Origin of the sequence: Bradyrhizobium lupini, assembly GCF_040939785.1 — a bacterium.
GTDB lineage: Bacteria > Pseudomonadota > Alphaproteobacteria > Rhizobiales > Xanthobacteraceae > Bradyrhizobium > Bradyrhizobium canariense_D.
This window is the reverse complement of sequence record NZ_CP162553.1, coordinates 1,865,159-1,978,964: the sequence shown is the minus strand read 5'-3', so window position 1 is coordinate 1,978,964 and position 113,806 is coordinate 1,865,159. Positions and strand designations below refer to the sequence as shown.

The window sequence follows — 113,806 nt, the reverse complement described above, 5'->3', positions numbered from 1 at the left end:
TCAACGCCAGCGCGGACGAGGTGCTGGAATGCGTGCTGGTGCGCAGCGACGGCGAGGCGGTGGCGATCAACCTCGATATCGAGCCGGTCGAGAAGCCCGAGACCGTCCTGTGGGTCGATCCCATTCACCGCGATCCGAACGAGAAGAAGTGAGGATCGCCTGAAAGCCAGCGGGTTCTGTGTGACAGAACCTCGCGGGCAGGGCTCCAAAAAGATCCGGAAGCCGTGTCGGATCGCCGCTTGGCCGTCCGTCCTTGGGCAGAACCCCGCCCAAGGAGCTCCGATGCCCAGGATGATTTTCCTCAATCTGCCCGTGACCGACCTCAAGCGCGCCACTGCCTTTTACGAGGCGGTCGGTGCGACCAGGAACCCGCAATTCAGCGACGAAACAGCGAGTTGCATGGTCTTTTCCGAGACCATCTACGCGATGCTGACGACCCACGAGAAATTCCGGCAGTTCACGCCGAAGCCGATCTCGGATGCAAAGACCTCAAACCAGGCGCTGTTCTGCCTGTCCGCCGATAGCCGGACCGAGGTCGACGATATCGTCAGCAAGGCCGCGGCTGCAGGCGGGGTGGCCGATCCCAGCCCGAAGGACGAATACAGCTTCATGTACGGCCGCAGCTTCGAGGATCCGGACGGCCACATGTGGGGCGTGAACTGGATGGACATGGCAGCCTTCGCGGCGCAGTCCGACATGGCGAACGCCTGATCTAACCCCACAACAGCAAGAAACCGAAGAGGAGCATTCAAGATGTCCAAGGTCGTTCCCTGCATGTGGTTCAACGGCGATGCCGAGGAAGCCGCGAAGTTCTACGTCTCGCTCGTGCCGAATTCGGCGATCACGCATGTTCAGCGCAACGTTTCAGATGGCCCGTCCGGCAAGGAAGGCTCCGTGCTCGTCGTCGAATTCTCGGTGGCGGGACAGCCTTTGGTCGCGCTCAACGGCGGCATGAAAATGGAATACACCCACGCGATCTCGCTGATGATCCATTGCGACGATCAGGCCCAGGTCGACAGCGTCTGGAATGCGTTCCTGGCCCATGGCGGCAAGGAAGAGCAGTGCGGCTGGCTCAGGGATCGCTGGGGCGTGGCCTGGCAGGTCGTGCCGAAGGTTATGTTCGAATTCCTCTCGAGCCCCGACAAGGCGGCTGCCGCACGCGCGATGCAGGCCATGATGAAGATGGTCAAGCTGGACGTGGAAACCTTGCGCCGCGCGTTCGAAGGCAAGTCGGCGGCGTGAGCCGGTGAGCTCGCACCACACACTCACTGTCATCGCACGGCTTCGACCGCGCGATCCAGTACGCCGAGACGGTCATTGGTCAATCGATCGGCCGCGGCGTACTGGATGCCCCGGTCGAGCCGGGGCATGACAGCGGAATCTGAGGCGAAGGCCCGCCGCTAATAATTGATCCGCAGCCCCACGCCGCCATGGATGGTGTTACCCACCGGCTGCGGGCCGAGCGTGCCATTGGCGAACAGGTCGACGATCCAGCCCTTCTGCACCCGGAAGCCGAGCCGGCCGCCATATTCGAACCAGCCTTGGTTGCCCATGGTCGGCACCACCATGCCGTCGCCGGTCACGGTCGCGACGATGCCGCTATGGCCAGCGAATGACTGCACCCAGCCACCGTTGATGTTGGCCTCGATATTGCTGCCAAAGAGATGCGTCCACTGGCCGCCGATCTTGACCAGGCTGGTACGGTCGGTGCCGGTCGCGATACTGGCGTCGAACGGATTGAACGCCACCGCGCTGTCCGTATAGCCGGAGACGCGCTGCCAGAGTTGCCAGACCTCGATCGAGGCGGCGACCTCGTCGCGGGGCGACACGCGGCTCATCCAGCCGGCGCGGCCATAGACGGCGTAGTTCGAGGCGTTGGTCGAACTCGTGACGCTCACCGGGCCGAGGCTGGTGTTGTAGCTGCGGGTATAGCGCGCCTTCTCCCACGGCGTAAGGATCGTGCCGACGTCGAAGAACGGGCGCGACGAGCCCCAGTCGGTGAAATCATAGCGCAGCGCGAACGCGGCGATGGGAGCGCTTGTGATGTTGTAGCCGCCCTCGCTGTACTGCGTGTAGGCGATGCCGGCGAGCAGCGACAGATTGTTGGTCAGCTCCTTGCGGCCGTGGATTCCGGCCGAGAACGAGCCTGCGGAGCCGAACGCGCTGACGCAGTTGCTGCAATTGATCTGCTCGTTGACCCCGAGCAGCACCGTGCCAAGCACCCGGTTGGTGATCATCTGGTTGAAGCGCTGATTGGCAAGGCCGCCGATCGAGCTGCCGCTTGAATCCGCGCCGGTTGGTGTCGGTGTCGGCGTCGGGCTCGGCGAGGATGACGGATAAGGGCTCGGCGACGATGACGGGGTGGGGCTGGGCGAGGGCGAGGGGCTGTAGGTCGGCGTGGGCGAGGGGGAATAGCTCGGCGCCGGGGTGGGCGTCGACCCTCCGCACTCGGACTCGCAAATCGCGGCGGCTGCCGCCGGACGGGCATGGAACGCGACAAACGCAAACGCAGCCACGGCGGTCAGCACGCTCGCCAGGATGAAGCGCCTGAGGCTGGTGAGATTCGCCATCTTCAGCGTCCGCACAGCATGCCGTCGTCATGGATGGCGGGCGTGACGGTCGGCGAGGCCTCCGCATATTGGCTGACCGCGCACAGTCCCGCGCTCGCGGCGCAGGTCGCGGCAAAGGTCCAGGGCGGCGTATTGGTCTTACTGATGGAGATCTTGCCGCCGGCCGAGGTGATGATTGCGGTGTCGCCGGGCTGGGTGAGCTGCACGCATTGCTGGCTCGTCGTGCAGACGCTGGCGGCACCGTCCTGCAGCACGACGACCGAGCGGCCGCGCTGGGACAGGATATCGAGAGTGGTACCGCGCACGCCGATGGTCGCGAGCGGGGTCGTGATCTTGTAGGCGGTCTTCTCGGAATGTCCCGTGACGAAACGGAATGCGCCGGTCGTCATGCGGATCGCGACGTCGCGATAGCTGTGCTCGTCGTTGAAGACGGTGCGGTCGAGCTTGAGCGTGGCGCTCGGACCGAGCGACAGATTGGTGCTGTCGGCCATCACGAAGCGAGCCGCGCTGCCGGCGCCGGTGCGCACGGTCTCGTCCCGCAGCATGCTGTCGCCGACGCTGATCGGGGTCGTGGTCGAGGCCACGCGAACGACTTCATTCTGGATCAAGACGGCTTCACCGACGCGCGTCTGGGCTTGGGCGCAAGGGGCCGCGCACAAGAGGGTCGACAACAGCGTGGAGAAAAGCCAGAAACGCAAATTCATTTCGCAACCGATCGATGTGTCCCTGATCGTACCGGATCACGCGCGCTTGCGATGTGGCGGAATTATCACAAGCAGCGCGAGACCTGCGTTATGCTTAGTGACAGTTGCGGCAGAATGCGTTCAATGAAAACCGCGATCTCTATTATTCTCCGCGGTGACGCAAAATTGCCACGCAAGACATCCCCACAAACGCGACTTGACTTGCCTGCGGTTCCGAAGGTGTCGCGGAGCGCAGTGATTGCTGTCGCGATTTTCCTGGTCGCGCATCTTGCCCTGCTGATTGGCCTGACGACGCCGGAGAAGTTCGTCTTCGACGAAGTGCACTACGTGCCGGCGGCGCGGCAGATGCTGGCACCAGCGGTGTCGCAATCGATGCTCAATCCGATGCATCCACCTTTGGCGAAAGAGCTGATCGCGCTATCGATCGCGGCCTTTGGCGACAGCGCGCTGGGCTGGCGCTATCCCGCGACATTGTTCGGCGCGCTCGCGATCGTCGCGATCTATCTGTGCGGCCTCGCGCTGTTCGCCGCGCAAGGGCCTGCGATCGCCGCCGCGCTGATCGCCGCCTGCAACCAGATGCTGTACGTGCAGGCGCGTGTCGCGATGCTCGACATTTTTGCACTCGGCTTCGGCCTGCTCGCGATTGCCGCCTTCATGCATGGCTTTCGAAAGGATCGTCCCCATGCATTATTCGCGGCTGCCGGCAGCCTGTTCGGCTGTGCGGCCGCCTGCAAATGGAGCGGCCTGTTTCCGCTCGGAATCTGCATCGTCATCGTCGCGGTGATCCGCCTGATGCAGGGCTGGCACACCCTGTTTGCCGACGCGAAGCCGGGGGGATTGGTACCGGCCTGATCTCTGGCCCGACTTCAGATTACATCACGTCGTGCTCTGCTTCACTGTCCTGCCCGCGATGACATATCTTGCGGCCTTCGTCCCACTCTACGGCGTGTCGCTGCCGGATCTGGTCGAGGCGCAGCGCCGGATCTTCGCGGACAACACCACCACTGCCATCGCCGGCCACACTTATATGAGCGCCTGGCCGTCATGGCCGCTGCTCGCGCGCCCGGTGTGGTTCCTGTTCGACAAGACCGTGGACGACAATGTCTCCGCGATCGTCTTTCTCGGTAACCCCCTGGTGCTGTGGCCGACGCTGCTCGCGCTCGCCGTCGTGCTGCGCGATTTCGTCCTCGCGCGTCGCCGGGATGCGTTCCTGATCGCGGTCTTCTATTTCGGGTCCTGGCTCGCCTGGGCGTTGCTGCCGCGTACGCTTGCCTTCATCTATTACTATCTGCCGGCTGCGACCGTGGCGTCGCTCGCGCTGGTCTACGTGCTGCGGCGGGACGGTCTACCGGGCTGGCTGTTGTGGGCCTATGTCGGGGTCGTCGCGATCGGCTTTGCCGCCATGCTGCCGATCTCGGCGGCCTTCGTCGGCACATCGATGCAGACCTTCAATCGGCTGATGCTCTTCCAAAGCTGGATATGAAATCGCCGCCCGCCGGGAGAACGGCAGGCGGCGTCTTGATGGGCGACAATTTGAGAATTACTTCGACGCGGTCTTGGTGTCCATGTTCACGACCTGGACGCGGCGGTTGATCGGGTCGGCGCCGTTGGCGGCGTCCTTCAGCTTGGTCTTGCCGTAGCCGACGGTGACGAGATCGGTGCCGGTGAGACCGTAGTTCTGCACCAGGTATTTCTTGATGGTGTCGGCCCGCCGCTCGGAGAGCCCCTGATTGTAGGCCTCGGTGCCGACCGCATCGGTGTGGCCGGCGACCACGAAGGTCGAGCCCTTCAACGAGGGATCGGACAGCGCCTTGCCGAGCGCCTGTACCGACGGCACCGACGTCTTGGCGATGTCGGCCGAGTTGTAGTCGAACTGGATCTCCAGATCGATCTTCGGCTTGGTCGCGGCGAGCTCGGCAATCTGCTCGCGCTCGCCCGTCGACAGCGACCTCGTCGAGCGGTTGCGCACGGTGTTCAGGAACGTTGATTCCTTGGCCGGGACCGCCGGATCAACCTGCGGACCTGCGGACAGACCCCGGGTCACAGGCTTCGGCTTCAGTGCATCCAGGATCTGGTTGGTAGAGACATTGCCGTCGCCGGCCATCGCCAGGCCGGCCGTCATCGACAAAACTGCCGAGAGGGTCACCGCCTTCAGTGCAAAAGAGTTATTGAAACGGGTCATTGTCGTATCCTCGTTGTGACGCCTGATGGCTATTTGATGCTGCGAGCATAGGGCAGGTTCAAAAGCTCTGGTGTGATCTTGGTCACGGTGGAAACGGGGCCGTCCTGGACCACGACAGCGTATTTCAAGCGGTTTCGGTTCATAGAGAGCCGACCCGCGGTCCGCTCCGAGGAGGGGCGCCAGCGCGGGAAGAGAAGTGGTCGCACACCTCTCCGGCGATGGTTCGAGCCGTCGCAGTCCTGTCGTGATCCGCATCACTGAGGACCGCCGCGCCGAGGTGCCGCTCGGGCGGCGGGGCCGGTTCACTCCAGGAAACCCATGCTCACCGATTGTCGCAAAGCCGTCGCGTGTTGGCCTGTCTGTGAACAATTTTTCGGCCAGATGGACGCCTAGCAGGGCACAGCCTCCGACAAGCGCAAACGAAGGGAGCCGAGTTCCACCCAGTGCCGAGGCCAAGTGATTATCAGTTCTATCGCAGTGGCCCGCCGGATCGGACCGTGTCCCTGAGCTCCATGCCCATCTATATCGGGGCGGCGATGATCGCGGTGGCGATCCTGCTGTCGACACTGATCACGGGGCTGACCTCCCGCTATGTCGGGCTTCAAGCGCCAACCGACGAGAACATGTGGCTGGTCGATCGTCTCACCGGCAACGTCTATCGCTGCCAGGCGGAGGAGCGCGGCAAGGCCTCGTGCGAACCCGATGTCGCAACAGGCAGCGTCGGCGACCGGTCCAAAGCCCCGAAAGCCGGCCGCTGAGTCCTCCCGTCTTCGCACCGCAGCAAGAAATTGTCTTCTCCACGAAACGTCTTCGCCGGAGAATACGTATTGCGAAGGCCGGCATGACGCCGGTTTCGTTTTACGGAGGAGACTTTTCGATGAAAATCTTGCTCACAGCTGCAGCTTTGGTCGCGTTCGCCGTTTCCCCTGCATCGGCCGCGATGATGGCGTGCACCAGCGATAATATGATGAAGTCCGCCGCCATGATGGGCGGCACGGCGGATACGCCGGCCAAGACGGCCATGAACAAGGAAATGGCCATGGCCAACACCGACATGAGCAACGGCAAGATGAAAAGCGCCTGCATGCATTACATGAAGGCGCAGAAGGCCATGTCGATGAAGTAAGCGCGCACCGTCCGGCCGCGCTGTCAGCAGATGGCGGCGCGGTTTTTCCTTTGTCCGCTCCTGGATCGGCTTCTTGGCTGGATGCAGAATCCCGCTACACTGCATTCCGCAATGTCCCGCGCGCCCAAACCGATTCCACTCACCACGACACAGGCCCGGCAAATCTGGCTTCATGCCCAGCGGCTGGACGAGCGCGCGCCGTTCGGTGACGGCGCGCAAGCCGTCTCCGACGCGGTCGCCCATCTCGGCTATGTGCAGATCGACACCATCAACGTGATCGAGCGCTGCCATCATCACATCCTGTTCAGCCGGATCCCGTCCTACCGGCGCGCCGACCTGCGCCATGCCCAGAGCGTCGACAAGAGCGTCTTTGAATATTGGACGCATGCGCTGTCTTACGTGCCGGCCGGCGACTTCCGCTTCTTCCTGCCGGCGATGCGCGAGCACCGCCGCGAGGGGCACAAATGGTTCGCCTCGGTGAAACCTGCCGACATGCGCAAGGTGATGCGGCTGGTGCGCGCCGGCCCGCTGACGATCCGCGACATCGAGGACGACGTGCTCACCGAGAAGGAGCATCTCTGGCAAAGCCGAAAACCCTCGAAGCGGGCATTGCAGCTCGCCTTCTACATGGGTGCCGTGACCGTCAGCGAGCGCCAGGGCATGCTCAAGACTTATGAGCTGATGACGCGCCATTTCGGCTGGGACAAGCTGCCGAAGCCGGCGTCGGCAAAGGACATCACGGTCTATCTGCTCGATCGCGCGCTGCGATCGCAAGGTGTCGTGAGCCTCGATTCGGTCTGCCATCTCAACGCGCCGCGCAAGCCGGCGGTGGCTGCCCTGATCGGCTGGCGCGTCCGCCGTGGCGAGCTCGTGCCTGTCGCCATCGACGGTGCCGGCAAGCAGGAGCACTGGGCAGTGCCGGCTGCGCTCGAGCCGGGCGAGTGCGCGCCGCCGGATCTGGTCCATATCCTGTCGCCGTTCGATCCGCTGATCATCCAGCGCAAGCGCACCAATCTCATTTTCGGTTACAACCATTTGTTCGAGGCCTATGTGCCGAAGGCCAAACGCAAGCTCGGCTATTTCGCGCTGCCCGTGCTGGTCGGCGACGAGATCGTCGCCGCGCTCGATCTGAAGACCGACCGGCAGGCGAAGAAGCTGCTGATGCAGAAATGGACCTGGGTCGGCGAGGGGAAGAAGACCGCGGGGCGCAAGGAGCTCAAACGGAAGATCGAGGAGGAGCTCGATCGCTTTGCGAAGTTTCAATTGGCAGAGTAGTTGTGCGCGGCGCGGATCACCGAGCTCTGTCGTAGCGCAACGTGGTGGCCGGCTGCGCCCCTTGCATTGCTTGCTCCATTGACTCTTTCGCGGCGATGCTCAAAACCCCGGATCAGCCCATAAAAGCAACAACCCGGGGGAAGCCATGAGCCAGACCACGACCTATGCCGGTTCGACCGGCGCAGCCAAGTCGGAAATCGAGACCTCGACGATCCGCGCCATCTCCTGGCGCCTGATCCCGTTCCTGGTGCTGGCCTATTTCTTCTCCTATCTCGACCGCGTCAATCTCGGCTTCGCCGCGCTGACCATGAATGCCGAGCTGAAATTCACGCCGCTGATCTTCTCTTGGGGCGCCGGCATCTTCTTCATCGGCTATTTCATCTTCGAGGTGCCGAGCAATCTGGCGCTGGAGAAGTTCGGCGCCAGCCGCTGGATCGCCCGCATCATGGTGACCTGGGGCATCATCTCGGCGCTGATGGCGCTCACGAGCGGGGTCACGAGCTTCTACGTGCTGCGCTTCCTGCTCGGCGTCGCCGAAGCCGGCTTCTTCCCCGGCATCATCCTCTATCTCACTTATTGGTATCCGGCCGAATATCGCGCCCGCTTCCTCGCGGCCTTCGCCATCGCCGTTCCGGTCTCCACCGTGATCGGCGCGCCGGTCTCTGGCCTGCTGCTCGGCCTCGACGGGGCCATGGGCCTGAAGGGCTGGCAGTGGCTGTTCATCATTGAGGGCATTCCCTCCGTGCTGCTCGGCATCGTCACCTGGTTCTATCTCACCGACAGGCCAGAGAAGGCGGATTGGCTCTCGGCCGAGCAGAAGGCCTGGCTCAAGACCAAGCTCGATGCCGAGATCGCGGCCAAGCAGGCGGTGAAGCATATGTCGCTCGGCGAGGCGCTGACCTCACCTAAGGTGATCATGCTGAGCCTGGTCTATTTCGGCTTCGTCGGCGCGCTCTATGGCATGCAGTTCTGGCTGCCGCAGATCGTCAAGGCGTTCGGCCTCACCAACGCCCAGACCGGCTTCGTCACCGCGATTCCGTATCTGTTCGGCACCATCGCAATGATCCTGTGGGCGCGGCATTCCGATGCCACGCGCGAGCGCGTGATGCATGTCGGCGCGCCGTTGCTGCTCACCGCCGTCGCTCTCGGCGTCTCCAGCTATCTCACCGACCCCACCCTGACGATGATCGTGCTGACGGTTGCCGCGATCGGCGTGTTCTGCTGCTTCGGCGTGTTCTGGACCCTGCCGACGGCCTGGCTCTCCGGCACGGCGGCGGCCGGCGCCATCGCTCTGATCAACTCGATCGGCAATCTCGCCGGGTTCGGCGGACCGTATCTGATCGGCTGGGTCAAGGAAGCCACCGGGCAGACCTCGACCGGACTGCTCGTGCTCGCGGTGCTGCCGCTGATCGCCGGCATCCTGGTCTTCATCGGTGGCCACGACAGCAAGCACGAGTTCGCCGAACAGGGGCGGTAGCCTCGAAATGTCGCCCTGGCGAAAGCCAGGGCCCATTTCCGCGCGGTCCCTCTGGGGCCGCGGCGCGAGCTCTCTTCCAACAGTCCGGGCTTTCCGCCAAGGGCAGCGGGGAGGTTACCACCTCTTAACGATCACGCTTTCCTGATGACTGACGATTATTGACTTTCATCAGTGATTAGTCGACATTCCTCTCATTGCAGCCGAGGGAGTGTCCTCCGATGTTCGTCCGATCCGTTTTATCCAGCTATTCGAGGCTCTTGGCCGGTGTTTCGCTGGCGCTGATGGCTGCCGCCCTCGCTGGGTGCAATGACACCGTCGCTGAAAACGCCGACCCGCCGCGGCCGGTCCTGGTCGCCACCGCCCACTACGATGCCGAAAAGCCCGAGCGCAGCTTCGTCGGCACCATCAGGCCGCGGATCGAGAGCGATCTGGGCTTTCGGGTCGCGGGCAAGGTCGCCAAGCGTCTGGTCGAAGTTGGCCAGACCGTCGAGATCGGTCAGCCGCTCGCGGTCCTCGATGAGGTCGATCTGAAGCTCCAGGCCGAGCAAGCCGTCGCCGAACAGACCGCTGCGACCGGCGTGCTGGCCCAGGCCGCCGCCGCCGAGCAGCGCGCCAAGGATTTGAAGGCCAAGGGCTGGACCACCGACGCGCAGCTGGATTCGAGCCGCGCTGCCGCCGACGAGGCGCGTGCGCGCCTGAACCGGGCCGAGCGCTCGGTCGAGCTGACCAACAATTCCCTTTCCTACGCGACGCTCAACGCCGACGCCCGTGGCGTCGTCACCGCAACGCTGATCGAGCCCGGCCAGGTGGTTGCCGCAGGCCAGACCTCGATCCGTGTCGCCCGCTTTGCCGAAAAGGAAGCGGTCGTCGCGATCCCTGAGACGCTGGTCGGACGTGCCAAATCGGGCGCCGCCAGCGTCACTCTTTGGTCGGAGCCGGGCAAAAAGTACACGGCCAAGCTGCGCGAGATCGCGCCCACCGCGGATCCCGCCACGCGCACCTATCTTGCCAAGTTTTCGCTGCCCGAGGCCGACGACAAGGTCTCGCTCGGCATGACCGCGACGCTGACGCTGTCGGACGCCGCCACCGAACGCGTCGCGCGGCTGCCGCTGTCGGCGCTGTTCAACGAAGGCGGCAAGCCGTCCTTCTACGTCGTCGACAACAACGGCGCGGTCACGCTGAAGCCGGTCGTGGTGAAGTCCTACGAGAGCAACGACGTCGTCATCACCGGTGGTGTCGAAGAGGGCGCCAAGATCGTCGCCCTCGGCGTTCAGAAGCTCGATCCGGGCCAGAAGGTACGGGTCGTGTCGTCACTGTCCTTTTAAGTCTCGTTTACGAGTTACGTCGTGTGAGGTGAGTTTCGGCCCAAGCGCAAATGCTGGGGCTGAAGCGGCGAAGCGATCCAGAACCTGCCCAGCCCCCTGGATTGCTTCGCTGCCTCGCGACGACGCGTTCAACAGAGTGGCTGTGGTTTTTTGCAACCGGATCATCTTTGGAGAGTGCGATGAAGCGCTTCAATCTTTCGGCCTGGGCCGTCAGCCATCCGACGCTGATCCTGTTCCTGATGCTCATACTCGGCGTCGCCGGATTCTTCTCCTATCAGAAGCTCGGTCGCGCCGAGGATCCGTTTTTCACGGTGAAGGTGGTCAACGTCTCCGTGCTGTGGCCGGGCGCGACAGCGCAGGAAATGCAGGCGCAGGTCGCCGATCCCATCGAGAAGAAGATCCAGGAGCTGCCCTACTTCGAGAAGGTGCAGACCTATTCCAAGCCCGGATTCACTGCGCTCCAGGTGACCTTCCGCGATTCTACGCCGCCGAAGGACGTGCCGTATCTCTTTTATCTGCTGCGCAAGAAGCTGGTCGACGTGCAGGGCCAGCTGCCCGCCGGGATTCTCGGGCCCGTCGTCAACGACGAGTTCTCCGACGTCGATTCCATCCTCTACATGATGACGGGCGACGGCGCCGACTACGCCCAGCTCAAGAAGGTCTCGGAAGGTTTCCGTCAGCGCCTTCTGAAGGTGCCGGGCGTGACCAAGGTCGACGTTTACGGCAACCAGGATGAGCGCATCTTCGTCGAGTTCAGCCATGCCAAGCTCGCCACGCTCGGCATCACGCCGCAGGCGCTGTTCGATTCGCTCGCCAAGCAGAACAACGTGACGCCGGCCGGCACGGTCGAGACCTCGTCGCAGCGCGTGCCGCTGCGCGTCACCGGTGCGCTCGACGGCGCCAAGGCCGTCGCCGAAACCCCGGTCGAGAGCAACGGCCGCGTGTTCCGCCTCGGCGACATCGCCACCGTCACCCATGGCTATGTCGACCCGCCGAGCTTCATCGTGCGCCAGGAAGGCAAGGCCGCGATCGGCATCGGCGTCGTCACCGCCAAGGGCGCGAACATCCTCGATCTCGGCAAGGAGGTCGAGAAGGCGACGGCTGAATTCATGAAGGCGGTGCCGCAGGGCGTCGACGTCAAACTGATCGCCGACCAGCCCAAGGTGGTCGAGCACGCGGTCGGCGAGTTCGTACACTCTTTCATGGAAGCCCTCGTCATCGTGCTGTTCGTGTCGTTCCTGGCGCTTGGCTGGCGCACCGGCATCGTGGTCGCATTGTCGGTGCCCCTGGTGCTCGGCATCGTCTTCGTCGTCATGAACACGATGTCGCTCGACCTGCACCGCATCACGCTCGGTGCGCTGATCATCGCGCTCGGCCTGCTGGTGGATGACGCCATCATTGCCGTCGAGATGATGGTGGTGAAGATGGAGCAGGGCTGGGACCGCATGCGTGCGGCGTCCTTTGCCTGGGAATCCACTGCGTTTCCGATGCTCACGGGAACGCTGGTCACGGCCGCTGGCTTCCTCCCCATCGGCTTTGCCAATTCCGCGGTCGGCGAATATGCCGGCAGCATCTTCTGGATCGTGGCGATCGCGCTGGTCGCGTCCTGGTTCGTGGCGGTGATCTTCACGCCCTATATCGGCGTCATGCTGCTGCCCAACATCAAGGTGCACCACCATCACGATCCGCACGCGGTCTACGAGACCCGCATGTATCGGGGCCTGCGCGCCATCGTGCAGTGGTGCGTCAACCACCGCATCACCGTGGTGGTCGCGACCGTCGGCGTCTTCATCGCCTCGATCGTCGGCTTCGGCCACGTCCAGCAGCAGTTCTTCCCGCTGTCCGAGCGTCCCGAGCTGTTCCTCCAGCTTCGCCTGCCCGAGGGCACCGCCTTCAACGTCACCGAAAAGGCGGTGAAGAAGGCCGAGACCATGCTCAAGGACGACAAGGACATCGAGACCTACACGGCCTATGTCGGACAGGGCTCGCCGCGCTTCTGGCTCGGCCTCAATCCGCAGCTTCCGAACGAGGCTTTTGCCGAAATCGTCATCGTCGCAAAGGGCGTCGAGGCGCGCGAGCGCATCAAGGCCAAGCTTGAACACGCCGTTGCCGACGGCGCGCTCAACGAGGCCCGCGTGCGCGTCGACCGCTTCAATTTCGGTCCCCCGGTTGGTTTTCCCGTGCAGTTTCGCGTCATCGGACCCGACGCCAACAAGGTGCGCGAGATCGCCTACCAAGTCCGCGACGTCATGCGGCAGAACAAGAGCGTCAAGGACGTCCAGCTCGATTGGAACGAGCAGTCGCCTTACCTCAAGCTCGTCGTCGACCAGGATCGCGCACGCGCCATGGGCCTGACCCCGCAGGACGTGTCGCAGGCGCTGTCGATGCTGATCTCGGGCTCGCAGGTGACGACCGTGCGCGACGGCATCGAAAAGGTCGGCGTGGTCGCGCGCGCCGTCTCGTCCGAGCGGCTCGACCTCGGCGCGGTCGGCGATCTCACCATCACCTCGCGCAACGGCGTGGCCGTGCCGCTGCAGCAGATCGCCAAGATCGAGTATGCGCACGAGGAACCGATCATGTGGCGGCGTAACCGCGACATGGCGATCACCGTGCGCTCCGACGTCGTCGACGGCGTGCAGGCGCCCGACGTCACCGGCCAGATCGCGCCGAAGCTGAAGGCGATCAAGGACAACCTGGAGCCGGCCTACCGCATCGAGGCGGGCGGCGCGTTCGAGGAATCCGCCAAGGGCAACGCCTCGATCTTCATTCTCTTCCCGCTGATGGTCATGGTGATGCTGACGCTGCTGATGTTCCAGCTGCAGAGCTTCTCGCGCCTGATCCTGGTGTTTCTGACTGCGCCGCTCGGCATCGTCGGCGCCTCGTTCGGGCTCAACATCGCCAACGCCCCGTTCGGCTTCGTGGCGCTGCTCGGCCTGATCGCGCTCGCCGGCATGATCATGCGTAACGCCGTGATCCTGGTGGATCAGATCGAGACCGACGTCTCGCACGGCCTGACCCGCCGCGAGGCGATCGTGGAGGCCACCGTCCGCCGCGCCCGTCCGGTGGTGCTGACGGCGCTTGCCGCCATCCTCGCCATGATCCCGCTGTCGCGGTCGGCGTTCTGGGGGCCGATGGCGATCACCATCATGGGCGGCTTGTTCGTCGCGACCTTCCTGACGCTGCTGTACCTGCCGGGCCTCTACGCCCTCTGGTTCCGCAAGAGCCTGGATGAGGCGGGCACGCCCGAGCAGCCTGCCGCGCCGCAGCATGGGAGCGATGACCAGAACGCAATTCCGCTTGCTGAGGCGGCTGAATAAGTGAAGATGAACTGCTGATTGACGAGTCTGACAGATGACACTGGTTTCGGAACATATCGAAGGCGACACCCGGGAACGCATTCTCGAGGTGGCCGAGAGGCTGTTCCGCCAGATCGGCTATCTCAAGACCACGGTCGGCGACATCGCCAAGGAGCTCAAGATGAGCCCCGCCAACGTCTATCGCTTCTTCGAATCGAAGAAGGCGATCCATCAGGCGGTGGCCCGTTCGCTGATGGGCGAGGTCGAGCTGGAAGCGCAGCGGATCGTGGCCAGGCCCGGTCCGGTACTGCCGCGATTCCGTGAGCTGCTCACCACCATCAATCGCATGAACACCGAGCGCTATGTCGGCGACAATAAGCTGCACGAGATGGTCGAGATCGCGATGCAGGAGGACTGGGACGTCTGCGTCAACCACATGGAGTGCATTGCCGGGGTCATCGGCCAGATGATCACGCAAGGCGTGGCTTCCGGCGAGTTCGAGGCGCCGGACCTGCAACTGGCTGCGCTGTGCGCCTGCACCGCGATGATGCGCTTTTTTCCACCCCCAGATGATCGCCCAGTGCGCTACCAAGCCGGGCCCGACCATCGACCAGATGATCGATTTCGTCATCGCGGGATTGTCCCCGCGCCACTGACGCGGCGGCGGATTTCCTCCTATAAGCAGGCCGACCGCCACGGAATGACGGCTGATGGCGGGCAAGGACGGATCAACAAACTCCGTCATTGCGAGCTTTGCGAAGCAATCCAGACTGTCTCTGCGGAGGGATTCTGGATTGCTTCGCTGCGCTCGCAATGACGAGAAGGAAACAGCGCGTGACCGACAAAGACCTGCACTTCTACGAGCCCGCCAAGGGCCACGGCCTCAAGCACGATCCCTTCAACGCCATCGTCGCGCCGCGGCCGATCGGCTGGATTTCGTCGCGCGACACCAACGGCCACGTCAACCTCGCGCCCTACAGCTTCTTCAACGCTTTCTGCTACGTCCCCCCGATCATCGGCTTCTCCTCCACCAACTGGAAGGACACGGTCGAAAACATCCAGCAGACCGGCGAGTTCGTCTGGAACCTCGCCACCATGGACCTGGCCAGGCACATGAACGCGACTGCGGCGCATGTTGGCCCTGAGGTCGACGAGTTCAAAGTTGCGGGCCTCACCGCCGTGCCCGGCAGGCTCGTCAACGTGCCGCGCGTCGGCGAGAGTCCCGTCGCCTTCGAATGCAAGGTGTCCGATATCGTCCGCCTCAAGGGCGCCGACGGCAAGGAAGCCAATGCCTGGCTGACGCTCGGCGAGGTCGTTGCCGTCCACATCGACAAGGCCATGATCAAGGACGGCGTCTACCAGACCGCCGCCGCCCGCCCGATCGTACGCGCCGGCCGCAGCGGGGATTATTTCGAAATCAAGCCGGAAAACATGTTCGAGATGGCGCGGCCGGATTAGACCGGCCGACCGCGAAGCCATCCCCTCCCGGAACTGCCACCACGCCTCGGCCGTTATGGCCCCTGGGCGGCTGCCCGGCCGCGTCAATTCGCGTCTTTCCGCAGGCGAAGTCTTCACCGCCGCCGGCCACTTTCCGCTAAAATGCCCGATCACCGCGCCGATGCATGAGGTCCGCCATGAGCTTCCGCCGCGACACCCTGACCAAGCCGATTTTCTCCTGGGCGCGCGGCGTGCTGCCGGCGATGTCGGACACCGAGCGCGAGGCGCTGGAGGCCGGCGACGTCTGGTGGGACGCCGATCTCTTCACCGGCAACCCCGATTGGTCGAAGCTGCTGAAGGTCCCGCAGGCAACGCTGACCGAAGAGGAGCGGGCCTTCCTCAACGGCCCCGTCGACGAGCTTTGCGCCATGCTCGACGAGTGGAAGATCTTTTGGGAATGGCGCGACCTGCCGCCCGATGTCTGGCACTTCGTCAAGCGCGAAAAATTCTTCGGCATGATCATTCCGAAGGAGTTCGGCGGCCTCGGCTTCTCGCCCTATGCGCATTCGGAAGTGGTGCGCAAGATATCGACCCGCTCGATCGCCGCCGCGGTGACGGTGATGGTGCCGAACTCGTTGGGCCCCGGCGAGCTCCTGATGCACTTCGGCACGAAGGAGCAGCAGCAGCGCTGGCTGCCGCGTCTTGCCGATGGCCGCGACATTCCCTGCTTCGGCCTCACCAGCCCCGAGGCCGGCTCTGATGCCGCCTCGATGGTCGACACCGGCATCATCTGCAAAGACACCTTCGAGGGCCAGGAGGTGCTGGGCCTGAAGCTCAACTGGCACAAGCGCTACATCACGCTCGGCCCCGTCGCGACGCTGCTTGGCCTCGCCTTCAAGGCCTATGATCCCGATCATCTCGTCGGCGACCAGGAAGAGCTCGGCATCAGCGTGGCGCTGATCCCGACCAATCTTCCCGGCGTCGAAATCGGCAAACGCCATTTGCCCTCGATGCAGGTCTTCCAGAACGGTCCGAACTGGGGCCGCGACGTTTTCATTCCGCTCGACTACGTCATCGGCGGCCAGGCGCGGCTGGGGCAGGGCTGGAAGATGCTGATGACGGCGCTCGCCGCCGGCCGCGGCATCTCGTTGCCGTCGCTCTCCGCCGCCGGCGCCGCCTATGCCGCCCGCACCACCGGCGCCTATGCCCGCATCCGCGAGCAGTTCGGCATCTCCATCTCCAAATTCGAGGGCGTCGAGGAGCCGCTCGCCCGCATTGTCGCCACTGCCTATCAGCTCGACGCGGCGCGACGGCTGACCTGCGCGGCACTGAATACCGGGATCCATCCCGCCGTCATCTCGGGCATCATGAAGCTGCACGCGACCGAGCGGATGCGCACCGCGGTCGACGACGCTATGGACATCCATGGCGGCAAGGCCGTGATCGACGGTCCGCAAAACTATCTCGGCAATCTCCACCGCGCCGTTCCGGTCGGCATCACCGTCGAGGGCGCCAATATCCTCACCCGCAATCTCATCGTGTTCGGACAGGGCGCCATCCGCGCCCATCCCTATCTGCTCGACGAGATGAATGCGCTTGCCGATGCCGATCGCGAGCGCGGGCTCACCGCCTTCGACAAGGTGTTCTGGAAACATGTCGGCCACAGCTTCGAGACACTCTTGCGCGCGTTCGGCCGGAGCTGGAGCTTTGGTGTCTTCGCGCTTGCACCCGATGCGGGTGACGCCAGACCATTCTATCGTCAGCTCTCGCGCTACTCGGCGGCTTTTGCCCTCTGCGCCGATATGGCGCTGTTGACGCTCGGCGGCGCGCTCAAGCGCAAAGAGATGCTGTCGGCGCGCTTCGGCGACATCCTGTCCGAGCTGTATCTGCTCTCTGCCGCGCTGAAGCGCTGGCAGGACGAGGGCCGGCAGAAGGAGGATTTTGCCGCGCTCGAATGGTGCATGGCGACGGGCTTTCGGACCATCGAGAACCGGCTTGCCGAGATTCTCGCCAATCTGCCGAACCGCTTCGTCGCAGGCATCCTCAAATTCGTGGTCCAGCCCTTCGGCGCCCGCGTGCTGGGTCCCTCCGACCGGGTCGTGCATCAATGCGCGAGCCTCGTGCTGGAGCCGTCGGCCGCGCGCGACCGCCTCACGCCCGATCTCGCTTATGTCGACGACGATGGCGGCTTCGCCCGGCTGGAGCGCGCGTTCAACCTGATCGCAGGTACGGACGCCATCGCCAGGCGCATGCGCGCGGCTCATCTGAGCGACTGGAAGGATGCGGTGGCCAAGGGTGTGATCACGCAGGCGGAGGGCGAGCAGCTGGCCGCGGCCCGCGAAGCCGTTACAAAGGTGATCGAGGTCGACGATTTTGCGCCGGAGGCGCTGTCGCCGATTTACAAGAAAACCGGCGACGTGCATCAGTTCTTCCAGGAACTCGGTGAACAGAGGGCGGCGAGCTGATGGCACGACCGGTTTTCATCGTCGACGGCAGTCGGACGCCGTTTTTGAAGGCGCGTTCGGGGCCGGGGCCGTTCACGCCGGTCGATCTCGCCGTGCAATGCGGCCGGCCACTGCTGGCGCGTCAGCCGTTTTCGCCTGATACCTTCGACCAGGTCATCCTCGGCTGCGTCAACGTGATCGCGGACGAAATGAACCCGGCTCGCGTCGCCGCGCTCCGGCTCGGCATGGGCGAGGACATGGTCGCCTTCACCGTTCAGATCAATTGCGGATCCGGCATGCAGTCGATCGACACCGCGTACCGCTACATCCGCGAGGGCCATGCCGACATGATCCTGGCCGGCGGCACCGAGGCCTTGAGCCACGCGCCGCTGGTCTGGCCCAATTCCGGCGTGCGCTGGTTCGCCGGCCTCGCCACCGCCAAGGGCGTCGCCGCGAAGCTTGCCGCGGCCTTCAAGCTGCGGCCGCGCTATCTCAAACCGATCATCGGCCTCGAGCGCGGGCTGACCGATCCTATTACCGATCTCAACATGGGCCAGACGGCCGAAGTCGTCGGCCATCTCTTCGGCATCACCCGTGCGCAGTCCGATGCCTATGCCGCCGAGAGCCATCGCCGGCTCGCGCATGCGCAGGCGGAAGGTTTTCTCAAGGGCGAAGTCGAAACCGCGTTCTCCCGCGACGGAAAATTCTTCGACCATGATGATGGCGTGCGTCCGGACTCGACGGCCGAGAGGCTCGCAAAACTCCGGCCCGTGTTCGAGCGTCCCTGGGGCCAGGTCACCGCCGGCAATTCCTCGCAGATCACCGATGGCGCGTCCTGGGTGATCCTGGCGTCCGACGAAGCGGTCGCCAGGCACAAGCTGACGCCGAAGGCCGTCATCGTCGACAGCAACTGGGCCGCACTCGATCCAAGCATCATGGGTCTCGGTCCTGTGATGTCGGCGACGCCGCTACTGAAGCGCAATGATCTCACCATCCAGGACGTCGAGACCTGGGAGCTCAACGAGGCGTTCGCCACCCAAGTGCTCGGCTGCCTCGCCGCCTGGAATGACGACAAGTTCTGCCGCGAGATTTTGGGACTGGACGGCGCTGCCGGCGAGGTCGACCGCGACAAACTCAACGTCGATGGCGGCGCTATCTCGCTCGGGCATCCCGTCGGCACGTCCGGCAATCGCATCGTGCTGCATCTCGTCAATACCATGAAGCGGCTCGGCACGCGGCGCGGCGTTGCCACCGAATGCATCGGCGGCGGGCTCGGCGGCGCCATGCTGATCGAGGCGGTATGACCATGGATTCCAGGATCATGACCGCGCTCGGCGACCGCGTGCTGGAGCTCGGGCCCAAGCCCGCCGCCGATCGTCCCTACAAGCACTTCAAGCTGACGCGCGACGCCGACGGTGTCGCCTGGCTGCTGTTTGACCGCACTGACGCCAGCGCCAACACGCTGTCCTCGGAGGTGATGGAGGAGTTCGACGCCGTGCTGGCGGCGATCGAGACCGAGCGCCCTGCCGGCCTCGTGATCCGCTCCGCAAAGCCGTCCGGCTTCATCGCGGGCGCCGACGTCAACGAATTTCGCGGCGCCAGTGATGCCGGGATGGTGGAGACGCGGATCCGCGCCGCCCATGCGGTGGTCGATCATCTTGAAGTGCTGAAGCTGCCGACGGTCGCGGTGATCCACGGCTTCTGCCTCGGCGGCGGGCTCGAAGTCGCGCTCGCCTGCCAATCGCGCATCGCCATCGACGGCGCGCGCTTCGGCTTCCCTGAGGTGATGCTGGGGCTACATCCCGGTCTCGGCGGCACCGCGCGTTTCACTGCGCTGGTCAATCCGACACAATCGATGGCCCTGATGCTGACCGGCCGCACCATCGATGCCCGCCGCGCCAGATCGCTCGGCCTCGTCGATACCGTGACGCAGGAGCGCCACGTTCGCAATGCCGTCAAGGATGCGCTGTTCGGCCGCCTCAAGCGGGCGCGGCCGGGTTTTCTGACGCGTGCGGCGAATTTCGGCCCGGTGCGCGGGCTGCTGGCCAAACGGATGCGATCGGAGGCGGCGAAGGCCGCGTCCCGCGAGCATTATCCGGCGCCCTATGCCTTGATCGATCTCTGGGAGACCCATGGCGGCAGCAAGGCCGCGATGCTCGGGGCAGAGCAGGCCTCGTTCGCCAAGCTGATGGTGACGCCGACCGCGCAGAACTTGATCCGCGTGTTCTTCCTGCGCGAGCAGATGAAGAAAGCGGCAGGCTCCGGCAACACGATCAGGTATGCCCACGTCATCGGCGCGGGCGCCATGGGCGGCGACATCGCGGCCTGGTGCGCGGGGCAGGGGGTGCGCGTCTCGCTCGCCGACATGAAGGCGGAGCCGATCGCGGGCGCAGTCAAGCGCGCCGCCGAGCTCTACGGCAAGATCATCCGCAAGCCGACCGAGGTGCGCGACGCGCTCGATCGCCTCATGCCTGACATGGATGGGGAGGGCGTCCGCAACGCCGATCTCATCATCGAGGCGGTCCCGGAGAAGCTCGAGCTCAAGCAGAAGGTCTATGCCGGCCTCGAGCCGCGAATGAAGCCGGGCGCGATCCTCGCGACCAACACGTCGAGCATTCCGCTGCAGGATTTGCGCACCACGCTGGCGCGGCCGGAGCGGCTGGTCGGCCTTCACTTCTTCAACCCGGTGTCGCGGTTGCAGCTGGTCGAAGTCGTCAGCCATGACGGTAACGATACGCAGGTGCTGAAGGAGGCACTCGCCTTCGTCGGCGCGATCGATCGGCTGCCGTTGCCGGTGAAGAGCTCGCCGGGCTTCCTCGTCAACCGCGCGCTGACGCCTTACATGCTGGAAGCGATGGTGATGCTGGACGAGAAGATCGACCAGCGCCTGATCGACGCCGCCGCGGAGCAGTTCGGCATGCCGATGGGGCCGATCGAACTGGCCGACCAGGTCGGGCTCGACATTTGTCTCGATGTCGGCGACATGCTGCGCGCCAAGTTCGGCGATCTGCTGCCGCCGACGCCGGCCTGGCTCCGCGAGAAGGTCGCCAAGGGCGAACTCGGCCGCAAGACCGGCAAGGGCTTTTACGTCTGGCGTGACGGCAAGGCCGAGAAGGCGCCGTTGCCCGAGACCGGTCCGCGCGTCACCGACCAGATGATCGACCGCCTGGTGCTGCCGATGTCCAACGTCTGCGTCGCGGCGCTTCGCGAGGGTATCGTGGATGATGCCGACATGGTCGACGGCGCCATGATCTTCGGCACCGGTTATGCACCGTTCCGTGGCGGCCCGTTGAATTATGCGCGCACGCGTGGCGTCGATCATGTCGTATCCACCTTGCGCGCGCTGGCCGGAAGATTCGGCGAGCGCTTTGCGCCGGATCCGGGCTGGGATACTTTCAAGTGAGCAGTTTCAGGTGAGCGAGATTCAAGTGAGCAATCTTCAAGCGGGAGCGGCATGAACGGGCAAGCCGATGCCGGGCCGGGCGGCGATCTCTGCATTCGCACGCTGGCGATGCCGGCCGACACCAACGCAAACGGCGACATCTTCGGCGGTTGGCTGCTCAGCCAGATGGATGTCGGCGGCGGCGTGTTTGCGTCAAAGGTCGCGAAGTCGCGCACCGTGACTGTCGCCATCGAGGCGATGAATTTCCGCAAGGCCGTCTATGTCGGCGATCTCGTTTCGGTCCACGCCCACCTCGTTCGCGTCGGGCGCACCTCCATCACCGTGCATCTGGAAGCATGGGCGCTGCGCCGCGGCGAGCAGCAACCGTTCCTCGTCACCGACGGCAACTTCACCTACGTCTCGATCGACGAGCACGGCCGCCCGCAGCCGGTTCGCCCGACCGACACCGCGATCGCGACGTAATCGCACGCGGCGTTGCGCCTCATCTGTCTGATGCGTGCGGCAACACCAAACGCGGTGCGACTGAGTCCCGCCGCCGCGGCTTTGCCAAGAACCAGTCATAAAACGGATGAGGTCCCGGCGTACTCCGTCGCGTGTCGATCCGGGGTGGAAACGGCGTCAAAATGCCCAGGAACCTTTGGGCAGAACTGCCGTTGTTTGCCCGCACTGAGGAATCCACGGACCATGCCGGACAGCTACATCATCGAAGTCGATTCGCAGACCGCAGGTATCGTCGTTCGTTCCCAGGGAGGCTACTGCTTTTTCGCCTCGTCCAGCCGCTTCAACCGTCTCGAAGGCCAGCTCTTCCGCAACGCCCGCGAAGCCGAGCGCGCCGCGCGCAAGCTGGTTAACGGTGATGTGAAGGAAGCGGCTTAGTCCTCCCGCGGGTCATTCCGGGCCGCGTGTGGCCCGAGAGGTGGGAATCTTTTGCCGCGAACTCTGCCTTCCCTTCTCGCCTTGTTGGAGAAGGTGGCGCGTAGCGCCGGATGAGGGGTCGTCTCCGCGAATTCCAATGCGAGAGGATTCGTTGTCGGACAGAAACCCCTCACCCGACTTCGCTTCGCGAAGCCACCCTCTCCCGCAACGGAGAGGGGAAGAGCCGTTGTTCACAACTTCGTCGCCGCCCGTGAGAGCAGCTTCCAGTCGTCGCCCTGCTTCTGCCAGTTCATCAGGATGTGAAGGTTGGTCGGCACTTTTTTCCCATCAGCCGCCATCTCTTGTTCCGCCACCCAGTGGAAGCGCACGATCGCGGCGGGGCCGACGACCTTGATGGTCGGGTCCTTGTACTCGATCGACAGGAATTTGGATTTGCCGTCGGTGGCGTTGGCGATGAAGGTCGCCTTGTCCTCGACCTTGCCGCTGGAATGGCTGTAGCTCACCTCTTCGGCGCAGAGTGCGCCGAGCGCCTTGGGATCGGCCGCGATCTGGGCGAGACGGAACGCCTCGACCTTCTTCGCCACGGCTTCCTCGTCGGCCGAGGCCGCCAGCACCGGTGTCGTGAGCGCTGAAACTGCAAGAGTGGAGACGGCAAGAGCTGGGACGGCAAGAGTCGAGAGAGCGAGATCGCGTCGGTTGATCGTCATCGTTTCCTCCTTTTTGGTCTTGCATGGAGTGTTGCAGTCGCACGCGACTTTGTCGAGGGTCGCGTATTGGTCATGCACGTGCGTCATTGCGCGATTGACGCTGTATTGATACGGCTTTCGTATTGATGCGTCATATATTCGGGAAAGTACGGACATGATCGAGGCTATCGGCAGGGCGTTGCTGTTCGACATCGACGGTACGCTCGCCAACACCGATCCGCTGCACTTGAAGGCGTTCAATCTGGTGCTCGGCCCTCGCGGCCACGTCTTCGATCACGCGCGCTTCTCCAGAGAGCTGCAAGGCTTCGCGAATGTATCGATCGGCGAGCGTTTTCTGCCCGACGAGGCGCCCGAACGGCGTGCCTTGATCCTCGATGAGAAGGAGGAAGTCTTCCGCACGCTTGTTGCCGGGCAGATCGAGCCGCTGCCGGGCCTGATGGCGCTGCTCGACAGGGCGGATGCGGCCGGTATTCCCATGGTTGCCGTGACCAATGCCCCGCGGCTCAATGCGGAGCTGCTGCTGTCCGGCCTCGGCATCACGCACCGCTTCAAGGCGCTCGTGATCGGTGCCGAGCTGTTGCACGGCAAGCCGCATCCGCTGCCTTATCAGGAAGGGTTGCGCTTTGCCGGCGCCAGCGCCATGGCCTCGATCGCGTTCGAGGACTCCCGCACCGGCGTGCAATCGGCCGCAGCGGCCGGCATTCCGACCATCGGTATCCGGACCAGCCTCAGCCATGCTGATCTCGTCGCCGCCGGGGCCATCGCCTCCGCCAGCGCCTTCGACGATCCGGAGCTGCTGGCGCGTCTCGCCGCCGCAATGGCGTGGTGAGGACCTTGGTCCGTTAACCGTGATCGGCGCGCGCATTGACCGAGCGCGCGAACCGCCGCACCATGCAGCTTCCTGACTTGAGGCCATCGCCGTGACCGGACTGACCCATCGCCAAGCCGAAATCCTCAACATCGCGCGAGCCTCGGGCCGCGTCATGGTCGAGGAGCTGGCGCGCCGGTTCGAGGTCTCGGCGCAGACCATCCGCAAGGATCTCAACGACCTCTGTGAGCGGCGCTCGCTGACCCGCATTCATGGCGGCGCCATCATCGCATCCGGCGTCGAAAACCTCGCCTACGAGGCGCGGCGCTTCGTCGCCGCCGACGAGAAGAAGGCGATTGGAGCCGCGGCCGCCTCGCTGATCCCGAACGGCTGCTCGCTCTTCATCAACATCGGCACCACGACCGAGGAGGTCGCGAGCGCGCTGACCTCGCACGAGGACCTCCTCGTTATCACCAACAATCTGAACGTCGCCATGCTGCTCTATCGTCATCCCCGCATCGAGGTGGTGGTCGCCGGCGGCACGGTGCGGCGCGCCGACGGCGCGGTGGTCGGCTCGACCGCGACGCAGCTGATCGGCCAGTTCAAGGTCGACTATGCCATCATCGGAGCGTCCGCGATCGACGAGGAGGGCGCGCTGCTCGACTTCGACTATCGCGAGGTGCAGGTGGCGCAGGCCATCATCGCCAACGCCCGCAGCGTCATGCTGGTCGCTGATTCCACCAAGCTCCGGCGCAGCGCGCCGGTCCGCATCGCGCATATCAGCCAGATCCAGACCTTCGTCACCGACCAGGAATTGCCAGAGCGCCTCGCCACCATCTGCCACGGCAAGGGCATCGAGGTGATGGCCGCGATGCCGAAGGGGGCGGACGTCGATGAGGCTCAGGCCGAGGCACAAGAAGCGCCCGAGGCCGCGCCGGTGGTGCGGCTGAGGTAGGACTATGGGTTGTCCCACGGGTTCAGCAGCGGCACGCCGAATACCGCAAAATCCTTCACATTGCGCGTGACGAGCATGAGGTTGTTTGCCAGCGCGGTCGCGGCAAAGAAGCCGTCCATGACAGACAATGCGAGACCGCTTCTGCGACTCTGAGCCATCAGGTCACCCCAGCGTTCCGCGACCGCGTGGTCGATCGGCAGTGTGCGCCCGGCAAAACGCTCCGGCAGATCGCGGGCAAGCCAGGCGGCCAGTGCTGCACGGCGACGGCCGTCCTCCAGCAACGCGATGCCGCGACGAAGCTCGGCGATCGATGCCGCGCTGATGAACGCACGATCCTCGTCGATCGTATCAAGCCATGACAAGACTTTCGGCGAAGGGGCGGGCCTCTGGACCTCCGACAACACGTTGGTGTCGAGCAGTAGATTCACGGCAGCTCGTCGTGCGGCGCGTCGTGAACGCGTTCAAGCTCGAGGTCGCCGCTGCGCAGCGGCGAAGCCAGCAGGAATTCGGCCAAGGTACCTTTGCGCGCCGTCTTGCGCGCCCATTCCTCGACGGAAACGATCACCGCGTTGGGCTTGCCGTGTCGGGTGATGATTTGCGGGCCGGCTTGGGCACGATCGATCACCTCGGAGAGCCGGGCCTTGGCGTTGGCAAGCGTCCACAAGTCCGTCGCTGGTGAATCTGGTGCAGTGTGTTCCGTCATGCAAACAACGACCAATATGACTATTCTTACTAATAAGGGTCATCGACGACTTTTCAAGAGCAATAATGCCGCTCAAATCCCTCCTGAACTGCCTATTTCGCCCCCCGTGTGCCCGCTTAAAAGTTCCGCTTTCACTTCGTTTCTCTCCTCTTTCATCTTGCTTTCGTTTTCTGGTGTGATCTAATCAAAAGCGAAAGTAACCGCTCGATTGAACGGGCGGTCGCCGGGGGATGCGTCTGTTGGATCGTATTTTCGACCTCGCCATTATCGGAGGCGGTGTTAACGGCTGCGGCATCGCGCGCGACGCGGTGGGCCGCGGCAACACGGTTTTCCTGTGCGAAATGAACGATCTGGCGAGCGGGACGTCGTCCTGGTCGACCAAGCTGGTGCATGGCGGCCTGCGCTATCTCGAATATTACGAGTTCCGGCTGGTTCGCGAGGCGCTGATCGAGCGCGAGATTCTCTGGGGCATCGCGCCGCACATCATTCGCCCCCTGCGTTTCGTTTTGCCGCACCATGCGGGCCTGCGGCCAGCCTGGCTGCTGCGCCTCGGCCTCTTTCTCTATGACCACATCGGTGGCCGTCATCTGTTGCCGGCGACGCGCTCGGTTGACCTCCGACGCGACGAGGTCGGCCGCCCGCTGATCCCGAACCGCTACGGCCGCGCGTTCGAATATTCCGACTGCTTCGTCGACGACGCCCGTCTCGTCGTGCTCAACGCACGCGATGCCGCCGACAAGGGCGCCGAGATCCGCACCCGCACTCGCGCGACGGATATCAAACAGTCAGACGGCATCTGGACCGTCAGCATGATCGACACGCTGACAGGCGCGCGCTCGTCGATCCAGGCCCGTGCGGTTGTCAATGCCGGCGGGCCCTGGGTCGAGGATGTGCTCGGCCGCGGCGCCGGCGTCAACGCGAAAGCCAAGGTGCGCCTGGTGCAGGGCTCGCACATCGTCGTGAAAAAACTCTACGACCACGACCGCGCCTACATGTTCCAGAATGCAGATGGCCGCATCATCTTCGTCATTCCCTATCAGGACGATTTTACGCTGATCGGCACCACCGACCGCGACTATGACGGCGATCCCGCCAAGGTGAAGGCGACGGCCGAAGAGATCCAGTATCTCTGCACGGCGGCGAGCGAATATCTGGCCAAGCCTGTCACGCCCGATGACGTGGTTTGGACCTACTCCGGCGTACGTCCGCTCTATGACGACGGGGCCAGCGAAGCCAAGGCCGCGACGCGCGACTATGTGTTCGAACTCGACACGCCCGGCGGCGTGCCGCTGCTGTCGATCTATGGCGGCAAGATCACGACCTATCGCCGTCTCGCCGAGGAGGCGCTGGAGCGGCTCGCGCCCTATCTTCGCAGTGCGAAAGCACGCGAAGGCTGGACCGGCAAATGGCCGCTGCCCGGCGGCGACATGGGCGTGTCCGATGTCGACGGCCTGATCGCCGAGCTTCAGCGCGGCTATCCTTTCCTCAGCCACGAGCATGCGCGGCGCCTGGCGCGCGCCTATGGCACGAGGGCGATCAAGCTGCTTGGGGATGCGAAATCGGCGGTCGATCTCGGCCAGGCCTTCGGTGCGACGCTGACCGAGCGCGAAGTCCGCTATCTCATCGCCAACGAATGGGCCGTCACCGCCGAAGATATCGTCTGGCGCCGTTCCAAGCTCGGCCTGCGACTAAGTGCCGACGAGATCGCGGCGCTGGACGACTGGATCAGGACCCACGCCGTGCAGCAAAGTCCCCTGCTGGAAGCCGGAGGACGCTCATGACGGTGACACTCGATCACGTGACCCGGACTGTCGACGGGGTCCCACACATCCGCGACGTCTCGCTGACGCTCGAGAGCGGCACGCTCAACGTGCTGCTCGGGCCGACGCTGTCGGGCAAGACCTCGATCATGCGGCTGCTCGCTGGCCTGGACAAACCGACATCGGGCAAGCTGCTGGTCAACGGCAAGGACGTCACCGGGGTCGACGTGCGCCAGCGCTCGGTCGCCATGGTCTATCAGCAGTTCATCAACTACCCCTCGCTGTCGGTCTACGAGAACATCGCTTCGCCTTTGCGCGTGCAGGGCAAGCCGCGCGCCGAAATCGAGGCGCGCGTTGCGGAAGCCGCCCGGCTGCTCCGGCTCGAGCCGTTCCTGAAGCGCACGCCGCTCCAGCTTTCCGGCGGCCAGCAGCAGCGAACTGCGATGGCGCGCGCGCTGGTGAAGGGCGCCGACCTCGTGCTGCTCGACGAGCCGCTCGCCAATCTCGACTACAAGCTGCGCGAGGAATTGCGCACCGAGCTGCCGCGCATCTTCGAGGCCTCCGGCGCGATCTTCGTCTATGCCACCACCGAGCCGACCGAGGCGCTGCTGCTCGGCGGCAACACGGTGTGCATGTGGCAGGGAGAGGCGCTCCAGATCGGCGAGACTCAAAGGTCTACCGTCATCCGCAGACCTTGCGGGTCGCGCAGGTGTTCTCCGATCCGCCGCTGAATCTCGTCGGCATCGAGAAGAAGAACGGTTCCGTGCAATATGCGGGCGGCATTGCCGCGCCGGCGTCCGGTCTCTATTCCTCGCTCGCGGACGGCGCCTATCGCGTCGGATTTCGCGCCCATCAGCTCGCACTTGCCAATGGCGAGACTGACCGCCACGCCTTCCATGCCACGGTAACGGTGACCGAGATCACCGGTTCGGAGAGTTTCGTGCATCTGACCCGCGACGGATCGAACTGGGTGGCGGTGCTGCACGGCGTGCACGAATTCGAGCCCGGCCAGACGCTCGATGCCGTGCTCGATCCCAACGACGTGTTCGTTTTCGATGCTGCCGACCGGCTGGTCGCGGCACCCGGTCCCATAGCGTTTTCAAGCGAAGTGCCGAGCGGTTCGCGTGAAGAAAACGCGTCAAAGAAAAAAGCCTGAGGGGGATGCGACATGGCCCGCATTGACCTCGTCGATCTCGCCCACTCCTACGGCGGCAATGATGCCCCGCAGGACAGCTTTGCTCTCAAGCCTGTCACCATGACCTGGCGGCAGGGCGGCGCCTATGCGCTGCTCGGGCCGTCCGGCTGCGGCAAGACCACGCTGCTCAACGTCATCTCCGGCATCATCACGCCGTCGCGGGGGAAAATCCTGTTCGACGGCGAGGACATCACACCGCTGTCAACCCAGAAGCGCAACATCGCCCAGGTGTTCCAGTTTCCGGTGATCTACGACACCATGACGGTGGGGCAAAATTTGGCGTTCCCTCTGAAGAACCGCGGCGTGCCGAAGGCTGAGATCGACAAGCGGGTCGCCGAGATCGGCCGCTTGCTCGACCTCGAGCCCTATCTGAACCGCAAGGCGACGCGGCTCACGGCCGATGCCAAGCAGAAGATCTCGCTCGGCCGCGGCCTGGTACGCTCCGACGTTGCCGCCGTGCTGTTCGACGAGCCGCTCACCGTGATCGACCCCGAGCTGAAATGGCAGCTCCGCTCCAAGTTGAAGGCGCTGCATCGCGAGCTCGACCTGACGATGATCTACGTCACCCACGACCAGACCGAGGCGCTGACCTTCGCCGACACCGTGGTAGTCATGCATGACGGCCGCGTGGTGCAGAGCGGCACGCCGGCCGAGTTGTTCGACAAGCCGGCGCACACGTTCGTCGGCTATTTCATCGGCTCGCCCGGCATGAACATCCTGCCGGCCGAGGTGAGGGGCCGTGAGGCCAAGATCGGCGGTCATGTGATCGCGCTCAACCGCAGCTACGACAAGCTGCCTGCTGGCGCAAAGATCGAGATCGGCGTCCGTCCGGAATTCGTTGAGGCCGTCGCGCCGGCGCCCGGCCTGCTCAGTGCGAAGATCGAACGCGTCGACGACCTCGGCCGCATCCGCTTCGCGCGCGCGCGGCTCGGTGACGCCAAGCTCGCGGCGCGCGCGCCGGCCGGCTTCACCAGCCCGGACGGCACGGCCGGCCTGAAATTCGATCCGTCGCACGTCCACGTCTATGCCGACAGCCTTCTGGTGGAGGGAGCCGCCTGATGGACAAGACTATCAACCAAAAAGCCTGGTTCCTGGTGCTGCCGGTGTTCCTGGTCGTCGCCTTCTCGGCAGTGCTGCCGTTGATGACGGTGGTGAACTATTCGATGCAGGACACCTTCGGCAACAACCAGTTCTTCTGGAACGGTGTCGGCTGGTTCAAGGAATTGCTCGATCCTTCGACCGACCTCGGCGGCCGCTTCCTGGCTTCGCTCGGCCGCAATCTGTTCTTCTCGCTCGTGATCCTCGCGATCGAGGTGCCGCTCGGCATCGTCGTCGCGCTCTCGATGCCGCGCCAGGGCTGGACGGTTGCGGCCTGCCTCGTCATCCTCGCGCTGCCGCTGCTGATCCCGTGGAACGTGGTCGGCACGATCTGGCAGATCTTCGGCCGACCCGACATCGGCCTGCTCGGCTATGTCCTCAATGCCAGCGGCATCGACTACAATTACGTCTCCAACGACATCGACGCCTGGGTCACGGTCATCGTGATGGACGTCTGGCACTGGACCAGCCTGGTCGCGCTGCTGTGCTATGCCGGACTTAAGTCGATCCCGGAGGCTTATTACCAGGCGGCGCAGATCGATGGTGCCTCGCGCTGGGCGGTGTTCAAGGCGATCCAGCTGCCGAAGATGAACCGCGTGCTGCTGATCGCGGTGCTGCTGCGCTTCATGGACAGTTTCATGATCTACACCGAGCCGTTCGTGGTGACGGGTGGCGGCCCCGGCAACTCGACAACCTTCGTGTCGATCGAGTTGGTCAAGATCGCGCTCGGCCAGTTCGACCTCGGCAAGGCCGCCGCGCTGTCGCTGGTCTACAACCTCATCATCCTGATCGTCTGCTGGATCTTCTACACCGTCATGACCAATGCCGGCGCCGAGCGGAAGCCGCAGGAAGGAGCCGCGTGATGCATTCGATTCCCGGCCGTCGCCTCATTATGGCGCTGTTCTTGATCTTCCTGCTGTTGCCGATCTACTGGCTCGTCAACATGAGCTTCAAGACCAACGCCGAAATCGTCTCGACGATGACGCTGTGGCCGCACGCGCCGACGCTGCAGCACTACAAGCGCATCTTCACCGACGAGAGCTGGTATTCCGGCTATATCAACTCGCTGGAATATGTCGTCCTCAACACCATCATCTCGATTTCGGTGGCGCTGCCGGCGGCCTACGCGTTCTCGCGCTACCGTTTCCTCGGCGACAAGCATCTGTTCTTCTGGCTGCTCTCGAACCGCATGGCGCCGGCCGCGGTCTATGCCCTGCCGTTCTTCAATCTCTATTCGGCGATCGGGCTGTTCGATACGCCCTGGGCGGTCGCGCTCGCGCACTGCATCTTCAACGTCCCGCTGGCGGTGTGGATCCTGGAAGGCTTCGTCTCGGGCGTGCCGCGCGAGATCGACGAGACCGCCTTCCTCGACGGCTATTCCTTCCCGCGCTTCTTCATCAAGATCCTGGTGCCGCTGATTGCGAGCGGCATCGGCGTCGCCGCCTTCTTCTGCTTCATGTTCTCCTGGGTCGAGCTGCTGCTCGCGCGCACGCTGACCTCGGTCTCGGCCAAGCCGATCGCGGCGATCATGACGCGCACGGTGTCGGCTGCGGGCATGGACTGGGGCCTGCTGGCGGCAGCCGGCGTGCTGACGATCATCCCGGGCGCACTCGTGATCTGGTTCGTCCGCAATTATATCGCGAGCGGTTTCGCGCTCGGTCGGGTCTAGGGAGGCATCAATGGAATGGATTGCATGGATGGCCTGGACGCCGCCGACGGCGATCTTTTTTGTCGCGCTCGCCTGCACGCTGGCTGTGATGACCTGGCTCGGGGTGGCTTATCCCGAAGCCGAGCGCGTCGGCGTGCTGCGCATCCCGACCACGCGCGGCGACCGCCTGTTCATCTCCCTGATCACGGCGGCGGTCATCCACTTGCTGTGGATCGCCTTCGCCGGCACCGACCCCCTCGCCACGCTGCCGATCGGCGAGGACGGAGTTGAAATTTCGCGCCTTTGGATCGCATCAGGAATTTCGCTGGCCACGGCCGTACTCATTTTCCGCACGGTCTAGCCCGCGAAGGAACGGCCAGATCCGGGACCAACCCGGGCCTGTAAAAAGTTTGTCGCTGCAACGGAGGAATAACATGCGGCAGTTTAGGAGAAGGGAACGTCCATTGACCAAGAATAGCTTTCTGACGATGTCCAGCGTCGCCGCCATCGTCGCGGTGTCGCTGGCCGTCTCGGCGCCGGTGCGCGCCGCCGACGACGCCGCGATCCAGAAGTGGATCGCGGAATTCCAGCCCTCGACGCTGTCGAAGGAAGACCAGAAGAAGGAGCTGGAGTGGTTCGCCAAGGCCGCCGAGCCCTTCAAGGGAATGGAGATCAACGTGGTCTCCGAAACCATCACGACCCACGAATATGAGTCGCAGACGCTGGCCAAGGCGTTCTCCGAGCTCACCGGCATCAAGCTCAAGCACGACATCATCCAGGAAGGTGACGTCGTCGAGAAGCTGCAGACCCAGATGCAGTCCGGCAAGAACGTGTACGACGGCTGGATCAACGATTCCGATCTGATCGGCACCCACTTCCGCTACGGCCAGACCATCGCGCTGTCGGACTATATGACCGGCGAGGGCAAGGACGTCACCGACCCCATGCTCGACGTCAACGACTTCATCGGCAAGTCGTTCGGCACGGCGCCGGACGGCAAGCTCTATCAGCTGCCCGACCAGCAGTTCGCGAACCTTTACTGGTTCCGCTACGACTGGTTCACCAACGCCGACTACAAGGCCAAGTTCAAGGCCAAGTATGGCTACGAGCTCGGCGTGCCCGTGAACTGGTCAGCCTACGAAGACATCGCCGAGTTCTTCACCAACGACATCAAGGAGATCAACGGCGTCAAGGTCTATGGCCATATGGACTATGGCAAGAAGGACCCGTCGCTCGGCTGGCGTTTCACCGACGCCTGGCTGTCGATGGCCGGTAACGGCGACAAGGGCATCCCGAACGGTCTGCCGGTCGACGAATGGGGCATCCGCATGGAAGGCTGCCGTCCGGTCGGCTCCTCGGTCGAGCGTGGCGGCGACACCAACGGTCCGGCCGCGGTCTACTCGATCACCAAGTACCTCGAGTGGATGAAGAAGTATGCTCCGCCGCAGGCCCAGGGCATGACCTTCTCCGAGTCGGGTCCGGTGCCGGCGCAGGGCAACATCGCCCAGCAGATGTTCTGGTACACCGCCTTCACCGCCGACATGGTGAAGCCGGGCATCGCCGTGATGAACGCGGACGGTACGCCGAAGTGGCGTATGGCTCCGTCGCCTCACGGTTCGTACTGGAAGGAAGGCATGAAGCTCGGCTACCAGGATGCGGGCTCGGCGACGCTGCTCAAATCGACTCCCCCGGATCGCCGCAAGGCGGCCTGGCTCTATCTCCAGTTCATCGTCTCCAAGACGGTGTCGCTGAAGAAGAGCCATGTCGGTCTCACGTTCATCCGTGAATCCGACATCTGGGACAAGTCGTTCACCGAGCGTGCGCCGAAGCTCGGCGGCCTGATCGAGTTCTACCGCTCGCCCGCGCGCGTGCAGTGGACCCCGACCGGCAACAACGTGCCCGACTATCCGAAGCTGGCGCAGCTGTGGTGGCAGAACATCGGCGATGCGTCGTCCGGTGCCAAGACGCCGCAGGCCGCGATGGACTCGCTTGCCGCGGCCCAGGACTCCGTCATGGAGCGTCTGGAGAAGTCGGGCGTGCAGGGCGCCTGCGGTCCGAAGCTGCACAAGAAGGAGTCGGCCGAGTTCTGGTTCGCCAAGGCCCAGAAGGACGGCACGATTGCCCCGCAGCGCAAGCTCGCCAACGAGAAGCCGAAGGGTGAGACGGTCGACTACGACACTCTGATCAAGTCGTGGCCGGCACAGCCCCCGAAGCGCGCTTCGCTGCAGTAAAGCACATCAGCATAACGACGAAAGGCCGGGAGCAATCCCGGCCTTTTTTCTTTTTATTGTCGTGGATTTTGCTTCCACACGTCATTGCGAGCGAAGCGAAGCAATCCAGAGTCTTTCCACGGAGGTAGTCTGGATTGCTTCGTCGCTTCGCTCCTCGCAATGACGGAGGATGGAGCGACAACGACACCTTATTCCGCCGGCTCAGCCGCCAGCGTCGGATAGTCCGTGTATCCCTTCGCGCCGCCGCCGTAGAACGTGTTCTTGTCCCAGTCGTTCAGCGCCGCGCCCTGCTTCAGCCGCTCGACCAGATCGGGATTGGAGATGAACGGCTTGCCGAAGGCGATGAGATCGGCCGCGTTCGCCTCGAGCACCTTGGCAGCGAGGTCGAAATCATAGCCGTTGTTGGCGATGTAGGCGCCGGGGAAGCGCTTGCGCAGGCCCGCATAGTCGAACGGCGCGATGTCGCGCCGACCGCCGGTGGCGCCTTCGACGACATGGAGATAGACGAGCTTGAGCGCGGCGAGGCCCTCGACGATATGGTCGTAGAGGGCCTGCGGGTTCGAATCAGAGATATCGTTGGCCGGCGTCACCGGCGAGATGCGGATGCCGGTGCGATCGGCGCCGGCCTCGGCGACGACGGCCCTGGAGACCTCAAGCATCAGCCGCGCGCGGTTCTCGATCGAGCCGCCATAGGCGTCGGTACGCTTGTTGGTGCCGTCCTTGGCGAATTGTTCGAGCAGATAGCCGTTGGCGCCGTGGATCTCGACGCCATCGAAGCCGGCTTCGAGCGCATTCTTCGTGGCGCGCCTGAAATCGTCGATGATCCCTGGAATTTCGGAGAGCTCGAGCGCACGGGGCTCGGAGACGTCGGCGAAAGTGCCGTTGACGAAAGTCTTGCCCTTGGCGCGGATCGCGCTCGGCGCCACCGGGGCTGCGCCATTGGCCTGAAGGGCGACATGCGAGATGCGGCCGACATGCCAGAGCTGGATGAAGACCTTGCCGCCGCGCTGATGCACCTGATCGGTGACCGTGCGCCAGCCGGCGACCTGGTCCTTTGAGTAGATGCCGGGGGTGTCCTGGTAGCCTTGGCCCTGCTGTGAGACCTGGCTCGCTTCGGTAATCAGAAGCCCCGCCGAGGCACGCTGGGCGTAATAGTCAGCGGCGAGCGCGCCCGGTACGAAGGTGCCGGGAACGGCGCGGTTGCGCGTCAGCGGCGCCATCACGAAACGGTTCGCCAGCGTGATCGGGCCGAGCTTGTAGGTCTCAAACAATTTGGTCGAACGGCTCATGAGAATGCTTCCAGGCGGTGAGAGATCCGGAACACTTGTGCATTGCGGCAATCAGCGCAAGGGAGGAGCCATACAGAAACTGCAGGCGAGATGCGCAGCCGAGCCGCGCAGCATAGAGCATGTGCAATTTCAGCCGCGGCAGCAGATTCGATCGCCCGCCGCGGCCGTCTGAATGATCGCGTTTCAGTTCGCGCCGAGGAAATCGCGCTTGCCGATCTCGACGCCGGCGTGGCGCAGAAGGCCGTGGGCGGTTGCGGCGTGGAAATAGAAGTTCGGCAGCGAGAACGCGCTCAGGAATTGCTGGCCCTTCATGGTGATGGACTTGTCGGGCCCGGCCGGGAAGGTGACGTCCTTGGTGTCGGCGCCCTCGAACTGCTCCGGTTTGAACGATTTCACATAGTCGATGGTCTTCGCCAGGCGCTGCTTCAACTCCGCAAAGCTGGTCTCGGTGTCCGGTGTGGAGGGCACGTCGCTATGGGTCAGCCGGGCGCAACCTTTGGCTGCGAAATCGCTGACCAGCTGGATCTGCTTCGAGAGCGGCAGCATGTCCGGAAACAGGCGGGAGCCGAGCAGGACGGCGGGATCGACCTTCTTGGCCGCACAATGCGCCTCGGCTTTCGTGAGCAGGCCGGTCAGGCTGTTCAGCATTTGCAAATAGGCGGGAACGACGGCGTCGTGGAAAGACATGTGATGCTCGCTCTTGTGGTGGGAAATCTCAGGAGAAACCTGAGCTACTCACATGGGAACGTCATGGAAAAATACAATCGCCGGAGGGGCTTGTGCAGTGCGAAAATTCTACCGAGCGGGCTTGTGGTGCTATCGGCGTCATACCCTCGTGTCATCGCCCGGTTGACCGGGCGATCCAGTACTCCGAGGCAGCTGTGATTGAATCGATAGGCCGCAGCGTACTGGATGCCCCGCTTTCGCGGGGCATGACAGCGATCCTGGTGCTTACCGGATCGTCCCCACTGGCTGCGCCTGTGCCGTGCCCCCGCGCATGCGAGCGAGCAGTTCGGCCGTAGGCCAGGAATCGGCCGGCAGACCGTATTTGATCTGCATCGCCTTCACCGCGGCGCGGCTTTGCTGGCCCAGCACGCCGTCGACCTTGCCGACATTGAAGCCGGCCTGGACCAGAAGCTGCTGCAATTGCTTGAGCTCGTTGAATGGCAGCTGCGCGACCGGCGTGGACGGCTTTCGCATCGGAGCCGCGCCCGCGATGCGGGTGGCGAGATAGCCCGCGGTGGTCGAATAGATCAGCGAGTTATTCCACTCGGTGTAGGCCGCGAAATTCGGGTATGCCATGAAGGCCGGACCGAAGCGTCCCATGGGCAGCAGCACGGAGGCCGCGAGATTGTCGTTCGGCAGCGGCCGGCCGTCGGGATAGGTAACCCCGAGCTGCGCCCATTTTGAGCGCGGCAGCTGCACCGTGAGGTCGGTCTGATCCCACGGCAGGTTCTGCGGCACCTTGATCTCCTCCAGCCACGGCTCGCCGCGCCGCCACTTCAAGCCGTTGGCGATGTAGTTCGCGGTCGAGCCGATCACGTCGTCCTCGCTGCGGAGGAGATCGCGTCGGCCGTCGCCGTCATAGTCGACGGCATAGTTGACGTAATGCACGGGCAGGAACTGGGTCTGACCGAGCTCGCCGGCCCAGGAGCCGACCATCTCGTCCGGATGCAGGTCGCCCCGGTCGATGATCTTCAGCGCGGCGATGGTCTCGTTCACGAACATCTCCGAGCGGCGGCAATCATAGGCCAGCGACACCAGCGATTTCAGTGTCGGCAGATTACCCATGTTGACGCCGAAATCGCTCTCCAGTCCCCAGAACGCGGCGATCACTGCCGGCGGCACACCGTATTCCTTTTCGGCGCGCGCGAACGCGGCCGCATGTTGCTTGATATGCTGCTGGCCGTTCTGCATGCGATAGGGCGCGGCCATGCGGCCGGCAAATTCGGTGAAGAGCTGGCCGAACACGCGCTGGCCGCGGTCGCGATTGACGATGCCCTGGTCGTAGACGAGGTAAGGCGAGGCCGCCGCGATCGTCCGCTGCGACACGCCGGCGGCAACGGCCTGCTGTTTCACGTCGACCAGGAAGCGATCGAAGTTCGCCCCGTTATGGCACGACGCCGCGCGCGGCGAGGGCCCAGTGGCCCTGGGAGCCGCGGGCTTTGCCGGCGGCGGCGCGAACTGGGCAGAGGCGGGAAGGGCGAGCGTGAGCAGGGCGGCGGCCGCGATCGCAAATCGGGTCTGGAGCATGAGGTTTCCGCAAGGGGAGGAGACGCTTGGATTCTCGGCCAAGCTTAATGGAACGATTGACCTCAAACCAGTGCCGCGGCTCCGCGACGCACCTTGAAACCTTGCGGGCGGGCCGGGGTCATCCCTACCTCATGCTCGCCGGCCCGCAACGCCTCCAGCGGCTACGGCCGGCCTCGGGAGACGGCCATGAATTATCTTCGTACCGCAATGCTGCTCGCAGGCCTCACCGCCCTGTTCATGGGCGTCGGCTATCTGATCGGCGGTGCCGGCGGCGCCATGATTGCGCTCGTCATTGCCGCGGCGACCAATCTCTTCACCTACTGGAACTCCGACCGGATGGTGCTGTCCATGTATGGCGCCCATGAGGTCGACCGCAGCAGCGCACCGGAGCTGGTCGGGCTCGTGGCCGAGCTAGCGGCCCGCGCCGACTTGCCGATGCCGCGCGTGTTCCTGATGGACGAGCCGCAGCCCAACGCGTTTGCCACCGGGCGCAATCCCGAGAATGCCGCGGTTGCGGTCACCACCGGGTTGATGCACCAGCTCAGCCGCGAGGAGCTTGCGGGCGTGATCGCGCACGAGCTCGCTCATATCAAGCACCACGACACGCTGCTGATGACTGTGACCGCGACCATTGCCGGTGCGATCTCGATGCTGGCGCAGTTCGGCATGTTCTTCGGCGGCAACCGCGACAACAACGGCCCGGGCATCGTCGGCTCGATCCTGATGATGATCCTCGCCCCGATCGGCGCCATGCTGGTGCAGATGGCGATCAGCCGCACCCGCGAATACGCCGCGGACAATCTCGGCGCACGCATCGCCGGTCAACCGATGTGGCTGGCATCGGCGCTGGTGAAGATCGAAAGCGCGGCGCATCAGGTCCCGAATTTCGAGGCGGAACGAAATCCAGCCACCGCGCACATGTTCATCATCAATCCGCTGTCGGGCCACGGCGTGGACAATCTGTTTGCCACCCATCCCTCGACGCAAAATCGCATCGCGGCGCTTCAGCAGCTCGCAGCCGAGCTTGGTGCGCAGGCGTCGCCGTCGGTCGGCGCCAATGAGAACTATCCGCCGCGGAGCCCGTGGGGCCGCTCCTCCTCGCGCGGGCCTTGGGGCTGACGCAGCAGCGGCTCTAATTTGCACGCTTTGTGACCTGTCGCACACAGGACGGTCCCGGCCGGTGTTAACACCCTGCCGTGACAGTTCCTGCGAAAGGGGATGCGTGGCCGGCCCTCTGCCTGCCACCGTCGAAGATGACCAAAGCTGCAGTACCATTGTTGATCGTCGTGGGCGTGCTGATTGGCCTGTCCACGCACACCGTCGTCAATTGCGGAGACGAGGACGAGCCCGACATCTGTTCGGCGGTGATCGGCTTCTCGCCGCTGCGCGGCTCGCTGATCGCGTTCGCCTATGAGGGGCGCGGACGGATCGCGTTGCGCCACGGCGACTGGCGGCGGGCGATCGCGGATTTCGACGACGCCATCCATCTCAATCCCAACCGTGCCTCGCTCTATCGCGATCGGGCGCTGGCGCGCCGGCAGAACGGCGACCTCGAACTTGCCATCGAGGATTACGACGAGGCGATCGCGCATGATCCCAGGCACGCCGCGCCCTATCACCAGCGCGGTCTCGCGCTCGCGGCCGCCGGCGATCTCGATCGCGCGATCCTGAGCTACAACACCGCGGTCCGCCTCGACCCCTCCGATGCGCAGCCTCGGCTCGATCGCGGCCTCGCCTTCCTGGCGCGTGGCCAGGCGAATGAAGCGCGCGCCGATTTCGAAGCCGCGCTGGCGCTGCCCGCCGGCAAGGATGCCCGCACCCGCGACGCGGCACGCGCAAAACTCGCTGAACTCGCGAGCGCCGAGCCGACCCGGCTCGCCGCGCCAGGGCGGTAGAGATATCTAGAGCTGCGTGCGCCGCTGCAACCCTCTCCCCTTGTGGGAGAGGGTGGCTCGCCGCGAAGCGGCGAGACGGGTGAGGGGTATCTCTCCGCGCGTGAGTCTGCTGCAGTTGAATTCGCGGAAACCACCCCTCGTCCGGCGCTTCACGCCACCTTCTCCCACAAGGGGAGAAGGAAGAAAGTGCGCTCCTACTTCTTGGTTTTGGCCTTCTTCGCCTTCTTCACCGGCTTTTCCTTGGGCGCCTTCTTCTCCACCTTCACCGCGACCGGTGTGCTGGCGGCGATCCGCATCGACCGCGCGTAGCTGTCGGCGACGTTGTCGGCGGACATCTGCAGGCGCTTGGCGGCGGCAACGGCCTGCTCCATGGTGGCCTTGGCCATCATCTTGAAGCGGTCGCCGGTCTCCTTGCCCTTGGCCTTGGCCGCAAGGCCGTTGAATCGATCCCGGCGCTCCTTGGCGCGGGTCATCAGGCCCGTATGCAGCTGTCTGGCCAGTTGCCGGATCACGACATCCAGGTCGGCGTCCGCCATGTTGTTCTATCCTCTTCGAAAACGGTATCGATGCGGGCGGGACTATGCAGATCGGGCCCCACCTTGGCAATTCCCGGCCGCGCGTCATCCGCAGCTTCCGGTGACCAAAACAAAAAAGCCGCGCTGTGCGCGCGGCTCTCTGCCTTGGTTTTGCGCTGTCTGTCTTACTTCAGCGAGGCGACCGGGCCGCTCGCAGCTGCCGGATCGGGGTCGAAGCCGAACACCCCCACCAGATACTTGTAATAGTCCGGCAACTTCTCCTTGAGCGCCTCGCGCGACTTCGGGTCGTGGAATTCGCTCTTCCCGGCCAGGAAGATGCTGGCGGTCACCGCAAAGAATTCCATGTGATTCTTCAGCGCATAGGATTCCTTGGGCAGGAGATCCTTGGACTTGGCGTAGGCGTAATAGCCGATCACGCCTTTGTTGGCGTAGCCGTCCGGCAACAGCCGCGCATGGTAGGCGTGCAGGAGCTCGTGCAGCAGCACCGCTTCCTTTTCGTAACGCATCATATCCGGCCGCAGCATGATCACGCCGAGGCCGGAATCGACCGCGAGGTCGACGGCGTTCGGATTGCTCCAGCGCTGCTTGTTGGGGTCCCAGACCGTCAGCGTGCGGGGAGCGGTGCGCTGGATGTCAGGCGTGACCCGGCCGTAGCACGCGGTCGCGGCGCCTTCGTCGAGGCAGGCCAGCTCGCTGGCGATGATCGGGACGGTGCGGAAGAAGCGCAGCACGCGCGGCGAGAGGCCGGCAGCCTCGACCACGTCGATCTGGCTCTTCACATTGTCGGTGAGCTTGTCGACATCCTTGCGGTCGGAATTCTCCGACAGGTCGAACATGTAGCCGCGGTAGCTCTGGAAGCCCGGCGGTAACGCCTGCGCTGCGCCGGAGGACGGATCCAGCGGTCCGGCATGGGATGGATTGGCAAAGAGCGCGCCGACAATGGTCGCGGTCAGCAGCAACGCAATGCGCATGATGAACCCCCTGATGTCACTTCACGCGGCAGAATAAGCCGCCGTTGTTTGCGAAAAGTGAGTGGGGCGAGACTAAGGCAGCGATGTTGAGGCGTGCTTAATCGATCGTTGCGGATCGCGGAACTGAATTAGCGCCGAGTTAACCAAGCGTGGATTGCCCGCGCGCTTCGGCGTAGCATGCGGTCCGGGCACCAAGCCCTCAAACCAGATAGCCGGAAGCGAGGATGCCATGTATGCCGCCATCCGTCAGGCCAAGGCAAAAAGCGGGAGCGCCGAAGAGCTGGCGCGCCGTATCAAGGAAGGCGCCGTTCCGATCATCAGCGACGTCGACGGCTTCCGCGCCTATTACGTCGTCTATGCCGGTGACGACACGGTCACGGCGATTTCGATCTTCGACAAATTCGAGCAGGCGGAGGAGGCGAACAGGCGTGCGATCGCCTGGATCGAGAAGGATCTGGGCGCGCTGCTTGCAGGCGACGCCCGCGCCGCCGCCGGGCCGGTGATCGTGCATACGCTGGCGTAGGGATTGGGTGCAGCCGCACATTCAACTGTCATCGCCCGGCTTGACCGGGCGTCCAGTACTCCGAGACGGCAGGGATTGAACCGATAGGCGCGGCGTACTGGATGCCCCGCCTTCGCGGGGCATGACAACGGTGTGCTTTACAGCTCCCTCGCATTCGAGAATGCAAAGCTCGACACCCGCCGCGTCGTCTCGTCCAGGATCAGGGTGCGCGTGATCGGCGGCTCGGCGCGCTGGGCGCAGTTTTCGCGCTCGCAGAGACGGCAGTTGACGCCGATCGGCGTGCCCTCCGTTTTCTCCAGATCGATGCCGGCAGCGTAGACGAGGCGCGCGGCGTGCCGGATCTCGCAGCCGAGGCCAATGGCGAAGCGCGGCTGTGGCAGCGGGTGCGGCGCGACGGGGCGGCGCACCATCTGCGCGATCGAGAAATAGCGCGTGCCGTCCGGCAGCTCGATCACCTGCTTCAGCAGGCGGTCAGGCGTGTCGAAGGTCGAGTGCACGTTCCACAACGGACACGTGCCGCCGAATTTCGAGAACGGGAACGTGCCCGACGAAAATCGCTTCGAGACATTGCCTGCATTGTCGACGCGCAAGAGGAAGAACGGGATGCCGCGCGCGTTCGGCCGCTGCAGGGTGGTGAGCCGATGGCAGACCTGCTCGAAGCCGGAATTGAAGCGCTGCGCCAGCAGATGGATGTCGTAGTTCAACGCTTCTGCCGCGGCCAGGAAGGCCGGGTAGGGCATCATCACCGCGGCCGCAAAGTAGTTGCCGAGCGTGATCCGGAATAGGCGGCGCGGTGTGTCGTCGAGCGCGCCGGCGCGGCCGATGATGGTCTCCAGATGCTGCGCGCATTCAACGAGGCCGAGCTGAAAGGCGAGCTGGAACGCGCGGCCGGGCGGGTCGACCAGTTCGGAGATCAGGAGCTGGCGCCGATGGCGGTCGAAGCGCCTCAGCGTCTCGCGCATCACGTCCACCGGCATGATGCGGGTCTGGATCGAATGCTTTTCGCGCAGCCGTGCCGCCAGTGCCGCATAAAGCTCTTCGGCCGGCACGTTCAGTCCGTCGCGCAGAGTCTCCGCGGCCTGCTCGAGTTCCGGAAAGTAGTTGCGGTTGGCCTCGATCAGCTCGCGGACGCGCTCGACCGGATTGGCCTCATAGCGGGTGCCGACGTCGCGGTCGGCCATTTGCGCCGCGGCCAGCGTCTCGCCCTGGCGGGCCTCGGTATAGGCGGCATAGAGCCGTTGCAGCGCATGGGTGACGCCGGGGCAAAGCTCGGCCAGATCGCGCAGTTCCTGCTTGGGAACGTCGATCTGGCGGAACAGCGGGTCGGAGAAGATCTCGTTGAGTTCGGCGAAGAAGCGGTCCTCGTCGGCGGTCGCGAGGTCGCGCAGGTCGAGGTCGTAGGTTTCGGCCAGCCGTAGCAGGATCTGCGCAGTCACCGGACGCTGGTTGCGCTCGATCAAGTTGACATAGCTCGGCGAGATCCCGAGCCCCTCGGCGATCTGAGTCTGCGACAGCCCCAATTGCTGCCGGATCCGCCGGAAGCGCGGGCCGACGAAGAGCTTCTTACCGGATCCGGCGGGCATTCTCAGGTCTCCAAAGTCGTAAGGCAGTCTTACTGACCTATATTCTTTACAAGTTTTACAAAGTGACATTTATTACAATCACCTATGTTACATGACATCACCATTCAAATACAAGACTACTATACGAGCTAGGCTTTCTCGCGTTTAGCTTCTGACACGCATCTCGCAATGCATTGTCAAGAATGTCGATGGCGGTGCCATCGTCGTGAAAGGATCAGGCACATGAATTACCAGCCCCGCGGCATCAGCACCTTCCAGGCCCCTGCCTCGTATCAGAGTGAGGTCGAGGCGGCCCGGTCGCTCCTTGAGACCCAGCCGACCTGGAACGGGGTGTCGGCCGAGGCCGTCGCCCGCATGCGCCTGCAGAATCGCTTCAAGACCGGCCTCGACGTCGCTCGCTACACCGCGGCGCTGATGCGGGCCGACATGGCCGCCTACGACGGCGACCCCACCAAGTACACGCAGTCGTTGGGCTGCTGGCACGGCTTCATCGCCCAGCAGAAGCTGATCTCGGTCAAGAAGCACTTTGGCAAGACCGATCGCACCTATCTGTACCTGTCCGGCTGGATGATCGCGGCGCTGCGCTCCGAGTTCGGCCCGCTGCCGGACCAGTCGATGCACGAGAAGACCTCGGTGCCGGCGCTGATCGAAGAGCTCTACACCTTCCTGCGTCAGGCCGATCTGCGCGAGCTGAACGATATCTTCCGCAACCTCGATAAGGCCCGCAAGGAAGGCGACAAGACCAGAGAGAAGGAGCTGATCGAGAAGATCGATAACTTCCAGACCCATGTCGTGCCCGTCATCGCCGACATCGACGCTGGCTTCGGCAATGCGGAGGCCACCTATCTGCTCGCCAAGAAGATGATCGAGGCGGGTGCCTGCGCGCTCCAGATCGAGAACCAGGTCTCGGACGAAAAGCAGTGCGGCCACCAGGACGGCAAGGTCACCGTGCCGCACGAGGTGTTCCTGGCCAAGATCCGGGCCTGCCGTCACGCCTTCCTCGAACTCGGCGTTGAAGACGGCATCGTCGTGACCCGCACCGACTCGCTCGGTGCCGGCCTGACCCAGCAGATCGCGGTCAGCAACAAGCCCGGCGACCTCGGCGACCAGTACAACAGCTTCCTGGATTGCGAGGAAGTGACCGCGGAGAACGCCCGCAACGGCGACGTCATCATCAACCGTAACGGCAAGATGATGCGTCCGAAGCGCCTGCCCTCCAATCTCTATCAGTTCCGCCCGGGCACCGGCGAAGACCGCTGCGTGCTGGATTGCATCACCTCGCTGCAGAACGGCGCCGACCTGCTCTGGATCGAAACCGAGAAGCCGCATATCGAGCAGATCGCCAAGATGGTCGACCGGATCCGCAAGGTGGTTCCGAACGCGAAGCTGGCCTACAACAACTCGCCCTCGTTCAACTGGACCCTCAACTTCCGTTGGCAGGTCTACGACGCCATGAAGGAAGCCGGGAAGGACGTCAGCAAGTACAATCGTGCCGAGCTGATGAAGCCGGAATACGACGATACGCCGCTGGGGAAGGAAGCCGACGAGCGCATCCGTACCTTCCAGGCGGATTCGGCCAAGCGTGCCGGCATCTTCCACCACCTGATCACGTTGCCGACCTATCACACGGCGGCGCTATCGACGGACAATCTGGCGAAGGAATATTTCGGCGACCAGGGAATGCTCGGCTATGTCAAGAACGTCCAGCGCGCCGAGATCCGTCAGGGTATCGCCTGCGCCAAGCATCAGAACATGGCCGGCTCCGACATCGGCGACGACCACAAGGAATACTTCGCCGGCGAGGCTGCCCTGAAGGCGGGCGGTGCCCACAACACGATGAACCAGTTCGGCTAACGCATCACGCTAATCGACAGGAGACGACAATGACCAACAGCAATTTCTGGGTGATCGGCGGCGAGTTCGGTTCGATGAACTTCCACAAGCTCGTGGAAGGTTCGGCCCAGGTGCAGGGTCCGTTCAAGACCCGCAAGGAGGCCGAGGACGCCTGGCGCTCGGTCTCGGAAGAGAACCGCCACAAGGCGGGCGTCCGCTTCTCGATCGTGGAAGAGCCGTCGCGGGTCTCGGCGTGACAATCTGAACTTGCATGCCAATCTGAATAAGAAGACGTCCAAGGACGGAGGGTCCCATCCGGCGCAAGCCGGGTGGGACCGTCTGTTTTTGGCACAGGTGAAAGATTTGTGGGCGTCGTAAGTCACTGGAATTGTAGGCCCTTTGCGGACACTTTGGTTGCTGATAGGTTAATCCCGCCAAGTGAGGACGAGGCCGCCAATGTCAGAGCCCGAGACCAGCGGGATCCATCCCAGCCAGCCGCGCCCGGTGCGGCTGCGCGATGCGCTGTTGCGCGCGCGGATCGAGGCCGCCGACCGGACCGGCGTCGTCGTCGATTTGCGCGATGCCGAGGTGGCGCGGCTCGAGATCCTCAACGATCTGCTCGATCCCCTGTTCGCGCAGGTGCCCGATCAGATCGACCTGTTCGACCGTGGCATCAGCCAGGGCGACACGCCCAGGCTCTGGATCGACGTCGTCGCGCATATCTTGATGGGGCGTGACAAGCGAATGTACCGCTTCGTGCAGGACACCCGCTTCGGCCGCATCGTGCTCGCCGAATCGCACGACACCGCTGTCATCGTCGAGGCCGTGACTGATTATGTCGCCCGCCGCATGATCGAACGCGAGCATGCGATGGTGGTCCCGCCCGAGCCGAAGCCCGAGCTAGCGCCGCCGCGGCGCCGCTCGCGCGTGTGGCCGTTCGTGTTCGGATTTGTGCTCGGCGCCGCCGCGCTGTTCGGTGTTGCCGTGCTCGCGGCGCTGCGGAGCTGGTGAGACGTTCGCCGTCGTCATTGCGAGCAATGACGGGCGGCCTCAAATCAATCTCACATGCTTGATCTGTCCGATCTGAAGTCCAACCCCCAGGCTCCGCACCGTCTGCTCGCAACGCCAGCCGGCGTTGTCCTTCTCGATCGTGAACAGATTGTAGGCCGCAGCCGGGGTGCGGCCGTGCGCGAGCGCGGAGGCCGACGGCACGCCGAGGGCCGGAATATTGCCGTTGGGTCCCTCGAACCACATCGTCGAATGAATGTGGTCGTGTCCATGCAGGATCAACTCGACGCCGTGGCGTTTCAAAAGCGTCAGCAGCCCGGCGGAGTCAGTCATGCGCTTGTGGCGCGCGCCGGACTTCAGGGGATGATGCACCAGCAGCACGCGAAAGACGTCCTCGGTTGCGAGCCGCTCGAGCACCTCTTCGAGCGCCGCGAGCTGTTCGCGTCCGAGCGCGCCTGTCGCCATCAACGGCAAGGTGGGCACCGCCGTGGACAGGCTGATCAGTGCGAGCGGCCCGCGCCGGCGCAGGCTCGGAAAGCCGATACGGCCATCGTCGCCCGCAAGATAGGGCGCGAAGGTTTCGCCGAAGCGATGAAAGGTAGCGCGGACATAAGCGTCGTGATTGCCGGGAATCGTGGTGACGCGGTCGGGCGGACCGACGCCGTCGAGCCAGGCGCGCGCCGGCGCGAACTCCGCCTCCAGCGCCAGATTGACGAGATCGCCTGTGACCGCGATGTGGTCGGGACCTTGCGCCTTCACGTCGGCGACAAGGGCGTCGAGCACCTCGCGGCGCTGGTATTTGTGACGGTTGCGCGTCCAGTTGACATAGCCGAACGCGCGCTTGCCGGCGAGCTCGATCAGCCGCGGCTTCGGCAGCGGCGGCAGATGCGGGTCGGACAGATGGGCGAGCGTGAAGGGAGCCATGGGGGGCGATTGCCTCGCTATTCGTCCGCTGTAATGGCAAGGTCGCAGGCTAGGTGCAAGCGGGGCATCAAGGGAGCCCGATGGGGGAACGTCTGAACAGCGTCCGACGGAAATTCGAGCCGCTGCTGCGGCGAATCTTCCACGCCTATTTCCTGCTGGTCCGCGGGATGACGCTCGGCGTCCGCGCCGTGGTGGTGGATGCCGACACCAGGGTGTTCCTGGTCAGGCACAGCTACGTCACGGGCTGGTATCTGCCCGGCGGCGGCGTCGATCTCGGCGAGACCATGGAGCACGCGATGCGCCGCGAGCTCAAGGAGGAGGGGGATATCGATCTCACCGGCGACGCCGTGCTGCACGGCATCTTCCTCAACAGCCACGTCTCCCGCCGCGACCATGTCGCGGTCTACGTCGTCAGGCAGTTCAAGCAGGATCGCCTGCCCGCGCCCAACCGCGAGATCGCGGAGTGCGGATTCTTCGCGGTCACTGCGCTGCCCGAAGGGACCACGCCGGGCACGCGGCTGCGGATCGCCGAAGTGCTGGACGGCAGGCCGCGGATTGCGACGTGGCGATGATGGCTGCCCGTGCTAGTAGATCGCCGCGCCTGCGGTGTCGGCGCATGGACGAGGGATGAAGATTGTCTGAATCGACGACGTCATGGCCATTTCGGGTCGCCGTGCTGGTGCCCTGCTACAATGAGGAAGCCGCCGTCGCGACGGTCGTCGCCGATTTCCGCAAGGCCCTGCCTGCGGCCGAGGTCTACGTGTACGACAACAATTCGACCGACCGTACCGCGGCGGTCGCGCGCGAGGCGGGAGCGATCGTGCGCAGCGAACGGCGCCAGGGCAAAGGCCACGTCGTTCGCCGCATGTTCGCAGACATCGAAGCCGACATCTACGTGCTCGTCGATGGCGATGCGACCTACGACGCGCCGAGCGCGTCGCGCATGATCGACCAGCTCCTCGACGAGCATCTGGATATGGTTGTCGGCCTGCGTGTCGATCAATCGCAAGCGGCCTACCGGCGCGGTCATCGCATCGGCAATCGGCTGTTCACCGGTTTCCTGGCATCGACTTTCGGCCACACCTTCAAGGACATCTTGTCCGGTTACCGCGTGTTCTCCCGCCGCTTCGTCAAATCCTTTCCCGTCCTGTCCGGCGGTTTCGAGATCGAGACCGAGTTCTCGGTCTATGCGCTGGAATTGTCGCTGCCGGTCGCCGAGGTGGAGACGCCCTATTATGCGCGCCCGGAAGGCTCCTTCTCCAAGCTCAATACCTGGCAGGATGGGTTGCGCATCTTCAACACGATGCTGAAGCTCAACCGGTTGGAGCGGCCGCTGCGCTTCTTTTCGGCGATCGGCATCCTCTTCGCGCTGCTGTCGATCGCTTTCGGATTGCCCGTGGTGATCACCTTCCTCGAAACCGGCCTGGTACCGCGCCTGCCGACCGCCGTCCTCTCCATGGGCCTGATGATCATGGCGCTGCTTTCGGCTTCGTCGGGGCTCGTGCTCGACACCGTGACGCGTGGGCGGCGGGAAATGAAGATGCTCGCCTACCTGTCCCAACCACCGCTCGGGAGGAGCTGAAATGCCTCGGGGGCCGGGCGCAATCGTATAGACCGCTGCCCTCCAAGGTGATATCCCGCCGACGCGATGAACGATCTTTCCCTCACCATCCGGTCGGAAGCCGTCGGCGATGCTCAGGCGATCGAGCGGCTGCACGAACGCACCTTCGGACCGGGCCGCTTCGTGCTCAGCGCGTACCGCATCCGCGAGCACGTGGACCATGTGCTCGATCTATCCTTCACCGCCCGCGTCGGTACGTTGCTGGTCGGATCCGTCCGGCAATTGCCGATTTGCGTGGGCGACACGCCGGCGTTGCTGCTCGGTCCTCTGACGGTCGAGCCTCCGTTCCGCAGCCGCGGCGTCGGCCGGCTGCTGCTCGAGCGCGCGCTGAACGATGCCAAGGCGCAGGGCCATCGGCTGGTGCTGCTGGTCGGCGACGAACCCTATTACAGCCGCGTCGGCTTCAAGCAAGTCCCCAAGGGACGCGTCACCATGCCGGGCCCGGTCGATTACAGCCGGCTCCTCGTCATCGAGCTGGTCGAGGGCGCGTTCGAAGGCGTATCGGGGCCGGTCGGTCCCGACTGGAGCAAGTCGCGAACCTGACGCGCCCTCGCTTCGAAGCTCACATGAAGGTAGGGCAGTGCCGGTCGATCAGCAATATTACCGGGAAGTGGCATCCGGGAGCACGGCGGAAAAGCTGCTGATCGCGGCGCGCGACCGCATCTACCAGGATTTCATCGCCCAGATGCAGCCGTGCGCGGCGGACGAGATCCTGGATGTCGGCGTGTCCGACGTGATCAACGACGGCGCCAACGTGCTGGAGCGAAGCTACCCGCATCAGCACAAGATCACAGCTTGCGGGCTCGGCGAAGGTATCGGGTTCAAGGCGGCTTTTCCGCTTTGCCGTTACGTGCAGATCGAACCGAATACACGGCTGCCGTTTGACGACAATGCGTTCGACGTCGCGACGTCCAATGCCGTGCTCGAGCATGCCGGCAGCCATGAAAACCAGGTGCTCCTGGTCGAGGAGCTTGGCCGCGTCGCGCGGCGGGTCTTCATCACGGTGCCCAACAGGTTCTTTCCGGTTGAGCACCACACGGCCATCCCGCTGGCGCACTATCTGGACGGCACCTTCAGGATCGCCTGCATGATCGCCGGCAAGTCGGAATGGACCGACGAGCAGAATCTGATCCTGATGACGCGAAAACGGCTGCTGGGGCTCGCCGCGCTGGTTGCCAAGTCTGCGAGTGCTAAGTCCTCCAACCCCAAGTCCGCGGCCGTGGGCTACACCGGTTTGTCGCTCGGCCTGCTATCGTCCAATCTCTATCTCGCATTCCGCTGAAGCAGCCGCCTCCCGCCCCAGCATGATCCCGATGAAGAAGATCCACACCAGCAAAGCCTTCTTCGTCGTGTTGTTTCTCGCGGTGCTGGTCGGCCATTTCTGGACCATGATGCGATGGAACGAGGCGCGCGGCGTCTATGACGACATCTGCTACCTGCGGCAGGCGCATCTGTTCCAGAGATTCGGGCTGGTGGAGGGATTCGACACCAGCCTCACCCGCGACGACGATGGCTATCAGAAAGCAAAGCTGAAGGAGATCGGCTACCCCGACTGGAACGATACGACCGCGGCGCCATGTCACAATCTGATGCCGGCCACGGGGAAGGTCGTCATTCAATACCCGCCGGGCGTCGGCCTCGTGTTGGCGTTGTTTCCGCCAGGGCACCAGGTCGCGCCCATGTACATGCTGGCGACCATTGTCGTCCTGGGCTTTGCGCTGTTTGCGCTTTCTCTCGCGCGCAGCATGAGGTTGGTCCTGATGGCCGGGACGTTCGGCTGTCTTGCGATCTACCTGATGGTCAATCCGGTCAAGGCGAGCTATTCGATGGCCCCGACGGTCGTCGTGTGCGCGCTCGTAGGATGTCTCACGGCGCGATGGCTGGCGGGCCCGCGATCTCAACCGAATATCTGGCTGCTGGCGCCAATCGGTTTCCTGCTCGGATTGACCGTCGACTTTCGATTGGCCAACCTTTTCCTGGCGTCGGGCTATGGTCTCTTTCTCCTCGTCGCGTTTCTTGCGAAGCGGACGATGTCCCGGTTCTTGCAGGGGCTTGTGTTCGGCGTCGCGTTGCTGGCCGGCGTGATCCCGACCATCGTCTCTTACGCCGTCAACGCCGGCAGTCCGTTCGCATCGACCTACGGCAACAATCCCGATGTCAGGCCACTGGATTTTTCGTTCGCGGTGGTCCGGGACTATCTGGCCGATCCGCTCCAGACCTTGCTGATCGTCATCGGAATCGCAGGCTCGATCTGGCTGTTGCGGCAGGCGAACGGCATTCGCCGCGTCGCGCTGCTCACGATCGCCAATCTGGCGCTCAACCTCGCCTTCTTCTTCACCTATCCGATCGCGACGCCGTACTACACGATCCCTATTTCTCTCCTGACATTGTGGACCCTGCTGTTTGCCGTGCTGTTTCAGGAGGCATCAGAGGGGGCCCCCGAAGCGGCCGCCTCAGCCACAGCACGATGAAGTCCGGCTAGCTATCGCGCTTTCAGAACTTGAAGTTCGCGAACGCCCGTACCCCGATGCCGGGCATCAACACCTCGTCCTTGGTGTAGGACACCGAGTTGTGGATGTTTTCGTTCAACAGATTGTTGCCGACGAGGCCGAGCAGCATCTCGCGCGCGCCGAATGCATTCGGGTTGAGCTTGGTCTTGTAGCTCACCTCGGCCTTCAAGAGATTGTAGCCCGGCGTCGGCGTCTCCGCGATCACCGCGACGTTGTTCTGAGCGAAGGCGTGCAACAGATTAACGCGCATCAGCCAGTTGTCGTCGCGCCAGAACACGCCGCCGCCCAGTCTCACCGGCGGAATGCGCGGCACATTGGTGCCGTCGGTGAAGGTGGCCCGGACCACGTCGAACTGGTTCTCGATGCCCCAGATGCCGCCCTGGAATGCACCGACGTCGAGCTGCGACTGGAATTCGCCGCCGCGGAAGTTCGCGTCCCGCTGCGAATAGACCGCCTGGTTCACCTCGGCGCCGGGCGTGCCGCACGAGGCAAAGTCGTCGTCGCACATCACGCCGGTGAGACGGCGATAGATGAAGTTGTTGAAATGCGTGTAGTAGACCGTCGCCTCGAAGCGGAACGGTCCCGTTGCCTTGCGCAGGCCGACCTCCACGGATTTCGCGGTCTCGATGGTGAGGTTGGGGTTGCCGATGTCGAAGGTCGCGGTCGCATCATGTGCGCCGCGCGAGAACAGCTCCGCCGCCTTCGGCGCGCGCTCGACATATTGCGCGGTGATGCTGCCGACCAGGCCGCCCGGCAGGTCCTGCAACAGGCCGATGCTGCCGCTCTTCGGCGTGAAGGACGGATTGCGACCGATACCCGCCTGCGGCGTGCCGTCGGGCAGGAAGTCCGCGGGAAAATCCGGCGTCGTGCCGTGCAGCTCGACATGCTCGATGCGGCCGGCGATCTGCGCCCGCGTCGCGTCCGTGAACTTGAACTCGTTGAACGCGTAACCGGCAACGCGCGTGCTGTTGTTCGGGGCCCACAGGCCGTTGAACAGCGTGCCCGGATTGTCCGGGCTCGGCGCGCTCAATTCCTGATGGCCGACCTGGAAGCCCAGCGCCGTCGTCACCTCGGCGAAGCGCGCGTTGAACGGCATCAGCTGCACCTCGGTGCGGATCTCCTGCTCCTTGTTGGTGAAGGTCTGCCGCACGCCGTCCGTGTTGGAATCGGCGGGATCGGCAAGCCCGATCTCGTTGTGCCGGTAATCGGTCGCGCCGGCCCAGAAGCGAACGACGTCGATCGCCGTAGCGTCGGGATGGTACTCGCCCTTGACGTTGATCTTGGTCTGATGGGCGTCGATCCGCGTGTTGTGGTCGGCGCCGTCGATGCCGGGGATGTGGTACAGGGAGTCGTTCTGCGCGATCGCCGCGCCGATATAGCCGCCCTGGAAAAAGTAGGAGCCGCCGATCGAGGCGCCGTCTGAGCGCGTCGCCGAGTTGGGCTGGCGTCCGTTGGCGACGGGCCGGGTCTGGTCGGCGAGGTACGGGTAGCTCGGGATGCTGTAGTCGGTGGTGTTGCGCCCGTAGACGTCGGCATGGAAGGCAAAATTGCCGCCGCCCGTGTCGAGCAGCACGCCGCTTTCGACGCCGCGGTCGACCGAACTGAACGCGCTGCGCGTCTCGGCGGTGACGCAAGGCGAAGTCGCGGCCGCTGCGAGCGGTGCCTTCGTCGGCATGCCGTAGGTCTGGAACGACGGAGCGCAGGTCGGGAGCGCGTCGGGAATCCGGTTGTTGGTGGCGCTGACGACGCCGCCGATCGAGGTCGAGCCATAGCGCAGCGCAGCCGGCCCGCGTACCACCTCGACCTGGTTGGTCGCGAGCGGATCGATTGGAACGAAGTGATCCTCGCCGAGATCGGAGGCGCCGCCGGCATTGGTGCCGTTCTCGACGATGCCGATGCGGTTGACGTCGAGTCCCCGGATGATCGGCCGGCTGGAGGCGCCGGGCGCGAAGCTCGATCCGGTGATGCCGGGTTTCGAGAACAGAAGGTCGCCGAGCTGGCCGCCGCCCTCGCGGCGGATCTCTTCGTTCGGCACCACCGTGACCGTCGCGAACTGGTTGGTCACGATGGGCAGCACGCCCTGCTGAGGTGCGGCCGGCGTGGAGGTTGCCGGCGTGGCGTCCGCAGCGCGTTGGTGGCTGCGTGCCCGCGCGGTTCGGGTGGGACGACCGGGGTTGCGGGTCGGCACCACCGCCCTGCGCACGATGGGGCTCGGAGCCGTCACGGTGACGGCGGGGATCTCGGTCGATGACTTATCCTCGGCCAGCGCCGAGGTGGCGGCGCCGAGCAGGAGCAGGCTTGCTCCGCCAAGGCGCTGCGCGCGCCGCAATTTGAATGACATGGTCCTGATTCCAGTCAGGCGCCGTCCGCATGTTCGTCTGCTGATCGGAGGCGGCCTGCCGTCGCTGCGCGACGGAATTCGACTTCAGCTGCTCCCGGGAATGCGCCTGAAAGCGGCGAGCCCGGGCGTGATCAAGCGTTGTGGAAGTCAGGACGCGGGAGGGGCGCGGGGCTGGAATGCCGTACCGGCCGATTTCAGGTGGACGAATTCGGCGTCGGTGGTGCGGTAGAGCAGGTCGATCGCCTGCGGCAGCAGCAACACAGGCGGCGCCGCGAACAAGACGGTGCCCGCCATCGCGACCAATGCGCAGATCGCGCAATTGTCCTCGCCCGGTTGCTCCCTGTCGGGAGCCAATGGCGATGCCTCTCGACCGCGGAACGGTCGATCGAAGCGGGAGCTTGGGCGCCGTCGGTCTGCTGCAGCGAGGACTGGGCGAGGGGAGCCGCCTGGGCGAACCAATGGCTGTGGCCGAACGTCAGCGCGAACTGCACCAGCATCGCGAAGATCGCGAGCCGGGCGCCGTGCCTGATATTCGACCGGAACCACTTCATCTGGAAACGCCACCCCACATCGCGAGGTATCATCCCCTGATCCCGCGATGTTATAATGTAACATCGCGCAATCCGTCAGCGGATGTCAACCGCTGTCGAGCCGACCCGCGCGGGCCGGCTCCTTGCCGTGTCGTGCAGGCAACTGAAAGCCTAGGCTGAGGACCTGTCAAACGGCTTACGCGGACGGCGATTGGACTCAGTGTCAGCGCGAGCAGGTGGCATCAGAGCTTTTTGCTCCGGAGCCAGGTGCGGATGGCCTCGATGTGTTCTGCCTTGCGCTCCAGCGGCAGCCAATGCCCTGCGGGCATGCTCGTTACGGTCAGGTCCGGGCAGGTGGCGCGCATCGGGTCACCTTGGCGATTTCCGGTGATGCTGCAGATCTGATCAAAGTCGCCGTTAACGAACAGCACCGGCTGCGACAGGCGGCCGCCATTGAGTGCCTTGCGCGCATAGGCGATGTTGGCGTCGTCGTTCATGTACCACGCGCAGGATGGGCGGAAGCCATGAGCCTTGAACGTCTGCACCAGCACGTCGAAGTCCGCCGGCGGCCAGAGAGCCGAATCGGGCTCAGTCGGCGGAGCGCGGTGCGCGGCGCCAAAGCGCCCTCCATTGCGCGTGACCATCGCATTCGGCGAAACCTTGCCGATGCCGGCGGGGTCGCCTGGCCGAAAGATCGACGCCAGCGATGCTGCCAAGTCTGCATCGAGGTCGGCGACTGCCGCCTCGAAGTGCGTGTTGTAGTAACGGTAGTAATCCCATTGGCCATCCGGATATTGGTCGACCGGATAAATCGTCCGGTCGACCAGCGGGACGGCTGTGCGCAGGGCGTGCCCGTCGGGTTGATACGCCAGCGAGGTCAGCACGACTCCGCGGCTGCGCTTTGGCTGATGCGCGACCAACTCACCGACCACAACACAGCCCCAGTCGTGGCCAACCCAGATCGCAGGCTTGCCGCCCAAGTCATCATGGAGTTCGGCCATGTCCGTCACGATTTCCTCGATGGTATAGGCGTCGTTGGCTGCGGGCGTGGAAGAGCCGCCGTAGCCGCGCAGATCGGGAGCGACGCAGTGCCAACCGTCGGCGGCAAACGCTTCCATCTGCGCGCGCCACATCAAACTGATGCTCGGCCAGCCATGGACGAAGATCATCAACGGTCCGTCGGCCGGCCCGCACTCGATGTAGCGCGTTGTCTGACGAGGCGAGCTGAACGTGCGCTGGTCGAGCGATAGTTCGGCTTCAGAACTGATCGGTTGAAGTCGGTCTGTCATGGTCGAGTAACTCCGCTTCTCACTGAGCGCTCGCGCGGTTTGGGTGCTGCGAAGGCTCCGTCGAGAACTGCTCTTGTCCGCGGGGAGCGATGCCTGGACAGGGACGCGCCTGCCCAGCGCCGAGGAAGAACCGGCCCCAGATTTCACAACGCGCTACATTCGACCGAGTTCGGGGGCGAAGGTGCTATGGAGCTTCCGGCGAAGAAGGGAGGATGGGGATTTTATCTGACTAAGGGGAAGCGAACGGAGGCGAGTAAGCCGCCTACCGCCCTTCGCGCAGCCAGGTCGCGGCGAATGCTCCGAGCAGCAGCAGCAACCCGATCACGCCAGCGAAGATCGGCAGCACGCCGACGCCCTTCACCACGCTGGCGTCGCGCATCCGCACGCCCATCCAGCCGTCGCCATGGAAGACGCTCGCCGAGCGGACCGGCAGGATGCGCGGCAGCTCGACGCTGGCGCCGTCGACCACGCGCACGGCGTCACCGCCGGTCGCCTGGGTCAGCGGCTTCAACGTCTCGGTGGTGGAGGTGACTTCCGAAAACTCCTTCGGATTGGTCGGGCCGACATTGATCAGCGCCTTCAGCGTGCCGTCGGTGGCCTGCCACAGGCCGAGCTCGCTCGCCGGCAGGCTGGCGCGCCATTCGCCGGGATCGCCCGCTGCAAGCGTCAGGTCGCGCGACACGCCCGACGGCGAGGTCACACTCACCGGCTGGACGCTGTCCGCCATGGTCTGGCGCACCACCACGAGATTCTTGCCCTGCACCTGCAGGCGCAACGCTTCCTCGTCCAGATCAGGTTGCTTCATCAGCCAGTGCGACATCCGCCGCAACAGATCGAGATGCGGGCCGCCACCTTCATAGCCGCGCGCCCACAGCCAGATGTGGTCGGAGAGCAGCAGTGCGACGCGGCCCTCGCCGAAACGCGACAGGAACAGCAGCGGCTTGCCGTCGACGCCCGTCATGACCGGCGGGTTGACCGCATTGCGGGTATCGACGGTGCGGAAGAACCGGCTCCAGCGCGGCGGCTCGGAGGCGGAGCCCTCGAGGCCACGCGTGACGGGATGGCGTTTGCCGACGTCGGACAGATGGGCGTAGAACGGTTTTTCCGTCACCCCGACCGGTTCGGCCGGCAGCACCGAATCCAGCGGCGTGCGCCAGATGCTGGTGTTGGACGCGTAGTCGGGGCCGGCCGAGACCAGCACCGCGCCGCCGGAACGCACGTAGCGTGCGATGTTGTCGAAATAGGCGATCGGCAGCACGCCTTGGCGGGCATAGCGGTCAAAGATGATCAGCTGGAATTCGTTGATCTTCTGCTGGAACAGCTCGCGGGTCGGAAACGCGATCAGCGACAATTCATTGATCGGTGTGCCGTCCTGCTTCTCCGGCGGCCGCAGAATGGTGAAGTGGACGAGATCGACGCTGGCATCGGACTTGAGCAGATTGCGCCAGGTGCGCTCGCCGGAATGCGGCTCGCCTGAGACCAGCAGCACGCGCAGCTTGTCGCGCACACCGTCGATGGCGACGACGGCGCGGTTGTTCACCGGCGTCAATTCCCGCTCGAGCGGCGAGGCCTCGATCTCGACGATGTTCGGCCCGGAATGCTTGATGTCGACGTCGACGCGTGCGGCCTGGCCGCTCGAAAGCGTGCGCTCGTTGATGACCTCGCCGTCCCTGCGGACGGTGACCTTGGCGCGCTCGCCGCTGACGCCCTGGTCGTCGAGGCGGTAGGTGATGGTCTGGGGCTGCCCGACGATGCCGAAGCGCGGCGCGGCGATGACCGCAATACGGCGGTCGCGCTCGTCCTTCTGCCCCGTGATCAGCGCGTGCACCGGCGCCTGGAAGCCGAGCCCGGCGGCGTTGGCCGGAATGTCGTGGACGCGGCCGTCGGTGATCAGGAACGCACCGGCGACGCGGTCGACCGGCACGTCCGACAAGGCCGAGGCCAGCGCCCCGAACAGCTTGGTGCCGTCGGTCTCGCCGTCAGCCTGTCCGGCATCGACGACGCGGACCTCGAGCCCCTTGATCTTCTTCAGGCTGTCGACCAGCGCTTCCTGCGCCGTCGCAGCCTCGCGATGCGGTTGCCGAAATTCTGGCTCGGGCTCTTGTCGACGACGATTGCGGCGACCGAGGTGAGGATCGCGGTCCTCGCGGGTAAAGGAGGGATTGGCGAGCGCCAGCAGGAACAGCGCCAGCGCGGCCACGCGCACGGCAGCGCCGCGCGCCCGCGCCAGCAGCAGCACGAGCGCGATGACGACGATCGCGGCCAGCGCGAGCCACAGCACGATCGTGGGAACAAGCGGCGTGAATGCGATGCCGTAATTCATATCGATCCTACTGCCCCAGCCGTTCGATCAGGGCCGGTGCGTGCACCTGGTCGGCCTTGTAGTTGCCCGTCAGCGTGTACATCACGATGTTGGCGCCGGCGCGGTAGGCGAATTCGCGCTGGCGGGGGTCGCCGCCGATCACCGGCAGCATGGACTGGCCGTCGGGCCGCACGGCCCAGGCGCCGGCCAGGTCGTTCGAGGTGATGATGATCGGCGAGACGCCGTCGCCGCCGCGTGCCGGCCGCTGCGCGCTGTCCTCGTCGTCTTCGCGCGGCAAGGTCTCGACCCAGGTCTGGCCGGTGCTGAAGCGGCCGGGGAAGTCGCGCAACAGATAGAAGGTCTTGGTCAGCACGTGCTCCCGCGGCACCGGCTCCAGCTCGGGCACGTCGAGCGAGGACAGGATCTCGCGGAGCGTCTGCATGGCCGGGGTCTGCGCGGCGCCGTTCGCGCCGGGTGGCGCTTCGACCGCGTCGCGGGTGTCGAACAGCACGGTGCCGCCCTGCTTCATATAGGCGTCGATCTTGTTGATGGCGTCCCGCGACGGCTTGGGCGCGCCCGGCACGATCGGCCAGTAGATCAGCGGGAAGAAAGCGAGTTCGTCGCGCGCCGGGTCGATGCCGACGGGATCGCCGGCCTCAAGCGCGGTGCGCTGCGCCAGGAACAGCGTCAGTCCGGATAGCCCGGCCCTGACGATGGAATCGACGTCGGCATTGCCGGTCACGACATAAGCGAGGCGGGTCTGCGACACCGCCTTCATCGCGAACTCGTCGGACGCGCTGTCCGCATGCGACGGCGTCGGCACGAACGAGGCGAGACCTGCGAGCACCAGCCCAAAGACGATCATCGCGGGCGCGGCGCGGCGGCGCACCAGCGCGGCAAGGCCGCCGCCGAGTACCGCGACGATGATGGCGTCGATCAGGAACAGCGCGAGCGCCGTCGATAGCAGCCAACCGCGCAAGTCCTGCGGCTCGGCGTTGGTGTAGGTGGCATGCCGGGCGCGCAGGCTCGTGGTGTTCAGGGCTGCGATACGGTCGGCGCTGGCAAGCGTGTTCACGGCGAGCGGTCCTTCTGCCGGACCATAGAAGCCCGGCGGATGATCGGGTGTGGCGCGGTCGCGATAATCCGCGGGCAGCGGCTTTGCGGCAGCCGGCGGCGGACCGAACGCGCCAAAGCCATCGAGGATGTGCAACGGCGCCACCGTTTCGACGGTCGCCTCGGTGGCAACGCCTGGACCCGGCTTCGCGGTATAGCCGGACATGTCGACGACACGCCGCAGGATTTCGACGAAGGTGCCCGACATCGGCAGATCCGACCAGCGCATGTCGGCGCTGACGTGGAACAGGCTGACGACGCCCTTGCCGCGATGCTCGCCTGTTACCAGCGGCGTGCCGTCTTCCAGCGACGCCCAGCTTTTGGTGGCGAGCACGGCGTCGGGCTCGGCCAGCACCTGGCGGCTTATGGTGACGTCCTTGGGGACCACGACGCCGGCAAACGGACCATCGGCGGCAAAGGAGGCAAGATGTTGCGGCTTTTCCCAGGTCAGGCTGCCGCCGAGCGTCCGGCCGCCCTTGCGCAGCTTGACCGGGACGAGATCGTCCTCGGCCTGCGCCAGCCGCGGACCGGCGAACCGCACCAGCACGCCGCCCTGGTCGATCCAGGCATTGAGACGCTCGCGGATTTCAGGGGCGATGGTGCCGACATCGGCAAGGATGATCATCGGCAGCTTCTGATCGAGGAACTGCGTGATGCCCTGCTGCGGCGAGCCCTTGTCGGCAAGCCGCACGTCGGCGAACGGCGCCAGCGCACGGGTGAGATAGAAGGTCGGCGCCAGCAGCGGCTGCGCGGTCTCGCTGGTCGAGCCCGAGACGATGCCGATGGCGCGGCGGCGCCAGCGCTTGTCGAGCAGCTGCACTGCGCCGGCGGAGCGCTCACCGGCAATTTCCAGCCGCGTGATGTCGTTGCGCAGCTCGACCGGCAGATCGAACGACGCTTCGGTTTCCTTGTCCTGCGGGCCGAACGAATAACGCGCCTCGCCGATCGGCGAGGCCTTCTGGTCCAGCGCGCGCACGGTGCCGATGGCGATGCCGCCGTCGGTGCGCAGCACCTTCACCGTCATCCTGGCTGCGGCGTTCTCGGCCGCGACCAGGGCTAGGGCTGAGGAGGTGCCGCCTTCGAACACGGTCAGGCTGCGATCGCCGATGGTCTTGCCGAGGCCAGTCACGAATTCCTCGCCGCGACCGGTATCGACGCTGTCGGAGAGCCAGGCGATCTCGCAGTCGCCGGTTGCTTTCAGGAAGCGATCGATTGCGGTCAGGGTCTCGACGCGTTCGATCGAATACGGCTTTGGCGTCAGCTGCCGCAGCGCGACGCGCGCGGCGCCCGCCGGCATCAATGTGATATCGCGGTTCGGCTCGGACAGCGGCACCAGCGCGATCGCACGGCGGTCGTTCTCGGCACTGGCGATCAATTCGTCGGCGGCCCTGATCCGGATGTCCCAGTTCGAGGCCGCGCTCCAGCCGTCGTCGAACATGATCATCAGCGGCGCCTTGCTGGCGGCCGCGCCTGTTTGCGGATTCCAGATCGGACCGGCGGCGGCGAAAATGACCAGTGCCGCAGCCAGCAGCCGCAATGCGGTCAACCACCACGGCGTTCGCGACGGGGTCTCTTCGCGCGGTGCGATGTCGAACAGCAGGCGCGTCGGCGGAAACTCGATCCGGCGCGGCCGCGGCGGCATCACGCGCAACAGCCACCACAGCACCGGCAGGCTGACGAGGCCGATCAGGAGCAGCGGTTCGGTGAAGGCGAGCGGCAGTCCCATCATGCTGCCGGCCCCGCCTTGATCGTTGTGGTGCGCGCGCCCGATTTGCTCACCTGCATGCCGGCATGCAGGAACAGCAAGAGCTCGGCGGCCGAGCGGTCGGTCGCATGCGTCGTGAACAGCCAGTCGAGCTTGTTGGTCTCGGCGCGGATCTGGTCGCGGTGCAGCGCGAGCCGCGCGGTGTAATCCTGCGCCCAGCTCTCGGCGCGGCCGGCGGTGATCACGCCGAACCCCTCGGGCTCGACGAACTCGACGCGGCCGGAATAGGGAAATGATTCCTCGGCGGGATCGACGACCTGCACCAGCGTGCCATGCGCGCCGGAGCCGGACAGGCCGGCGAGCGTGGTCCTGATCTCGGAGAGCGGCGACCAGAAGTCCGACAGCACGATCGTCTCGGCCAGCGCCGCGGGCACGAAGGAGGGCGGCAGGCTCAAGCGATCGGCATCGTCATGCAGCATCGCCTGCGCCATCTTGTCGATGACGCTGCGGCTCGCGGTCGGTGCCATCAGCCCGGGAATGCCGACGCGTTCACCGCCGGAGACCAGCAGCTCGGCCAGCGCGAAGGCGACGATCAGCGTCCGCTCGAGCTTGGATTCACGCGCCTGCTTTGACGCGAACGCCATCGAGGGCGAACGATCGGGCCAGATCCAGACCGTATGCGAGGCTTCCCATTCGAGCTCGCGGACATAGAGGAGATCGTCGCGCGCCGAGCGCCGCCAGTCGACATTCTGCGACGGTTCGCCGGAGACGAAGCGGCGGTATTGCCAGAAATTTTCGCCAGACCCGGCGCGGCGGCGGCCGTGCAGGCCGTGGATGACGTTGGCGGCGATACGGCGGGCCTCGAGCACCAGGCGCGGCAGCGAAGCGGCGAGCGTACGGCTTTCGCCATCGGCACGTCGGATCGCGATGACCTCCTTTGCTGTGTGCCCGTTCTCCGTCGCCATCAACCGATCCGTGTCTTCAATTGCCGGATCACGTCCGGAATCGTGCGGCCTTCGGCGCGCGCCTGGAACGTCAGCGCCATGCGGTGCTTCAGCACGGGCTCGGCGAGGTCGAGCACGTCGTCGATTGAGGGCGCGAGGCGGCCGTCGATCAGCGCGCGAGCGCGCACCGCGAGCATCAGCGATTGGCTGGCGCGCGGGCCCGGTCCCCAGGCGATGAACTTGCTGGTGTCGCCGCCGTCCGGACCCGGACGGGCCGAGCGCACCAGCGACAGGATCGCCTCGACCACGGAATCGCCGACCGGCAGGCGCCGGATCAGTCGCTGCGCGGTGATGAGTGCATCAGGTGTCATCGAGCCCTTCGCCAGCGTCTCGTCGGCGCCGGTGGTCTCGAACAGGATGCGGCGCTCGGCGTCGCGGTCGGGATAGTCGACGTCGATCTCCATCAGGAAACGGTCGAGCTGGGCTTCGGGCAGCGGATAGGTGCCTTCCTGCTCCAGCGGGTTTTGCGTGGCGAGCACGTGGAACGGCTTCGGCAGATCGTGACGCGCGCCGGCAACGGTGATGTGCTGCTCCTGCATCGCCTGCAGCAGCGCCGACTGCGTGCGCGGGCTGGCGCGGTTGATCTCGTCGGCCATCAGCAGTTGCGCGAACACGGGGCCGGAGATGAAGCGGAAGGCACGCTTGCCGGAGGTGCTCTCGTCCAGCACTTCGGCGCCGAGAATGTCCGACGGCATCAGATCGGGCGTGAACTGGATGCGCTTGGCATCGAGGCCGAGGGTGATGCCGAGCGTCTCGACCAGCTTGGTCTTGGCCAGACCGGGGACACCGATCAACAGCGCATGGCCGCCGGAGAGGATGGTGACCAGCGTGTTCTCGATCACGCGATCCTGGCCGAAGATGACGGACGCGATCGCATCCTTTGCCGCGCAGATCTGGCTCGACACCTGCTCGGCCGAACGGACGATTCCGTCTTCGAGCTTCTCGACACTCTCCGCCATCCGTTAGCTCCTTCAGCCTGCCATGCAGCTCGCTTGCGTCGTCATGTCATCACGTCCTCAACTCAAGACGTGGGCCCTATGCTAGACTTGCAGGAAGGCCATGTATTCGTTGAATTAACCTATCCCCACCTTATCGGCTTAGGGATATGTAGGGCATCACGAAGTGGCGACCTCCACACCGGACGAATGCGGGGTGGAACCGAGTACCCGGATACAACGTAAACCTGCACCAATCGTGCCAAATGACCGATCGTGCCAAATGACAAAGTCAGGGCAAACCATGGCGAACCAAGGGCAGAGCGCCGATCGCGGTCTTGAGGGGCTGACTGCCGCTGCCAAAACTGCTGCCGATGCCGAAGGCGCCAAAAAGGGCCTGCCTCCGGTGCATTTGTGGAATCCGCCGTTTTGCGGCGATCTCGACATTCGAATCGCGTCAGATGGTACTTGGTTCTATTTGGGGACGCCAATCGGCCGTCATGCCTTGGTTCGCCTGTTCTCGACCATCCTCAAGCGCGAAGGCGACAAGCATTTCCTCGTCACGCCGGTGGAGAAGGTCGGCATTCGCGTCGACGACGCGCCGTTCATGGCGGTCGAGATGCAGAAGGACGGCGATGCCAACCATCGCGTGCTCCGCTTCCGCACCAATGTCGACGACTGGGTCACCTGCGATGCGGCGCACCGGCTGCGCTTCGAGCAGGCCAAGGACGGCGGGCTGACGCCCTATCTGCATATCCGCGCCGAGCTCTGGGCCAAGGTCACCCGCGCGCTCTATTACGATCTGGTTGACATGGGTGAGGAGCGGATGGTCGATGGCCAGCCGATGTTCGGTGTCGAGTCGGCCGGCGAGTTCTTCGCCATGGCCGATGCGGAGCAGGTGAGGGCCGCGCTTTGAACAAGCCTATCTCCAGGAACGATCCCGCCGTGATCGGTGCGGCGGATTTCTTCGCCCGCTCCGCCGCGCGGCTCGGCTTCGACGTTCCGCCCGGCCTCTACGATCCCAACATCATTCCGGCCTCGGGCGATCCCGGCACCGACAAGATGCTCGAGATCATCGCGCGCGAGCAGCCGGTGCGGCCGGCGGCGGTCTTGATCGCGGTGGTCGATCATCCCGAGCCGACAATTCTGCTGACGCAGCGTTCGGCGCATCTGAACGACCATGCCGGCCAGATCGCATTCCCCGGCGGCAAGATCGACGCAACCGACCGCTCGCCGCTCGATGCGGCGCTGCGCGAGGCCGAGGAGGAGGTCGGGCTGTCGCGCGACTTCGTCGAGCCGATCGGCTATCTCGATCTCTACGGCACCGGCTTCGGCTTCCGCATCCTGCCGACGGTGGCCAGGGTGCGCCCGGGCTTTGAGCTGACGATCAACCATTCCGAGGTTGATGATGCGTTCGAAGTGCCGCTATCCTTCCTGATGAACCCGGCCAACCACCAGGTGCACAGCAAGGAATTCCGCGGCATGGAGCGGTCCTACTACGCGATGCCGTTTGCCGAACGCTACATCTGGGGCGCGACGGCCGGCATGCTCCGTGTGCTCTATGAGCGGATCTATTCGTCATGATTCGGCCGATCCTGACCGAGATCGGAATCTTCCTCGTTCCCTTTGCCGTCTATGCGCTGTTCCTGGCCGCCACGCGTTCCGGCCTGTTCGTGCAATCGTCCTGGCCGATCACCATCGTCGCGCGTCTCATGCTGGCGGCGCTCGTGCTGGTGATCGCCGGGCTGATCGGCTTTGCGCATTTCTCCGGCGCCGCACCGGATTCGACCTATGTCCCCGCCCATGTCGAGAACGGCAAGCTCGTGCCGGGCGTGGAAAGATAGGGCCGGCCGATGAGCGCGGTGCCCATGCTCGCCGATGCGCCCTGGCTGATTTCGGGTGGCACCGCGCGCGTCCTGCAATTGCTCAATGCGGATGGCGAGGAGGCGCGGGTTGTCGGCGGCGCCGTGCGCAACGCGCTGCTCGGCCTCGTCCCCGGCGACATCGACATCGCGACCACGGCGCTCCCGCACGAGGTGATGCGGCGCGCCAAAGCTGCCGGCATCAAGGCTGTGCCGACCGGCATCGACCACGGCACCGTCACCCTCGTCATCGACGGGCAACCTTACGAAGTCACGACGTTGCGCGAGGATACCGAGACCTTCGGCCGCAAGGCCAAGGTCGCGTTCGGCCGCGACTGGGTGAAGGACGCCGAGCGCCGCGACTTCACGATGAACGGGCTCTCGGTCGATGCCGACGGCGTCGTCCACGATTACGTCGGAGGCATCGCGGATGCGGCCGCGCGGCGCGTGCGCTTCATCGGTGATCCCGACCAGCGCATCGCCGAGGATTTCCTGCGCATCCTGCGCTTCTTCCGCATCCACGCCGCCTTCGGCGCCGGCGATCCCGACCGCGACGGCTATCTCGCCTGCATCCGGGGACGCGCCGGCCTCGCGAGCCTCTCGGCCGAGCGGCTGCGCATGGAGACGCTGAAGCTTCTGGTCGCTCCCGGCGCGTCCGCCGCCGCGCTTGCGATGGCCGATGGCGGATTGCTGCAGGCGCTGACCGGCGGCGTGGTCTACACCGGACCGCTCGCGGCGATGATCGTGATCGAGCGCGAGCTCGGCCTCACCGCAAGCAGCACGCGGCGCCTCGCCGCGCTGGCGATCGCGGTGACTGAAGACGCCAAGCGCGTCGCCACGCGCCTGAGGCTCTCCAATGCGGAAACCAAGGCGCTGGATTCGATGGGGCACCGCTGGTGGCGCTTGGCCACCAAGGACGAAGCCGATGCGCGGCGGCTGCTCTACCGGCTCGGTGCGGATCGCTATCACGATCGCGTGTTGCTGGGCTGGGCGAGAGCCGGCGGTGACGTCGGCTCGTCGCGATGGCGTGCGCTCGCCGAGCTGCCGCAGCGCTGGACTGCGCCGAAATTTCCGCTTCGCGCCGCCGACTTCATCGCGCGCGGCATGGCGGAAGGACCCTCGCTCGGACATGTGTTGACGCTCGCGGAGGACGCTTGGCTTGCGGCGGATTTTCCCCTAGAGGAAGCCGCACTCGCTTCCATCGCCGATCAAGCTGCGGCACGCGTCAGCCGCGATGAGAGAACGTGACCATCGTCTCAGGCTTCGCCGACATCTCGATCTTTCAGCTCCTGCTGGTCGCGTTGATGGCGTTGTTTGCTTCGATTATCGGTGGTCTCGCCGGCTACGGCACCGGCGCCTTGATGCCGCTGGTGCTGGTGCCTCTCGTCGGCGCCGAACCGGTGGTGCCGATCATCGCGATCTCCGCGATCTTCACCAATTCCAGCCGCGCGCTCGCCTATCTCCGCTATGCCGATCGCCGCCGCGCGCTGATCGTGCTGGCCTGTGCGGCACTGACGACAGCGCTTGGTGCCTACGGCTACACACGGCTGACCAATGCGGGCGCGGCGCTGGTGATCGGCTCCATGCTGATCCTGAGCGTGCCGCTGCGCCGTGTGCTCCGCCGCCGCCAGGTCAAGATCGGCGACACTGGGCTTGCGGCCGGCTCGGTCGGCTATGGCGTGCTGGTCGGCGGCACCTCCGGCTCCGGCGTGATCCTGCTGTCGCTGCTGATGGCCGCGGGCCTGGAAGGCGCGGCCGTGATCGCGACCGATGCCATGATCTCGCTCGGCACCGGCCTCATCAAGATCTCGGTGTTCGGCCTCGCCGGCGCCGTGACCGCACAGGTGCTCGCCTTTGCGCTGCTGATCGGAGCAATCGCAATCCCCGGCGCGTTCCTGGCAAAAGCCTTCGTCGAGCGGATGCCGGTGCACATCCACACCGCGATCCTCGACGTCGCGGTGATCACCGGCGGCGTAGTGATGATCTCGGCTGGGGCGAGGCAGCTCATCTAATCAATCGGATGTGGCGCTGTCCCGCTGCCAGTTTGGTTCACGCCGCGGGTCTAGTGTGAGGGACTGCAGTCCAGTTCCTTGATCCTGCCGGCGGCGTCAAATGCCAAAAGTGCACTCATGACGCCAGCACTGGTGAGGTACGAGATAATGGTGCCGTCGTTGCGCCAGGGATTGAGATCATCCAACGTGCCTGCCGGATATTTCCGGAGGTGATCGACCCAATAGGCACGAAGTGCTTCGCGGCCGGTGATGGTTTGGCCGCCGGCGCAGCCGCAGTGGACCACGGCGTCCTCGGCATGAAGTTCCAAAATCGCTTCGATATCGCCCGCGCGATAGGCATCAAGCCAGTCGACCGCAACGGCCATCGGGTCAAAGGACATATTTTTCACTCGCATCGCGTCCAAATCTGGGTCAGGCTCTGGAACCGCCAGGCCTTTTTTGATTTTAATATCCCACCCGGGCACGGCCATATGGCGAACGACATAGGGGACCGGGCCGAGGGCCAAAGTCGATGTTGGACACGTCCGCCAGGCAGGGGATACTCAAGCCCATCCGGCTCGTGATCGTCGATCCACAGCCGATCGTTCTGCAGGGACTGAGGTCGGTCCTCGGGACGCAGCCGGACTTCGACGTTGTCGCATCGTCCAGCGATCGGACAAGCTGCCTCGAAGCAATTCGGAAGCTGACACCTGACGTCGCGCTTCTTGCCGACAAGGTGCCGGATCTGACGGTCTCCGAGATCCTCGCGATTGTGAAGGCGGAGAAGCTCTCCACGCGCCTGGTGTTCTTCACCGAGTCCGATACCGACCACGATCTGACTTCAGCCATCACAGCCGGCGCCTGCAGCGCAATTTCGAAGTATGCCTCTCCCGCCACGATGCTGCGATCGCTGCGGCTGATGACGAAGAGCGGCGTGGCACTGGACAAGTCCGATCTCTCCGCACCCGGCAAGGAGGCGGACGGCGATAGCAAAGTCGAAAGGATGCTGGAGCTGTTGACGCAACGGGAACGTCAAATCGCACGACTCGTGGCGGAAGGAATGTCGAACAAGGAGATCGCGCGTCAGCTCAACGTTTCCGACGGGACGGTCAAGGTCCACCTGTACAATATTTTCCAGAAGCTCGAGATCACCAACAGAACTGTGCTCGCGACCATCGCATTGCTGCAACGGCCCTCCGGCCTGGCCGCGCTCTCCCTGGCATTTCTGGCGCTCGCAATTGCGGACGAACTCAAGGCGTCGGAAGCGAACGACATCTTCCCGGATGAGAACGGCGTCGGCCACGTGGACGAGCACGCGGGGTACGAGCCCTGGAAAAAGGGATTCTCCGGCACCTCGTCGTCTGGGAATCCGGCGAGCCGCCCACGCAGGCCCAGAGACTTGTTCGCCAAGGCCGCCCAAATCACCAACCCGGCGGCGGCAATGGAAGCGCTACGCGCGGCCGAGCAATCCGGGGGCGCGAAAGCGTGGACGCACCACGCTCCTGCTGGATCGGGCGCGCCCGATCTTCCCGTGCCCTTACTGCGAGGAGCAAACGACATACAGGTCGGAGTTGACCCGGCCCCGGAACATCAATTCCCGCGGCTTCTTTCCAATGCGATGTCGATGCATGGAGGGTATGGCAACTTTGCTATTCTCACCGGTGCGTTGATCTACGCACTGGAGGATCCCCATCTCGCCGCCCACGCGCATGACCTTCGTCAAGCGTCGATCGACAGCATCCTGGCCGTCACTGAAGAGAGTGCGACCACAAAACTGGCCGCGATCACCCATGCTGCCGCCAATCATGCCGACAATTCAGCCCCGGGTTTCCTTTCGCACGATGTCCGCCTGTCTTTCGCCGCTGTGACCACTGGAAACGGCAACCTCGCTGAAGGCGCTCTGGGCGAAAAGGGCCCGGGCGATGCGGGTGACAATCTCCATAAATTTGTTGGCGCGGACCCTGGTCACGATGCCGGTGTCGGCGGGGGCGGCGACGTTGAAAAAATTGTTTATCGCTCCCCGATTGACTCCGAGTCTAACCAGTTCAAGTCGACCTCTTCCGACGCCGTGTTCGATTTCGCATCTGGGCCGGGCAGGATCAATCTTGCGGCTTTCGGAGCGCTTGCCTGGCTGCACATGACGGCGGCAACCAAGTCTATACCGCCACATACACTCGCCTGGGTCTACGACTCCGCAAGCAACGAGACGATCGTCTATGTGAATGCGACCGATCATATCCTTGATATCGGCGATCGCGGCCTGCTGGAAATCCATCTCGAGGGGATCGTGGCCGTTGCGGAGGCGGATGTCGGCTCCGAGCCAGATGGCGCGGCTGTTGCGACCACCTTGGAGCAGCTCGAAGCCGCGCTGATACCGGCGATCGCAACCGATGAGGCCGCTCTGACGAAGGATCATGTCCAAACCAGTATCGAGGGGAGCGAGAGCACGCTCGGGACGGCTGGAGCCTGGGCCCTTCTGGCCAACAACGGCTCGGGTTTCCATTTCGGGCAGGCCCGGACCGGCTTGGGGACGTCGACGAGGCTCAGAAGCTCCAGCGACGCGTCGGCGGATGCAACGGAAGAGAGCGATGGTGCGTCTGCCGCGTCGGCTCACGCATCATCCATCGAGCTTGCTCATAGCGCGACGGCCCCGGCAGCGGCAAATGTCGCATCGAACAATGGTCCGATCAATGCGGGCAACGGCGTTTCGTCGACGGGGCCCAACGAGATCGGCCAACCCAGCGTCGTAACCGCCGACAGCGCGGGGCACGGCAACTCGCAGCACGCTTCGGACCCATCGACTGAAGCTGGCTCCAAACCGGGCAACGGCGTCGGCCATGACGCCGAGCATCACGATAAGGCCTCGGACGCTCCAGGAGGGTCAGCGAAGAACGCAGAACCAGACGGCGCGGAACACGGCAAAGCCGGGCACTCAAATGCTGCAAAAGCACCGGACGCAGCCGAGACCGATCCGGACGTCGCAACGGCCGCCGACGCGGGTCACGGCAACTCGAAGCACGCTTCGGAGCCGGGGTCTGCAAAGGCGGCAGCCGACGAATCGACTGAAGCTGGCTCCAAAGCGGGCCACGGCGTCGGCAATGGCGCCGAGCATCACGCTTCGGCTTCGGAAGCTCCGGGAGGGCCAGCGAAGAAGGCCGACCCAGGCGGCGCCGAACACGGCAAATCCGGGCACTCCGCCGCCCCAAACGCACCAGACGCAGGCGAGATCGATCCGGGCGCCGCGATAGCCGCCGGTGCAGGCCACGGCAACCCGCAGCACGCATCGGAGCCAGGATCTGCAAAGGCGGCAAGCACGGGGTCGACGGAAGATGGGGGCAAACCCGGCAACGGCGTCGGCAATGGCGCCGAGCATCACACTAAGGACCCGGAGGCTCAGGGAGGGGCAGCGCAGAAGGCAGAACCAGACGGCGCGGAACACGGCAAATCCGGGCACTCAACCGCTGCAAACGCACCAGACGCAACCGAGATCGATCCGGGCGCCGCAACGGCCGCCAGCACGGGTCACGGCAATGCGCAGCACGCTTCAGAACCAGAATCTTCGAAGGCGGCAGCCAGCAAATCGACTGGAGCTGGCTCCAAAGCGGGCAACGCCGCCGACCGTGGTGGCGAGCATCACGCTTCGGCTTCCGAAGGCGCGCAAACACCAGCGACAACGGCAGAACCAGACGGCGCGGAACACGGAAAATCCGGGCACTCAGCCGCTGCAAGCCCGCTGGACGGAGCAGCGATCGATCCGGCCGCCGCAACGCCCGCCAGCGCGGGCCACGGCAACTCGCAACGCGCTTCGGAGCCAGGATCTGCAAAGGCGGCAAGCACGGAATCGACGGAACACGGAGGCAAACCGGGCAACGGCGCCGGCGATGGCGCCGAGCATCCCTCTTCGGCTTCGCAGGCTGCGGGGACCGTGAAGACAGCAGAACCAGCCACCGTGGACCACGGTAACTCGCAGCACGCTGCGCAATCTGCAGCAATCGCAGACGACGCACACGCGGCCAAGGCTGCGTTCGAAACCGGCGGCGCAGACCAGGGACCGGTATTCCGGTTCGATAGCGGCGTAGCTCCTTCTGCTTTCGTCGAGATAGTCGGACTGAAAGAGTTCAATCATCCGCTGGATGCGCACGTTCCGCCCGGTCAGGAAGAAGGCCTCGGGTTCAACGTCAAGCTCGTCCCTCATGCACTGAACGGACACGCGGACGATCACGGCACCAACAGCCCGCACCAAGCGATTCTACCTGCGCATCATGATTTGCTGATCTGAACCGCTGCATCGTCATTGACCGAAAATGGCAACTGTCACCGTAGCCACGGCTCAGGAACGCGACGCCTTTGGCGGATCAGCCTGATGGGGAGCAGTTGTTCAGGGTTGCAGCCGTGAGAGCAGACGTTGCCGATCCTGATCGCGACCTCGCTGCTCCATGCGCATCCGTTCAAGTTCGCCTTCAGCTTTGGTTGTGTCCTCGTTCTGGCGCTTCATTTCGATGATCAGCGCCTCCTGCTCGGCGAGCCGGCGTTCTCCTTCGACGACGTCGCGCTCGATCTGCCTCAGCTCATCGTATATCGCCGTCGTGTACATCGCGATCCTCGCGCGGCCGTGCTGCGAAGCACGCCGCAGAGTAGGTTTCGCTTCGTGCAGGGCCTTTATCGGGCGCGCGGTGCGGCTATGACCACAGCGCGACGCGTATGGCTTTTAACTCAGCCAGCTTCGCGAACGTTCCGGCTGATGCCATTTTTTCCCGGGCTTTGATCGATCGCACGAGAGGCCATGTTTGTTAACCGATCCCCTTGGCGGAAGCGGATCGCCAACTGCCCGGAACGGATCTCGTCAAGCGAGCGCACCCGTTGTCGGCGGCGATGCACTCGGCTCAGGGCTGCGCCTCAGCCAAGTTGCAAACAAGCGGTCGGCACAATATCGTCGATCGTCCGCGCCGATGTCTGACGTTCAATCTCCCTCAGGAACCAACACCATGAATGTGGTCTCAGTGCCCAGCGGGATCCATCGCCCTTCAGGGAAGGTCGATATCCCGTCCGCCTGGGAGGGCGCTGAGATGAAAGCCAATCCCGATCGATGGTTGATATCACTTGCTGCCGGCGAGATCGCCGAACTCGAGGGCGCGGCTGAAACATATCTTGGCAGCAACAAAAAAATCGCCGAGATCACGAAGGAAAGCTTTCCGCTTCCGTACTTCGGCGCGCATCTGGAAGAGCTCAAGAAAAGGCTTTTGGTCGGCTTGGGCTTCGAAGTGATCCGCGGCCTCCCAGTGGCAAAATACAGTCAGGAGTTTGCCGCTACGATCTTTTGCGGAGTGGGCGCCCATCTTGGATCGGCGCGGTCTCAGAATGCAGCGGGCCACATTCTCGGTCACGTCCGTGACACAGGCGCTGATGCGAAGGATCCGAACACCCGAATTTATCAAACCTCGGAACGGCAAACATTCCACACGGATTCGTCCGACGTGGTTGGATTGTTATGCATTCGCGAGGCGATGGAGGGAGGGGATTCTCTCCTTGTCAGTACGACGACAATCTACAACGAGATGTTTGACAGACGTCCCGACCTTGCCGCTCTCTTGTTTGATCCGATCGCGACGGACCGACGAGGCGAGGTGCCGGAGAACGAAAAGCCATATCTTGAAATCCCGGTGCTGAATTGGCATGCGGGGTTCCTGACCGGGTTTTATCAGCGCCAATATATCGATAGTGCGCAGCGCTTTCCCGATGCGCCGAGACTGACGCCGGCTCACGTCGAGGCGCTCGATCTTTTTGACGCGCTCGCAAATGATCCCGCGCTGCATTTCGGCATGCGGCTTCAGCCGGGCGACATGCAGTTCGTTTACAATCATGCCTTGCTGCATGACCGGACCGGATTCCGCGATTGGCCCGATGCAGGCCAGAAGCGTCATTTATTGCGCCTTTGGCTCAGCATGGAAGGCGACCGGCCGTTGCCCGATTGCTTCAAGCAGCGCTATGGCTCGATCGAGATCGGTAACCGTGGCGGCATCATCACCAAAGGGACCAGTTTGAACGTTCCGTTGGATTGACGTTCGAGCATCCAGCGATGTCCGCTCTCGTGCCGATATGGACAGAGGAGCGGACACCAAGTTGGGCGGAGCCGAGCACCCCGACCTAATGAGGACGCGGCCTCAGCCGCGCTTACTCCTCGTCTTCGTCGTCTTCATCCTCGTCTTCGTCGTCGAGCTCTTCCAGGTGCTCGAGCACCGCAAGCGGGAGCGTCTCGCGAAACAGATCGCCCTCCGCGCCCATCCAGAGACAGATCACGTCGTCGCCCTTCACGTCCGCGACGGTGAGCGGCTGCCCGCCGGATTTCAGCATGACGATATCGCCGGCTTTTAGTTCCATGGATGGTCCTTTCGGGTTGATTGACGGCGAAGCTAGCAAACCGGCATGACATGCCGATCACGGGCTACTCGGTCAGTGGATGTGTTGCGGTAGCGCGCATCCGCCGGCCAGACTGCTGAAACGTCGATCAGAGAGCTTTAGGCCGGAGCGATCCCATCACGAGAGGCAATGGTGCCTGTTCGATGGATGGCACAAGGGCTCTTCCGTCCCGTGCGTCGCGACCATCACACCATGCGCCTGTTTTGCCCGACGGCGCAAATGATTTCGTCAGATCCGCAGTTTGCGCTTGCCGCAAGTCCTTGATTTTGCTGCGGCCGTCTACTGTGCATGGGGTTGTTTTCGACGTTTTTGTTTGCGCACCCCGATTGCAGTCAGTCCGGCACCAGTTCTGTCAGCGAGCGGATGATGCGGTCGGGCTTGACGATCGAGCCTTCGGGCAGGCCGTCGCCATGCACGTCGATCCAGATCGAGTAGATGCCGAGACGCTGCGGCGTCACGACTTCCCATTCCAGATTGTCGCCGATCATCCAGGTGTCTCTTGCGGTGACGCCGAGCGCCTCCATCGCGTGCAGATAGGCGCGCTCCTCGGGCTTGCCGAAGCCGTGCTCGCCCTCGATCTGGATGTGGTGGAAGCGATGCGCCAGCTCGAAGCGCTCCACCTTGGCGCGCTGGGTGTCGGCGGCGCCGTTGGTCACCAATGCGAGCTTGATGCCGAGCGCCTTGAGCCTGTCGATAGCGTCATGCGCGCCGGGGAAGACGAACATCTCCTCCTCGCGATAGGCGGTGAAGCGGTCGGCCAGGCGAATGGCGAGGTCGTCGGGCAGGGCGCGATGACCGGCGGCTGCGAGCGAGGCGAAACCGCCCTTGACGGTGAGGTGCCGGGCTTCGGCGAGCTTGAGCCGCCACGAAGCGTCCGCATTGGCCCAGAAATTCTTCGCGAAGGCCAGGACGGTGCTCGCGACCAGTTGCGGCGGCAGCGGCGCGAGTTCCTCGGCGAACTCCGCTGTGATCGTGTTCCAGGCGATCTCGGGCCGCGCATAGGCCGACAGGATGGTGTCGTCCATGTCGATCAGCATGGCGCGCGGCAGCGGTCTCATTGCGGGCTTCATCGTCGTCATGGCCATTTCACCACCGGTGGCAGCGACGACAGGATCGAATCCACATTGCCGCCGGTCTTGAGACCGAAGATGGTGCCGCGGTCGTAGAGCAGGTTGAACTCGACATAGCGGCCGCGCCGGATCAATTGCTCCTCGCGATCCTCCGCGGTCCAGCTTGTCGCGAAATTGCGCCGCACGATGTCGGGATAGACCTTCAGGAAGGCGCGGCCGACATCCCGGGTGAAGGCGAGGTCGGCGTCCCAGTCGCCGCTGTCGTGCCAGTCGTAGAAGATGCCGCCGATGCCGCGCGCCTCTTTGCGGTGCGGCAGGTGGAAATACTCGTCGCACCACTTCTTGTACTTGTCGTAATCGGCGATGCCGTTCGGCTGCGTGCAGGCCTGTTTCATTGCGGCGTGGAAGGCGATGCTATCGGCATCGTCCTGCGTGCGCCGGCGGTCGAGCACCGGCGTAAGATCGGCGCCGCCGCCGAACCAGGCTTTGGTGGTGACGACGAAGCGCGTGTTCATGTGCACCGCCGGCACGTGCGGATTGCGCAGATGCGCAATCAGCGAGATGCCGGAGGCCCAGAACTTCGGGTCGTCCGCCGCGCCCGGAATTTGCGCGCGAAACTCTGGTGCGAATTCGCCGTGCACGGTGGAGCAATGCACGCCGACCTTCTCGAACAGGCGGCCGGACATCATCGACATCACGCCGCCGCCGCCGGCCGCGCCGGTATGATCGGTGCGCTGCCAGGGTGTGCGTTTGAAGCGGCCGGCCTCACCGGGATAAAGGCTCTCGGGGGCATCGTCCTCCAGCCGCTCGAAGCTCGCGCAGATGTCGTCGCGCAAGGCTTCGAACCAGGCGCGTGCGCGCGTCTTGCGGTCTTCGATCGAGCTCGGGTCCAATGTGGATGTCATTCCGTCAGCCCTGCGGACCGTAATAGGTGCAGCTCTCGTTGCAACTGTCGCGATGGATGCTGACGCGGGTGAGCTTGCCGATAGGGGCCAGCCGCTCCCAGACGAAGCGCGAGAGGTTTTCCAGCGTCGGTGTGCCCAGCGCCTCGATCTTGTTGAGGTACTTGTGATCCAGCGTCATGCGCACATCCTCGATGGCGCGCTGGACCAGGCCGAGATCGACCACCATGCCGGTTTTGGGATCGGGCGTGCCGCGCAGCGTCACCTCGGCGCGGAAGGAGTGGCCGTGGATCTCTTCGCTGGCCGCGCCGAATGTCGTTCCCGACAATGAGTGCGCCGCCTCGAAGCGAAACGATTTCGTCAATTCCCACATCTGTTCGAAAACCAATCCTATCTGATACCAAGCGACTTATGCGTCTGCACGCTGAGCCGCCATTGCGGATGATTGAGGCAATAGTCGATGGCGCCCGCGGTGTTTTGGGCGACCTCGGGCCCGTCCATCGGCTGCAACGAGAAGCGCTCGAAGGCGAGATCCGCGAAGGCGTCCGGCATGGCGAGCGGCTGCGGATAGACTAGCTTCAGTTCGTGGCCACGCCGGACCACCAGATCGCTGCCGCCCTTTGGGCTGACGCAGATCCAGTCGAGCCCCTCGGGCGGGGCGATGGTGCCGTTGGTCTCGACGCCGATCTCGAAGCCGCGGGCATGGAGCGCGTCGACCAGCGCGGTATCGACCTGGAGCAGCGGCTCGCCGCCGGTGAGCACCACATAGCGGTTGTCGGTGGAGGCTGTCCATTGCGCGGCGATGGTGTCTGCGAGTTCCGCGGCCGAGCCATAGCGACCGCCGAGGGTGCCGTTGGTGCCGACGAAATCGGTGTCGCAGAATTTGCAAGTGGCCTCCTGACGGTCGGCCTCGCGCCCGCTCCAGAGGTTGCAGCCGGCAAAACGGCAAAACACGGACGCGCGCCCGGCATGGGCGCCTTCGCCTTGCAAGGTCAGGAAGATTTCCTTGACCGCGTAACTCAACCGTCTCTCCTCAACATATTAAACTTGCGGGTTCCGGAGCTGCCGCAGCGCTTCGCCTGCGGCCATCGCCGCGGTCATGGCGACATTGAGCGACCTCAGCCCCGGAGCGATCGGGATCACCAGCCGCGCGTCCGCCGCCTCGACCACCGCCTCGGTGACGCCGGCGCTCTCGCGCCCGAATAGCAGGATGTCCGCCGTCTGGTAACGGAAATCGCGGTAGTCGGTCGCCCCCTTGGTGGTGAACAGCAGCAGGCGAGCGCCTTGCGCCGCCCGCCATTGCTCGAACTTTGACCAGGAGTCATGCCTGACGATGCTGACCTGATCGAGGTAGTCCATTCCCGCCCTGCGGAAATGCCGGTCGGAGACCGGGAAGCCCGCCGGTTCGATGATATGGGCGGCCATGCCCAGACAGGCGCAGAGCCTGAGAATCGTGCCGGTGTTCTGGGGGATGTCGGGTTGGAAAAGCGCTATCTGCATGGGCGGTGCCGGGTTCGGTGCGGGCCGGAAATGTCTCAATAAAACATCGCTGGCCGCGGAATTCGTGCATTGCACGCTCCCGCGCCGATAGCGGGCTTGCGCTCGCCCGGCAAGGGTGCCAATAGAACGATTCTGGACTGCTGTTTTCGCCTTGTTTTGGTGGGGGCACGCGAAGTTCTGCCGCCGCGGGGGGCCGCGGGCGCCGGCAGGCTGTTCCGGGGACCTTGGGGGCTCCCGGAGCGGTTCCGCCGGCTGCATAAGAAGAAAGGGTTGGAATCGTGACGACAGCGTCTTCGGCGGACCATCCGACACGCCGTGATTTCTTATTCGTTGCAACGGGGGCAGCTGCAGCAGTAGGGGGCGCAGCCGCGCTCTGGCCCTTTATCTCCCAAATGAATCCTGATGCGTCGACCATCGCCGCTGGTGCGCCGATCGAGGTCGATCTCAGCCCGGTTGCCGAGGGGCAGGACATCAAGGTGTTCTGGCGCGGCAAGCCGATCTATATCAGCCACCGCACCAAGAAGCAGATCGACGAGGCGCGCGCCGTCAACGTGGCGAGCCTGCCCGATCCGCAGTCCGACGAGGCCCGGGTCAAGTCCGGCCATGAGCAGTGGCTGGTCGTGATCGGCATCTGCACCCATCTCGGCTGCATCCCGATCGCCCATGAAGGCAATTACGACGGGTTCTTCTGCCCCTGCCATGGTTCGCAGTACGATTCGTCCGGCCGCATCCGCCAGGGGCCCGCGCCCGCGAACCTGCCGGTGCCGCCGTACCAGTTCGTTTCCGACACCAAAATCCAGATCGGCTGAGCTTCGGGCCCTCGTCCGAAGCTTCGCGCCGTCTCGTCGTATTATTTCCTCAGGATCGCATCATGAGCGGACCATCCGACTACCAGCCGAGCAATCCGGCCCTGCAATGGATCGAGCGACGTCTGCCGATCCTCGGCCTCATGCACTCCTCCTTCGTGGTCTATCCCACCCCGCGCAACCTGAACTATTGGTGGACCTTCGGCGCCATCCTCTCCTTCATGCTGGGGATCCAGATCCTGACCGGCGTGATCCTGGCGATGCACTACACGCCGCATGCCGACCTCGCCTTCAAGTCGGTCGAGCTGCTCGTCCGTGACGTCAATTACGGCTGGCTGCTGCGCAACATGCATGCCGTCGGCGCCTCGATGTTCTTCGTCGCTGTCTACGTCCACATGCTGCGCGGCCTCTATTACGGCTCCTACAAGGAGCCGCGCGAGGTGCTGTGGATCCTTGGCGTCATCATCTACCTCCTGATGATGGCGACGGGCTTCATGGGCTACGTGCTGCCGTGGGGCCAGATGAGCTTCTGGGGCGCCACCGTCATCACCAATCTGTTCTCCGCCATCCCCTATGTCGGCGAGAGCATCGTGACGCTCTTGTGGGGCGGCTATTCGGTCGGCAACCCGACGCTGAACCGCTTCTTCTCGCTGCACTATCTACTGCCGTTCCTGATCGCGGGCGTCGTCGTGCTCCACGTCTGGGCGCTGCATGTCTCCGGCCAGAACAACCCTGATGGCGTCGAGCCCAAGACGGAAAAGGACACTGTTCCGTTCACGCCGCATGCAACCATCAAGGATATGTTCGGCGTCTCCTGCTTCATGCTGCTCTACGCCTGGTTCATCTTCTACATGCCGAATTATCTCGGCGACGCCGACAATTACATTCCGGCGAACCCGGGCGTGACGCCGCCGCACATCGTGCCGGAATGGTATTACCTGCCTTTCTACGCGATCCTGCGCTCGATCCCGAACAAGCTCGCGGGCGTGATCGGGATGTTCTCGGCGATCATCATCCTGTGCTTCCTGCCCTGGCTCGACGCCGCCAGGACGAAGTCGTCGAAGTACCGTCCGCTGGCCAAGCAGTTCTTCTGGATCTTCGTCGCGGTCTGCATCCTGCTCGGCTATCTCGGCGCGCAGCCGCCGGAAGGCATCTATGTGATCGCCGGCCGGGTCCTGACGTTCTGCTATTTCGCCTACTTCCTGATCGTGCTGCCGCTGCTCTCGCGGATCGAGAAGCCGCGTCCGGTGCCGAACTCGATCTCGGATGCCGTCCTGGCCAAAACCGGGAGCAGGTCGACGCCGATGGTGTCGAGCGCGATCGTGCTTGCGCTGGCGGGCGCGTTGTTTGCGGGCTCAGCCGACAGCGCGCGCCTCCGAAGGCAGCGACAAGCCGCCGGGCAACAAATGGTCGTTCGCCGGTCCGTTCGGCAAGTACGATCGCGGCGCATTGCAACGCGGCCTGAAGGTCTACAAGGAAGTCTGCGCCAACTGTCACGGCCTGTCCTACGTCGCCTTCCGCAATCTCGCGGAAGCCGGCGGTCCCGGCTATTCGGTCGCGCAGGCTGCAGCCTTCGCCTCCGACTACAAGGTCAAGGATGGTCCGAACGACGCCGGCGACATGTTCGAACGCGCGGGCCGGCCGGCGGATTATTTCCCCTCGCCATTCCCGAACGAGCAGGCGGCGCGTGCGGCGAACGGCGGCGCGGCGCCGCCGGATCTGTCGCTGATCACCAAGGCGCGTTCCTACGGCCGCGGCTTCCCGATGTTCATCGTCGACTTCTTCACCCAGTATCAGGAGCAGGGTCCGGACTACGTCTCGGCGCTGCTCCAGGGCTTTGAGGACAAGGCGCCCGAAGGTGTGACCATCCCGGAGGGCTCCTACTACAACAAGTACTTCCCGGGCCACGCCATCAAGATGCCGAAGCCGCTCAGCGACGGCCAGGTCACCTATGACGACGGCTCGCCGACCACTGTCGCGCAGTATTCCAAGGACGTCACCACGTTCCTGATGTGGACCGCCGAACCGCATATGGAAGCGCGCAAGCGCCTCGGTTTCCAGGTGTTCATCTTCCTGATCATCTTCGCCGGCCTGATGTACTTCACCAAGAAGAAGGTCTGGGCAGACTCGCACTGAGGGGCCCGAGGCGAGAATGAAGAGGCCCCCGCAAGGGGGCTTTTTTGTTGGGCACGAGAGTGTGTTGTCAGGCGCGATTGCCTATCGCCCGCTCAAACGCCAAAATGCCGCCAACCGCTCCCCAAAAACTCGTCGGAGGACACCATGGGAACCGCCATCACCTTCAAGCGCCCGGACGGCAAGGACGCATCGGGCTATCTCGCCAATGCCGCGCGCGGCAACGCGCCGGGCGTGGTGGTGATCCAAGAATGGTGGGGCCTTTCGGACCAGATCAAGGGCCTCTGCGACCGCTTCGCGCTGGCCGGGTTCGATGCGCTGGCGCCAGATCTCTACAAGGGCAAGGTGGTGCCGTATCACGACACCGACGCCGCCGGCAAAGAGATGAACTCGCTCGACTTCATGGACGCCACCACGCAGACGGTGCGCGGCGCCACGCAATATCTGTCGCGCAACGGCGCCAAGGTGGGCCTGACCGGCTTCTGCCTCGGCGGCGCCGTCACCATCATCGGCGCGGTGCATGTGCCGGAGCTCGCCGCCGGCGTGGTGTTCTACGGCATCCCGCCAGAGCAGGCGGCCAAGCCCGCCGACGTCAAGATCCCGCTTCAGGCCCATTTCGCCAACAAGGACGATTGGTGCACGCCGGAGCTGGTCAACGGTTTCGAAAAGGCCATGAAGGCCGCCGGCAAGTCGCTGGAGCTGTTCCGCTATGACGCCGAGCACGCTTTCGTCAACGAGCAGCGCCAGGCCGTGCACGACCGGGAAGCCGCCGAGCTCGCCTGGGGCAGGGCGACGGAGTTTTTCAGGAAGCATCTGGGGTAGGTGTGCTGCGCCAGTCGCGCTACCATTTCAGTGTCGCCCCGGCCTGGTGCGCAATTGCCCGGCCTTCGCCGGGACGACTGTGGTGATCGGCGTTGAGCAGCCAGCCCAGCCAGCCTTGACGTCGTCCCCGCGCCATGGTGAGTATCCGCCCATGAGCACCGCCGTCCGCCCATCCCGTCTTTGGTGGCGCACCTCCTGAGAGGTGGCCGGTGCGATTTATTCTCCCAAAATCGTCTGAGGTCGCCCACGCAGTGCGGCGGCCTGATCGTTTGTCCTGTGTGGCGTTCCCTCGACAAGTTTCGTAAGAGGACCCCATGAACAGGACCGTCTTTGCCCTTCCGGCTCGAAGCGACTACGTGACCCGCGCGGGGCTTGCGATCACGCGCGTGGCGGAACAGTTTTCCGGCGGCGCCAACCGGCTCGACGATCTCGTCAGCCTGCTCGACCGCCGCCGCGGCGTGGTGCTGTCGTCGGGCACGACCGTGCCCGGCCGCTACGAGAGTTTTGACCTCGGCTTCTCCGATCCGCCGCTCAAGCTCGAGACCACCGGCGTCAATTTCAAGCTGGAAGCGCTGAACGCGCGCGGGGAGGTGCTGATCGCCTTCCTCGCCGACGTCTTGCGCGAACCCTGCGTCGTGATCTCCGAGACGACGCCGACGCGCCTTGCCGGTCATATCATCCGCGGCGAAGCCCCGATCGACGAAGACCAGCGCACGCGGCGCGCCAGCGTGATGTCGCTGGTGCGCGATCTCGTCGCCGCTTTCTCCGCCAATGACGACGGCGTGCTCGGCCTGTTCGGCGCCTTCGCCTACGATCTCGTGTTCCAGATCGAGGACCTCGTGCAGAAGCGCGCGCGCGAGAGCGACCAGCGCGACATCGTGCTCTACGTCCCCGATCGCCTGCTCGCCTATGACCGCGCCACCGGCCGCGGCGTCGTGCTCACATACGATTTCGCGTGGAAGGGCAAGTCCACCGCGGGCCTGCCGCACGAGACCGCCGAGAGCCCCTACCTCAAGACACCGCGCCAGGGTTTTGCCGATCACGCCCCCGGCGAATATCAGGCCACTGTCGAGACCGCGCGCGCTGCCTTTGCGCGTGGCGATCTGTTCGAGGCGGTGCCGGGGCAGCTCTTCGCCGAGCCCTGCGACCGCTCGCCGGCGGAAGTGTTCCAGCGGCTCTGTGTCATCAATCCGTCGCCCTACGGCGCGCTGATGAATCTCGGCGAGGGCGAATTTCTCGTCTCGGCCTCTCCGGAAATGTTCGTGCGCTCGGACGGACGCCGGGTCGAGACCTGCCCGATCTCGGGGACGATCGCGCGCGGTACCGATGCGATCGGCGATGCCGAGCAGATCCGCCAGCTCCTGAACTCCGAGAAGGACGAGTTCGAGCTCAACATGTGCACCGACGTCGACCGCAACGACAAGGCGCGCGTCTGCGTTCCCGGCACCATCAAGGTGCTGGCGCGCCGGCAGATCGAGACCTATTCAAAACTGTTCCACACCGTCGACCATGTCGAAGGCATGCTGCGTCCCGGCTTCGATGCGCTCGACGCCTTTCTCACCCACGCCTGGGCCGTCACCGTCACTGGCGCACCAAAACTCTGGGCGATGCAGTTCGTCGAGGATCACGAGCGCTCGCCCCGCCGCTGGTATGCCGGCGCGATCGGGGCGGTGAATTTCGACGGCAGCATCAACACCGGCCTCACCATCCGGACCATCCGGATGAAGGAGGGCCTCGCGGAAGTGCGTGTCGGCGCCACCTGTCTGTTCGACTCCGATCCCGCCGCCGAGGACCGCGAATGCCAGGTCAAGGCCGCCGCCCTATTCCAGGCGCTGCGCGGTGATCCGCCGAAGCCGCTGTCGGCCTTTGCGCCCGATGCGACCGGAAGCGGCAAGAGGGTGCTGCTGATCGACCATGACGACAGCTTCGTCCATATGCTGGCCGATTACTTCCGCCAGGTCGGCGCCGACGTCACCGTGGTCCGCCATGTGCATGCGCTCGACATGCTCAAGCAGAAGCGGTGGGATTTGCTGGTGCTGTCGCCAGGGCCGGGCAGGCCCGAGGATTTTGGGATCAAGAAGACCATCGACGCGGCGCTGGAGGACAAGCTGCCGGTGTTCGGCGTCTGCCTCGGCGTCCAGGCGATCGGCGAGTATTTCGGCGGCGAGCTCGGGCAGCTCACGCATCCCGCCCATGGCCGGCCCTCGCGGGTTCAGGTACGTGGCGGGCGGCTGATGCGCAATCTGCCGAACGAGATCGTCATCGGCCGCTATCACTCGCTGTATGTCGAGCGCGACAGCATGCCGGAGGTGCTATCCGTCACCGCCAGCACCGAGGACGGCGTCGCCATGGCGCTCGAGCACAAGACCCTGCCGGTCGCCGGCGTGCAATTCCATCCGGAATCGCTGATGTCGCTGAGCGGCGAGGTGGGCTTACGAATTGTCGAGAACGCGTTCCGCCTGGATGCGTCGCGCTGATTGAGAGGCACCATGACTTTTGACCATGATCTGAAGGCGAGCGTCCGCACCATCCCGGACTATCCGAAACCCGGGATCTTGTTCCGCGACATCACCACGTTGCTCGCAGATGCGCGTGCGTTCCGCCGTGCGGTCGACGAACTCGTCAATCCCTGGGCCGGCAACAAGATCGACAAGGTCGCTGGCATGGAAGCGCGCGGCTTCATCATCGGTGGCGCGGTGGCGCACCAGGTTTCGGCCGGCTTCGTGCCGATCCGGAAAAAAGGCAAGCTGCCGCACACCACCGTGCGGATCGCTTACTCTCTCGAATACGGCATCGACGAGATGGAGATGCATGTCGACGCCATTCAGCCGGGTGAGCGTGTGATCCTGGTCGACGACCTCATCGCCACCGGCGGCACCGCGGAAGGTGCGGTGAAGCTGCTGCGCCAGATCGGCGCCAATGTGGTCGCCGCCTGCTTCATCATCGATCTGCCCGATCTCGGCGGCGCCGCCAAGCTGCGCGCGATGGACGTGCCGGTGCGCACGCTGATGACGTTCGAGGGGCACTGAGGGCACGGCACGGCTGGCGACGTTCAGATCGGCTCGGCCGTTAGCTCCGACAGCCAATGCAGCATGCGCTCTTTGAGGAGCGCATTCCTGACATAGTCGCTCGCCTCATCTTTCAGCCGCTCGCATTCGCCGAGTGTCAGGCCTGCCTCACCGTGCATGTTCCACGCAGTCTGGAGTCTACGGCAGGTGTGGCTACCCTGGCGCAGCGAGAACCAGATGCGATTCTGGATTGTCTCGAGGTTCGAGGCTTGGCCGACCCAGGCCTCGCCCGAGGCCGCGCAGCGGACGACGTAGATGCCGGCAACGGTCTTCCGCTCCTTATAGGCGGCGATTGCTGCTTTACGGTCGATGCTCACGGTGAAGAGGCCTTGCTGAGGAACGATGGTGCGTACACTCAGTAACCGCAACGTCGCTCGGCGTCAATATTATCCGGGTAAAATATTCAGGACCGTTGCAGGATCAGGCTGAGCTCGAGTTCGCGGAAGGCGAGGTAATTGCGCCGGGTCCATTGGTGCAGCTCGGTCGAGGCATCCTTCTCCTGGCGAAGATAGCCGGTGAAGGAGAAATTCAGGCGGCTGATATAGGTCTTCAGGAATCCGGGCAGCGCCGGCAGGCGCAGCAGCCGGCCGCCGGCCATCGCTTCCGGCAGCTCGCCGCGCACGATGTGCTCGTTGTCCACCGTGATCAGGTTGATCCGCGGGATCTGTTCGCGCAGCATCTCGTGGGCGCGGGCCGAGACGCGGTCGGTGTCGGCGACGAACAGGATCATCGGCGCGACGTGGCGGCGCGCAGCCTCTTTCAACAGGCCGATCTCCTCCGTCATCTTGAAGAACTCGTCAAAGGCGTGGAAGCCGAGGTCGATCACCTTGGCAAGCCCGTCATCGACGATGACGCGATCCATCAGCTGCATCTTGCCGTAGGTGTCGATCACGTCGGCGGTCTCGGTGATCGTTGGCAGATAGTCGAGCAGCGACGGCTCCTTCGGGTTGACGTCGAAGGCCACGACGTTGCCGTTCTTGAGCAGCAAAAATTCGCTCAAAAGCCGCGCCAGCAGGGTCTTGCCGACCTGCGGGCGGGGCGAGCAAATGATGTAGAGGGGCGTTGCGGGCATCGATAGCTATATCAGTCGAACTTGGCGACCAATCCAGCCGTATCCGCCCGGCTTGCGCAACTATTTTTCGCTGTTGCGGGCCCCGGATTTCGTCGAGCCGACGATATCGGTCAGCCGGATCCGATCGAACTCACTCCAGACGTTCGCCAGCCAGTGTCGGACATAACCACGCAGCACGAAGGAGTAGTTGGCGGCTTCGTCGTTGACGCCCTTGTTGGCGACGAATTTCAGGAATGGGACGGAGGACACCTCGACCTGCTCATAGGCCATTTCGTTGAGCTTGGGGATGGTCAGCTCGGTCGCGTCCTTGATGCGGTTGAAATACGATTGGTAAGTCGACTGATCCCACTGGAAGAACTGAGTATCGTTGATGAAGTTCTTCACCAGGAAATATTTCGCGCCGCCCATGAAGCCCGCGGTCTCGGCGATCTCGTCCAGCGAGGCGATCGAGGGTCCGAGGATGTGGAACACGGCAAAGGTGATCTGGCCGGCCTTGGCGGCGTCGAGGAATCCGATGTCGCGCAAGGAGGCGAGCGCCGGCGAGAGCAGGCCGGCCCGGACGTCGATCACGGTGACCGACGGGCTCGTCGCGTTGAGCGTATCGAAGATCTTCATCTGATCCGACGTCGTCGTCATGTCGACGATCTCGGTGATGTCAGGATGGAAGCGCTTCAGGGTTCCGCGCGGCGATTCGGTGTCGAAGGCGCGCGTCGGCACGTTGTTGGCGGAAAAATAATCGAGCAGGGTGCGCGACACCGTGGTCTTGCCGACCCCACCCTTGTCCGCGCCCACCACAACCACTGCCGGCTTTGCCATTGCTGTCCCCTAACGCGCGCCCCCGATCGCGAGGTTGCAATCGGATGGGCCCCAAATCGATGTCGCAGACATGTCCCAAGTCTGCTGTTGGGCGCGAACATGGCAGAAACAAGGGAGAATTCAATTCCGCAGGGCCCAGTTACGGCAATTCCCGACGTTTTTCCCAAGCACGACGAATTCTGCCGGGCATGGCGTCAAATCACGCTCAATGGCGGCCCCAAGGACCCAAGGAATTGCCCAAGGGATTGCTTACTCGATTGCCTATCGGGTTGCTGCTGGCGGTTCCGGCGGAGCTGGGTGCGGGCAGGGGCGGCGGACTGGCCGCGCCGCCTACGTCGTTCCAGGGCCCCTGGCGCGGTGGCGGTCGGACGCCCTGCTGGTCGGCTTGCGTGTCTGGCTCCTCGGCCTCGTCGGCGGAAAGCGGCAGCGGGCCGGGATCATGGCCGTCGGCGAACTTGACCAACGCGTCGACCCGCGACTGCACCGAGGGGTGGGTCGCGAACAAATCGGCAAAACCCTCGCGCGGATTGTCGACGCAGAGCTCCATCACTGCCGAGGTTGCGCCCGGCAGCTCGCCGCGGTTCTCGATCTTGCGCAGTGCCGAGATCATGGCGTCCGGGTTTTTCGTCAGCTCGACGGAGCCTGCGTCCGCGAGATATTCGCGCGAGCGCGACAGCGCGAGCTTCACCACCTGAGACAACAGCCAGGCCACCACGATCAGCACGACCGCGATGATGATGACGATCACCGCGCCGCCGCCCGAACTCTTGCTGTCGCTCGACGACGAGGACGATCGTGACGAGGAGGAGCCCGACGACCACGAGCCGCCGGAGCCGGAGCTCCAGCTGAAATTCGTGAACAGGCGGAAGAACAGTTCGCCGAAGAATCCGACCACGCCCGCGATGATGACGGCGACCACCATGAGCTGCACGTCGCCGTTCTTGATATGGGTCAGCTCGTGACCCAGCACCGCCTCGATTTCCTGGTCGTCCAGCGCATTGAGGAGACCGGTGGTGACGGTGACCGAATATTGCCGCGGGTTGAGGCCGGTCGCGAACGCGTTCAGCGCCGGGCTTTCCATGATCTTCAGCTTCGGCATCGTGATGCCGCGCGAGATGCAGAGATTTTCAAGCAGATTATAGAGCCGCGGCTGCTCCTGCCGGGTGACGTCGTGGCCGCCGGTCACCGCATCGATCATCGACTGGTGGAAGAAATAGGCGATCACGATCCAGGTCGCTGCCACGACGGTCGCAACCGGTGCGGCGACTTTCAGATCATAGAAGGCGCGTCTCAGATAATGGAGGACGGTCTCGTCGCCATTGATGACGACTTCGGCGATCAGCGCGCCGGCATAGACCAGCACGTAGACCAGCGCGAACAGACCGGCGAGCAGGAGCATCGAACGAAACTTGTTCGAGGCGATGTGCGTGTAGAGACCATACGCGGCCATGACGCGATGCCCTGCCGGCCTATCGGCTCAACTCAGAATTTCACCTGCGGCGTGGCCTCGACCTCGGTGCGGCTGGCGCCGAGATCGAAGAAGTCCTTTTTGGTGAAGCCGAACATGCCGGCGAACAAGGCTGCCGGCATCTGCTGGATGCCGGTGTTGTATTCCTGGACCGCGCTGTTGAAGAAGCGTCGGCTGGCCGCGATCTTGTTCTCGAGATCGGACAGCTCGCTGGCGAGCTGCTGGAAATTGGCGTTGGCCTTGAGGTCGGGATAGGCCTCCGACAGCGCGATCAGTCGGCCGAGCGCGCCGGAGAGCTGGGTCTCGGCCGCGGACACCTGCGCCGGTCCCTGCGCCGACATCGCCGAATTGCGCGCCTTGATGACGTCGTCGAGCGTGCCGCGCTCATGCGAGGCATAGCCCTTCACCGTCTCGACCAGGTTCGGGATCAGATCGTGGCGCTGCTTGAGCTGCACGTCGACGTCGGCAAAGGCCTGGCCGACGCGCTGGCCCAGCGCCACCAGCCGATTGTAGGCGGCGAAGGCAAAGAACACGAGGACGACGATAACGCCGAGAACGATCCAGCCGGTCGACATGGAGAACTCCTGAAGGGGGAAGAAGGCGGGCGCTAGGGTAGACCAAATTGGCGCCGAGCGAGAGCCCGGTACAGAAGAGAGGTAAGACTTGGTCGGATGAGGGACTATCCCAGTTCAAGGCGAAAGCGCCGGAGCAGGTTAACTTTCGGACAGGATGGCATCACCCCAGCGCCAGCGGCGGGCGCTTGCATAGGCGACCTTGTCCCGCCGTGGGACCTTGGCGAGTTCGACGCCTTGCTCGGTGCAGAGCTTTGCCGTGATCTCGGCCTTGCCGAGATCCGGCGGCGCCAACACGCGCGCGGCGCGGGTGGCGGGAGGCCTACGGGTTAGCGCCACGTAGATGAATCGCTCGTCCTCGAACGGCACCTCGGCGCCCTTGATTTGGCGGTGAGCCTGCGAGCGCGGCAAGCGCTGGGAGAAATGGCACCAGTCGGGCGTCGTCAGCGGACACGGCTTTTCGTGCGGGCAGGGTGCGGCGACATAGGCGCCCGCCGCGATCAGTTGCTGGCGCAAGGTGAGGATGCGGGCGTAGCCGGCGGGCGTGCCGGGCTCGATCACGACCAGCACGTGGCGCGCTTTCGCCCACATCGCTTCCGCGAGCTTGCGTTGATCGCCCTCGCTGAGCTCGCCGATGACATAGCTCGCGACGACGAGATCGGCTTGCGAAACCTCAGCGAGGTTCGCGCCGGCATCGCCCGGCAGATAGCGGCAATTCGCCAGACGCGTGCTGTCGCGCGCCAGTTCGAGCGCGAGACGGCTCAGCGTGGCGTTGGCATCGAGCAGGGTGAAGGATTGCAGCGACGGAAAAGCTCCCGCAGCGGCCCAGCTCGCGGTGCCCGGACCTGCGCCGACGTCGAGCAGCGTTTCCGGACCGAGGTCCGGTGCGACCTCGGTCAGCGCATTCAGACTTGCCGCCACCGCAGCGTAGGTCGCCGGCATCCTCGCGAGCGCATAGGCGAGCGCATCGGCCTCGGATTTGATCGTGCCGGAGCCGCCCCCTGCACGATAGGTGGTCGAGATTTTCTGCGATCGCTGCGCAGCGTCGGCGCGCGAGAACCCCTGGAGCTTGCCGTCGAGGGCCGCTTTCAGTTCGGCGGGGAGGGTGGGTGAGATCATCATTCGTGGTCATCATCCGCTTGCGCGGATGACGACGTCAATAGGTGCGTGACGGGAGCGGACTCACGCCACGTTCTGGTCGAGAATGTCCACCGCCTCTTGCAGGTTCACCGACACCAGTTGCGAGACCCCGCGTTCGGCCATGGTGACGCCGAACAGGCGGTTCATCCGCGCCATCGTGATCGGGTTGTGGGTGATGATGATGAAGCGCGTGTCGGTCGAGGCGGTCATCTCGTGCAACAGGTTGCAATAGCGCTCGACGTTGTGGTCGTCGAGCGGCGCGTCGACTTCGTCCAGCACGCAGATCGGCGAGGGATTGGTGAGGAACACCGCGAAGATCAGCGCCATCGCGGTCAGCGCCTGCTCACCGCCGGAGAGCAGCGATAGCGTCTGCGGCTTCTTGCCCGGCGGCTTGGCGATGATTTCGAGGCCGGCTTCAAGAGGGTCATCGCTCTCGATCAAATGCAACGCGGCTTCGCCGCCACCGAACAGCTCGACGAACAGGCGCTTGAAGTGGTTGTTGACGACCTCGAACGAGGTCAGGAGCCGCTCGCGAGCTTCCTTGTTGAGGCTCTGGATACCCTGGCGCAACCGCTTGATGGCCTCGACGAGGTCGTCGCGCTCGGTGACCAGACCATTATGCTGGGTCTCGACCTCGCGCAGCTCTTCCTCGGCGCGCAAATTGACCGCGCCCAGGCGCTCGCGATCGCGGCGCATCTTTTCGAGGTCTTCCTCGATGTCGTGCAGCGGCGGCAGCTCGGCGCCGGGCTCGATCTCGGCGAGCCCGGCAACGGCCTGCGGCTCGACTTCGAGCATGTCGCGGATCTCGCGCTCGATGTCATCGAGTCGGCGCCGCGCGCTTTCCATGCGCTCCTCGGCGCGGGCGGTGGCCTCGCGCGAGCTGGAGAGCGCCTCGAGCGTCAGCTTGGCGACGCGATCGGTTTCGGCCATCGCGGTTTCCGCGCTGGCGAGCGCATCGGCGGCCATGCGGCGGTCGTTTTCGGCGTATTCGATCTCGGTGATCAGCGCGCTGCGCTTCTCTGCGAACACGGCTGGCGCGTTCTCGAGATCGCTGCGCTCGATCGAGACTTCGGCGATACGGGCCTGGATGGTGTCGATGTGGGAGGCCGCGCTCTCCTTGCGGTTCTGCCACTCGGTTCGTTCGGCGAGGATCGCCTGCACGCGGCGGTCGGCCAGCTCGGCTTCGCGCGCCAGCGCCTGTGCCTCGGCGCGGACCTGAGCGGCCATGCGGCGATGGCCTTCGATGTCGCTGCGGACGGCGGCGAGACGGGTTTCGGTGTCCTCGCTCGACGGCAGCTCGGAGATCCCCGCTTCGGCGTATTCGTAGGCGGCTTCGGCCTCGGCGCGGTCGGCGGCCAGACGGCTGTGCGCTTCCGACAGCGTCGCCTTGCGCGCGGCATGGCGGCTGATCTCGCGTTCGACCGTAGCATGGCGTTCGCGCGCGACGTTGAGCTCGCGTTGCGCGGCGCGCCAGGCTTCGCGGCTCGCACCTTCGGTGCTGGCGGCCATCTGCAGCTCGGCCTCGGCGTTCTCCAGCGCCTGACGCTTGATCTGCGCGTCGATGCGGGCCTGCTCCAGCTCGTTCTCGATGTCGATGAGGCGGGCGCGCTCGGCAAGCCGCCTTGCTGCGCCGGTCGGCGCGTGGGCGGCTGCGACAAAACCGTCCCAGCGCCAGACGTCGCCTTCGGGCGAGACCAGCCGCTGGCCGGTCTTGAGCTGCGAGACCAGCTCGGCGCCGCGCTCGCGCGGCACCACGCCGATCTGCGCCAGGCGGCGGGTCAGCTCGGCCGGGGCCTGCACGTGGCTGGCGAGAGGCACGACGCCTTCGGGCAGTTCCGGATCGCCGTCGGTGACGCCGGCATTGGTCCAGCGCATCGGCGCGGACGGATCGACCGGGGCGTCCAGATCGTCCCCAAGGGCTGCGCCGATCGCCTTTTCAAATCCCTTGTCGACGGTGATGCCGTCGATGATCGGCGGCCACAAATTCTTGGTCTCGCCGTTGAGGATCTTGGAGATCGTGCGCGCCTCGGTATCGAGCCGCTGCACGCGCTTGTCGGCTTCGACCAGCGGCGAGCGCGAGGATTCCAGTGTCTGCCGCGCGGCGACGTGCGCGGCTTCGCTGGCCTGAGCGGCGGCTTCCGAGGCCGCCAGCGTCTGCTCGGCGCTCTCGACCGTCGCGGTCAGCTCGTCGAGATCGCCGAAGCCGCCGGTCTCCTCGGTGAGCTTCTGCTCTTCCGCCGCGACGTTCGAAATCTCCTGGTCGAGCCGGGCGAGCTTGTCGCGGTGGGTGCGAACGTTGGCTTCGAGTTGGTTGCGCTTGGCGGTGAGGTCTGCGAGCGCGGTGGTGAGCTCGGCGAACTGCTGCTCGGTTTCGGTCAGCACCGCCTCGGCTTCGGCGACACGCTCGTCGACGCCGGAGCGCTTCTCAACGCGCGACTTGATCTCTTCCTTCAGCTCGGCATCTTCGGCGTCGAGGCGCTGCAGCGCGATATCGGCGTCCATGGTCTGCTGCTGGGCGCGCGAGATGTCGCCTTCGAACTGCGCGAGGCGCCGCTCGAGTTCCGCGACGCGCTCCTTGGCGCGCTCTTCCTCGCGATCGAGCAGCTCGCGGGCGTTGGTCAGGCGCTGCAGCCCCGCTGCGGCGCGCGCTTCGGCATCGCGCAGCGCCGGCATTTCGGCGGCGCGAGATCGCCTGGATGCGGGCGGCCTCGGCCTGGTGCTGGGTCCGCTCGGCCATCTCGCGGACCGCGAGATCGTGGGTCTGGCCGGATTCGTTGACGTCGGCATGGGCGCCGATCCAGCGCAGATGGAACAGGGTTGCTTCGGCCTTGCGGACCTTGGCCGCAACTTCGCGATAGCGCACGGCCTGGCGGGCCTGCTTCTTGAGGCCTTCCATTTGCCCCGCGAGCTGGCCGATCACGTCCTCGACGCGGGTGAGATTGGTTTCGGCCGCCTTGAGCCGCAGCTCGGCTTCGTGGCGGCGGGCGTGCAGGCCGGCCACGCCGGCGGCGTCTTCCAGCACGCGGCGGCGCTGCTCGGGCTTGGCCTGAATGATCTCGCCGATCTTGCCCTGGTGGACGAGAGCCGGCGAGCGCGCGCCGGTGGCGGCGTCGGCGAACAGAATCTGCACGTCGCGGGCGCGCACGTCGCGGCCGTTGATGCGGTAGACCGAACCGGCCTCGCGCTCGATGCGGCGGGAGATTTCCAGAAGCTGGCTGTCGTTCATCGCCGCCGGCGCGGTGCGATCGGAATTGTCGATCGTCATCGTCACTTCGGCGTGGTTGCGCGCGGGGCGATTGCCGGAGCCGGCGAAGATCACCGCGTCCATGTCGGCGGCGCGCAGCGACTTGTAGGAGGTCTCGCCCATTGCCCAGCGCAGCGCCTCGACGAGATTCGACTTGCCGCAGCCGTTGGGCCCGACCACGCCGGTCAGGCCGGGCTCGATGACGAAGTCGGTGGCCTCAACGAAGGACTTGAAGCCGTGAAGGCGCAGGCGGGTGATTTTCATAAGCACGCATCTCTGTTGGCAGGCGCGGATCCCCCTGCCGGGACAATACCATGGAAGGCAATGTCGGTATCCGGGCGAGTCGCGCGAGGCGCCTCATGCGGCTGGACAATGGCCGCGGTGCGCTGCGAGGGCAACCGGCGAAAGCCGCTTTTCCCAAGGGATTTATGCCGGGAAAGATACGGCTATCGAGATGCGAATCAGGATTGCGCCGTGCAGAATCAGCTCTTGAGCAGCGGATTGATCTTCTTGGCGAATTCCTCGAACGAGGTCTCGCCCTTGATCTTCTCGCCGTTGACGAAGAACGTCGGCGTCGAATCGACCTTCAGAACGTCGCTGGCATATTTCTGGTCGGCGGCGATCTTGTCGAGCAGCGCCTGGTCCTTCAGGCAGGCCTCGACCTGCTGCTGGGTGAGACCGGCCTGCTTGCCGATCCGGGTCAGGGTCTCCGTGGTGTTCTTCACGACCCAATCGTTCTGCTGGCGGAACAGCATGTCGGTGACGGCAAAGTATTTCGGCGCGTCGCCATTGGCGATGCAGCGCGACAGCATCGAGCCGGCGGCGGCTTTGATGTCGAGCGGGAACTCGCGGAAGACGTAACGCACCTTGCCGGTGTCGATGTATTCCGACTTGATCTTGGGAAACACTTGCTCATTGAAGGCCGCGCAATGCGGGCAGGTCATCGAGGCGTATTCGGTGATGGTGACGGCGGCGTCCTTCGGGCCCAGCGCCATGTCGGGCAGCGACACCGGTTTGGCCACGTCACCAGCCGCTGCCTGCGCCATGGCTTCAGGGATCATGGCATCGGAGATGAATCGCAGCGGAGAGAACCCGGCGAGCGCGGCAAGCCCGGTCAGCGACAGCATCGAGGTGAAGGCGCGGCGGGTGATGATCAAGGTCGGCTCCCGGATTGGCGTGGTCTCGCCCGAATTCCCATTCAGACGGCCTGTCGCTAGCTTGAAACGTCGTTTGAGGCAATGGCGAGCGGCAAGGACAGGTCCAGTTTGGCCGCAGAATAAGGCTCAATTTCGCTTGATGGCGGCCCCGAGGCGCGCCAGCGCCGACTTCAATTGTTCATCTTCGATATCGCCCAGGCGCTCAGCCACCTCGGCCACCGATTTGGCGTCCGGCGGGCCGGGCCGGGTCGGCCGGCGGGCGCGTGATAGCGGAGCCTGGCGAAAGGCCAGCTTGCCGACCGCGCTCCAGCCGAAGAAGCGGTTGACCCGCTGCAGGATCACATCGGCGGAGTGCTGGATCTCGAGCGCCATGGGCCCCTCGACCCGCAGCACCAGCGTCGCCGGCTCCTGCGGCTGACCCTCGACCGGCCGCGGCCATTGCATCTTGAGCGGCTCGGCGTGCGCCGCGATCTCCGGCCCGGCAATCTGCGCCCATCGCGTCACCAGCTCGCGCGCGGCAAATCCCTGCTTGGCATAGGCCTCGGCAAAGACGTCGTTGAGCAGGAGCGATAGCGGCTTGGCGCTGATGGGACCGGGTTTGATGGGTCGAAGCTTGGACATGGGACCTTATAGCACTCCGGGGCGTCGGCCGCAGGCTCTTCACCGCGAAGAAAAACGTGGATGCCCGCGACAAGCGTGGGCACGACGTGGAGAGATCGACGCATTGCCGTTACAGTGCGGACATGAGCCCCAAATCCGCCCTCAAGGCGAAATCGGAACCAGTTCCGCCGGAGACCCCATCGCGTCCGCTCGCGCTGCTCCAATGGTATGACCGCCACCGCCGCCGATTACCCTGGCGGGCTCCGCCCGGCGAAGCATCCGACCCTTACCGCGTCTGGCTGTCCGAGATCATGCTGCAGCAGACCACAGTGAAGGCGGTCGGGCCCTATTTCGAAAAATTCGTCTCGCGCTGGCCCGATGTCACCGCGCTCGGACGGGCCTCGCAGGAGGACGTGCTGCGGATGTGGGCCGGGCTGGGCTATTATTCTCGCGCCCGTAATCTCCATGCCTGCGCGGTCGGGGTGACGCGCGAGCATGGCGGCACCTTTCCCGACACCGAAGTAGGTCTGCGCGCGCTGCCGGGCGTCGGGCCCTATACGGCGGCAGCGATCGCGGCGATAGCGTTCGATCGACGCACCATGCCGGTCGACGGCAATATCGAGCGCGTGGTCTCGCGGCTCTTTGCAGTTGAGGAAGAGCTCCCGCAGGCCAAGCCGCTGATTCAGGAGTTGGCTGCGACGCTGCTTGCCGATTCTCGCGCCGGTGATAGCGCGCAGGCGCTGATGGATCTGGGCGCCTCGATCTGCACGCCGAAAAAGCCGGCCTGCTCGCTATGCCCGCTGAACGAGGGCTGCACGGCGCGCGCGCTGGGAACGCAGGACACGTTTCCGCGCAAGGCCGCGAAGAAGAGCGGCGCGCTACGGCGCGGCGCCGCTTTCGTTGTCACGCGCGGCGACGAGCTTCTCGTCCGCACCCGTCCCGAAAAGGGGTTGCTCGGCGGCATGACCGAAGTACCGGGGTCGGACTGGCTGGCCGGGCAGGACGACGCCAAGGCAAAACGGCAGGCGCCCGAGTTGAAGGGGCTGTCGCGCTGGCAGCGCAAGGTCGGCGTGGTCACCCACGTCTTCACGCATTTTCCGCTGGAACTGGTGGTCTACACGGCGAGGGTGGAAGCGCGGACGCGGGCACCCGCCAGCATGCGCTGGGTGCCAATCGCCACGCTCGCCGATGAAGCATTGCCCAACGTCATGCGCAAGGTGATTGCGCATGGATTGGACCCTAGCAGCCCATCCTGCTGACAAAATGCTGGCAGCAGGCCTGCGTTAGCTGTGGTAGGCAACGGAGGCTCGCATGATCAAGACCGCGCTCGACAACTTTCCCAGGCCGCCCTGTGCCGAGCTATTGGGGTGGCGCCTGCTCGATGCCCGACCCAGGGAAGGCTGGATCAAGCTCGCCTTCGACGGCAAGCCGGAGTTCTGCAATCCGGCCGGCTTCATCCAGGGCGGCATGCTCTCGGCCATGCTCGACGACACGATGGGCCCCGCCGTGCTGGTGATGAGCGAGGGCAGGCTCTACACCACCACCATCAGCATGACCGTGAATTTCCTGGCGCCCGCAAAGCCCGGACCGATCATCGGCGAGGCCAAGGTGACGCAGCTCGGCAAGACGATTGCGTTCGTCGAGGCAAAGCTGATGGCGGAGGACGGCACGCTGCTGGCGACGGCAAGCGCGAGCGAGCGGTTGCTGGAGGCGGCGAGGGTGGTGGGCAAATAGCTGCCGCGCAGTCTTTTTTCCTTCTCCCCTTGCGGGAGAAGGTGGCGCGAAGCGCCGGATGAGGGGTTTGTCTCGGCGAGTTCAAATGAGAGTTAGACTCGCGGAGACAGACCCCTCACCCGAGTGAGCTTGCGTCTACCGGCGTCGCTGCCCTCTCCCGCAAGGGGCGAGGGCGCATCAACGTGCGTCTCGCTTCGTGCGAATACTCATTTCGTCGCGCGCGCGTCCTTGCTCACGATCGGCGGCTTCGCATTCAGCGCTTCCACCTGGAAGCCGGCGACGCGCTTGTAGTTGGCGGCAACATCCTCGAGCTCCTGTTGCGACAGCACGTCAGTGACGACCTTGTAGCCGTCGGGCGCGCGCTCCTCGACCAGCTGCATCACCTGCTCGGGGCCGTTCTTGCGGTTGAGCAGGACGAGACTAGTGGTTGCAGGCCGCCGCTCGGCCTCATAGGCGAGCAGGGCCGCCTGCGTCGGGCCGTGCGCCAGGATCTCGCGGGTGATGGTGCGGGCATCGAGGATCGCCTGCGAGGCACCGTTGGAGCCGATCGGGTACATTGGATGTGCGGCGTCGCCCATCAGCGTGACCCGGCCGAAAGTCCATTGTGACACCGGATCGCGATCGACGAGCGGATATTCATAGGCATGCGGGCAGTTCTTGATCAGGCCGGGCACGTCGAGCCAGTCGAACTGCCAGCTCTCGAACCAGGGCAAAAACTCTTCCAGCCGCGCGGTGCGGTTATAGTCCTCGCGCCGCCATTGATAGGTCGGCGGCATGTGGCGCTCGGCAACCCAGTTGATCAGATGGTTGCCCGCGGCGTCCGGTTCCTTCGAGATCGGATAGCAGACGAATTTCAGGATCTCGTGACCGGCCATGATCATGGTGCGGCCGCTGAGGAAGGCTTTTGCGGGCGTGACGCCGCGCCACAGGATGCGGCCGTTCCAGATCGGCGGGCCTTCGTCGGGATAGAGTTTTTCTCGCGCGGCGGAATGGATGCCGTCCGCGGCGATCAGGATCGTGCCGTCGTAAGTCCCCGCGGCCTTGCCGGTGGCCTTATCGACGAAATCGGCGCGCACGCCGTCGGCGGTTTCGCTCCAGCCGGTCAGATGATGGCTGGTGAGGATGTTGTCGCGGCCGAGGCGCTCGATGGCGGTGTCGAGCAGCAATTGCTGGAGCGTGCCGCGATGGATCGAAAACTGCGGCCATTTATAGCCGGCCTCCAGCCCGCGCGGCTCGCTCCAGATCGGCTTGCCGTGCTTGGAGAAATAGGCAAGCTCGCGGGTGCGCACGCCGCTGGCATCGAGCTTGTCCATCAACCCGAGCTCGATCAGCTCGCGCACCGCATGCGGCAGCACGTTGATGCCGACGCCGAGCGGCCGCACTTCGGCGACGCTCTCGAACACTTTTACGGGAATGCCGATTCCGTGCAGGCTGAGTGCAAGCGTCAGCCCGCCGATGCCGCCACCGGCGATGAGTACGGTCATGGGAAAGCCCCTCCAACTCGGGGCGTCTTGGCACAGCCGGGCGCCGGTGGGCAACTGCGAAGAGAGGTTCGTGCTATGGACCTCGGGGCCCGCAGCCGTTACCTTCCGGCTTTCCCATGAGGTCCGACATGCTCAAGCTCTACTACGCCACCGGCACCTGCGCGCTCGCCACCTACATCACCCTGGAAGAAGCCGGCGCCGACTACGCGGCGGAGCGGCTGAGCTTCAAGGACAACCAGCAGAACAGCGTGGAGTACCTCGCGATCAACCCGAAAGGCCGCGTCCCCGCGCTGGTGACCGATCGCGGCGTTTTGACCGAGACCCCGGCGATGCTCGCCTATCTCGCGCAGACCTTCCCCAAGGCGAAGCTCGCGCCGCTCGACGATCCCTTCGACTTCGCCCAGGTCCAGTCGTTCAACTCCTACCTCTGCTCGACCGTGCACATCAACCATGCCCACAAGATGCGCGGCGCACGCTGGGCGAGCGAAGAGAGCTCGTTCGCCGACATGAAGGCGATGATCCCGAAGACCATGGGCGCCTGCTTCGCCCTGATCGAGCAGAAGATGTACAAGGGGCCGTGGGTGATGGGCGAGCAATACACGATCTGCGATCCTTATCTTTACACCCTGTCGACGTGGCTCGAAGGCGACAGCGTCGACATCAACGCGACGCCCAAGATCGCCGACCATTTCAAGCGCATGTCCGACCGCCCCGCCGTGCGCAAGGTGATGGACGCGCAGAAGGCGTAGGAGCGCGGCAATATATTCCCCTGTCGTGCCGGGCAAGCGTCAGCGCAGACCCGGGACCCATAACCACAGGGAGAAGTTGTGACGCAAGCTGACAATCACGAGTCTTCGCCAAACCACGTCCTGTGGTTATGGGTCCCGGATCGGCGCTCCGCTTCGCTGCGCTTGTCCGGGACGACACCATTTGCTTTGAAGTTGCGTCCTATCCAGCGCGCCCTTTCTTCTCCAAATACCGTCCCGTCTCCAGCATCAGCCGCCTGAGCCAGATCGAGCCTGGATCCATCTGCGCGCGGGTCGGGTAGAACATGAACTGCTCATCGATGCCGGGGTCGAGCGGCGGCGTCACCGTGACGAGGCCGAGCTGCTTCGACAGCGCCGCGATCAACCGGCGCGGCACGAAGGCGACGAGGTCGGTACGGGCGGCGACGTGCAGCGCTTCGAGATAACCCGGGACGACGAGAGCGATATGCCGGTCTATGCCCTTGGTGCCCAGCCAAGTGTCGATGAGGTCCTCCGGCTGGCCGCGGATGATTACGCCGACATGGCGTGCAGCCAGGAACGTCTCGCGCCGCTTCAGCTTCGCAGCCACGGGGTGGCCGCGCCGCACCGCCAGCGCGTCGCTGTCGGTGTAAAGCAACTGGCGGTGAAATCCCTTGAAGGCGTTGCCGATCGAGATCACGAGATCGATGGTGCGGGCGAACTCGGCGTGGAAAATCGCCGGTCCTCGCCACGGCACCACGTCGATGCGGACGTTGGGGGCGGCCTGCGTCACCTTTTCCATCAAGGGCGGCATCAACAGCTCGACCGCGAGGTCCGGCATCATCAGTCGGAATTGCCGCTCGCTGCGCGCCGCATCGAATTCATCCGATACGAACAGCCCGCGCACCTGGTCGAGCGCCTGCGCCAGCGGCGCGCGCAAGGCTTGCGCCCGCGGCGTCAACTCCATCCGCGCGCCTGTGCGTACCAAGAGCGGATCGCCAAGGATGTCGCGCAGACGCTGGAGCGCATGACTCGCCGCCGGCTGCGACAGCCCGATCCGCAATGCGGCGCGGCTGACGCTGGCCTCGCGCAGCAGCGCGTCGAGCGCGGTCAGGAGATTGAGGTCGAGCGAATTCAAATTCATGAGGCGAATAGATATCATATCCACTATCGATTTGAAGAATTTAGCACCGGCGGCGATGATTTCCGTGTTCTCACCAAAGGAGATGCCGCCATGAGCGCGAGCGCCAACAAGAAACTGATGCAGGATATCTTTGCAGCCGCCGCCAGCCCCGATCCGGCTGCGCGCGACCGTGGCTTGTTCACCGAAAGTCTTGCCGACGACGCCAAATGGATCGTGACCGGCCAGTATTCCTGGTCCCGCACCTTTTCGGGCAAACAGGCGATCCTCAACGATCTGCACGGCTATGTGCGGACCCGCCTTGTCGACCGGACGCGGACGGTCGCTCATCGCTTCATCGCCGACGGCGATATCGTCGTCGTCGAAGCAAAGGGCGACAATGTCACGCCAGAAGGCGTGCGCTACGACAACGACTATTGTCTCGTGTTTCGTCTCGAGGACGGCAAGATCAAGGAGATCCGGGAATATTGCGACTCGGTGCTGACCGAGAAGGCCCTTGGTCCGTTTCCACAAACGGCCGTGAGGGCCGCGAGCTGAGCGGATCGAGCAGCGTCGCCTCCGTCGACCGGTGCCGTCCGCCGCGGTCCGCGAGGGGCGTGTTGGTCTGGCGCAGGCCGGACCAGCTGCAGCGGCCTGCATGCCGCTGCGGGCTTCTCGCTAAAACCTTGCTCACCTGCCGATAAAATCAGCAGATGTTGTACCATCCGACGGATGCGCGCGCGAAAAATTTGAAGGTTCAATTAACGAGTGTCCCCCATTGTGTCGCGGTGCAGCGTGGGTCGCGAACAACGCGACGCGCGGCTGCCAGAGTGGCCGGTGACGATCGCCGGATTAGGCCGGCCGCTCGAATTGACATGCATCTGGGTGGACAGTGGGAATGCCGAGTTTTCGTTTGCGGATCAGGGGACGCCTGTACGCAGGTTTCATGGCCTTGGTGGCGGTTGGTCTTGTGATGGCGGTGGTCGCCATCTGGAATTTGCGATCCGTCCAGGATCAGGTCGCAAAACTCTCCGCGTTGTCGGACAGCACGGCGCGCGTCCTGGAGATATCGACCCATCTTCAGGCCATCCAGCGGGCCAATCTGCGCTACATTTACGACGCCAACGAGCCTGCGATGCGGGAGGCTGCCGAGCGAGAGGCCGCGGCGACCGGGCTGTTGCAGCTGGGAGCAAAGGGCACCCTCTCGGAGGAGCGGCGGAAGCTCTACGACGATCTGATCGCCGACATCGCCAAAATGAAAAGCCTGCGCGACAGTCTCGGCGACGCCGTCAACGAGGCGCGGACCGGCAAGGCGACGCTGTTGCCGAGTGGCGAAGAGCTGACCGTCAAGATGGCCAAGCTGGTCGATGTGGCCCGTGCCGCCGCCGACGACGACACGGTGTCGCTCGTCGCGGACCTCGAGTCCCGGGTCCTGCTGGTTCGAATCGCGAACTGGCGCTTCCTCGCTCTGCGCGACGCCAACGGGCCCACCGCCTTCAGAACCAATGTCGACAGGGCGGTGCAGCGGCTGGCGGCCGTCGAAAGGAGCCCGCAGGCGGCGGACCTTCGCTCGTCTCTGACGCCTGTGAAGACCGCCCTTGGTATCTATAAATCCGCGTTTGAGACGACCTCTGCCGCGATGCTGCGGTCCGACGAGATCTACCACAAGGATCTCGCACCGCTCATCTCCGCGAGCATCGCCAAGCTCAAGGTCACGGAAACCGCCTTGAAGACGGATTACAAGGATCTCGCGCACCGCGGCCGATGCTGTGATCGACGGCACGACCTCGCTGCAGGAGATCGCGGGCGGCCTCGCCGTCCTGTTCGGACTGATCGTCGCCTTCCTGACCGCCCGCAGCATCGTGCGGCCGCTGACCTCGATGACGCGCGCAATGGGGCTGCTTGCCGGCGGCAATCTCGCCGTCGAGATCCCCTCGCGCGGCAAGGTCGACGAGATCGGCGACATGGCCAAGGCGATCGACGTCTTCAAGACAAACATGATCGAGACCGAACGGCTGCGCCATGAGCAGACCGCAACCGAGGCCCGGCAGGCCGAGAGCCGCAAGGCCGACATGGCCCGGCTCGCCAGCCAGTTCGAGCAGGCGGTGGGCGAGATCGTCGATACCGTATCCTCGGCATCGCACGAGCTCGAGGGCTCGGCCGGCACCCTGACCGCGACCGCGAGGCGCGCTCAGGATCTCTCCACCGAAGTGCAATCCGCCTCCCAGGAAGCCTCGGCCAATGTGCAGGCGGTCGCCTCCGCGACCGAGGAGTTGTCCTCCTCGGTGACGGAGATCGCGCGCCAGGTGCAGGAATCGGCGCGCATAGCGGGCGAAGCCGTCGGTCAGGTGAGCAAGACCAACGCGCGCGTCAGCGAGCTCTCCAAGGCTGCAGCCCGCATCGGCGACGTGGTCGAGCTGATCAGCACCATCGCCGGCCAGACCAACCTCCTGGCGCTGAACGCCACCATCGAGGCGGCGCGCGCGGGTGAAGCCGGCCGCGGCTTCGCCGTAGTCGCCTCGGAGGTCAAGGCGCTCGCCGAGCAGACCGCGAGGGCCACCGGTGAGATCGCCCAGCAGGTCTCGGGCATCCAGGCTGCGACGGAGGAGTCGGTCGGCTCGATCAGGGAAATCAGCGGCACCATCGAGCGGCTGTCGGAGATCTCGTCGACGGTCGCCGCCGCCGTGGAGGAGCAGGGTGCGGCGACGCAGGAGATCTCCCGCAACGTCCAGCAGGCGGCCCAAGGCACGCAACTCGTGTCGTCCAACATCGGCGACGTGCAGCGCGGGGCGTCCGAGACCGGCTCGGCGTCTTCGCAGGTGCTCTCGGCGGCACGCTCGCTGTCGGCCGACAGCAATCGCTTGAAGCAGGAAGTCGCCAACTTCCTGAGCTCGGTCCACGCCGCCTGAGCCTCAAGAAGCAAAAGGCCACGCGCATGCGCGTGGCCTCGCATTGTGACCTGAGACGATCAGGCGACTTTCGTCGTCATGTGCTTGAACATGTTGCTGCGCGCCTCGTCGTCCATTTCCGCCTTGAAGGTGAACTTGTCCTTCAGCGCGATCGCGCGCGTCGCCGCAGGCCGCGCCGAGATCTCGTCCACCAGCCGCTTCACGTTCGGGTATCGCGCGAAGGCATCGTCGCCGAGCTTGAACGGCACCATCCGCGCCCACCCCCACAGCGCCATGTCGACGATCGAATAGCTCTCGCCGACCATATAGCGGCGGCCTTTGAGGTGGCCGTCGAGAATCTTGTAATGGCGATCGGTCTCGAACTGATAGCGGTTATGCGCGTAGTCGTGGTTCTGGTCTTTCGGCGCAAAATGCTTGAAGTGCACGGCCTGGCCCGAATACGGCCCGACGCCGGTGGCGACGAACATCAGCCATGACAGCATCTCGCCGCGAACATTGGCGGCCGGCAGGAATTTGCCGGTCTTCTCGGCGAGATACAGCAGGATGGCGTTGGAATCGAACACGATGGTGCCGTTGTCGTCGATCGCCGGCACCTTGCCGTTCGGATTGATCTTCAGGTAGTCCGGCGTGAACTGCTCGCCCGTGCGGGTGTCGATCTTCACCGGCTCGAAGGGCAGGCCGGCCTCTTCGAGATAAAGCGCGACCTTGGTCGGGTTCGGCGAACCGTTGAAATAGAATTTGAGCATCGGGCATCTCCCCTGTGTTTGTTGGCTGAGAGTGGAGTCAGCAACATGTCCGCAAGCGGCCTTGTCTTGCCTGAACCTTATCGGGGAGGGCAACCGGCGAGTTTGCCGGGCGGCGTCTGCGCGTCACGCAGATCAGCCGGCGTAACAAAGGCCGATCGCCGCCGTAATGACCATGGCCGCGCCCACGACCTCCAGGCGCAACCCGAGCCGGGTAGCGATATGCATGTCGGAGGCCCGCGCCGCGCGCTCCGATCCGCGCGCGTAGCCGTGAACGATGACGTCGTGATTGAAGCTGTCGTGGGCCTCGTTGCTGCTGGCGAGCCCGACACAGACCACGAGCACGCCGAACAAGGCGAGGCCGAAAAATCCCAGCAGCGCGATCAGGAACATCGGAAACATGCCGACCAGAAAGATCGGCAGCAGCGGCACCAGCAGCAATGTCTCGGACTGTCGTCGCATGGCTCGACCGGTCAAGACGGGGCGTAGGCGGTCAATCTAGTCCCGCCGGCCGCTGTATTCAACCAGTCTCGTCATTCCGGGGCCGCGCCAGGAGGCGCGCTCCGGGACGACGAAAGGAAGGCTACCCCGCCGCCATGCCGGCGCGGATCTCGGCGCGCAGCTCGTCGATCAGCTTAAGACCCTTCTTGGTCTCGATGTGCCAGAAGGTCCAGCCGTTGCAGGCTTGCGCGCCCTGCGCCACTGCGCCCATGCGGTGGATGGAGCCGACCTTGTCGCCGAACATGATGGCGCCGTCGGCACGCACCAGCGCGCCGAGTTTCTTCTTCGCGTCGAACAGCTTGGTGCCGGGCATGATCATGCCACGCTCGATCAGCTCGGAGAACGCCACACGCGGCGCTTCGCGCGCCGTCATGAACGGGGCGAGGCTTGCCTCCGGAAGCGGCTCGATCGCGGCGATGCGCGCTTCGGCCGCTTTCGCATAGGTCTTGTCGCGCTCGAAGCCGATATAGGAGCGGCCGAGGCGCTTTGCGACCGCGCCGGTGGTGCCGGTGCCATTGAAGGGATCGATCACGAGATCGCCGGGTTTGGAGGACGACAGCAGCACGCGCGCCAGCAGGCCTTCCGGTTTCTGCGTCGGGTGCACTTTCTTGCCGTCGGCGCCCTTGAGGCGCTCCTCGCCGGTGCAAAGCGGGATCAGCCAGTCGGACCGTGCCTGCACGTCCTCGTTGGCGGCCTTCAGCGCCTCGTAGTTGAACGTGTAGCCCTTGGCCTTCTCGTCCCGCGCGGCCCAGATCATGGTCTCGTGCGCATTGGTGAAGCGGCGGCCGCGGAAATTCGGCATCGGGTTGGTCTTGCGCCAGACGATGTCGTTCAGCAGCCAGAAGCCGAGGTCCTGCATGATCGCGCCGACGCGGAAGATGTTGTGATAGGAGCCGATCACCCAGATCGTCGCCGACGGCTTCATCGCGCGGCGGGCGGCGAGCAGCCAGGCGCGGGTGAAATCGTCATAGGCGGAGAACGAATCGAACTTGTCCCAGTCGTCGTCGACCGCATCGACATGAGATCCGTCGGGGCGCTTGAGATCGCCCTTAAGCTGGAGATTGTAGGGTGGATCGGCGAACACCAGGTCGACCGAACCAGCCTGAAGCTTCGACATCTCGGCGACGCAATCGCCGAGGACGATGCTGTGCGAAGGAGACTCAAAATTTGTGCGGGGCGCCCTTGCAGACGCCCCGCGACGCGACTCTACCATGACTCAAGAACTCTGACTCAGGCGACGCTGTCGGCGACGCGGGACCAAACAACCGACTGACCGTTACATTGAAGCGGCAAAGTAAAAATCGACTTAACCCGTGGCTTTCGTGAACAGCCCTCACATCGCGCCTTGCACGCGGCTCGCTCCGCGCATTCTCCATGTTTTGCAGTGTATTTCGCGTTTCTTCGCGTTGCGGCTGTGATCGGAGCGCAAAAAGACTCAAAATTCCTCTCGGAAAAAATTGCTCGATGCCCGGAAAAAATTGCTGGCATTGCCATGCTGTCGCACTAGGCAATAATTGCCGAGCGGGATATTGATTAACGCAACGGAAACGTATGTGGCGCGTTGAGCTTTCGCGCTTTCGCGCCGAATTGAGCTAGGACCGAGGGAAGCCGCCATGCGCTACGATGATTTCCGCCGCAGCGACGACATCGAGGATCGTCGCGACGATGGTGGCGGCGGCGGTGGAGGAGGCGGGTTCGGCCTCCCCATGGGCGGCGGCGGGCTTGGGATCGGTACCATCATCGTGCTCGGCCTGGTCGGCTACGCCTTCGGCATCGATCCGCGCATCCTGATCGGCGGCGCCGAGATACTCACCGGCGGCGGCCAGGCGCCGTCCTACCAGACCGATCGCCAATCGTCGTCCAACGCCAAGCGCGGCGCGCCGACCGACGAGATGGGCAGCATGATCTCCGGCATCCTCGGCGAGATCGACGATCGCTGGAGCGAGATCTTCCAGGCCTCCGGCCAGTCCTTTACCGGTCCAAAGGTCGTGCTGTTCCGCAACGTCACCAATGGCGGGCGCTGCGGCCGGGCGGAGTCGGCGATGGGACCGTTCTATTGTCCGCCCGACAGGACCATCTTCCTCGACACCGGTTTCTTCCGAGAGGTCGAGACGCGTTTTCGCGGCTGCTCCGGCAAGTCGGCCTGTAACTTCACCACCGCCTACATCATCGCCCATGAGGCCGGCCATCACATCCAGAACCTGCTCGGCATCATTCCGCGCGTGACGCGGCTGCAGCAGCAGGCCGGCAGCAAGGCGGAGGCCAATGCGCTGCAGGTGAAGGTCGAATTGCAGGCCGACTGCCTGTCCGGTGTCTGGGTCAATCGCGAGGCGAAGAAGCGGCCGAACTTCCTGGAGCCGGGCGACATCGACGCCGCACTCACCACGGCGAGCGCGATCGGCGACGACACGCTGCAGCGCCAGTCCACAGGCCGCGTCGTGCCCGATCCTTCACCCACGGCTCGGCGGCGCAACGCAAACAATGGTTCATGACCGGCTACCAGCAGGGCACCGTCCAGGCCTGCAACACGTTTGGGGGCGGACAGTAGGGGTTATCCGTCATCCTGAGGTGCTCGCCAATTGGCGAGCCTCGAAGGATGGCGAGCCCGTGGCCCATCCTTCGAGGGCGCAAGAGCGCGCACCTCAGGATGACGTCTGTGGTCTGTGAAGAAGGTGCGTTGCAATGACCTCCATCGACGAAACAAAACAGTTCGTCCCGCTCAACATCGCGGTGCTCACCGTGTCGGACACGCGCGCGCTGGCGGATGATAAATCCGGCCAGACCCTGGCCGACCGTCTCACCGCTGCCGGCCATCATCTCGCCGCGCGCGAGATCGTCACCGATGACGTCGAGGCGATCCGCACCGTCATCCGCCGCTGGATTGCGGACGCAGGTGTCGACGTCGTCATCACCACCGGCGGCACCGGTTTCACCGGGCGCGACGTCACGCCGGAGGCGATCGAGCCCTTGTTCGAGAAGCGCATGGACGGTTTCTCGATCTCATTCCACATGCTGAGCCACGCCAAGATCGGAACGTCGACGATCCAGAGCCGCGCCACGGCCGGCGTCGCGGGCGCAACCTACATCTTCTGCCTCCCAGGTTCGCCCGGTGCCTGCCGCGACGGCTGGGACGGCATCCTCAAAGCCCAGCTCGACTACCGCACGCGCCCCTGCAATTTCGTCGAGATCATGCCGCGGCTGGACGAGCACCTGCGCCGGCCGAAGGCCCGGGGCGCGACGGTGTAGTTGGACATTTCTTCTCCGCTCATGTCGGCCGAAGCTTTAGCGAAGGCGGATGCGGGAAAGGTGGCATAGGCCGCCTTCGGCCGCCCGTCCTTAAAGAATGCCGAAGCGAAGCTTGGGTATCTATCGGCACGGAGTGCTCGGAGACATACCCCTCGCCCTAGTGAGTGTGCGTCTGGCAGCATCGCTGCCCTCTCCCACAAGGGGCGAGGGCGCATACATGCGCCTCTCGCTCGTTGCGAGAGTTCTACAGATCCCGCTCCCACGTTTCCCCAATCAGATCCTGCCCGAAGCTGTGATGCGGCTCGCTCTTCACGAGCTTGAAGCCTGCGCTTTGATAGATGCCACGCGCGGCGACCAGGATGCTTTGCGTCCACAGCGTCATCTTGCTGTAGCCCCTCTCGCGCGCACCCTGGATGCATTGGTCGACCAGCGCGCGGCCGACACCGAGTCCCCGCGCTTTCTTTTCCACCTGCAACAGGCGCAGCTTGGCGATCTGGTCCGTGGCCTTGACCAGAAAGATAGAGCCGACCGGCTCTCCGCCCACTTCCGCAATCCAGCAGTGCTCGCGGGCGGCGTCATAGTTCTTGATGAACTGTGCGCAGATCTCGGCGACCAGGGCCTCGTAGCTGATATCCCAGTTGTAGTCGGCCGCATAGGCGGCGGCCTGCCGGGAGATGACCCAGCCCATGTCGCCGACGCGATGGCTGCGCAGCATGAAAGCCGCGGGGTGGCTTCGATGCTCCAGCACGGCCTCGATGGTCGCCATAGCCTGCGTGAGCCGCGTTGCATCGCTGGTCGAAAGCTGAGCCAGCATTGCGGCGACCTCATTTTGCGAGCCCAGGTTCAGCTTGGCAAAGGCCTGGCGCCCCTTGGCGGTGAGGCTGAGCTGGTATTGCCTGCGATCCGCGGGCAGGGCCCTGCGGGTGATCAGGCCCTTTTCGTCGAAGCTTTGCACGATCCGGCTGAGATAGCCGGGGTCGAGGCCAAGCTCGTTGCCGATCTCCTTGGCGGCAAGGTCGTCCCGTTGCGCGAGCTCGTAGAGCACGCGGGCCTCGCTGAGCGAGAACGGGCTCTTGCCAAGGTGCTGGTCGAGCACGCCAAGCTTGCGGGTGTAGAAGCGGTTGAAGGCGCGGACCGCTGCGATGTGGTCGTCGGTAGGATTGAACGACAAGGGTCACCTCCGATATTTGCCATTGTCAAATAATTATTTGACCTTGGCAAGTATCGAGGTGCCTCAGCCGACCATGACGATCCGGCTGCGCAGCATGATCCGCGACGAGCGGCCGAGCCGCCGGAGCAGCCGTGCCTCGGAGTGGCGGGCTTGGGGCGGGTAGCCGCCAATGCGGTCGTAGTGATCACGCGCGATCAAAAGTCCCTGATCGCCGAAGGGACCGACGAGCTTGCGCATCAGGGCCCGGAGGATGTGGCGGAAGCCGGCATCGGCGTAGGGCGAGCGCGCATAGCGGAAGACGGCCGCACGATCCCGGCCGCTGGTCGAGACGGACTGGATGAACTGGGTGGTTTCCTCGATCCAGCCGGTTTCCAGCACGGCGCCCGCGGGCAGGAACATCAGCCAGGACGAACGGGCCTGGAGTGCGCCGGCGGCGAGCGCGGCGCCTTGAGTGGATCCTTCGAAGCCGATGAAACGGCAGCCCGCGACGTCGGCAACGCGCTCGATGACGCCATTGCGGGTGCCGTCGACCAGGAGCACTTCCCGGATGACGCCTGCGGCGGCACCGGGTACCAGCGCGGCCAGAGTTGCGACGGCCGTCTGCTCGACGCCTTCGGTCGGAATGATGACGCTCAGCATGATGGAAGCTTCACTGTCCACACTTCGGGAGAAGCGTAGCTCATTATGAGGGCGTCATAAAACATGGCGCTGCCGAGTGCAACTTTCCGGCCGCGCCTCGGCAGACGATGGTAAACCGCTGCAGCCCTCGCATCCAAATATGTCCCGTACGGGGCGGCGATATTGCCGAATGTGTCGCCCCAGCCTGTCCTGTCCGTATTAATCCGGAGGTGAGCCGCAATATTGCGCGGCGCGCCGGCCGTTCGCAATCATGCAAGAGGAGGATGCGATAGCGGACGAGCGCGAGGACGGGAAAACGTGCAACCACGCTGCTGACGAGGGCTTCGAATGAACGCCGGTCAACTCGCTGTTCGCAGCACCGCCGCACAATGTCGTGCGATCATCAGTTCCTCATTCGTTGGAATGACGAAGACATCGACTGCGCTATCGCCATCGTTGATGCGCTCGCGCGCCGCATCATTCGCAGCGGCATCGATGCGCACGCCGAGCCAGTCGAGACGCTCACCGATCGCGCTGCGGATTTCGCTGGCATGCTCGCCGATGCCGCCGGTGAAGACCAGGCAGTCTAGCCCTGCAAGCGTTGTCGCCATCGCCGCCACCTCCTGCGCGGCGCGGAAGGTGAAGAGCTCGACCGCCTCCCGCGCCGCAGCTTCGCGGCTCGCAAGCAGCATGCGCATATCCGACGCGATGCCGGAGACGCCGAGCAGGCCCGATTCGTGGTAGAGTAGGTGCTGGACATCTTCGACCGACATCTTCTCGTGCTGTTGCAGATAGAGCAGCACGCCCGGGTCGAGCCTGCCGCAGCGCGTGCCCATCACCAGCCCGTCGAGCGGCGTCAGTCCCATCGTGGTGTCGATGCTGCGGCCGTCGCGCAAGCCGCACAGGCTCGCGCCGCTGCCGAGATGCGCGATCACAGTGCGCTTCGCCACGAGCTGCGGCGCGATTCGGGCGAGCCGTCCCGCGACATATTCGAACGAGAGGCCATGAAATCCGTAGCGCCGGATGCCGCGCTCTTCATAACGTCGCGGAATGGCGAAGCGGCTGGCGGGCGGCGCAATGCCGTGGTGGAAAGCGGTATCGAAGCAGGCGATCTGCGTCAGGTCGGGCCTGATCGCCGTGATAGTGCGGACCGGAGCCAGGCAGCGCGGCTGGTGCAGGGGCGCCAGCGGCGTCAGCGCTTGCAGCTTTGCGGTGACATCCTCCGTCAGCTCGACCGGAGCGGAATAGTCCGGACCGCCATGGACGACGCGATGGCCGACGGCGCGCAAGCGATGGTCGCCGAAACGATCCTCGATGAAGCCGAGCACGTCGGCGAACAGATGATCGCTGGCCGCATCCGATGCTTCCCTCCGTTTCTCGAACAGGTCTTCGCCCGCGGGACTCTTCACGACGAGCCGCGGCTTCGTCTCGTGCTCGTCAAGCAGGCCCTTGCAGAGCAGGGCGGGCTCGGCCGCCGAGATATCGAACAGGCCGAATTTGATGCTCGACGATCCCGAGTTGAGAACGAGAACCGTGTTCGACATGGCTCTCCTCAGTCGCCTGCCTCTGCCGGCGTGTTGCCGCCGGCGCTGTTCTGCCAGACCCATTCCTGGATTTCCGGCATGTCCTCGCCGTGTTCGCGCACATAGCGCGAATGCTCGATCAGCTTGTCGCGGAATTGCTGCTTCACCTGCGCCGCCCTGGTCGCGAGCCCCGGCACGCGCTCGATCGCCTCGATCGCGAGGTGATAGCGGTCGAGCTCGTTGAGCACGACCATGTCGAACGGCGTCGTCGTGGTGCCTTCCTCGGCAAAGCCGCGGACGTGCATGCCGGCGTGGTTGGTGCGGTTATAGGTCAACCGGTGGATCAGATAAGGATAGCCGTGATAGGCGAAGATCACCGGCTTGTCGCGCGTGAACAGGCCGTCGAAGTCGCGGTCGGACAAGCCGTGCGGGTGCTGCTCCCTGGGTTGCAGCGTCATGAGGTCGACGACGTTGACGACGCGGATCTTCAGCTCGGGCAGCGCCTTGCGCAGCAGGTCGACGGCAGCGAGCGTTTCCAGTGTCGGCACGTCGCCGGCGCAGGCCATCACGACACCGGGCTCGCCATTCGCATCTTCCGTGCCGGCCCAGCTCCAGATGCCGATGCCGGCGGCGCAATGCGTGGCTGCCTCCTGCATCGACAGCCATTGCGGCGCCGGCTGCTTGCCGGCGACGATGACGTTGATGCGGTCATAGGTGCGCAGGCAGTGATCGGCGATCCACAGCAGCGTGTTGGCATCCGGCGGGAAGTAGATGCGGACGATGTCGGCCTTCTTGTTGGCGACGAGATCGACGAAACCGGGATCCTGATGGCTGAAGCCGTTGTGGTCCTGACGCCAGACATGCGAGGTGAGCAGATAGTTGAGCGAGGCGATCGGTCGCCGCCACGGCAGATGCCGGGTCACCTTCAGCCATTTGGCGTGCTGGTTGAACATGGAATCCACGATGTGGATGAACGCCTCGTAGCAGGAGAAGAAGCCGTGCCGGCCCGTGAGCAGGTAACCCTCTAACCAGCCCTGGCAGAGATGCTCGCTCAGGACTTCCATCACGCGTCCGTCCTGGGCGAGATGCACGTCGTAAGGTTTTGTCGGCTCCATCCAGACGCGTTCGGTGGCCTCGAACACCGCATCGAGCCGGTTCGACGCAGTCTCGTCCGGGCCCATGATGCGGAAGTTGCGGGCCTCGGTGTTGAGGCGGATGACGTCGCGCAGGAATTTCCCGAGCTCGCGGGTTGCCTCCGCCACGACGCCGCCCGGCTGCGCTACTTCGACGGCGAAACTGCGGAAGTCCGGCAGCTTCAGCTCCTTCTTCAGAAGGCCGCCATTGGCGTGCGGATTGCCGCCCATGCGGCGATTGCCTTCGGGCGCGAGCGCCTGGAGCTCGGCAATGAGCGCGCCGTTCGCGTCGAACAGCTTTTCCGGCTCGTAGCTGCGCATCCAGTCTTCGAGAATCTTCAGATGCGCTGGGTTCTCGCGACAGTTCGCGACGGGCACCTGATGCGCCCGCCAAAAGCCCTCCACCTTCTTGCCGTCGACTTCCTTGGGGCCGGTCCAGCCCTTCGGGCTGCGCAGCACGATCATCGGCCAGCGCGGACGTTCGACGCTCTTGCGGCCGTCGCGGGCGTGCTGCTGGATCGACCGGATGCTGACGAGCGCGACGTCGAGCGCGTCTGCCATGGCCCGGTGCATCAATTTGGGATCGTCGCCCTCGACGAACAGCGGCTCGTGGCCGAGCCCGCGGAAGAGATCGCGGATCTCGTCGTCGCGCATCCGGCCGAGCACGGTCGGATTGGCAATCTTGTAACCGTTGAGATGCAGGATCGGCAGCACCGCGCCGTCATGCGCAGGATTGAGGAATTTGTTGGAGTGCCAGGACGCGGCGAGCGGGCCGGTCTCGGCCTCGCCGTCACCGACGACACAGGCGACGATCAGGTCGGGATTGTCGAAGGCCGCGCCATAGGCATGCACCAGCGCGTAACCGAGCTCACCGCCTTCGTGGATCGAGCCCGGCGTTTCCGGCGCCGCGTGACTCGGGATGCCGCCGGGGAAGGAGAATTGCCTGAACAGCTTGCGCAACCCCTCGGTATCGCGCGCGATATCGGGATAGAGCTCGCTGTAGCTGCCTTCGAGATAGGTGTTGGCGACCATGCCGGGGCCGCCGTGCCCGGGACCGCAGACATAGATCACGTTCAGGTCCAGCGCGCGGATGACGCGGTTGAGATGGGCATAAATGAAGTTCAAACCGGGCGTCGTGCCCCAATGGCCGAGCAAACGCGGCTTGATGTGCTCGGGCCGTAAGGGCTCGCGCAGCAGCGGATTGTCGAGGAGATAGATTTGCCCAACGGAGAGATAGTTCGCGGCGCGCCAATAGCGGTCGAGCAGATCGAGGTTGCTGCTCGCTGCGGCCAATTGTTGTTGATTTGTCATGTTCTTGCCGACCTTCACCCAACGATCGTCATCAACCATGTTCCGCGACGATCGATCCCTCCCGTGATCAAACGGAATCGTGGTCACGCTGGTGTTGCGTGAAGTCAAAAACCCCCGCCCGAAATTTGGGCAGCTCGACTGTGCATGGGGTTGTTTTCACGTTTTTTGTTTGTGTTCTTGATTTGTTCCTTTGACATGCTATCTTGGCTTCATGAGTCCAGCATCCTCTCATGCTCTCAAGCACCCGCCGGTCACGGCGCCCTCCGAGCCGGCGGGTGCGCCTTCTGACTTCCCTGAGCTGGCGGTCGCCATCGACCGCCAGCGCAGGCGAGGCCGGGGCGCGCAGTCCAACGCCAGCGGCCGGTTTGAGGCCGAGGCGCGCGTCGCATTCGACGATGGCTGGCAGAGCCTTGAAGAACTGCCCCCGTTCAAGACCACGGTCGGGATCGACACCTCGCGCAAGGTGATCACCCGCAACGAATCTCCCGACATCGGCTTCGATCGTTCGATCAATCCCTACCGCGGTTGCGAGCACGGCTGCGTCTATTGCTTCGCGCGGCCGACGCATGCCTATCTTGGCCTGTCGCCGGGGCTCGACTTTGAGTCGAAGCTGTTCGTGAAGCCCGAGGCGCCGGCGTTGCTCGAGAAGGAGCTTGCGGCGCCGGGCTACGAGCCGCGGATGATCGCGATCGGCACCAACACCGATCCCTATCAGCCGATCGAGCGCGAGCGCAAAATCATGCGCGGCATTCTGGAGGTGCTGGAGCGCGCCGGCCATCCCGTCGGGATCGTCACCAAGTCGGCGCTGGTCGTGCGCGACATCGACATTCTCGCGCGAATGGCCAAACGCAACCTCGCCAAGGTCGGGATCTCCGTGACCTCGCTCGATCCGAAACTAGCGCGCACCATGGAGCCGCGGGCGTCCACGCCGCCGAAGCGGCTGGAGGCACTGAAGCAGCTTTCCGAGGCTGGCATTCCGACCACCGTCATGGTCGCGCCCGTGATCCCCGCGCTGAACGATTCCGAGATCGAGCGCATCCTGGATGCCGCCGCCCATGCCGGCGTCAAGGAGGCCTCCTACGTGTTGCTGCGGTTGCCGCTCGAGGTGCGCGATCTCTTTCGGGAATGGCTGATGGCGAACTATCCGGACCGGTATCGCCACGTCTTCACGCTGATCCGCGACATGCGCGGCGGCCGTGACTACGATGCGAAATGGGGCGAGCGCATGAAGGGCACCGGCCCGATGGCCTGGACCATCGGCCGCCGCTTCGAGATCGCTTGCGACAGGCTCGGGCTGAACAAACGGCGCGCCAAGCTGACGACGGATCATTTTGCCAAGCCGAAGCGGAACGGCGATCAGCTCAGCCTGTTCTGAGGGACGAAGTGAGAGAGGCGTCTATGAGTAAGGAACCGCCAGCTCCTATCCCGCGGCTGACCGTCATCACGCTGGGCGTGAACGACATCCGCGCCAGCATTGCCTTTTACGACGCGCTCGGTTTCTCGCGCCGGCTCAAGGTAACCGGCGAGACCGTTGCGTTCTATGACACCGGCGGTCCGGTGCTCGCGTTGTTTCCCTGGGATCAACTCGCGGTCGACGCCAAATTGCCTGATCATCCGAGGCCATCGACGTTCCGCGGCATGACGCTCGCCTGGAATTGCCGCGCGCGTGAGGAGGTGGATGCGGTGCTGGTCTTCGCCGTCAGCAAGGGAGCCGCGTTGCTGAAGGCAGCACATGAGACCGACTACGGCGGCTATTCCGGCTATTTCGCCGATCCTGACGGCCATCCCTGGGAGGTCGTGGTCGCGCCCGGCATCGACGTCGGCGAGGACCGGCGGGTGCATCTGGCGGAATAGGGCGGCTGGCTTGAATAACGGGAATTGTTCGAGGTTCCCGATTGCGCAGGCCATGCCGCTTGCGCACGATCCCGGCCATGATTCGGGATCAATCCGCAAAGAAGCCGGCCAAAGGCGCGCCCAAAAAGGCTGCGCCTAAGAGCGAGAAGGCTGCGCCTGAGAACAAGAAAGCTGCGCCCAAAAAAATCGCCAAGGCGCTGGCCGGCACAAAGAGCGCCATCATCGTTGCCCCAAGCTTCCGCCGTGAGCGCGCGCTGATCAAGCGCGGCGTTTGGCCGGTAGCGGGCTGCGATGAGGCGGGCCGCGGGCCACTGGCCGGTCCGGTGGTGGCGGCGGCGGTGATTCTCGATCCCGACCGCATCCCGCGCGGCATCGACGATTCCAAGCGCCTGACGGCCGAGGAGCGCGAAAGGCTGTTCGGCAAGATCTGCGCGACCGCCCAGGTCTCGGTGGCCGTCGCCTCGCGCTCCCGCATCGACCGCGACAACATCCTGCGCGCCTCGCTGTGGGCGCTGAAGCGCGCCGTGGTGGCGCTGCCCCAGCAGCCGCGGCACGTCTTCGTCGACGGCCGCGACCGGCTCGACACGGAATGCGATTGCGAGGCCGTGATCGGCGGCGACGGCATCGTCCTGTCGATCGCAGCGGCCTCGATCATCGCCAAGGTAACGCGGGACCGCCTGATGTGCGCGTTGGCGCAGGACTGTCCCGGCTACGGTTTCGAGCAGCATAAGGGCTACGCCGTGCCCGAGCACCTCGACGCGCTCAACCGCCTCGGTCCCACCGTCCACCACCGCAGCTTCTTCGCCCCCGTCGCCGCCGCACGCGCCAAGCACATGCCCTGGACGGTCGAGCCGGCGCAGGATCTGTTTGCGGTGACCGAGATCGAGCTGCAGGTGGACGCGAGCCTGGAAGTCGACGCGTCGGCAAATCTCTAGACGAGACTCAGTTGCCACGACGCGTCACGCCCTTTATCAAAACAGTCGTGAGCGAATAGGGCCGGCTTCACGGGTTGGCTGCATCTTTCGGACGTTGCATGCGGTTTACCTCCCTGGTCATCGAGCTCATTCGCGCGCGGCCGCGGCTGATCGTCTGGATCGCCGTGCTGCTCCAGGCCGCGATGTGGCTGTTCGTGGCGCTGGTGTTTTATCGCAGCCCGCCCGGCAGTCTCGCGACCCTGCTGGCCTTCGGCCGCGAATACCAGGTCGGCACCGATCTCGGGCCGCCCTTGCCGGTCTGGCTCGCCGACATCGCCTATCGCGCTGCCGGCGGCCACCTGTTCGGTGTCTACGTGCTGGCCGAGCTCTGCGGGATCGCGACGTTGATCACGCTCTATCATCTGTCCCGCGCGGTGGTCGGCCCCCAGCAGGCAGTGCTGGCCGTGCTGCTGACCATGACGCTGCTGGCCTTCTCCTCGCCCACACTCGACTTCGGCCCTCTGGTGCTGGCGCGACCGCTCTGGGCGCTGCTGCTGCTGCATTCCTGGCAGATCATCGGACAGCGCCGCGGCAACGCCTGGTTTGCCTGGTCGATCGAGGCCGGCCTCTTGCTGTTGACGACGCCGGCTGCGATCTTCCTGCTGCTGCTGATCGTCGTCTTCGCGCTCGCAACCGCGGACGGCCGCCGCACGTTGCGTGCCTTCGACCCGCTGTTTGCGCTGGTGGTCGTCGCCGTGCTGGCATTGCCCTATGCCGTCTGGCTGACGCGCGCCG

General features: G+C 64.5%; 97 protein-coding genes and 9 pseudogenes (2 of these 106 cut by a window edge). 60 read left to right on the top strand and 46 right to left on the bottom strand.

Annotation, left to right across the window (positions count from 1 at the left end):
* The 3 genes from AB3L03_RS09630 to AB3L03_RS09620 form a co-directional block, all read left to right on the top strand.
* On the top strand, positions 1–152 hold the 3' end of the coding sequence (locus AB3L03_RS09630; protein WP_085349946.1) for a cupin domain-containing protein. It extends 361 nt beyond the left edge of the window; only the last 152 of its 513 coding nucleotides appear in the window; its start codon lies beyond the left edge, outside the window; it ends in the stop codon at positions 150–152.
* A 130-nt stretch (positions 153–282) separates the two neighbouring features.
* Complete coding sequence (locus AB3L03_RS09625; protein WP_026232857.1) at positions 283–711, top strand: VOC family protein; 429 nt, start codon at positions 283–285, stop codon at positions 709–711.
* Between the two features lie 42 nt (positions 712–753).
* A complete protein-coding gene (locus tag AB3L03_RS09620; protein ID WP_204513806.1) occupies positions 754–1,242 on the top strand; it encodes a VOC family protein in 489 nt (162 codons plus the stop codon).
* A gap of 158 nt (positions 1,243–1,400) precedes the next feature.
* Here the strand turns inward: AB3L03_RS09620 and AB3L03_RS09615 are convergent, their stop codons facing one another.
* Both AB3L03_RS09615 and AB3L03_RS09610 read right to left on the bottom strand, forming a co-directional pair.
* Complete coding sequence (locus AB3L03_RS09615; RefSeq protein ID WP_204513807.1) at positions 1,401–2,570, bottom strand: hypothetical protein; 1,170 nt, start codon at positions 2,568–2,570, stop codon at positions 1,401–1,403.
* Positions 2,571–2,572: 2 nt separating this feature from the next.
* Positions 2,573–3,274 carry a FecR domain-containing protein gene (locus AB3L03_RS09610; RefSeq protein WP_204513808.1) on the bottom strand — a complete coding sequence of 234 codons (702 nt, stop codon included), beginning with the start codon at positions 3,272–3,274 and terminating at the stop codon, positions 2,573–2,575.
* A 51-nt stretch (positions 3,275–3,325) separates the two neighbouring features.
* Between AB3L03_RS09610 and AB3L03_RS09605 the strand changes: the two are divergent.
* Positions 3,326–4,757: pseudogene (locus AB3L03_RS09605) on the top strand (phospholipid carrier-dependent glycosyltransferase).
* 57 nt (positions 4,758–4,814) lie between these two features.
* Here the strand turns inward: AB3L03_RS09605 and AB3L03_RS09600 are convergent.
* Entirely contained in the window at positions 4,815–5,456 is a 642-nt protein-coding gene (locus AB3L03_RS09600; RefSeq protein ID WP_368508471.1) for an OmpA family protein, read from the bottom strand.
* Between the two features lie 512 nt (positions 5,457–5,968).
* Between AB3L03_RS09600 and AB3L03_RS09595 the strand changes: the two genes are divergently transcribed.
* The 13 genes and pseudogenes from AB3L03_RS09595 to AB3L03_RS09535 all read left to right on the top strand — a co-directional run bounded on the left by AB3L03_RS09595 (position 5,969) and on the right by AB3L03_RS09535 (position 22,115).
* Entirely contained in the window at positions 5,969–6,214 is a 246-nt protein-coding gene (locus AB3L03_RS09595; RefSeq protein ID WP_018455000.1) for a hypothetical protein, read from the top strand.
* Between the two features lie 119 nt (positions 6,215–6,333).
* Positions 6,334–6,582 carry a hypothetical protein gene (locus AB3L03_RS09590; RefSeq protein ID WP_007595197.1) on the top strand — a complete coding sequence of 83 codons (249 nt, stop codon included), beginning with the start codon at positions 6,334–6,336 and terminating at the stop codon, positions 6,580–6,582.
* A gap of 111 nt (positions 6,583–6,693) precedes the next feature.
* Entirely contained in the window at positions 6,694–7,857 is a 1,164-nt protein-coding gene (locus AB3L03_RS09585; protein ID WP_368508470.1) for a winged helix-turn-helix domain-containing protein, read from the top strand.
* Between the two features lie 145 nt (positions 7,858–8,002).
* Positions 8,003–9,334: an MFS transporter gene (locus tag AB3L03_RS09580; protein WP_018454998.1), complete on the top strand. Its 1,332-nt coding sequence runs from the start codon at positions 8,003–8,005 to the stop codon at positions 9,332–9,334.
* 218 nt (positions 9,335–9,552) lie between these two features.
* Positions 9,553–10,659 carry an efflux RND transporter periplasmic adaptor subunit gene (locus AB3L03_RS09575; RefSeq protein WP_368508469.1) on the top strand — a complete coding sequence of 369 codons (1,107 nt, stop codon included), beginning with the start codon at positions 9,553–9,555 and terminating at the stop codon, positions 10,657–10,659.
* 179 nt (positions 10,660–10,838) lie between these two features.
* On the top strand, positions 10,839–13,976 hold the full coding sequence (locus tag AB3L03_RS09570; RefSeq protein ID WP_368508468.1) for an efflux RND transporter permease subunit: 3,138 nt from the start codon (positions 10,839–10,841) through the stop codon (positions 13,974–13,976).
* 34 nt (positions 13,977–14,010) lie between these two features.
* Positions 14,011–14,611 (top strand): annotated as a pseudogene (locus tag AB3L03_RS09565) (TetR/AcrR family transcriptional regulator).
* A gap of 178 nt (positions 14,612–14,789) precedes the next feature.
* Positions 14,790–15,413 (top strand): flavin reductase family protein, encoded by a 624-nt coding sequence (locus AB3L03_RS09560; RefSeq protein WP_247475139.1) that lies wholly within the window; start codon positions 14,790–14,792, stop codon positions 15,411–15,413.
* 176 nt (positions 15,414–15,589) lie between these two features.
* A complete protein-coding gene (locus AB3L03_RS09555) occupies positions 15,590–17,857 on the top strand; it encodes an acyl-CoA dehydrogenase (RefSeq protein WP_204513812.1) in 2,268 nt (755 codons plus the stop codon).
* Positions 17,857–19,140 carry an acetyl-CoA C-acetyltransferase gene (locus AB3L03_RS09550; protein WP_018454992.1) on the top strand — a complete coding sequence of 428 codons (1,284 nt, stop codon included), beginning with the start codon at positions 17,857–17,859 and terminating at the stop codon, positions 19,138–19,140. Before AB3L03_RS09555 ends, AB3L03_RS09550 begins: the two co-directional genes overlap by 1 nt.
* 2 nt (positions 19,141–19,142) lie before the next feature.
* On the top strand, positions 19,143–21,239 hold the full coding sequence (locus AB3L03_RS09545) for a 3-hydroxyacyl-CoA dehydrogenase NAD-binding domain-containing protein (RefSeq protein ID WP_368508467.1): 2,097 nt from the start codon (positions 19,143–19,145) through the stop codon (positions 21,237–21,239).
* 51 nt (positions 21,240–21,290) lie between these two features.
* Positions 21,291–21,701, top strand: coding sequence for an acyl-CoA thioesterase (locus AB3L03_RS09540; protein ID WP_085361302.1), 411 nt, complete (start codon positions 21,291–21,293; stop codon positions 21,699–21,701).
* A 222-nt stretch (positions 21,702–21,923) separates the two neighbouring features.
* The gene (locus AB3L03_RS09535; RefSeq protein WP_018454989.1) at positions 21,924–22,115 is read left to right on the top strand and encodes a hypothetical protein; all 192 of its coding nucleotides are present in this window, start codon (positions 21,924–21,926) and stop codon (positions 22,113–22,115) included.
* Between the two features lie 230 nt (positions 22,116–22,345).
* Here the strand turns inward: AB3L03_RS09535 and AB3L03_RS09530 are convergent, their stop codons facing one another.
* Complete coding sequence (locus tag AB3L03_RS09530) at positions 22,346–22,822, bottom strand: nuclear transport factor 2 family protein (RefSeq protein WP_026232853.1); 477 nt, start codon at positions 22,820–22,822, stop codon at positions 22,346–22,348.
* A 154-nt stretch (positions 22,823–22,976) separates the two neighbouring features.
* Here AB3L03_RS09530 and AB3L03_RS09525 point away from each other — a divergent pair, with 154 nt between their 5' ends.
* Both AB3L03_RS09525 and AB3L03_RS09520 read left to right on the top strand, forming a co-directional pair.
* The gene (locus tag AB3L03_RS09525; protein ID WP_018454987.1) at positions 22,977–23,651 is read left to right on the top strand and encodes an HAD family phosphatase; all 675 of its coding nucleotides are present in this window, start codon (positions 22,977–22,979) and stop codon (positions 23,649–23,651) included.
* A gap of 91 nt (positions 23,652–23,742) precedes the next feature.
* On the top strand, positions 23,743–24,585 hold the full coding sequence (locus tag AB3L03_RS09520) for a DeoR/GlpR family DNA-binding transcription regulator (protein WP_018454986.1): 843 nt from the start codon (positions 23,743–23,745) through the stop codon (positions 24,583–24,585).
* A gap of 2 nt (positions 24,586–24,587) precedes the next feature.
* Here AB3L03_RS09520 and AB3L03_RS09515 read toward each other — a convergent pair whose 3' ends face one another.
* Both AB3L03_RS09515 and AB3L03_RS09510 read right to left on the bottom strand, forming a co-directional pair.
* A complete protein-coding gene (locus AB3L03_RS09515; RefSeq protein ID WP_018454985.1) occupies positions 24,588–25,013 on the bottom strand; it encodes a type II toxin-antitoxin system VapC family toxin in 426 nt (141 codons plus the stop codon).
* Entirely contained in the window at positions 25,010–25,288 is a 279-nt protein-coding gene (locus AB3L03_RS09510) for a type II toxin-antitoxin system Phd/YefM family antitoxin (RefSeq protein WP_204513814.1), read from the bottom strand. The genes AB3L03_RS09515 and AB3L03_RS09510 overlap by 4 nt, the downstream gene beginning before the upstream one ends.
* Before the next feature lie 230 nt (positions 25,289–25,518).
* Between AB3L03_RS09510 and glpD the strand changes: the two genes are divergently transcribed.
* From glpD to AB3L03_RS09475, 7 genes and pseudogenes are all read left to right on the top strand, one after another.
* Positions 25,519–27,069 carry a glycerol-3-phosphate dehydrogenase gene (gene glpD / locus AB3L03_RS09505; RefSeq protein WP_085361305.1) on the top strand — a complete coding sequence of 517 codons (1,551 nt, stop codon included), beginning with the start codon at positions 25,519–25,521 and terminating at the stop codon, positions 27,067–27,069.
* Positions 27,066–28,204 (top strand): annotated as a pseudogene (locus tag AB3L03_RS09500) (ABC transporter ATP-binding protein). Before glpD ends, AB3L03_RS09500 begins: the two are co-directional and overlap by 4 nt.
* 12 nt (positions 28,205–28,216) lie before the next feature.
* A complete protein-coding gene (locus AB3L03_RS09495) occupies positions 28,217–29,302 on the top strand; it encodes an ABC transporter ATP-binding protein (protein WP_018454981.1) in 1,086 nt (361 codons plus the stop codon).
* On the top strand, positions 29,302–30,204 hold the full coding sequence (locus tag AB3L03_RS09490; RefSeq protein ID WP_204513816.1) for a carbohydrate ABC transporter permease: 903 nt from the start codon (positions 29,302–29,304) through the stop codon (positions 30,202–30,204). The genes AB3L03_RS09495 and AB3L03_RS09490 overlap by 1 nt, the downstream gene beginning before the upstream one ends.
* On the top strand, positions 30,204–31,010 hold the full coding sequence (locus AB3L03_RS09485; protein ID WP_018454979.1) for a carbohydrate ABC transporter permease: 807 nt from the start codon (positions 30,204–30,206) through the stop codon (positions 31,008–31,010). The genes AB3L03_RS09490 and AB3L03_RS09485 overlap by 1 nt, the downstream gene beginning before the upstream one ends.
* A gap of 10 nt (positions 31,011–31,020) precedes the next feature.
* Positions 31,021–31,350 carry a DUF2160 domain-containing protein gene (locus AB3L03_RS09480; protein ID WP_018454978.1) on the top strand — a complete coding sequence of 110 codons (330 nt, stop codon included), beginning with the start codon at positions 31,021–31,023 and terminating at the stop codon, positions 31,348–31,350.
* Between the two features lie 127 nt (positions 31,351–31,477).
* A complete protein-coding gene (locus AB3L03_RS09475; RefSeq protein ID WP_039799251.1) occupies positions 31,478–33,220 on the top strand; it encodes an ABC transporter substrate-binding protein in 1,743 nt (580 codons plus the stop codon).
* 188 nt (positions 33,221–33,408) lie between these two features.
* Here the strand turns inward: AB3L03_RS09475 and AB3L03_RS09470 are convergent, their stop codons facing one another.
* From AB3L03_RS09470 to AB3L03_RS09460, 3 genes are all read right to left on the bottom strand, one after another.
* A complete protein-coding gene (locus AB3L03_RS09470) occupies positions 33,409–34,509 on the bottom strand; it encodes an alkene reductase (protein WP_368508466.1) in 1,101 nt (366 codons plus the stop codon).
* 183 nt (positions 34,510–34,692) lie between these two features.
* Positions 34,693–35,196, bottom strand: a complete 504-nt coding sequence (locus AB3L03_RS09465) for a DUF1993 family protein (protein WP_204513817.1) — start codon at positions 35,194–35,196, stop codon at positions 34,693–34,695.
* A gap of 264 nt (positions 35,197–35,460) precedes the next feature.
* Positions 35,461–36,762 carry a lytic murein transglycosylase gene (locus AB3L03_RS09460; RefSeq protein WP_247475147.1) on the bottom strand — a complete coding sequence of 434 codons (1,302 nt, stop codon included), beginning with the start codon at positions 36,760–36,762 and terminating at the stop codon, positions 35,461–35,463.
* A 186-nt stretch (positions 36,763–36,948) separates the two neighbouring features.
* On the opposite strand from AB3L03_RS09460, the gene htpX reads away from it, so the two are divergent.
* Both htpX and AB3L03_RS09450 read left to right on the top strand, forming a co-directional pair.
* The gene (gene htpX / locus AB3L03_RS09455) at positions 36,949–37,881 is read left to right on the top strand and encodes a zinc metalloprotease HtpX (RefSeq protein WP_368508465.1); all 933 of its coding nucleotides are present in this window, start codon (positions 36,949–36,951) and stop codon (positions 37,879–37,881) included.
* 134 nt (positions 37,882–38,015) lie between these two features.
* Positions 38,016–38,657: a tetratricopeptide repeat protein gene (locus AB3L03_RS09450; protein ID WP_368508464.1), complete on the top strand. Its 642-nt coding sequence runs from the start codon at positions 38,016–38,018 to the stop codon at positions 38,655–38,657.
* 194 nt (positions 38,658–38,851) lie between these two features.
* On the opposite strand, the gene AB3L03_RS09445 is transcribed toward AB3L03_RS09450, so the two are convergent.
* The gene (locus AB3L03_RS09445; RefSeq protein WP_018454971.1) at positions 38,852–39,193 is read right to left on the bottom strand and encodes a hypothetical protein; all 342 of its coding nucleotides are present in this window, start codon (positions 39,191–39,193) and stop codon (positions 38,852–38,854) included.
* 164 nt (positions 39,194–39,357) lie between these two features.
* Positions 39,358–40,164 carry a hypothetical protein gene (locus tag AB3L03_RS09440; protein WP_018454970.1) on the bottom strand — a complete coding sequence of 269 codons (807 nt, stop codon included), beginning with the start codon at positions 40,162–40,164 and terminating at the stop codon, positions 39,358–39,360.
* 229 nt (positions 40,165–40,393) lie between these two features.
* Between AB3L03_RS09440 and AB3L03_RS09435 the strand changes: the two genes are divergently transcribed.
* Positions 40,394–40,687, top strand: coding sequence for an antibiotic biosynthesis monooxygenase (locus tag AB3L03_RS09435; protein ID WP_007607017.1), 294 nt, complete (start codon positions 40,394–40,396; stop codon positions 40,685–40,687).
* A gap of 137 nt (positions 40,688–40,824) precedes the next feature.
* Here the strand turns inward: AB3L03_RS09435 and AB3L03_RS09430 are convergent, their stop codons facing one another.
* On the bottom strand, positions 40,825–42,270 hold the full coding sequence (locus AB3L03_RS09430; RefSeq protein ID WP_018454969.1) for a short-chain fatty acyl-CoA regulator family protein: 1,446 nt from the start codon (positions 42,268–42,270) through the stop codon (positions 40,825–40,827).
* A 222-nt stretch (positions 42,271–42,492) separates the two neighbouring features.
* Between AB3L03_RS09430 and AB3L03_RS09425 the strand changes: the two genes are divergently transcribed.
* The 3 genes from AB3L03_RS09425 (at position 42,493) to AB3L03_RS09415 (ending at position 45,114) form a co-directional block, all read left to right on the top strand.
* Positions 42,493–44,124 carry an isocitrate lyase gene (locus AB3L03_RS09425; RefSeq protein ID WP_368508463.1) on the top strand — a complete coding sequence of 544 codons (1,632 nt, stop codon included), beginning with the start codon at positions 42,493–42,495 and terminating at the stop codon, positions 44,122–44,124.
* 29 nt (positions 44,125–44,153) lie between these two features.
* Positions 44,154–44,360, top strand: a complete 207-nt coding sequence (locus AB3L03_RS09420; RefSeq protein ID WP_007595122.1) for a hypothetical protein — start codon at positions 44,154–44,156, stop codon at positions 44,358–44,360.
* A 199-nt stretch (positions 44,361–44,559) separates the two neighbouring features.
* The gene (locus tag AB3L03_RS09415; protein WP_368508462.1) at positions 44,560–45,114 is read left to right on the top strand and encodes a hypothetical protein; all 555 of its coding nucleotides are present in this window, start codon (positions 44,560–44,562) and stop codon (positions 45,112–45,114) included.
* Between the two features lie 39 nt (positions 45,115–45,153).
* On the opposite strand, the gene AB3L03_RS09410 is transcribed toward AB3L03_RS09415, so the two are convergent.
* Positions 45,154–46,035, bottom strand: coding sequence for a metallophosphoesterase (locus AB3L03_RS09410; RefSeq protein WP_018454966.1), 882 nt, complete (start codon positions 46,033–46,035; stop codon positions 45,154–45,156).
* 80 nt (positions 46,036–46,115) lie between these two features.
* Here AB3L03_RS09410 and AB3L03_RS09405 point away from each other — a divergent pair, with 80 nt between their 5' ends.
* The 5 genes from AB3L03_RS09405 to AB3L03_RS09385 all read left to right on the top strand — a co-directional run bounded on the left by AB3L03_RS09405 (position 46,116) and on the right by AB3L03_RS09385 (position 50,127).
* On the top strand, positions 46,116–46,607 hold the full coding sequence (locus tag AB3L03_RS09405; protein ID WP_018454965.1) for an NUDIX domain-containing protein: 492 nt from the start codon (positions 46,116–46,118) through the stop codon (positions 46,605–46,607).
* Positions 46,608–46,669: 62 nt separating this feature from the next.
* The gene (locus tag AB3L03_RS09400; protein ID WP_368508461.1) at positions 46,670–47,617 is read left to right on the top strand and encodes a glycosyltransferase family 2 protein; all 948 of its coding nucleotides are present in this window, start codon (positions 46,670–46,672) and stop codon (positions 47,615–47,617) included.
* A 66-nt stretch (positions 47,618–47,683) separates the two neighbouring features.
* Positions 47,684–48,199, top strand: coding sequence for a GNAT family N-acetyltransferase (locus AB3L03_RS09395; protein ID WP_368508460.1), 516 nt, complete (start codon positions 47,684–47,686; stop codon positions 48,197–48,199).
* 37 nt (positions 48,200–48,236) lie between these two features.
* Complete coding sequence (locus AB3L03_RS09390) at positions 48,237–48,938, top strand: methyltransferase domain-containing protein (RefSeq protein WP_368508459.1); 702 nt, start codon at positions 48,237–48,239, stop codon at positions 48,936–48,938.
* Between the two features lie 31 nt (positions 48,939–48,969).
* Positions 48,970–50,127, top strand: a complete 1,158-nt coding sequence (locus AB3L03_RS09385; RefSeq protein WP_240543335.1) for a hypothetical protein — start codon at positions 48,970–48,972, stop codon at positions 50,125–50,127.
* A 22-nt stretch (positions 50,128–50,149) separates the two neighbouring features.
* Here AB3L03_RS09385 and AB3L03_RS09380 read toward each other — a convergent pair whose 3' ends face one another.
* From AB3L03_RS09380 to AB3L03_RS09350, 7 genes and pseudogenes are all read right to left on the bottom strand, one after another.
* Complete coding sequence (locus AB3L03_RS09380; protein ID WP_368508458.1) at positions 50,150–52,507, bottom strand: TonB-dependent receptor; 2,358 nt, start codon at positions 52,505–52,507, stop codon at positions 50,150–50,152.
* 147 nt (positions 52,508–52,654) lie between these two features.
* Positions 52,655–53,058: pseudogene (locus tag AB3L03_RS09375) on the bottom strand (DUF2946 family protein).
* A gap of 221 nt (positions 53,059–53,279) precedes the next feature.
* On the bottom strand, positions 53,280–54,326 hold the full coding sequence (locus tag AB3L03_RS09370; RefSeq protein WP_368508457.1) for an alpha/beta fold hydrolase: 1,047 nt from the start codon (positions 54,324–54,326) through the stop codon (positions 53,280–53,282).
* A 262-nt stretch (positions 54,327–54,588) separates the two neighbouring features.
* Positions 54,589–56,649: pseudogene (locus AB3L03_RS09365) on the bottom strand (hypothetical protein).
* A 7-nt stretch (positions 56,650–56,656) separates the two neighbouring features.
* Complete coding sequence (locus AB3L03_RS09360) at positions 56,657–59,470, bottom strand: DUF4159 domain-containing protein (protein WP_368508456.1); 2,814 nt, start codon at positions 59,468–59,470, stop codon at positions 56,657–56,659.
* A complete protein-coding gene (locus tag AB3L03_RS09355; protein WP_085361320.1) occupies positions 59,467–60,411 on the bottom strand; it encodes a DUF58 domain-containing protein in 945 nt (314 codons plus the stop codon). Before AB3L03_RS09355 ends, AB3L03_RS09360 begins: the two co-directional genes overlap by 4 nt.
* Positions 60,411–61,409 carry an AAA family ATPase gene (locus AB3L03_RS09350; protein WP_368508455.1) on the bottom strand — a complete coding sequence of 333 codons (999 nt, stop codon included), beginning with the start codon at positions 61,407–61,409 and terminating at the stop codon, positions 60,411–60,413. The genes AB3L03_RS09355 and AB3L03_RS09350 overlap by 1 nt, the downstream gene beginning before the upstream one ends.
* 280 nt (positions 61,410–61,689) lie before the next feature.
* Between AB3L03_RS09350 and AB3L03_RS09345 the strand changes: the two genes are divergently transcribed.
* The 5 genes from AB3L03_RS09345 to AB3L03_RS09325 are packed head-to-tail and all read left to right on the top strand — an operon-like array spanning position 61,690 to position 65,259.
* Entirely contained in the window at positions 61,690–62,301 is a 612-nt protein-coding gene (locus AB3L03_RS09345; protein ID WP_018454953.1) for a DUF1285 domain-containing protein, read from the top strand.
* Complete coding sequence (locus tag AB3L03_RS09340; protein ID WP_027568565.1) at positions 62,298–62,969, top strand: CoA pyrophosphatase; 672 nt, start codon at positions 62,298–62,300, stop codon at positions 62,967–62,969. Before AB3L03_RS09345 ends, AB3L03_RS09340 begins: the two co-directional genes overlap by 4 nt.
* A complete protein-coding gene (locus AB3L03_RS09335) occupies positions 62,966–63,229 on the top strand; it encodes a DUF6111 family protein (protein ID WP_018454951.1) in 264 nt (87 codons plus the stop codon). The genes AB3L03_RS09340 and AB3L03_RS09335 overlap by 4 nt, the downstream gene beginning before the upstream one ends.
* 9 nt (positions 63,230–63,238) lie before the next feature.
* Positions 63,239–64,495 (top strand): CCA tRNA nucleotidyltransferase, encoded by a 1,257-nt coding sequence (locus tag AB3L03_RS09330; RefSeq protein WP_085352647.1) that lies wholly within the window; start codon positions 63,239–63,241, stop codon positions 64,493–64,495.
* A complete protein-coding gene (locus AB3L03_RS09325; RefSeq protein WP_204513830.1) occupies positions 64,492–65,259 on the top strand; it encodes a sulfite exporter TauE/SafE family protein in 768 nt (255 codons plus the stop codon). Before AB3L03_RS09330 ends, AB3L03_RS09325 begins: the two co-directional genes overlap by 4 nt.
* Before the next feature lie 50 nt (positions 65,260–65,309).
* Here AB3L03_RS09325 and AB3L03_RS09320 read toward each other — a convergent pair whose 3' ends face one another.
* A complete protein-coding gene (locus AB3L03_RS09320) occupies positions 65,310–65,729 on the bottom strand; it encodes a nuclear transport factor 2 family protein (RefSeq protein WP_231188813.1) in 420 nt (139 codons plus the stop codon).
* A gap of 41 nt (positions 65,730–65,770) precedes the next feature.
* On the opposite strand from AB3L03_RS09320, the gene AB3L03_RS09315 reads away from it, so the two are divergent.
* A complete protein-coding gene (locus tag AB3L03_RS09315; RefSeq protein ID WP_368508454.1) occupies positions 65,771–69,517 on the top strand; it encodes a LuxR C-terminal-related transcriptional regulator in 3,747 nt (1,248 codons plus the stop codon).
* A 99-nt stretch (positions 69,518–69,616) separates the two neighbouring features.
* On the opposite strand, the gene AB3L03_RS09310 is transcribed toward AB3L03_RS09315, so the two are convergent.
* Positions 69,617–69,832, bottom strand: coding sequence for a hypothetical protein (locus AB3L03_RS09310; RefSeq protein WP_018454947.1), 216 nt, complete (start codon positions 69,830–69,832; stop codon positions 69,617–69,619).
* 391 nt (positions 69,833–70,223) lie between these two features.
* Here AB3L03_RS09310 and AB3L03_RS09305 point away from each other — a divergent pair, with 391 nt between their 5' ends.
* A complete protein-coding gene (locus tag AB3L03_RS09305; protein WP_204513832.1) occupies positions 70,224–71,297 on the top strand; it encodes a TauD/TfdA family dioxygenase in 1,074 nt (357 codons plus the stop codon).
* Positions 71,298–71,409: 112 nt separating this feature from the next.
* On the opposite strand, the gene AB3L03_RS09300 is transcribed toward AB3L03_RS09305, so the two are convergent.
* The 6 genes from AB3L03_RS09300 to AB3L03_RS09275 form a co-directional block, all read right to left on the bottom strand.
* The gene (locus AB3L03_RS09300; protein WP_018454945.1) at positions 71,410–71,616 is read right to left on the bottom strand and encodes a YodC family protein; all 207 of its coding nucleotides are present in this window, start codon (positions 71,614–71,616) and stop codon (positions 71,410–71,412) included.
* 371 nt (positions 71,617–71,987) lie between these two features.
* On the bottom strand, positions 71,988–72,740 hold the full coding sequence (locus tag AB3L03_RS09295) for an HAD family hydrolase (RefSeq protein ID WP_018454944.1): 753 nt from the start codon (positions 72,738–72,740) through the stop codon (positions 71,988–71,990).
* A complete protein-coding gene (gene hemF / locus AB3L03_RS09290) occupies positions 72,731–73,630 on the bottom strand; it encodes an oxygen-dependent coproporphyrinogen oxidase (protein WP_204513834.1) in 900 nt (299 codons plus the stop codon). The genes AB3L03_RS09295 and hemF overlap by 10 nt, the downstream gene beginning before the upstream one ends.
* A 4-nt stretch (positions 73,631–73,634) precedes the next feature.
* The gene (locus AB3L03_RS09285) at positions 73,635–74,000 is read right to left on the bottom strand and encodes a 6-carboxytetrahydropterin synthase (protein WP_204514105.1); all 366 of its coding nucleotides are present in this window, start codon (positions 73,998–74,000) and stop codon (positions 73,635–73,637) included.
* A 17-nt stretch (positions 74,001–74,017) separates the two neighbouring features.
* Positions 74,018–74,650: a 7-carboxy-7-deazaguanine synthase gene (queE, locus tag AB3L03_RS09280; RefSeq protein ID WP_204513835.1), complete on the bottom strand. Its 633-nt coding sequence runs from the start codon at positions 74,648–74,650 to the stop codon at positions 74,018–74,020.
* A gap of 18 nt (positions 74,651–74,668) precedes the next feature.
* Positions 74,669–75,127 carry a tRNA (cytidine(34)-2'-O)-methyltransferase gene (locus AB3L03_RS09275; RefSeq protein ID WP_018454940.1) on the bottom strand — a complete coding sequence of 153 codons (459 nt, stop codon included), beginning with the start codon at positions 75,125–75,127 and terminating at the stop codon, positions 74,669–74,671.
* A gap of 278 nt (positions 75,128–75,405) precedes the next feature.
* Here AB3L03_RS09275 and petA point away from each other — a divergent pair, with 278 nt between their 5' ends.
* The 5 genes and pseudogenes from petA to AB3L03_RS09250 all read left to right on the top strand — a co-directional run bounded on the left by petA (position 75,406) and on the right by AB3L03_RS09250 (position 81,917).
* Positions 75,406–75,936, top strand: coding sequence for a ubiquinol-cytochrome c reductase iron-sulfur subunit (gene petA / locus AB3L03_RS09270; protein WP_026232845.1), 531 nt, complete (start codon positions 75,406–75,408; stop codon positions 75,934–75,936).
* 62 nt (positions 75,937–75,998) lie between these two features.
* Positions 75,999–78,069: pseudogene (gene fbcH / locus AB3L03_RS09265) on the top strand (cytochrome b/c1).
* 144 nt (positions 78,070–78,213) lie between these two features.
* Complete coding sequence (locus tag AB3L03_RS09260; RefSeq protein WP_008134159.1) at positions 78,214–78,888, top strand: dienelactone hydrolase family protein; 675 nt, start codon at positions 78,214–78,216, stop codon at positions 78,886–78,888.
* A 314-nt stretch (positions 78,889–79,202) separates the two neighbouring features.
* The gene (locus tag AB3L03_RS09255) at positions 79,203–81,365 is read left to right on the top strand and encodes an anthranilate synthase component I (RefSeq protein WP_204513836.1); all 2,163 of its coding nucleotides are present in this window, start codon (positions 79,203–79,205) and stop codon (positions 81,363–81,365) included.
* A 12-nt stretch (positions 81,366–81,377) separates the two neighbouring features.
* Entirely contained in the window at positions 81,378–81,917 is a 540-nt protein-coding gene (locus AB3L03_RS09250; protein WP_007595035.1) for an adenine phosphoribosyltransferase, read from the top strand.
* A gap of 23 nt (positions 81,918–81,940) precedes the next feature.
* Here the strand turns inward: AB3L03_RS09250 and AB3L03_RS09245 are convergent, their stop codons facing one another.
* The 9 genes and pseudogenes from AB3L03_RS09245 to AB3L03_RS09205 all read right to left on the bottom strand — a co-directional run bounded on the left by AB3L03_RS09245 (position 81,941) and on the right by AB3L03_RS09205 (position 92,046).
* Positions 81,941–82,273, bottom strand: coding sequence for a GIY-YIG nuclease family protein (locus tag AB3L03_RS09245; protein WP_204513837.1), 333 nt, complete (start codon positions 82,271–82,273; stop codon positions 81,941–81,943).
* Positions 82,274–82,359: 86 nt separating this feature from the next.
* Complete coding sequence (locus AB3L03_RS09240; RefSeq protein ID WP_368508453.1) at positions 82,360–83,028, bottom strand: hypothetical protein; 669 nt, start codon at positions 83,026–83,028, stop codon at positions 82,360–82,362.
* Between the two features lie 60 nt (positions 83,029–83,088).
* Complete coding sequence (locus tag AB3L03_RS09235) at positions 83,089–83,844, bottom strand: hypothetical protein (RefSeq protein ID WP_018454934.1); 756 nt, start codon at positions 83,842–83,844, stop codon at positions 83,089–83,091.
* A gap of 205 nt (positions 83,845–84,049) precedes the next feature.
* Complete coding sequence (locus AB3L03_RS09230) at positions 84,050–85,294, bottom strand: M48 family metallopeptidase (protein WP_204513839.1); 1,245 nt, start codon at positions 85,292–85,294, stop codon at positions 84,050–84,052.
* Positions 85,295–85,326: 32 nt separating this feature from the next.
* The gene (locus AB3L03_RS09225; protein WP_085352637.1) at positions 85,327–85,887 is read right to left on the bottom strand and encodes a LemA family protein; all 561 of its coding nucleotides are present in this window, start codon (positions 85,885–85,887) and stop codon (positions 85,327–85,329) included.
* A 138-nt stretch (positions 85,888–86,025) separates the two neighbouring features.
* Complete coding sequence (locus AB3L03_RS09220) at positions 86,026–87,006, bottom strand: small ribosomal subunit Rsm22 family protein (protein WP_204513840.1); 981 nt, start codon at positions 87,004–87,006, stop codon at positions 86,026–86,028.
* 60 nt (positions 87,007–87,066) lie between these two features.
* A pseudogene (gene smc, locus AB3L03_RS09215) lies at positions 87,067–90,532 on the bottom strand (chromosome segregation protein SMC).
* A gap of 218 nt (positions 90,533–90,750) precedes the next feature.
* Positions 90,751–91,425, bottom strand: coding sequence for a DsbA family protein (locus AB3L03_RS09210; protein ID WP_018454930.1), 675 nt, complete (start codon positions 91,423–91,425; stop codon positions 90,751–90,753).
* A 126-nt stretch (positions 91,426–91,551) separates the two neighbouring features.
* A complete protein-coding gene (locus tag AB3L03_RS09205; protein ID WP_018454929.1) occupies positions 91,552–92,046 on the bottom strand; it encodes a DUF721 domain-containing protein in 495 nt (164 codons plus the stop codon).
* A gap of 122 nt (positions 92,047–92,168) precedes the next feature.
* On the opposite strand from AB3L03_RS09205, the gene mutY reads away from it, so the two are divergent.
* The gene (gene mutY, locus AB3L03_RS09200; protein ID WP_094183442.1) at positions 92,169–93,284 is read left to right on the top strand and encodes an A/G-specific adenine glycosylase; all 1,116 of its coding nucleotides are present in this window, start codon (positions 92,169–92,171) and stop codon (positions 93,282–93,284) included.
* Positions 93,285–93,336: 52 nt separating this feature from the next.
* Entirely contained in the window at positions 93,337–93,759 is a 423-nt protein-coding gene (locus AB3L03_RS09195; RefSeq protein WP_368508452.1) for a PaaI family thioesterase, read from the top strand.
* A 206-nt stretch (positions 93,760–93,965) separates the two neighbouring features.
* Here the strand turns inward: AB3L03_RS09195 and AB3L03_RS09190 are convergent, their stop codons facing one another.
* On the bottom strand, positions 93,966–95,243 hold the full coding sequence (locus AB3L03_RS09190; RefSeq protein ID WP_085352630.1) for a flavin-dependent oxidoreductase: 1,278 nt from the start codon (positions 95,241–95,243) through the stop codon (positions 93,966–93,968).
* Between the two features lie 128 nt (positions 95,244–95,371).
* Here AB3L03_RS09190 and AB3L03_RS09185 point away from each other — a divergent pair, with 128 nt between their 5' ends.
* On the top strand, positions 95,372–95,992 hold the full coding sequence (locus AB3L03_RS09185) for a glutathione S-transferase family protein (RefSeq protein ID WP_026232844.1): 621 nt from the start codon (positions 95,372–95,374) through the stop codon (positions 95,990–95,992).
* Between the two features lie 199 nt (positions 95,993–96,191).
* Here the strand turns inward: AB3L03_RS09185 and AB3L03_RS09180 are convergent, their stop codons facing one another.
* On the bottom strand, positions 96,192–97,112 hold the full coding sequence (locus AB3L03_RS09180; RefSeq protein ID WP_085352628.1) for a LysR family transcriptional regulator: 921 nt from the start codon (positions 97,110–97,112) through the stop codon (positions 96,192–96,194).
* A gap of 90 nt (positions 97,113–97,202) precedes the next feature.
* Between AB3L03_RS09180 and AB3L03_RS09175 the strand changes: the two genes are divergently transcribed.
* Positions 97,203–97,646, top strand: a complete 444-nt coding sequence (locus AB3L03_RS09175) for a nuclear transport factor 2 family protein (RefSeq protein WP_085352627.1) — start codon at positions 97,203–97,205, stop codon at positions 97,644–97,646.
* A 340-nt stretch (positions 97,647–97,986) separates the two neighbouring features.
* A pseudogene (locus AB3L03_RS09170) lies at positions 97,987–99,997 on the top strand (methyl-accepting chemotaxis protein).
* A gap of 59 nt (positions 99,998–100,056) precedes the next feature.
* On the opposite strand, the gene AB3L03_RS09165 reads toward AB3L03_RS09170, so the two are convergent.
* The 3 genes from AB3L03_RS09165 to AB3L03_RS09155 form a co-directional block, all read right to left on the bottom strand.
* On the bottom strand, positions 100,057–100,743 hold the full coding sequence (locus AB3L03_RS09165) for a glutathione S-transferase family protein (protein ID WP_317244901.1): 687 nt from the start codon (positions 100,741–100,743) through the stop codon (positions 100,057–100,059).
* A 132-nt stretch (positions 100,744–100,875) separates the two neighbouring features.
* On the bottom strand, positions 100,876–101,202 hold the full coding sequence (locus AB3L03_RS09160) for a hypothetical protein (RefSeq protein ID WP_018454920.1): 327 nt from the start codon (positions 101,200–101,202) through the stop codon (positions 100,876–100,878).
* A gap of 121 nt (positions 101,203–101,323) precedes the next feature.
* On the bottom strand, positions 101,324–102,454 hold the full coding sequence (locus AB3L03_RS09155; RefSeq protein WP_368508451.1) for a site-specific DNA-methyltransferase: 1,131 nt from the start codon (positions 102,452–102,454) through the stop codon (positions 101,324–101,326).
* 400 nt (positions 102,455–102,854) lie between these two features.
* Between AB3L03_RS09155 and AB3L03_RS09150 the strand changes: the two are divergent.
* Positions 102,855–103,789 (top strand): annotated as a pseudogene (locus AB3L03_RS09150) (neutral zinc metallopeptidase).
* Positions 103,790–103,923: 134 nt separating this feature from the next.
* On the top strand, positions 103,924–104,487 hold the full coding sequence (moaB, locus tag AB3L03_RS09145; protein WP_204513848.1) for a molybdenum cofactor biosynthesis protein B: 564 nt from the start codon (positions 103,924–103,926) through the stop codon (positions 104,485–104,487).
* Positions 104,488–104,731: 244 nt separating this feature from the next.
* On the opposite strand, the gene AB3L03_RS09140 is transcribed toward moaB, so the two are convergent.
* From AB3L03_RS09140 to AB3L03_RS09125, 4 genes are all read right to left on the bottom strand, one after another.
* A complete protein-coding gene (locus tag AB3L03_RS09140) occupies positions 104,732–105,658 on the bottom strand; it encodes a helix-turn-helix domain-containing GNAT family N-acetyltransferase (RefSeq protein WP_085352622.1) in 927 nt (308 codons plus the stop codon).
* 63 nt (positions 105,659–105,721) lie between these two features.
* Complete coding sequence (locus AB3L03_RS09135) at positions 105,722–106,297, bottom strand: glycosyl transferase (protein ID WP_204513849.1); 576 nt, start codon at positions 106,295–106,297, stop codon at positions 105,722–105,724.
* Between the two features lie 338 nt (positions 106,298–106,635).
* Positions 106,636–107,820, bottom strand: a complete 1,185-nt coding sequence (locus AB3L03_RS09130; RefSeq protein WP_368508450.1) for an acetate/propionate family kinase — start codon at positions 107,818–107,820, stop codon at positions 106,636–106,638.
* A gap of 8 nt (positions 107,821–107,828) precedes the next feature.
* On the bottom strand, positions 107,829–110,243 hold the full coding sequence (locus tag AB3L03_RS09125; protein WP_368509025.1) for a phosphoketolase: 2,415 nt from the start codon (positions 110,241–110,243) through the stop codon (positions 107,829–107,831).
* Between the two features lie 211 nt (positions 110,244–110,454).
* On the opposite strand from AB3L03_RS09125, the gene AB3L03_RS09120 reads away from it, so the two are divergent.
* The 4 genes from AB3L03_RS09120 to AB3L03_RS09105 all read left to right on the top strand — a co-directional run.
* Complete coding sequence (locus AB3L03_RS09120) at positions 110,455–111,618, top strand: PA0069 family radical SAM protein (RefSeq protein WP_018454912.1); 1,164 nt, start codon at positions 110,455–110,457, stop codon at positions 111,616–111,618.
* Positions 111,619–111,641: 23 nt separating this feature from the next.
* Positions 111,642–112,097, top strand: coding sequence for a VOC family protein (locus AB3L03_RS09115; protein ID WP_018454911.1), 456 nt, complete (start codon positions 111,642–111,644; stop codon positions 112,095–112,097).
* 77 nt (positions 112,098–112,174) lie between these two features.
* Entirely contained in the window at positions 112,175–113,032 is an 858-nt protein-coding gene (locus AB3L03_RS09110; protein ID WP_204513850.1) for a ribonuclease HII, read from the top strand.
* Positions 113,033–113,130: 98 nt separating this feature from the next.
* Positions 113,131–113,806, top strand: the 5' portion of a protein-coding gene (locus AB3L03_RS09105; protein ID WP_018454909.1) for a glycosyltransferase family 39 protein. It continues 833 nt past the right edge of the window; the window shows 676 of its 1,509 coding nt (coding positions 1–676); the start codon lies at positions 113,131–113,133; its stop codon lies beyond the right edge, outside the window.

Excerpts from the sequence above, each read along its gene's own strand:
- AB3L03_RS09625 (WP_026232857.1), top strand. The coding sequence starts at position 283 with ATGCCCAGGATGATTTTCCTCAATCTGCCCGTGACCGACCTCAAGCGC.
- AB3L03_RS09620 (WP_204513806.1), top strand. The coding sequence starts at position 754 with ATGTCCAAGGTCGTTCCCTGCATGTGGTTCAACGGCGATGCCGAGGAA.
- AB3L03_RS09615 (WP_204513807.1), bottom strand. The coding sequence starts at position 2,570 with ATGGCGAATCTCACCAGCCTCAGGCGCTTCATCCTGGCGAGCGTGCTG.
- AB3L03_RS09610 (WP_204513808.1), bottom strand. The coding sequence starts at position 3,274 with ATGAATTTGCGTTTCTGGCTTTTCTCCACGCTGTTGTCGACCCTCTTG.
- AB3L03_RS09600 (WP_368508471.1), bottom strand. The coding sequence starts at position 5,456 with ATGACCCGTTTCAATAACTCTTTTGCACTGAAGGCGGTGACCCTCTCG.
- AB3L03_RS09595 (WP_018455000.1), top strand. The coding sequence starts at position 5,969 with ATGCCCATCTATATCGGGGCGGCGATGATCGCGGTGGCGATCCTGCTG.
- AB3L03_RS09590 (WP_007595197.1), top strand. The coding sequence starts at position 6,334 with ATGAAAATCTTGCTCACAGCTGCAGCTTTGGTCGCGTTCGCCGTTTCC.
- AB3L03_RS09585 (WP_368508470.1), top strand. The coding sequence starts at position 6,694 with ATGTCCCGCGCGCCCAAACCGATTCCACTCACCACGACACAGGCCCGG.
- AB3L03_RS09580 (WP_018454998.1), top strand. The coding sequence starts at position 8,003 with ATGAGCCAGACCACGACCTATGCCGGTTCGACCGGCGCAGCCAAGTCG.
- AB3L03_RS09575 (WP_368508469.1), top strand. The coding sequence starts at position 9,553 with ATGTTCGTCCGATCCGTTTTATCCAGCTATTCGAGGCTCTTGGCCGGT.
- AB3L03_RS09570 (WP_368508468.1), top strand. The coding sequence starts at position 10,839 with ATGAAGCGCTTCAATCTTTCGGCCTGGGCCGTCAGCCATCCGACGCTG.
- AB3L03_RS09555 (WP_204513812.1), top strand. The coding sequence starts at position 15,590 with ATGAGCTTCCGCCGCGACACCCTGACCAAGCCGATTTTCTCCTGGGCG.
- AB3L03_RS09550 (WP_018454992.1), top strand. The coding sequence starts at position 17,857 with ATGGCACGACCGGTTTTCATCGTCGACGGCAGTCGGACGCCGTTTTTG.
- AB3L03_RS09545 (WP_368508467.1), top strand. The coding sequence starts at position 19,143 with ATGGATTCCAGGATCATGACCGCGCTCGGCGACCGCGTGCTGGAGCTC.
- AB3L03_RS09540 (WP_085361302.1), top strand. The coding sequence starts at position 21,291 with ATGAACGGGCAAGCCGATGCCGGGCCGGGCGGCGATCTCTGCATTCGC.
- AB3L03_RS09535 (WP_018454989.1), top strand. The coding sequence starts at position 21,924 with ATGCCGGACAGCTACATCATCGAAGTCGATTCGCAGACCGCAGGTATC.
- AB3L03_RS09530 (WP_026232853.1), bottom strand. The coding sequence starts at position 22,822 with ATGACGATCAACCGACGCGATCTCGCTCTCTCGACTCTTGCCGTCCCA.
- AB3L03_RS09525 (WP_018454987.1), top strand. The coding sequence starts at position 22,977 with ATGATCGAGGCTATCGGCAGGGCGTTGCTGTTCGACATCGACGGTACG.
- AB3L03_RS09510 (WP_204513814.1), bottom strand. The coding sequence starts at position 25,288 with ATGACGGAACACACTGCACCAGATTCACCAGCGACGGACTTGTGGACG.
- glpD (WP_085361305.1), top strand. The coding sequence starts at position 25,519 with ATGCGTCTGTTGGATCGTATTTTCGACCTCGCCATTATCGGAGGCGGT.
- AB3L03_RS09495 (WP_018454981.1), top strand. The coding sequence starts at position 28,217 with ATGGCCCGCATTGACCTCGTCGATCTCGCCCACTCCTACGGCGGCAAT.
- AB3L03_RS09490 (WP_204513816.1), top strand. The coding sequence starts at position 29,302 with ATGGACAAGACTATCAACCAAAAAGCCTGGTTCCTGGTGCTGCCGGTG.
- AB3L03_RS09485 (WP_018454979.1), top strand. The coding sequence starts at position 30,204 with ATGCATTCGATTCCCGGCCGTCGCCTCATTATGGCGCTGTTCTTGATC.
- AB3L03_RS09480 (WP_018454978.1), top strand. The coding sequence starts at position 31,021 with ATGGAATGGATTGCATGGATGGCCTGGACGCCGCCGACGGCGATCTTT.
- AB3L03_RS09475 (WP_039799251.1), top strand. The coding sequence starts at position 31,478 with ATGTCCAGCGTCGCCGCCATCGTCGCGGTGTCGCTGGCCGTCTCGGCG.
- AB3L03_RS09470 (WP_368508466.1), bottom strand. The coding sequence starts at position 34,509 with ATGAGCCGTTCGACCAAATTGTTTGAGACCTACAAGCTCGGCCCGATC.
- AB3L03_RS09465 (WP_204513817.1), bottom strand. The coding sequence starts at position 35,196 with ATGTCTTTCCACGACGCCGTCGTTCCCGCCTATTTGCAAATGCTGAAC.
- AB3L03_RS09460 (WP_247475147.1), bottom strand. The coding sequence starts at position 36,762 with ATGCTCCAGACCCGATTTGCGATCGCGGCCGCCGCCCTGCTCACGCTC.
- htpX (WP_368508465.1), top strand. The coding sequence starts at position 36,949 with ATGAATTATCTTCGTACCGCAATGCTGCTCGCAGGCCTCACCGCCCTG.
- AB3L03_RS09450 (WP_368508464.1), top strand. The coding sequence starts at position 38,016 with ATGACCAAAGCTGCAGTACCATTGTTGATCGTCGTGGGCGTGCTGATT.
- AB3L03_RS09445 (WP_018454971.1), bottom strand. The coding sequence starts at position 39,193 with ATGGCGGACGCCGACCTGGATGTCGTGATCCGGCAACTGGCCAGACAG.
- AB3L03_RS09440 (WP_018454970.1), bottom strand. The coding sequence starts at position 40,164 with ATGCGCATTGCGTTGCTGCTGACCGCGACCATTGTCGGCGCGCTCTTT.
- AB3L03_RS09435 (WP_007607017.1), top strand. The coding sequence starts at position 40,394 with ATGTATGCCGCCATCCGTCAGGCCAAGGCAAAAAGCGGGAGCGCCGAA.
- AB3L03_RS09430 (WP_018454969.1), bottom strand. The coding sequence starts at position 42,270 with ATGCCCGCCGGATCCGGTAAGAAGCTCTTCGTCGGCCCGCGCTTCCGG.
- AB3L03_RS09425 (WP_368508463.1), top strand. The coding sequence starts at position 42,493 with ATGAATTACCAGCCCCGCGGCATCAGCACCTTCCAGGCCCCTGCCTCG.
- AB3L03_RS09420 (WP_007595122.1), top strand. The coding sequence starts at position 44,154 with ATGACCAACAGCAATTTCTGGGTGATCGGCGGCGAGTTCGGTTCGATG.
- AB3L03_RS09415 (WP_368508462.1), top strand. The coding sequence starts at position 44,560 with ATGTCAGAGCCCGAGACCAGCGGGATCCATCCCAGCCAGCCGCGCCCG.
- AB3L03_RS09410 (WP_018454966.1), bottom strand. The coding sequence starts at position 46,035 with ATGGCTCCCTTCACGCTCGCCCATCTGTCCGACCCGCATCTGCCGCCG.
- AB3L03_RS09405 (WP_018454965.1), top strand. The coding sequence starts at position 46,116 with ATGGGGGAACGTCTGAACAGCGTCCGACGGAAATTCGAGCCGCTGCTG.
- AB3L03_RS09395 (WP_368508460.1), top strand. The coding sequence starts at position 47,684 with ATGAACGATCTTTCCCTCACCATCCGGTCGGAAGCCGTCGGCGATGCT.
- AB3L03_RS09385 (WP_240543335.1), top strand. The coding sequence starts at position 48,970 with ATGAAGAAGATCCACACCAGCAAAGCCTTCTTCGTCGTGTTGTTTCTC.
- AB3L03_RS09380 (WP_368508458.1), bottom strand. The coding sequence starts at position 52,507 with ATGTCATTCAAATTGCGGCGCGCGCAGCGCCTTGGCGGAGCAAGCCTG.
- AB3L03_RS09370 (WP_368508457.1), bottom strand. The coding sequence starts at position 54,326 with ATGACAGACCGACTTCAACCGATCAGTTCTGAAGCCGAACTATCGCTC.
- AB3L03_RS09360 (WP_368508456.1), bottom strand. The coding sequence starts at position 59,470 with ATGATGGGACTGCCGCTCGCCTTCACCGAACCGCTGCTCCTGATCGGC.
- AB3L03_RS09355 (WP_085361320.1), bottom strand. The coding sequence starts at position 60,411 with ATGGCGACGGAGAACGGGCACACAGCAAAGGAGGTCATCGCGATCCGA.
- AB3L03_RS09350 (WP_368508455.1), bottom strand. The coding sequence starts at position 61,409 with ATGGCGGAGAGTGTCGAGAAGCTCGAAGACGGAATCGTCCGTTCGGCC.
- AB3L03_RS09345 (WP_018454953.1), top strand. The coding sequence starts at position 61,690 with ATGGCGAACCAAGGGCAGAGCGCCGATCGCGGTCTTGAGGGGCTGACT.
- AB3L03_RS09335 (WP_018454951.1), top strand. The coding sequence starts at position 62,966 with ATGATTCGGCCGATCCTGACCGAGATCGGAATCTTCCTCGTTCCCTTT.
- AB3L03_RS09330 (WP_085352647.1), top strand. The coding sequence starts at position 63,239 with ATGAGCGCGGTGCCCATGCTCGCCGATGCGCCCTGGCTGATTTCGGGT.
- AB3L03_RS09320 (WP_231188813.1), bottom strand. The coding sequence starts at position 65,729 with ATGGCCGTGCCCGGGTGGGATATTAAAATCAAAAAAGGCCTGGCGGTT.
- AB3L03_RS09315 (WP_368508454.1), top strand. The coding sequence starts at position 65,771 with ATGTTGGACACGTCCGCCAGGCAGGGGATACTCAAGCCCATCCGGCTC.
- AB3L03_RS09310 (WP_018454947.1), bottom strand. The coding sequence starts at position 69,832 with ATGTACACGACGGCGATATACGATGAGCTGAGGCAGATCGAGCGCGAC.
- AB3L03_RS09305 (WP_204513832.1), top strand. The coding sequence starts at position 70,224 with ATGAATGTGGTCTCAGTGCCCAGCGGGATCCATCGCCCTTCAGGGAAG.
- AB3L03_RS09300 (WP_018454945.1), bottom strand. The coding sequence starts at position 71,616 with ATGGAACTAAAAGCCGGCGATATCGTCATGCTGAAATCCGGCGGGCAG.
- AB3L03_RS09295 (WP_018454944.1), bottom strand. The coding sequence starts at position 72,740 with ATGGCCATGACGACGATGAAGCCCGCAATGAGACCGCTGCCGCGCGCC.
- hemF (WP_204513834.1), bottom strand. The coding sequence starts at position 73,630 with ATGACATCCACATTGGACCCGAGCTCGATCGAAGACCGCAAGACGCGC.
- AB3L03_RS09285 (WP_204514105.1), bottom strand. The coding sequence starts at position 74,000 with ATGTGGGAATTGACGAAATCGTTTCGCTTCGAGGCGGCGCACTCATTG.
- AB3L03_RS09275 (WP_018454940.1), bottom strand. The coding sequence starts at position 75,127 with ATGCAGATAGCGCTTTTCCAACCCGACATCCCCCAGAACACCGGCACG.
- AB3L03_RS09260 (WP_008134159.1), top strand. The coding sequence starts at position 78,214 with ATGGGAACCGCCATCACCTTCAAGCGCCCGGACGGCAAGGACGCATCG.
- AB3L03_RS09255 (WP_204513836.1), top strand. The coding sequence starts at position 79,203 with ATGAACAGGACCGTCTTTGCCCTTCCGGCTCGAAGCGACTACGTGACC.
- AB3L03_RS09250 (WP_007595035.1), top strand. The coding sequence starts at position 81,378 with ATGACTTTTGACCATGATCTGAAGGCGAGCGTCCGCACCATCCCGGAC.
- AB3L03_RS09240 (WP_368508453.1), bottom strand. The coding sequence starts at position 83,028 with ATGCCCGCAACGCCCCTCTACATCATTTGCTCGCCCCGCCCGCAGGTC.
- AB3L03_RS09235 (WP_018454934.1), bottom strand. The coding sequence starts at position 83,844 with ATGGCAAAGCCGGCAGTGGTTGTGGTGGGCGCGGACAAGGGTGGGGTC.
- AB3L03_RS09230 (WP_204513839.1), bottom strand. The coding sequence starts at position 85,294 with ATGGCCGCGTATGGTCTCTACACGCACATCGCCTCGAACAAGTTTCGT.
- AB3L03_RS09225 (WP_085352637.1), bottom strand. The coding sequence starts at position 85,887 with ATGTCGACCGGCTGGATCGTTCTCGGCGTTATCGTCGTCCTCGTGTTC.
- AB3L03_RS09220 (WP_204513840.1), bottom strand. The coding sequence starts at position 87,006 with ATGATGATCTCACCCACCCTCCCCGCCGAACTGAAAGCGGCCCTCGAC.
- AB3L03_RS09205 (WP_018454929.1), bottom strand. The coding sequence starts at position 92,046 with ATGTCCAAGCTTCGACCCATCAAACCCGGTCCCATCAGCGCCAAGCCG.
- mutY (WP_094183442.1), top strand. The coding sequence starts at position 92,169 with ATGAGCCCCAAATCCGCCCTCAAGGCGAAATCGGAACCAGTTCCGCCG.
- AB3L03_RS09195 (WP_368508452.1), top strand. The coding sequence starts at position 93,337 with ATGATCAAGACCGCGCTCGACAACTTTCCCAGGCCGCCCTGTGCCGAG.
- AB3L03_RS09190 (WP_085352630.1), bottom strand. The coding sequence starts at position 95,243 with ATGACCGTACTCATCGCCGGTGGCGGCATCGGCGGGCTGACGCTTGCA.
- AB3L03_RS09185 (WP_026232844.1), top strand. The coding sequence starts at position 95,372 with ATGCTCAAGCTCTACTACGCCACCGGCACCTGCGCGCTCGCCACCTAC.
- AB3L03_RS09180 (WP_085352628.1), bottom strand. The coding sequence starts at position 97,112 with ATGAATTTGAATTCGCTCGACCTCAATCTCCTGACCGCGCTCGACGCG.
- AB3L03_RS09175 (WP_085352627.1), top strand. The coding sequence starts at position 97,203 with ATGAGCGCGAGCGCCAACAAGAAACTGATGCAGGATATCTTTGCAGCC.
- AB3L03_RS09165 (WP_317244901.1), bottom strand. The coding sequence starts at position 100,743 with ATGCTCAAATTCTATTTCAACGGTTCGCCGAACCCGACCAAGGTCGCG.
- AB3L03_RS09160 (WP_018454920.1), bottom strand. The coding sequence starts at position 101,202 with ATGCGACGACAGTCCGAGACATTGCTGCTGGTGCCGCTGCTGCCGATC.
- AB3L03_RS09155 (WP_368508451.1), bottom strand. The coding sequence starts at position 102,454 with ATGGTAGAGTCGCGTCGCGGGGCGTCTGCAAGGGCGCCCCGCACAAAT.
- moaB (WP_204513848.1), top strand. The coding sequence starts at position 103,924 with ATGACCTCCATCGACGAAACAAAACAGTTCGTCCCGCTCAACATCGCG.
- AB3L03_RS09135 (WP_204513849.1), bottom strand. The coding sequence starts at position 106,297 with ATGCTGAGCGTCATCATTCCGACCGAAGGCGTCGAGCAGACGGCCGTC.
- AB3L03_RS09130 (WP_368508450.1), bottom strand. The coding sequence starts at position 107,820 with ATGTCGAACACGGTTCTCGTTCTCAACTCGGGATCGTCGAGCATCAAA.
- AB3L03_RS09125 (WP_368509025.1), bottom strand. The coding sequence starts at position 110,243 with ATGACAAATCAACAACAATTGGCCGCAGCGAGCAGCAACCTCGATCTG.
- AB3L03_RS09120 (WP_018454912.1), top strand. The coding sequence starts at position 110,455 with ATGAGTCCAGCATCCTCTCATGCTCTCAAGCACCCGCCGGTCACGGCG.
- AB3L03_RS09115 (WP_018454911.1), top strand. The coding sequence starts at position 111,642 with ATGAGTAAGGAACCGCCAGCTCCTATCCCGCGGCTGACCGTCATCACG.
- AB3L03_RS09110 (WP_204513850.1), top strand. The coding sequence starts at position 112,175 with ATGATTCGGGATCAATCCGCAAAGAAGCCGGCCAAAGGCGCGCCCAAA.